The sequence below is a fragment of the Chitinophaga sp. YIM B06452 genome (assembly GCF_039655965.1).
GTDB lineage: Bacteria > Bacteroidota > Bacteroidia > Chitinophagales > Chitinophagaceae > Chitinophaga.
On record NZ_JAWLKY010000001.1, the window covers coordinates 807,400 to 922,742 of the forward strand.

The 115,343-nt window shown below is 53.6% G+C and carries 94 protein-coding genes (2 of these 94 only partly in view); 37 read left to right on the forward strand and 57 right to left on the reverse strand.

The window, feature by feature from the left end:
- On the forward strand, positions 1 to 1,257 hold the 3' portion of the coding sequence (locus R3I13_RS02935) for a replication-associated recombination protein A (RefSeq protein ID WP_346316423.1). 3 nt of this gene lie to the left of the window's left edge; the window shows 1,257 of its 1,260 coding nt (coding positions 4-1,260); the start codon falls outside the window, past its left edge; its stop codon occupies positions 1,255 to 1,257.
- A gap of 5 nt (positions 1,258 to 1,262) precedes the next feature.
- On the opposite strand, the gene pbpC is transcribed toward R3I13_RS02935, so the two are convergent.
- The 3 genes from pbpC to R3I13_RS02950 form a co-directional block, all read right to left on the reverse strand.
- Entirely contained in the window at positions 1,263 to 3,653 is a 2,391-nt protein-coding gene (gene pbpC, locus R3I13_RS02940; protein ID WP_346316424.1) for a penicillin-binding protein 1C, read from the reverse strand.
- 96 nt (positions 3,654 to 3,749) lie between these two features.
- The gene (locus R3I13_RS02945; protein WP_346316425.1) at positions 3,750 to 9,308 is read right to left on the reverse strand and encodes an MG2 domain-containing protein; all 5,559 of its coding nucleotides are present in this window, start codon (positions 9,306 to 9,308) and stop codon (positions 3,750 to 3,752) included.
- Between the two features lie 39 nt (positions 9,309 to 9,347).
- Positions 9,348 to 10,835, reverse strand: coding sequence for an ATP-binding cassette domain-containing protein (locus R3I13_RS02950; RefSeq protein ID WP_346316426.1), 1,488 nt, complete (start codon positions 10,833 to 10,835; stop codon positions 9,348 to 9,350).
- Positions 10,836 to 10,929: 94 nt separating this feature from the next.
- Here R3I13_RS02950 and R3I13_RS02955 point away from each other — a divergent pair, with 94 nt between their 5' ends.
- A complete protein-coding gene (locus R3I13_RS02955) occupies positions 10,930 to 11,376 on the forward strand; it encodes a GNAT family N-acetyltransferase (protein ID WP_346316427.1) in 447 nt (148 codons plus the stop codon).
- A 24-nt stretch (positions 11,377 to 11,400) separates the two neighbouring features.
- Positions 11,401 to 12,531 carry an SMI1/KNR4 family protein gene (locus R3I13_RS02960; protein WP_346316428.1) on the forward strand — a complete coding sequence of 377 codons (1,131 nt, stop codon included), beginning with the start codon at positions 11,401 to 11,403 and terminating at the stop codon, positions 12,529 to 12,531.
- A gap of 289 nt (positions 12,532 to 12,820) precedes the next feature.
- Here R3I13_RS02960 and R3I13_RS02965 read toward each other — a convergent pair whose 3' ends face one another.
- The 9 genes from R3I13_RS02965 to R3I13_RS03005 form a co-directional block, all read right to left on the reverse strand.
- Positions 12,821 to 13,525, reverse strand: a complete 705-nt coding sequence (locus R3I13_RS02965; protein ID WP_346316429.1) for a DUF6048 family protein — start codon at positions 13,523 to 13,525, stop codon at positions 12,821 to 12,823.
- On the reverse strand, positions 13,497 to 13,967 hold the full coding sequence (locus R3I13_RS02970) for a DUF6452 family protein (RefSeq protein WP_346316430.1): 471 nt from the start codon (positions 13,965 to 13,967) through the stop codon (positions 13,497 to 13,499). Before R3I13_RS02970 ends, R3I13_RS02965 begins: the two co-directional genes overlap by 29 nt.
- A gap of 23 nt (positions 13,968 to 13,990) precedes the next feature.
- Positions 13,991 to 16,807, reverse strand: coding sequence for an excinuclease ABC subunit UvrA (uvrA, locus tag R3I13_RS02975; RefSeq protein ID WP_346316431.1), 2,817 nt, complete (start codon positions 16,805 to 16,807; stop codon positions 13,991 to 13,993).
- Between the two features lie 243 nt (positions 16,808 to 17,050).
- The gene (locus R3I13_RS02980; RefSeq protein ID WP_346316432.1) at positions 17,051 to 17,302 is read right to left on the reverse strand and encodes a hypothetical protein; all 252 of its coding nucleotides are present in this window, start codon (positions 17,300 to 17,302) and stop codon (positions 17,051 to 17,053) included.
- A 412-nt stretch (positions 17,303 to 17,714) separates the two neighbouring features.
- Positions 17,715 to 18,977: a beta-ketoacyl-ACP synthase II gene (fabF, locus tag R3I13_RS02985; RefSeq protein WP_346316433.1), complete on the reverse strand. Its 1,263-nt coding sequence runs from the start codon at positions 18,975 to 18,977 to the stop codon at positions 17,715 to 17,717.
- 123 nt (positions 18,978 to 19,100) lie between these two features.
- Positions 19,101 to 20,585, reverse strand: a complete 1,485-nt coding sequence (locus R3I13_RS02990) for an MBOAT family protein (RefSeq protein ID WP_346316434.1) — start codon at positions 20,583 to 20,585, stop codon at positions 19,101 to 19,103.
- A 3-nt stretch (positions 20,586 to 20,588) separates the two neighbouring features.
- Positions 20,589 to 21,791, reverse strand: a complete 1,203-nt coding sequence (locus R3I13_RS02995) for a GDSL-type esterase/lipase family protein (protein ID WP_346316435.1) — start codon at positions 21,789 to 21,791, stop codon at positions 20,589 to 20,591.
- Positions 21,772 to 23,127 (reverse strand): hypothetical protein, encoded by a 1,356-nt coding sequence (locus tag R3I13_RS03000; RefSeq protein WP_346316436.1) that lies wholly within the window; start codon positions 23,125 to 23,127, stop codon positions 21,772 to 21,774. The genes R3I13_RS02995 and R3I13_RS03000 overlap by 20 nt, the downstream gene beginning before the upstream one ends.
- Before the next feature lie 73 nt (positions 23,128 to 23,200).
- Entirely contained in the window at positions 23,201 to 23,710 is a 510-nt protein-coding gene (locus R3I13_RS03005; protein ID WP_346316437.1) for a glucosaminidase domain-containing protein, read from the reverse strand.
- A gap of 215 nt (positions 23,711 to 23,925) precedes the next feature.
- Here R3I13_RS03005 and R3I13_RS03010 point away from each other — a divergent pair, with 215 nt between their 5' ends.
- The 3 genes from R3I13_RS03010 (at position 23,926) to R3I13_RS03020 (ending at position 25,989) form a co-directional block, all read left to right on the forward strand.
- Entirely contained in the window at positions 23,926 to 24,423 is a 498-nt protein-coding gene (locus R3I13_RS03010) for an antitoxin Xre/MbcA/ParS toxin-binding domain-containing protein (RefSeq protein ID WP_346316438.1), read from the forward strand.
- Between the two features lie 3 nt (positions 24,424 to 24,426).
- Complete coding sequence (locus R3I13_RS03015) at positions 24,427 to 24,885, forward strand: RES family NAD+ phosphorylase (RefSeq protein ID WP_346316439.1); 459 nt, start codon at positions 24,427 to 24,429, stop codon at positions 24,883 to 24,885.
- 180 nt (positions 24,886 to 25,065) lie between these two features.
- On the forward strand, positions 25,066 to 25,989 hold the full coding sequence (locus R3I13_RS03020) for a hypothetical protein (protein WP_346316440.1): 924 nt from the start codon (positions 25,066 to 25,068) through the stop codon (positions 25,987 to 25,989).
- Between the two features lie 73 nt (positions 25,990 to 26,062).
- Here the strand turns inward: R3I13_RS03020 and aspS are convergent, their stop codons facing one another.
- The 7 genes from aspS to R3I13_RS03055 all read right to left on the reverse strand — a co-directional run bounded on the left by aspS (position 26,063) and on the right by R3I13_RS03055 (position 35,141).
- Positions 26,063 to 27,817 carry an aspartate--tRNA ligase gene (aspS, locus tag R3I13_RS03025; RefSeq protein WP_346316441.1) on the reverse strand — a complete coding sequence of 585 codons (1,755 nt, stop codon included), beginning with the start codon at positions 27,815 to 27,817 and terminating at the stop codon, positions 26,063 to 26,065.
- Between the two features lie 61 nt (positions 27,818 to 27,878).
- On the reverse strand, positions 27,879 to 28,904 hold the full coding sequence (locus tag R3I13_RS03030; RefSeq protein WP_346316442.1) for an FAD-binding oxidoreductase: 1,026 nt from the start codon (positions 28,902 to 28,904) through the stop codon (positions 27,879 to 27,881).
- Positions 28,905 to 29,098: 194 nt separating this feature from the next.
- Positions 29,099 to 29,980 (reverse strand): succinate--CoA ligase subunit alpha, encoded by an 882-nt coding sequence (gene sucD, locus R3I13_RS03035; RefSeq protein ID WP_346316443.1) that lies wholly within the window; start codon positions 29,978 to 29,980, stop codon positions 29,099 to 29,101.
- 98 nt (positions 29,981 to 30,078) lie between these two features.
- On the reverse strand, positions 30,079 to 30,891 hold the full coding sequence (locus R3I13_RS03040) for an ATP-binding cassette domain-containing protein (protein ID WP_346316444.1): 813 nt from the start codon (positions 30,889 to 30,891) through the stop codon (positions 30,079 to 30,081).
- A gap of 24 nt (positions 30,892 to 30,915) precedes the next feature.
- The gene (locus R3I13_RS03045; RefSeq protein ID WP_346316445.1) at positions 30,916 to 31,659 is read right to left on the reverse strand and encodes an ABC transporter permease; all 744 of its coding nucleotides are present in this window, start codon (positions 31,657 to 31,659) and stop codon (positions 30,916 to 30,918) included.
- Between the two features lie 40 nt (positions 31,660 to 31,699).
- A complete protein-coding gene (locus tag R3I13_RS03050; protein ID WP_346316446.1) occupies positions 31,700 to 32,731 on the reverse strand; it encodes a hypothetical protein in 1,032 nt (343 codons plus the stop codon).
- Positions 32,732 to 32,837: 106 nt separating this feature from the next.
- Positions 32,838 to 35,141, reverse strand: coding sequence for an NADP-dependent malic enzyme (locus R3I13_RS03055; protein WP_346316447.1), 2,304 nt, complete (start codon positions 35,139 to 35,141; stop codon positions 32,838 to 32,840).
- 115 nt (positions 35,142 to 35,256) lie between these two features.
- Between R3I13_RS03055 and R3I13_RS03060 the strand changes: the two genes are divergently transcribed.
- The 3 genes from R3I13_RS03060 to R3I13_RS03070 all read left to right on the forward strand — a co-directional run bounded on the left by R3I13_RS03060 (position 35,257) and on the right by R3I13_RS03070 (position 37,688).
- A complete protein-coding gene (locus R3I13_RS03060; protein ID WP_346316448.1) occupies positions 35,257 to 35,706 on the forward strand; it encodes a DUF4293 domain-containing protein in 450 nt (149 codons plus the stop codon).
- A 152-nt stretch (positions 35,707 to 35,858) separates the two neighbouring features.
- On the forward strand, positions 35,859 to 36,758 hold the full coding sequence (locus tag R3I13_RS03065) for an NAD(P)H-binding protein (RefSeq protein ID WP_346316449.1): 900 nt from the start codon (positions 35,859 to 35,861) through the stop codon (positions 36,756 to 36,758).
- Positions 36,759 to 36,767: 9 nt separating this feature from the next.
- Positions 36,768 to 37,688 (forward strand): helix-turn-helix transcriptional regulator, encoded by a 921-nt coding sequence (locus R3I13_RS03070; RefSeq protein WP_346316450.1) that lies wholly within the window; start codon positions 36,768 to 36,770, stop codon positions 37,686 to 37,688.
- Between the two features lie 23 nt (positions 37,689 to 37,711).
- On the opposite strand, the gene uvrA (R3I13_RS03075) is transcribed toward R3I13_RS03070, so the two are convergent.
- Entirely contained in the window at positions 37,712 to 40,516 is a 2,805-nt protein-coding gene (gene uvrA / locus R3I13_RS03075) for an excinuclease ABC subunit UvrA (protein WP_346316451.1), read from the reverse strand.
- A gap of 300 nt (positions 40,517 to 40,816) precedes the next feature.
- Between uvrA (R3I13_RS03075) and R3I13_RS03080 the strand changes: the two genes are divergently transcribed.
- Positions 40,817 to 41,389 carry a sigma-70 family RNA polymerase sigma factor gene (locus tag R3I13_RS03080; RefSeq protein WP_346316452.1) on the forward strand — a complete coding sequence of 191 codons (573 nt, stop codon included), beginning with the start codon at positions 40,817 to 40,819 and terminating at the stop codon, positions 41,387 to 41,389.
- A gap of 39 nt (positions 41,390 to 41,428) precedes the next feature.
- Here R3I13_RS03080 and R3I13_RS03085 read toward each other — a convergent pair whose 3' ends face one another.
- Positions 41,429 to 42,364: a DMT family transporter gene (locus R3I13_RS03085; RefSeq protein ID WP_346316453.1), complete on the reverse strand. Its 936-nt coding sequence runs from the start codon at positions 42,362 to 42,364 to the stop codon at positions 41,429 to 41,431.
- A 125-nt stretch (positions 42,365 to 42,489) separates the two neighbouring features.
- Between R3I13_RS03085 and R3I13_RS03090 the strand changes: the two genes are divergently transcribed.
- Positions 42,490 to 42,696, forward strand: a complete 207-nt coding sequence (locus tag R3I13_RS03090; RefSeq protein ID WP_346316454.1) for a hypothetical protein — start codon at positions 42,490 to 42,492, stop codon at positions 42,694 to 42,696.
- A 38-nt stretch (positions 42,697 to 42,734) separates the two neighbouring features.
- Here R3I13_RS03090 and R3I13_RS03095 read toward each other — a convergent pair whose 3' ends face one another.
- Positions 42,735 to 43,934 carry an acetyl-CoA C-acyltransferase gene (locus R3I13_RS03095; protein WP_346316455.1) on the reverse strand — a complete coding sequence of 400 codons (1,200 nt, stop codon included), beginning with the start codon at positions 43,932 to 43,934 and terminating at the stop codon, positions 42,735 to 42,737.
- 97 nt (positions 43,935 to 44,031) lie between these two features.
- Here R3I13_RS03095 and rlmN point away from each other — a divergent pair, with 97 nt between their 5' ends.
- The 4 genes from rlmN to R3I13_RS03115 all read left to right on the forward strand — a co-directional run bounded on the left by rlmN (position 44,032) and on the right by R3I13_RS03115 (position 49,353).
- Complete coding sequence (gene rlmN, locus R3I13_RS03100; protein ID WP_346316456.1) at positions 44,032 to 45,078, forward strand: 23S rRNA (adenine(2503)-C(2))-methyltransferase RlmN; 1,047 nt, start codon at positions 44,032 to 44,034, stop codon at positions 45,076 to 45,078.
- 46 nt (positions 45,079 to 45,124) lie between these two features.
- Complete coding sequence (locus tag R3I13_RS03105; protein ID WP_346316457.1) at positions 45,125 to 46,849, forward strand: pseudouridine synthase; 1,725 nt, start codon at positions 45,125 to 45,127, stop codon at positions 46,847 to 46,849.
- Between the two features lie 58 nt (positions 46,850 to 46,907).
- Positions 46,908 to 47,642 carry an RluA family pseudouridine synthase gene (locus tag R3I13_RS03110; protein WP_346316458.1) on the forward strand — a complete coding sequence of 245 codons (735 nt, stop codon included), beginning with the start codon at positions 46,908 to 46,910 and terminating at the stop codon, positions 47,640 to 47,642.
- A 124-nt stretch (positions 47,643 to 47,766) separates the two neighbouring features.
- Positions 47,767 to 49,353: a S41 family peptidase gene (locus R3I13_RS03115; protein WP_346316459.1), complete on the forward strand. Its 1,587-nt coding sequence runs from the start codon at positions 47,767 to 47,769 to the stop codon at positions 49,351 to 49,353.
- 308 nt (positions 49,354 to 49,661) lie between these two features.
- On the opposite strand, the gene R3I13_RS03120 is transcribed toward R3I13_RS03115, so the two are convergent.
- Positions 49,662 to 50,297: a peroxiredoxin gene (locus R3I13_RS03120; RefSeq protein WP_346316460.1), complete on the reverse strand. Its 636-nt coding sequence runs from the start codon at positions 50,295 to 50,297 to the stop codon at positions 49,662 to 49,664.
- 378 nt (positions 50,298 to 50,675) lie between these two features.
- On the reverse strand, positions 50,676 to 51,266 hold the full coding sequence (locus R3I13_RS03125) for a hypothetical protein (protein WP_346316461.1): 591 nt from the start codon (positions 51,264 to 51,266) through the stop codon (positions 50,676 to 50,678).
- A gap of 99 nt (positions 51,267 to 51,365) precedes the next feature.
- On the opposite strand from R3I13_RS03125, the gene R3I13_RS03130 reads away from it, so the two are divergent.
- On the forward strand, positions 51,366 to 52,373 hold the full coding sequence (locus R3I13_RS03130; RefSeq protein ID WP_346316462.1) for a WYL domain-containing protein: 1,008 nt from the start codon (positions 51,366 to 51,368) through the stop codon (positions 52,371 to 52,373).
- A gap of 250 nt (positions 52,374 to 52,623) precedes the next feature.
- On the opposite strand, the gene R3I13_RS03135 is transcribed toward R3I13_RS03130, so the two are convergent.
- Complete coding sequence (locus R3I13_RS03135; RefSeq protein ID WP_346316463.1) at positions 52,624 to 53,334, reverse strand: hypothetical protein; 711 nt, start codon at positions 53,332 to 53,334, stop codon at positions 52,624 to 52,626.
- 108 nt (positions 53,335 to 53,442) lie between these two features.
- Between R3I13_RS03135 and ade the strand changes: the two genes are divergently transcribed.
- Entirely contained in the window at positions 53,443 to 55,089 is a 1,647-nt protein-coding gene (ade, locus tag R3I13_RS03140) for an adenine deaminase (RefSeq protein ID WP_346316464.1), read from the forward strand.
- A gap of 3 nt (positions 55,090 to 55,092) precedes the next feature.
- Here ade and R3I13_RS03145 read toward each other — a convergent pair whose 3' ends face one another.
- The gene (locus R3I13_RS03145) at positions 55,093 to 56,184 is read right to left on the reverse strand and encodes an anhydro-N-acetylmuramic acid kinase (protein WP_346316465.1); all 1,092 of its coding nucleotides are present in this window, start codon (positions 56,182 to 56,184) and stop codon (positions 55,093 to 55,095) included.
- Between the two features lie 96 nt (positions 56,185 to 56,280).
- Between R3I13_RS03145 and R3I13_RS03150 the strand changes: the two genes are divergently transcribed.
- The 3 genes from R3I13_RS03150 (at position 56,281) to R3I13_RS03160 (ending at position 60,240) form a co-directional block, all read left to right on the forward strand.
- Entirely contained in the window at positions 56,281 to 58,164 is a 1,884-nt protein-coding gene (locus R3I13_RS03150; protein ID WP_346316466.1) for a von Willebrand factor type A domain-containing protein, read from the forward strand.
- Between the two features lie 178 nt (positions 58,165 to 58,342).
- On the forward strand, positions 58,343 to 58,996 hold the full coding sequence (gene upp, locus R3I13_RS03155) for a uracil phosphoribosyltransferase (protein WP_346316467.1): 654 nt from the start codon (positions 58,343 to 58,345) through the stop codon (positions 58,994 to 58,996).
- A gap of 227 nt (positions 58,997 to 59,223) precedes the next feature.
- Positions 59,224 to 60,240: a PorP/SprF family type IX secretion system membrane protein gene (locus tag R3I13_RS03160; RefSeq protein ID WP_346316468.1), complete on the forward strand. Its 1,017-nt coding sequence runs from the start codon at positions 59,224 to 59,226 to the stop codon at positions 60,238 to 60,240.
- 66 nt (positions 60,241 to 60,306) lie between these two features.
- Here the strand turns inward: R3I13_RS03160 and R3I13_RS03165 are convergent, their stop codons facing one another.
- Positions 60,307 to 60,918 (reverse strand): DNA-3-methyladenine glycosylase, encoded by a 612-nt coding sequence (locus R3I13_RS03165; RefSeq protein WP_346316469.1) that lies wholly within the window; start codon positions 60,916 to 60,918, stop codon positions 60,307 to 60,309.
- A gap of 92 nt (positions 60,919 to 61,010) precedes the next feature.
- On the opposite strand from R3I13_RS03165, the gene R3I13_RS03170 reads away from it, so the two are divergent.
- Together R3I13_RS03170 and R3I13_RS03175 are read left to right on the forward strand one after the other, a co-directional pair.
- Entirely contained in the window at positions 61,011 to 61,790 is a 780-nt protein-coding gene (locus R3I13_RS03170) for an EI24 domain-containing protein (RefSeq protein ID WP_346316470.1), read from the forward strand.
- Positions 61,774 to 62,484 (forward strand): SAM-dependent methyltransferase, encoded by a 711-nt coding sequence (locus R3I13_RS03175; RefSeq protein WP_346316471.1) that lies wholly within the window; start codon positions 61,774 to 61,776, stop codon positions 62,482 to 62,484. Before R3I13_RS03170 ends, R3I13_RS03175 begins: the two co-directional genes overlap by 17 nt.
- Positions 62,485 to 62,568: 84 nt before the next feature.
- Here the strand turns inward: R3I13_RS03175 and R3I13_RS03180 are convergent, their stop codons facing one another.
- A complete protein-coding gene (locus tag R3I13_RS03180) occupies positions 62,569 to 62,964 on the reverse strand; it encodes a hypothetical protein (RefSeq protein WP_346316472.1) in 396 nt (131 codons plus the stop codon).
- A gap of 2 nt (positions 62,965 to 62,966) precedes the next feature.
- The gene (locus tag R3I13_RS03185) at positions 62,967 to 64,340 is read right to left on the reverse strand and encodes a M20/M25/M40 family metallo-hydrolase (RefSeq protein WP_346316473.1); all 1,374 of its coding nucleotides are present in this window, start codon (positions 64,338 to 64,340) and stop codon (positions 62,967 to 62,969) included.
- A 76-nt stretch (positions 64,341 to 64,416) separates the two neighbouring features.
- Here R3I13_RS03185 and bshA point away from each other — a divergent pair, with 76 nt between their 5' ends.
- The gene (bshA, locus tag R3I13_RS03190) at positions 64,417 to 65,553 is read left to right on the forward strand and encodes an N-acetyl-alpha-D-glucosaminyl L-malate synthase BshA (protein ID WP_346316474.1); all 1,137 of its coding nucleotides are present in this window, start codon (positions 64,417 to 64,419) and stop codon (positions 65,551 to 65,553) included.
- 63 nt (positions 65,554 to 65,616) lie between these two features.
- Here bshA and R3I13_RS03195 read toward each other — a convergent pair whose 3' ends face one another.
- The 7 genes from R3I13_RS03195 to porU all read right to left on the reverse strand — a co-directional run bounded on the left by R3I13_RS03195 (position 65,617) and on the right by porU (position 75,441).
- Complete coding sequence (locus tag R3I13_RS03195; RefSeq protein WP_346316475.1) at positions 65,617 to 67,047, reverse strand: peptidoglycan DD-metalloendopeptidase family protein; 1,431 nt, start codon at positions 67,045 to 67,047, stop codon at positions 65,617 to 65,619.
- A gap of 57 nt (positions 67,048 to 67,104) precedes the next feature.
- Entirely contained in the window at positions 67,105 to 67,941 is an 837-nt protein-coding gene (locus R3I13_RS03200; RefSeq protein ID WP_346316476.1) for a DUF4292 domain-containing protein, read from the reverse strand.
- Between the two features lie 43 nt (positions 67,942 to 67,984).
- A complete protein-coding gene (locus tag R3I13_RS03205) occupies positions 67,985 to 69,724 on the reverse strand; it encodes a tetratricopeptide repeat protein (RefSeq protein WP_346316477.1) in 1,740 nt (579 codons plus the stop codon).
- A 2-nt stretch (positions 69,725 to 69,726) separates the two neighbouring features.
- The gene (gene dut, locus R3I13_RS03210) at positions 69,727 to 70,170 is read right to left on the reverse strand and encodes a dUTP diphosphatase (RefSeq protein ID WP_346316478.1); all 444 of its coding nucleotides are present in this window, start codon (positions 70,168 to 70,170) and stop codon (positions 69,727 to 69,729) included.
- A gap of 32 nt (positions 70,171 to 70,202) precedes the next feature.
- Complete coding sequence (gene ispF / locus R3I13_RS03215; protein WP_346316479.1) at positions 70,203 to 70,685, reverse strand: 2-C-methyl-D-erythritol 2,4-cyclodiphosphate synthase; 483 nt, start codon at positions 70,683 to 70,685, stop codon at positions 70,203 to 70,205.
- Positions 70,686 to 70,772: 87 nt separating this feature from the next.
- Positions 70,773 to 71,939, reverse strand: coding sequence for a type IX secretion system outer membrane channel protein PorV (gene porV / locus R3I13_RS03220; protein WP_346316480.1), 1,167 nt, complete (start codon positions 71,937 to 71,939; stop codon positions 70,773 to 70,775).
- A gap of 127 nt (positions 71,940 to 72,066) precedes the next feature.
- Positions 72,067 to 75,441, reverse strand: a complete 3,375-nt coding sequence (porU, locus tag R3I13_RS03225) for a type IX secretion system sortase PorU (protein ID WP_346316481.1) — start codon at positions 75,439 to 75,441, stop codon at positions 72,067 to 72,069.
- Positions 75,442 to 75,634: 193 nt separating this feature from the next.
- On the opposite strand from porU, the gene R3I13_RS03230 reads away from it, so the two are divergent.
- Positions 75,635 to 77,185 carry an SUMF1/EgtB/PvdO family nonheme iron enzyme gene (locus R3I13_RS03230; protein ID WP_346316482.1) on the forward strand — a complete coding sequence of 517 codons (1,551 nt, stop codon included), beginning with the start codon at positions 75,635 to 75,637 and terminating at the stop codon, positions 77,183 to 77,185.
- Positions 77,186 to 77,243: 58 nt separating this feature from the next.
- Here the strand turns inward: R3I13_RS03230 and R3I13_RS03235 are convergent, their stop codons facing one another.
- Positions 77,244 to 77,756, reverse strand: a complete 513-nt coding sequence (locus R3I13_RS03235) for a hypothetical protein (protein WP_346316483.1) — start codon at positions 77,754 to 77,756, stop codon at positions 77,244 to 77,246.
- Positions 77,757 to 78,140: 384 nt separating this feature from the next.
- On the opposite strand from R3I13_RS03235, the gene R3I13_RS03240 reads away from it, so the two are divergent.
- Entirely contained in the window at positions 78,141 to 78,374 is a 234-nt protein-coding gene (locus tag R3I13_RS03240) for a hypothetical protein (protein WP_346316484.1), read from the forward strand.
- A gap of 593 nt (positions 78,375 to 78,967) precedes the next feature.
- On the opposite strand, the gene bcp is transcribed toward R3I13_RS03240, so the two are convergent.
- Complete coding sequence (gene bcp / locus R3I13_RS03245) at positions 78,968 to 80,209, reverse strand: thioredoxin-dependent thiol peroxidase (protein WP_346316485.1); 1,242 nt, start codon at positions 80,207 to 80,209, stop codon at positions 78,968 to 78,970.
- 7 nt (positions 80,210 to 80,216) lie between these two features.
- Positions 80,217 to 81,908, reverse strand: coding sequence for a M23 family metallopeptidase (locus R3I13_RS03250; RefSeq protein WP_346316486.1), 1,692 nt, complete (start codon positions 81,906 to 81,908; stop codon positions 80,217 to 80,219).
- A gap of 123 nt (positions 81,909 to 82,031) precedes the next feature.
- On the opposite strand from R3I13_RS03250, the gene R3I13_RS03255 reads away from it, so the two are divergent.
- Positions 82,032 to 82,439, forward strand: coding sequence for a DUF4332 domain-containing protein (locus tag R3I13_RS03255; RefSeq protein ID WP_346316487.1), 408 nt, complete (start codon positions 82,032 to 82,034; stop codon positions 82,437 to 82,439).
- A 52-nt stretch (positions 82,440 to 82,491) separates the two neighbouring features.
- On the opposite strand, the gene R3I13_RS03260 is transcribed toward R3I13_RS03255, so the two are convergent.
- From R3I13_RS03260 to R3I13_RS03280, 5 genes are all read right to left on the reverse strand, one after another.
- Positions 82,492 to 83,295, reverse strand: coding sequence for an ATP-binding cassette domain-containing protein (locus tag R3I13_RS03260; protein WP_346316488.1), 804 nt, complete (start codon positions 83,293 to 83,295; stop codon positions 82,492 to 82,494).
- On the reverse strand, positions 83,295 to 84,077 hold the full coding sequence (locus R3I13_RS03265) for an ABC transporter permease subunit (protein WP_346316489.1): 783 nt from the start codon (positions 84,075 to 84,077) through the stop codon (positions 83,295 to 83,297). Before R3I13_RS03265 ends, R3I13_RS03260 begins: the two co-directional genes overlap by 1 nt.
- A gap of 58 nt (positions 84,078 to 84,135) precedes the next feature.
- The gene (locus R3I13_RS03270) at positions 84,136 to 85,902 is read right to left on the reverse strand and encodes an OmpA family protein (protein WP_346316490.1); all 1,767 of its coding nucleotides are present in this window, start codon (positions 85,900 to 85,902) and stop codon (positions 84,136 to 84,138) included.
- Between the two features lie 110 nt (positions 85,903 to 86,012).
- A complete protein-coding gene (locus R3I13_RS03275) occupies positions 86,013 to 86,999 on the reverse strand; it encodes a hypothetical protein (protein ID WP_346316491.1) in 987 nt (328 codons plus the stop codon).
- A gap of 5 nt (positions 87,000 to 87,004) precedes the next feature.
- Positions 87,005 to 87,667 (reverse strand): hypothetical protein, encoded by a 663-nt coding sequence (locus R3I13_RS03280; protein ID WP_346316492.1) that lies wholly within the window; start codon positions 87,665 to 87,667, stop codon positions 87,005 to 87,007.
- A gap of 339 nt (positions 87,668 to 88,006) precedes the next feature.
- On the opposite strand from R3I13_RS03280, the gene gldA reads away from it, so the two are divergent.
- From gldA to R3I13_RS03315, 7 genes are all read left to right on the forward strand, one after another.
- Complete coding sequence (gldA, locus tag R3I13_RS03285; RefSeq protein WP_346316493.1) at positions 88,007 to 88,909, forward strand: gliding motility-associated ABC transporter ATP-binding subunit GldA; 903 nt, start codon at positions 88,007 to 88,009, stop codon at positions 88,907 to 88,909.
- Between the two features lie 84 nt (positions 88,910 to 88,993).
- Complete coding sequence (gene eno, locus R3I13_RS03290) at positions 88,994 to 90,286, forward strand: phosphopyruvate hydratase (protein WP_346316494.1); 1,293 nt, start codon at positions 88,994 to 88,996, stop codon at positions 90,284 to 90,286.
- Between the two features lie 95 nt (positions 90,287 to 90,381).
- Positions 90,382 to 90,696 carry a septum formation initiator family protein gene (locus tag R3I13_RS03295; protein WP_346316495.1) on the forward strand — a complete coding sequence of 105 codons (315 nt, stop codon included), beginning with the start codon at positions 90,382 to 90,384 and terminating at the stop codon, positions 90,694 to 90,696.
- A 229-nt stretch (positions 90,697 to 90,925) separates the two neighbouring features.
- On the forward strand, positions 90,926 to 91,078 hold the full coding sequence (locus tag R3I13_RS03300) for a hypothetical protein (RefSeq protein WP_346316496.1): 153 nt from the start codon (positions 90,926 to 90,928) through the stop codon (positions 91,076 to 91,078).
- A gap of 12 nt (positions 91,079 to 91,090) precedes the next feature.
- Entirely contained in the window at positions 91,091 to 91,735 is a 645-nt protein-coding gene (nth, locus tag R3I13_RS03305) for an endonuclease III (RefSeq protein ID WP_346316497.1), read from the forward strand.
- A 65-nt stretch (positions 91,736 to 91,800) separates the two neighbouring features.
- Positions 91,801 to 92,982, forward strand: coding sequence for a nucleoside permease (locus R3I13_RS03310; protein ID WP_346316498.1), 1,182 nt, complete (start codon positions 91,801 to 91,803; stop codon positions 92,980 to 92,982).
- A 23-nt stretch (positions 92,983 to 93,005) separates the two neighbouring features.
- Positions 93,006 to 94,196, forward strand: coding sequence for a Gfo/Idh/MocA family oxidoreductase (locus R3I13_RS03315; RefSeq protein ID WP_346316499.1), 1,191 nt, complete (start codon positions 93,006 to 93,008; stop codon positions 94,194 to 94,196).
- A 49-nt stretch (positions 94,197 to 94,245) separates the two neighbouring features.
- Here R3I13_RS03315 and R3I13_RS03320 read toward each other — a convergent pair whose 3' ends face one another.
- The 4 genes from R3I13_RS03320 to R3I13_RS03335 all read right to left on the reverse strand — a co-directional run bounded on the left by R3I13_RS03320 (position 94,246) and on the right by R3I13_RS03335 (position 97,614).
- The gene (locus tag R3I13_RS03320) at positions 94,246 to 94,794 is read right to left on the reverse strand and encodes a disulfide bond formation protein B (RefSeq protein WP_346316500.1); all 549 of its coding nucleotides are present in this window, start codon (positions 94,792 to 94,794) and stop codon (positions 94,246 to 94,248) included.
- Positions 94,791 to 94,946: a DUF5993 family protein gene (locus tag R3I13_RS03325; protein WP_346316501.1), complete on the reverse strand. Its 156-nt coding sequence runs from the start codon at positions 94,944 to 94,946 to the stop codon at positions 94,791 to 94,793. The genes R3I13_RS03320 and R3I13_RS03325 overlap by 4 nt, the downstream gene beginning before the upstream one ends.
- Positions 94,947 to 95,038: 92 nt before the next feature.
- Positions 95,039 to 95,671 carry a DUF6134 family protein gene (locus tag R3I13_RS03330; RefSeq protein ID WP_346316502.1) on the reverse strand — a complete coding sequence of 211 codons (633 nt, stop codon included), beginning with the start codon at positions 95,669 to 95,671 and terminating at the stop codon, positions 95,039 to 95,041.
- 95 nt (positions 95,672 to 95,766) lie between these two features.
- Positions 95,767 to 97,614, reverse strand: a complete 1,848-nt coding sequence (locus tag R3I13_RS03335) for a 2-oxoacid:acceptor oxidoreductase subunit alpha (protein WP_346316503.1) — start codon at positions 97,612 to 97,614, stop codon at positions 95,767 to 95,769.
- A gap of 506 nt (positions 97,615 to 98,120) precedes the next feature.
- On the opposite strand from R3I13_RS03335, the gene R3I13_RS03340 reads away from it, so the two are divergent.
- From R3I13_RS03340 to R3I13_RS03355, 4 genes are all read left to right on the forward strand, one after another.
- Complete coding sequence (locus R3I13_RS03340) at positions 98,121 to 98,435, forward strand: carboxypeptidase-like regulatory domain-containing protein (protein ID WP_346316504.1); 315 nt, start codon at positions 98,121 to 98,123, stop codon at positions 98,433 to 98,435.
- Positions 98,436 to 98,654: 219 nt separating this feature from the next.
- On the forward strand, positions 98,655 to 99,416 hold the full coding sequence (locus tag R3I13_RS03345; RefSeq protein ID WP_346316505.1) for a head GIN domain-containing protein: 762 nt from the start codon (positions 98,655 to 98,657) through the stop codon (positions 99,414 to 99,416).
- Positions 99,417 to 99,513: 97 nt separating this feature from the next.
- Entirely contained in the window at positions 99,514 to 100,050 is a 537-nt protein-coding gene (locus R3I13_RS03350) for an RNA polymerase sigma-70 factor (protein ID WP_346316506.1), read from the forward strand.
- Between the two features lie 67 nt (positions 100,051 to 100,117).
- On the forward strand, positions 100,118 to 101,095 hold the full coding sequence (locus R3I13_RS03355) for a FecR domain-containing protein (protein WP_346316507.1): 978 nt from the start codon (positions 100,118 to 100,120) through the stop codon (positions 101,093 to 101,095).
- 106 nt (positions 101,096 to 101,201) lie between these two features.
- On the opposite strand, the gene R3I13_RS03360 is transcribed toward R3I13_RS03355, so the two are convergent.
- The 9 genes from R3I13_RS03360 to R3I13_RS03400 all read right to left on the reverse strand — a co-directional run.
- On the reverse strand, positions 101,202 to 101,702 hold the full coding sequence (locus tag R3I13_RS03360; RefSeq protein WP_346316508.1) for a DUF1735 domain-containing protein: 501 nt from the start codon (positions 101,700 to 101,702) through the stop codon (positions 101,202 to 101,204).
- 23 nt (positions 101,703 to 101,725) lie between these two features.
- On the reverse strand, positions 101,726 to 103,345 hold the full coding sequence (locus R3I13_RS03365; RefSeq protein WP_346316509.1) for a SusD/RagB family nutrient-binding outer membrane lipoprotein: 1,620 nt from the start codon (positions 103,343 to 103,345) through the stop codon (positions 101,726 to 101,728).
- Between the two features lie 10 nt (positions 103,346 to 103,355).
- The gene (locus R3I13_RS03370; RefSeq protein WP_346316510.1) at positions 103,356 to 106,826 is read right to left on the reverse strand and encodes a SusC/RagA family TonB-linked outer membrane protein; all 3,471 of its coding nucleotides are present in this window, start codon (positions 106,824 to 106,826) and stop codon (positions 103,356 to 103,358) included.
- Positions 106,827 to 107,120: 294 nt separating this feature from the next.
- On the reverse strand, positions 107,121 to 108,266 hold the full coding sequence (locus R3I13_RS03375) for a FecR domain-containing protein (protein ID WP_346316511.1): 1,146 nt from the start codon (positions 108,264 to 108,266) through the stop codon (positions 107,121 to 107,123).
- Positions 108,267 to 108,332: 66 nt separating this feature from the next.
- Positions 108,333 to 108,902 (reverse strand): RNA polymerase sigma-70 factor, encoded by a 570-nt coding sequence (locus R3I13_RS03380; RefSeq protein ID WP_346316512.1) that lies wholly within the window; start codon positions 108,900 to 108,902, stop codon positions 108,333 to 108,335.
- Between the two features lie 180 nt (positions 108,903 to 109,082).
- The gene (locus tag R3I13_RS03385; protein WP_346316513.1) at positions 109,083 to 110,438 is read right to left on the reverse strand and encodes a 2'-5' RNA ligase family protein; all 1,356 of its coding nucleotides are present in this window, start codon (positions 110,436 to 110,438) and stop codon (positions 109,083 to 109,085) included.
- Positions 110,439 to 111,144: 706 nt separating this feature from the next.
- Entirely contained in the window at positions 111,145 to 111,930 is a 786-nt protein-coding gene (locus R3I13_RS03390) for a TIGR00266 family protein (protein WP_209146344.1), read from the reverse strand.
- Between the two features lie 42 nt (positions 111,931 to 111,972).
- Entirely contained in the window at positions 111,973 to 113,058 is a 1,086-nt protein-coding gene (locus tag R3I13_RS03395) for an SGNH/GDSL hydrolase family protein (protein ID WP_346316514.1), read from the reverse strand.
- Positions 113,059 to 113,200: 142 nt separating this feature from the next.
- Positions 113,201 to 115,343: the 3' portion of an efflux RND transporter permease subunit gene (locus R3I13_RS03400; protein WP_346316515.1), read on the reverse strand. It continues 1,415 nt past the right edge of the window; the window shows 2,143 of its 3,558 coding nt (coding positions 1,416-3,558); its start codon lies beyond the right edge, outside the window; its stop codon occupies positions 113,201 to 113,203.

Below are 115,343 nucleotides of genomic sequence, written 5' to 3' on the forward strand. Positions count from 1 at the left end.
CGTGCACCACTGGCAGAACGATTAAGACCCGCGGTACTGGATGATCTTGTAGGGCAGGAGCATCTTACCGGCAGCGGCAGCATTCTCCGGAAAGCGATCCAGGCGGGCAAAGTGCCTTCCATGATCCTCTGGGGGCCGCCCGGCGTGGGCAAGACCACCATTGCCAACATTATTGCCAATACGCTGCAGGTGCCGTTCTACACGCTCAGCGCCATTTCTTCCGGCGTGAAAGACATCCGCGAGGTGATAGACCTTGCCCGGCATAAACATTCCGTGCTGTTCATAGACGAGATCCACCGTTTCAACAAAGGCCAGCAGGACGCCTTGCTGGGCGCGGTGGAAAAAGGCATCGTGACGCTGATAGGCGCTACGACGGAAAACCCTTCTTTCGAAGTAAATGCGGCCTTGCTCTCGCGCTGCCAGGTGTATGTGCTGAAAGCCCTGGGCGAACCCGAGCTGCAACAGCTGTTGCGGCAGGCCATGGCGAAAGATGAATGGCTGGCGGAAAAGACCATCGAGCTGGAAGAAACGGAAGCCCTGTTTAATATCGCCGGCGGCGATGCGCGCAAGCTGCTGAACCTGTTCGAGCTGGTGGTGGATACGTTGCAGGACGAACATCCTATTGTGCTGACGAACGAAAAGGTGATGGAGATAGCCCAGCAACGGGTAGCCATATACGACAAAGCAGGCGAGCAGCACTATGATATCATTTCCGCCTTCATCAAATCCATCCGCGGCAGCGACCCCAACGGCGCCGTGTATTGGCTGGCACGCATGCTGGCCGGGGGAGAAGATGTGAAATTCATCGCGCGGCGCATGGTAATACTCGCCAGCGAAGACATTGGCAACGCCAACCCGAATGCCCTGCTGCTGGCCACCAGCACGTTCACCGCGGTGAACCTGATCGGCCATCCCGAAGCGAGGATCATTCTCTCGCAATGCGCCACTTACCTCGCGTCCTCTCCCAAAAGCAACGCTTCCTACATGGCGATCGGCATGGCGCAGAACATGGTGGGGCAAACAGGCGACCTTTCCGTGCCGCTGCACATCCGCAATGCGCCGACTAAACTCATGAAGCAGCAGGGTTACGGGAAAGATTACAAATACTCCCACGACTTCGCGAATAACTTCGCGCCGCAGGAATACCTGCCGGAAGAAATTGCCGGCACCAAGTTCTACGAACCCGGCAAAAACGCGCGGGAAGACGAATTGCGGAAATACCTGAAGGCCCTGTGGAAAGAAAAGTACAACTACTGAGGCCCTTATTTTGCTTTCGCTTTATCCAATATCTCAAACCCCTGCCTGACCTCCTCCCCTTCTTCATCCACCAGTGTGATGGTATGCTTGCCCGGCGCGGGCCGCAGCGATATCTGGTGAAAATCTGTCGTAACGCCCACAAAATGCTGGTCCAGGTGCCAGAAGATCTTTGCCGATTGCTGGCGGTGCGTGGCTTTGAACACGGTTTCTCCCAAAGCGCCATCTATTTCCACTGGCACAAATATCCGCGCGGAAGGCCGCGGGTAGATCAGTTCCATGGACCTCCCCTGCTCCAGCTTGTCGCAGCCCGGCTTGAACGGCGGCAGCGGCTCGTAGGCATGCGTGGTGCGGTAAAAATGTTCCATGGCGGGCGGTAATACAAACCAGGGCTTATGCTGCATGAGGTCCGGCGCTTCACAATCCGCGGTCACGCGGTAGCGGCCGGTGGCATCCAGGTGAATGAGCTGGTGATAAGGGCAGGCGGGCGAACGCAGCCCCGCGGACGGCACAGCCAGCGTATCCCTTTCGGTGCAATACTCCCCGGCCCTGTAGCCGCTTTGCCTGCATACCAGCACGGGCTGCAGTTTATCCGCCGGGGCATTGACCGTAGACTGCCCGGGCAACAGCCTGAAGATATCAAACATAACAGGTGCGGCGGCAGACACACCGGTGAGTCCCGGCCTGCCTTCTCCGTCTGCATTGCCCACCCATACGCCCACTACATGCGAAGGCGTTACGCCGATGGCCCACCCATCCCGGAAACCGAAGCTGGTACCCGTTTTCCAGGCAATCCTTTTGGATGAGGCGAATGCCTGCCAGATGAATTCTTCGCCAGGCCGCATTACTTCTTCCATCGCCTGGAAGGTATACCAGATAGCACCTGCATCGAGCACGCCGAAAGGGGAAAGGGAATTGTTGGATGGAAGCGTTTCATCAGGCCGGTAACCGGGCGCATGGTAATCATCCGCATCGTATTTGCCTTTGTATTGCTCAAGATGCAGCATGCTGCGGGCCATGCTGGCATACACGCCGGTCAGCTCCCAGAGCGTGGTCTCACCGCCGCCGAGTATCATGGAAAGACCATAGTGTGCGGCGGGTTTGTTCATGGTGGTAATGCCGAGTTTTTTCAGCAGCAATAGAAAACGGTCGCTGCGGTATTGCTGTAGCAGTTTTACGGCGGGAATATTAAGCGAACGGGCCAGCGCGCGGGAAGCAGGCACGCCGCCGTCGTACGACTGGTCGAAGTTCTGCGGTGTGTAACCTGCTACCTGTGTAGGCACGTCGGGCAGCAGGGTATGGGGCAGCATAAGGCCGTCGTGCAGCATGCCGGCGTACAGCAGCGGCTTCAGCGTGCTGCCGGGGCTCCGCGGCGCCTGGATGATGTCTACAAAGGATTCCAGCTCGGGGTTAGCGGGATTGTACACATTGCCTACGTAGGCCAAAGCATGACCGGTTTCTACATCCAGCACCAGCGCGGCGGCGTTATTGATGCCATTCGCGCGGAGCTGCTGGTGATGGCGCAGGAGTATATCGTTCACATTTCCCTGCAGCTCCCCGTCCAGCGAGGTTTTGAGGCGGGTGCTGCCCTGCTGTTTCTCGCGCGCGTAATCCTGCCGGAAACGGTTCAGCAAATGCGGCGCGAATTGCGGGAGGGCGTGCGGTTTGTCCGGTAAAGGTTCTATGCAGGAAAGCGCGCAGGTACTGCTGTCTATCGTTCCGCTCTGCCAGAGCTTTTGCAGCAGCGAATTCCGTTTCTCCATCAGCGCCTGGCGGTTGCGGCCGGGGTGTATCAAAGCGGGACTGTTGGGCAGCACGGCCAGCGTTGCAGTCTCCGCCCACGAAAGCTGGTCGGGCTTGCGGCCGTAATAACGCCAGGAAGCGGCTTCCAGCCCTACCACATTCCCGCCGAAAGGAGCGTTGCCCGCATATAGCCCAAGTATTTCTTTTTTTGAATACCGGAACTCCAGCCGCGTGGCCAGTATCATTTCAACGGCTTTCTGCCACATGGTGCGGGGCTTGTTGCGGTACAGCCTGATCACCTGCATCGTGATGGTGCTGGCCCCGCTCACCACCCTGCCGCCGCCCAGGTTCTGCCTGATGGCGCGGCCCGTGGCCAGCGGGTCTACTCCCCAGTGATAGAAAAAACGTTTGTCTTCGTAGGCAACAATGCATTTTTCAAATTTCTCCGGCACCAGCCTGTCTGCCGGGAACCGCCACTGTCCATCCTTTGCGATGGCTGCGTTCATCAGTTCCCCTTCCATGTCTTCTATCACGAAAGAAGTAGGCGCCTTGAAAAGTTTTGCCGGCAGCAGGAAATAATACCACAGCAGCAGCCCGGCCAATATGGCCAGGCGCCATTTTCTTTTGATGATCCACTGTTTGACCCGTTGCTGCATAGTATAAGTCCTGCAAAAAAATAAAGGCCGGCGGTAAAAGGATGTTATCCTGTCCCTGCCGGCCTTTGAATGATCTGTCCGGAAGCCGGCTCCGTGTTATTTCGTCACTTCCACCCATTTGCCCGGCGCAAATGCGTGGATGGTATTATCGTACATCGCTTCGCAGGATGCCGCCGGCAGGTAATACCGGCCAAGGTATGCCGCGTTCAGCAACACCTGGTAGGTCACAGTTTTTGTTTCTTCCAGGTTGAAATAAGTATACACACGATCGTCCCTGATATCGCGGTATGTGTAGGGCGACGAAACCAATGTACTGTCGTTGCCCATGAGGCGGGTGTTGATGATCTCCCAGCCTGAAGGGAACACCTGCGTAAGCGCCATCTGCTCGTACATCCCGCGCTTGCCGGGGTTGCGGAGGGTAACGGTGGCCACGAAGTCTGTTCCCTGCTTCAGCTGGTCGGGACTGAGCGGCTTGCCGCTGCGGGTGTTGTATTGCACGTTCATGGCAAGGATGTCGGGATTGTTCTCCGCATATGGGTTCTGTCCTGCTTCCGGCTGCCCGCGCAGGATGAGGCGCACGTATAGTACGTTCTGGCCCTTGTTCTGCAAGGCCGCGGCGCCGCTGCCGGGCCTGAAAGTAAGCGGCGTCTGCGACAGGTATGAATTGGCGTTCACATTGCCGGCCACCCCGTTCAGCGTATAACTGTAAGCCATTTTACTGCCGCCTTTGTTCACCCCGCAGAATTTCGCGATGGCGATCAGTGAGTAGGCAGTGGTTTGCGTACTGTACCAGGTCTCCTTGCCAAGCTCTGCCGCCACCTGCTTCAGCAGGCCGTTGGCAGCGTTGCGCTGGCCCATGAGGGTGAGCGTTTCGAGTATCATCGCTTTATCGCGGAGGTCTGAGCCGAATGTGCCGCTTAATTGCGTGTATGGGGCAACGTTAGTACTGAGCCCTTTGATGAGGGCGTTGGCCGCTTCGGTCTGGCCGGCCATTTTGTACGCGGCTGCCAGGCGCCAGCGGGCGGGGACAGACAGGTGCTGGAATTCCTTCAGCCTGTTCATGGCGCCCAGCTCGGGCGTTTTGGCCAGGGCCAGCAGGTACAGGCGGTAAGCCTGCACCAGGTCGCCGCCGTAATAGGTATAGCTGCTGGGCGACCAGCTCTGCGCCTTGTTGCGCTGGAATTTTTTCCACTGGTCCAGGAAGCCGGGAGGCAGCGCGTAGCCTGCGGCCTGTGCTTCGAGCATGAAATGGCCTGCATAGTTGGTGCCCCATTCGTCTGATTCATTGGCGCCGGGCCAGTAACCCAGTCCGCCGTCCGTAAGCTGGAAGCCTCTCAGGCGGTTGACGCCGGCTTTGATGTTGCGGTCTACTTCTGCTTTCTGCCTGGGGGAAAGGTCCATCAGGTTGCCCAACGCCAGTTGCGGGAACACGGCGGAAGTGGTTTGCTCCACGCAGCCATGCGGGTAACCGATCAGGTATTCAAGCCTTTTGCCAAGGTTCAGCGCGGGAATGGTAGATACTTCCAGCACGCCGGTGTTGGTGCCTGCCATGCCTACCGGCATGAAGTTCGTATTCCACGCGGCGCCGGGCTCCAGCGTATGTTCTATCACATTGGTGAGGTAGGGGTTGGGATTGCGCACGTCCAGCTCCACGTTCTCTTCTGCTCTTTCCTTACCGCTGGTGGCAACGATCTTGAACTTGCCGATACCCACCTGCGGCCTGATCTTCACATCAAAATAAACAAGCTGCTCGCCGGGTTTCGGGAAGCTCACCTGTTTGGTGCTTTCGCCGATCACTTCAAAATAAGGGTTGGAAGAAAGCGTCACATTGGCCTGGCGTACGTGCGGCTCAAGGCCGAACACAGTTACAGGCAACTGGATGGTTTCGCCCGGGCCCAATACCCTCGGCATGGTAGCCAGCAGCATGAGCGGCTTTTTCACAGCGGCGGTTTTATCCGCGTTGCCGTACGCTCCTTCCTGGCCGGCCACCACCATGGCTTTCACGGAACCGATGTAAGGAGGCAGCTTGAAGTTGTGCGTTTTCTTTCCGCCTTTTTCCAGGTGGAAGGGGCCCATGAATTGCACCACGGGTTTGAAGCGGTTGGCTTTGGCAGTGCTGGCGTTCTTGTTCAGCCCTTCGTCGCCCCCGATGCTCAGGATGCGCTCCAGGTCTGCACCCCAGGCGCCGATCACGTAATCGAACAGGTCCCAGGTCTTTACGCCGAGCGCTTCCCGCGCATAAAATGCGCTGTGAGGGTCAGGCGTTTTGAAACGCGTAAGGTCCAGCAAACCTTCGTCTACGATGGCGATGGTGTAGGTCATGGCCTTGCCGCTGGATTCCGACACGGAAATAGACGCGTTGGTTTCCGGCCGCAGCGTGGCAGGCAGGCTGACCACAGGTTTCAGGATGGTATTGGGATCTTCCACCAGTATGGGAATAGTGCCGTACATGCGGATGGGAAGGTCGTTGGCGGTTTGTGCATGCGGCTGCAGCAGGCTTACGTTCACGTAAATATTCGGCGACATGTTCTTCTCCGCCTTGAAGCGGTACACGGTCTGGCCTTTTTCAGTGCCGATCCAGTCGGTTTTCAGCACCTTGCTGCCGGACTCGATGCTGATGAGCCCGCGGCCGCCTTCGCTGCTGGGGATGGTGAGCACAATGTCTTCCCCTACGTTGTATTTCGTTTTATTGGAGGTGAACACAAGCATGGCGGCTTCCGCGGGATTTTCCTTCTGGAGGCGCTCCGCATAGTTCGGCCAGTCGATATACACACTCTGGCCCGTGATGTGCCCGCTTTCCAGGTCTTTCACACGGATGAGGTAACGGCCCCATTCGGGCTGGCGGATCAGCAGCGGCCAGGTGCCCTTGCCGTTCTGCAGGGTTACGGTCTGGGTTTGCAGCAGCTGGTTGTAGTTGTCGTCGGTGAAATTGCTGTAGTCGTTGTCGCTTTCATCCCACCACCAGCGCCAGCGGATCTTGTACAGCTGCACTTCCACGTTGCGGCTGCCGGCCACCAGCTTGCCCGCGGCGTTTACGTTCACGATGCTCACCTGGTGCGTTTTATCGGTCACCAGCATGCCGGTGAGCCGGTCGCCCTCAGGCGCGGCAACACCCACGTAGGAATCGAACACGTGGTAAGGCATGGAGAAATGATCGATGCTGAAATCCCCGCCGGGTTCAAACACTTTCACTTCAAAGTTGGCCTTCAGCACGCCGGGCGCACGTTCGCCAACAGGGATGTTCGCAGAAACGGGCGCTACGCCGTCTTCGTTGAGGCTGGCGTCAAAAATGGTCTTGTTCTCTGTGCTGAAACGCTCGGTAGGATCATCAAAAGTATACCCGTCAAATTTCGGGAAAGCGGTCCGGGATGAGGTGAGCGACACATCTACCTTTGCCTTGAGGCTCTGGGCGGGCGCGCCGAACAGCCATGCGGCGGTCAGCGTGCCTCTCGGACTTTCGTCTTTCACCAGCGATTCCTGGTTCCCGAAGTCCAGCCGCACTTTCAGGCGGTTGGGTTTCACGGTTTCGATGCGGATATTTTTGGTAAAAGTGGCGCCGCCTACTTTCACTTTGGCCAGCCAGCTGCCGGTAGGCGCATCGGCATCGGTAACGGTATGGAAATTATAAAATCCGTTGAGGGCAACATGCTGGTTCAAACGCTTGTACAGCTGGCCTTTCGGGTTGTACAGCTCAAGCATCACGGGGTGGTTGGGTGGCAGCTTCCCTTCTTTGTCTTCCAGCATGAACGTGAGGAAGAGGGAATCTCCGGGCCGCCATACGCCGCGTTCGCCGTACAGGAAGCCTTTCATGCCCTGCTGTACTTCTTCGCCTTTCACGTCAAAACGGCCGAGGGGCAGGGAGCTGCCGTCGTCCAGCTTCAGGTAGCCGCGCTCGGTGTCTTTTTTAGCGACCAGCAGGTAAGGCTTGCGTTTCAGCTCAAACTTCGCGAAACCGTCGCCATCGCTGCGGCTGCTGAAGATCACCTGCTGCTGGTAGTCCAGCAATTCCAGCTCCACGCCGGAAATAGGCTTCGCATCGCGGATGTCTGTAACCGCCACCAGCATGGTATTGTCGTTGCCGCGTTTGGCAATGAGGCCGATGTTGGAGGAAATAATATTGCGGGATGCCCAGCGGGACTTGTTGTAATAGGAATTGGTACAGGCGTTTTCGCGGTCGTCCCAGTTATAACCGTAAGGATAATAACTGTCGTAGCGGCGCCAGAAAGCATCATCACCGTCTATCGCTTCACCGTAATAATCTTCTTCGTCTTCCCGCTCTTCCTCTTCGGTAGCGGCTTTGTCAGGACAGCTATACAGGGCATATTCCTTCCTGAACCCGATGGTTACGCGGTAGATCGCGCCGGGCTCGGTCTTCACCAGCTGCTCCAGGTCCAGGCTGAAGCGGGTACGCCGGTGGAGGTTCACGGATTTGTCCGTATCCAGCCGGATGGTTTTCTGCACTACGGGGCTGCCTACACGGCGAAGTTCTTCATCGCCGTTGAGGTTGTTGCGTTGCAGGTATTGCGGGATATTGTTCTCATAGATCTTCAGCACCACCACATCCACGGCTTTCAGGCCCACTGCGTCGAACGGCATGACGAGCTTTCCGCTTTGCGGCATGATCACGCCTTTGCCGGGAATGCTCACGGAAGGCAGGCGGTTCTCGAAGTTCACGCTGGCGGTGAAGGACTTGTCCAGCCGGTCTTCAAAAGCGCTCATCACGCCTTCGTTCACCACCACGGTGTAATTCCCTTCCAGCCTCGCAGGTGCATATACGCGCACCTCGCTGCCGTCTATCGTATACCGCAGGTCGCTCTGGCCGCTGATGCCGATCAGGCCCTCAAGGCTCTGCGAGCCGTTCAGCGGGCAGCTGAACTGCACCAGTACGTAATCTTCCGGGTCGTATATCGCTTTTATATCCAGTACTTTGAAATCGCCGATGGCCGGCACTTCTATCTCGCGGTCGTCTTTCAGCTCCGAGCCTATGCTTTGCCCGTTCCAGCTGATGTGCATTTTAGCGGCGGTGCTTTTGCGGACGATGTTGCCCACCGTGAATTTATACATGCGCTGGGCCACATCGTGCTGCCAGGTGATATTCGTTTTGGAACCGTCGTATTGCACGGCGATGAGCTTTTCCACGGCCTGCGCATCTTCCACATCCGCGGTGTACACCACGCCGGAGAAACTCATGCGGTCTTTGCTGTTATTGGCGCTTTTCAGGCCCATCAGCTCCACTTCAAAGGAAGGCTTTATCACCTGGAAACCGAACTCGAACACCTTCAGGTCCGCCGGCACTGTCATCACTTTGCCCAGCCTGAACTTTGCCTCGTAGGTCTTGCCGGGCTCCAGGTTCTGATCTGGCCTGAATTCCAGCGTAGTGGCGTCTACCCAGTAGGCTTTGCCTTTAATGGAAGGTGAAAAGGAGAACACGTCGTCTGCCACCAGCTCATTCTGTGCGTGGGTTACATTCACTTCTCCGGCCAGCTGGATGCGGATGGCGCTTTGTTTGGAAATGACGCCGGTTGTATATGCAGCGATGTATTTCGCAAAAGCGGGGTTCACTTCTTTCGCTTTGCTTTTGCATCCTGCCATGAAAGCCGCCATGGCGCAGAGAAGCAGGCATGCAAGTACGAGGGGCCGATTGTTCGGGTGCATAGTGTAGGTTTTTAATGGACGAGATAAAGGTATCGGAAATTAGATCATTTTCCCATTGCGGATACGTAAAAAATGGTTCACAGGTGCAGGCAGTTCTTCTTCGTAGTGCGTTACATAGATCATCGTTACCGGCAGGTATTCGCAGAGGGATTCGATCACATGTTTGAAATGGAGTTTCTGGTGAATGTCAAGCCCCTGGCAGGGCTCGTCGAACACCAGGAGGGGCGGGTTCTTCACCAGCGCGCGGGCCAGCAGCACGAGGCGCTGCACGCTTTCGGGCACTTGTTTGAACTGCGTGGTGGCGTGCCCGTTAATTTCCAGCAGCTCCATCCAGCCGAGGGCTTTTTCGAGCTGTTCCGGGGTGCAGGCGCGCATGTAGCCGATGGTGTCGTAGAAGCCGGAGCCGGCCACCTGTACGCAGGTAGCGTTGGAATCGAAGTACTGGTGCAGCTCGGGAGACACGAAGCCGATCTTCTTTTTGATGTCCCAGATGCTCTCCCCGCTGCCTCTCGGCCGGTCGAACAGGCGGATGCGGTTGGCGTAGGATTGCGGGTTATCTGCATTGATCAGGCTCAGCAAAGTGCTTTTGCCGGAGCCGTTAGGCCCCAGCAGCGCCCATTTTTCGTTGGGGCGGATGGTCCAGTTAATACCGTCAAGAATGGTGTTTTCGCCGTATTTTACATGGATATCCTCCATTTGCACGATATGACCGTAGTCCCGGGGCTGGGCGCCGGCGGTGAGCCGGTGGAGCAGGGAAAGGTCCATATCCATGGCCCTGGCGGGTTCTTCGGGCCGGTATTGGGCCAGGAACTCTGCCCGGGTAAAGGTACCGGCTACACGACCGTCTTCGAGGGCCAACACATGGGTGATGCTTTCGGGGATCTCCATTGGGGAGGTGACCAGCACCACGGCGGTCCCGGAAGCGGCCACATGGTCCACGATCCCGTGAAAGGCTTTACGGCTCTGCACGTCAAGGCCAATGAAGGGATTGTCCAGCAACAGCAGTTCCGGCTTTTGCAGCAGGGCCCGGGCTATCATCACGCGGCGGGTTTCGCCGTTAGAGAGCTTGATCAGCTCTTTATCGCGCAGGTGGCTGATTTGCAGGGGTTCCAGTGCCGGATCGCCGGTCTGGCCGTCCAGGTATTCGTTCACCGTGGGCGCGTCGGAGGAGTCCATGCTGTTGAAACGCTGCTGGTAATAAAAATCCGTGGTATGTGATAAATTTTTGAAATCGTGGTGATGCCCTACCATGGCTATTAAGCGGCGATAATTGAAGTACGGGTCGCTGATTTCATGGGTTTCCCGGTAATGATCGTAAAAATAATGGCGAATACTGCCGTTGATCACATTATTTTTGCCGAGAATTGTATGTAGAAGGCTGGTCTTCCCTGAGCCGCTTTTCCCGGTAACAGCCCAGTGCTCGCCGGAGCGGAGATGCCAGGTCAGGTCAGGAAAAAGGGTTTTGGACTGGTTGCGCACGGTAATGTGTTCCAGGGACAGGAAAGGAGGCTTGCTGCTGTTCATCATCTGATCGGGAAGGTTTCCAGGGTCCAATTTCGGGACTCTCTTTCATAAAACAAACCCCGGGGATTGTAATTTTATCTTAAAGTTTACGCGCGTCATGGGAATTAGCTGGAGTGTCAAAACATTCAACGAACTTACGAACGAGGAACTATACCAGGTTTTGAGGCTTCGCGCCGAAGTATTTGTAGTGGAGCAGGGTTGCAATTACCTGGACCTGGACAATTACGACCAGCAGGCGCTTCATTTGCAGGGGATAAACGAAACGGGGCTGGTGGCTTACACAAGATTGTTTGCCCCCGGCATTAAATACGACATGGCCTCCATCGGGCGGGTCATATCGTCCCCATCCGCCAGGGGAAAGGGTTTTGGGCGGCAACTGATGGAAGTTTCCATTGCGGCGGTGGAAGCCCGTTGGGGGAAAATCCCCATCAAGATTGGGGCGCAATTGTATTTACAGAAATTTTATGAATCTTTGGGGTTCGTACAGAGCAGTGAGATGTACCTGGAAGATCAGATTCCACACATCGAAATGATCAGAGCTTAACATAATTACAGATAATTCAAACACATGACGCCACTCGAACAACTGAATGCGATGTTGCACGAAAAGTATCATACGCATCAGAAAGAGGAATACTCGGTAGAACTGATGCCGGGCCTTTCCGACTCCGAAATTGACAATATCGCCAAACAACTCCGCACCAGACATATACCGGAAGACATCAGGGAGCTGCTGCAGTTCAGCAGCGGTTTCCTTTTTTACGGATTGGACGCCATCACCTTCGACGGCACCCGCGACTTTGACCTGTATAACATGATCCCCAATTCCATCCGGATCGCGGGAGACGGTTACGGCAATTACTGGGTGCTGGACGTGGACCGCGACGGCAACTGGGGCAACGTTTTTTACGTGTGCAACGATCCTGCCGTGATCGTGAAACAGTCCGAGAACATCACCGAATTCCTGCAACAGCTGCATGAATATGGTAAAGAGATCAAAAAATCCAGCATCGACGTGGTGCACGAGATCGTGGTAAACGACATCTGGAACCGTGAAGACGGCCTGATCTCCCGTGACGAGGCCCGTTACTCCGAAGATGCGGAACTGGCTGAGTTCGCCAAGCAGCTGCCTTTCAACTACATGATCGGCGACCTCCGCAACAAACCCGTGGGCAGCGGTTTTGCCTGGGGCAAACATGGCGCGGACAACCGGGGCATCATCCGTTTCCGCGACGGCTACCTTTGGGGTGTAGAGAAAAAGCAGTCCCGTGGCGGCTTTGGCGGCGGCGGTGGACGTGGCGGTTTTGGCGGTGGTAACCGTGGTGGCGGAGGCGGCCGCGGTGGATTTGGCGGTGGCGGCAACCGTGGCGGTGGCGGCTTTGGCGGCAATCGCGGAGGCGGAGGCGGTTACGACCGTGGTGGCGGCGGAGGCCGTGGCGGGTTTGATCGCGGCGGCGGTGGCGGATATGACCGCGGAGGCGGCGGTGGTGGTTACGACCGTGGCGGAAGCGGCGGCGGTGGCTACGATCGCGGTGGCGGCCGTGGCGGGTATGACCGTGGCGGCAGCGGCGGATATGATCGCGGAGGTGGATATGACCGTGGTGGCGGAGGCGGTTACGACCGCGGAGGCAGCGGTGGTGGTTACGACCGTGGCAGCGCCGGTGGCGACGAAAAAATGCCTGAAGAATTTGACAGCTGAGGCCTTCCACGCCTGTACACACTACAGGCGCGATAAGCCTTTACATAATAAAACCGGCCCGGAGCATATGTTCCGGGCCGGTTCCTTTTTATACTGAAGATGGTTATTCTACCTGCCTGGGCCGACCAAAGTACCTGGTAGTTTTCCCCCTGCCTAATCCCGTATCTCCCTCGTATCAAACCCGTATCAAGCCCGGGGATAAAGCTACTTTAAGGCGTGTCTGTATCACTTGTGATACAGGGAGGTACAAAACTGATACAGGTCTATACCCCGCACCAGGAACGGCCGGTCAGAGCCTCGTCTGCTGCTTCACCCTCCACAGCGGGAACAGGTAAGAGATTGTGTATTGCACATCAAAAGCGCTGCCCTTATACCCTTTCCCGTAACCGGGGATCATCAGCGGCGCGAAATCGCTTTTCGCCAGCGAGTTATTCAGCAGGATACGCTCATGCAGGCTCCATCCCAGGTACAGGTGCTTCAGCACTTCCACCTTTACGCCCAGCGACAGTTCTACCCAATGGCCCATTTTAGTAGTAGTAGGCACGCTGCTGGTATAGTTTCCCCAGTAGTTGCTGTGCACGTTATATTCGGGCATTTCGTAGCTGAACAGGGCGAAACCGTATTTGAAGCCGCCATACAGCATGAAGTTCTCTTTCGGCACCTGCTTTTTGAGCAGGTTGTAATTCACGCCTATGGCGATGCCGACGCCGTTGCTTTTGTAAGTATAGTTGGAATCTGAATGATCGGTAAGCCCGTAGCTAATGTCTGCCGCAAAATAAAGGCGGTCGTTGTACCGCGCATCCAGCACCACGGTGGCATCGCGGCGGTACGGCTGGAAGAACGGGATGGCAAAACGGGTAAGGTCCACCCCTACGCGCAGGCCGGCGGGCACCTCCATCGTGATGGTCTTCACCGAATCCTTTTTGGACTGGGCTCCTGCAGTTACCGCGCACAGCAGCAGCAAACTAAAAATGGAGTATGAGCGTATTTTCATTTTCTTCCGTTACTTGCTTACTGGTGATCACTATGGACTTTATGACGTGGTTGGTGGACAATACCGTGTCGATATTAAAATACATCACAACCCCGCAGCCGGCGGAAATAAAATGCGGCTGGCGCGTATAGCGGAAGGTGATGGTATCTGCAATGCGGGTTGAATCGGTCTGGAAATAATACCGGCTGCTGTCTGTCTGCCTGTCCAGCTGGAACTGCATGCCGCTGAGGTTCGGTGCCTTTTTGTAGATGCTGTCTTTATTGAGGGCAAACAGTGTCAGTTTCGGGAAAGCGGTATCCTTTTCGATGTTGTTGTTGTTGGGGTTGGGATAGCGGAACCGGGCGCGCACCTGGGTACGCGTGTCCAGGTCGCAAACCTTGGTATCGTCGTCACAGGCGGTGAGCGCTGTGATAAAACATGCTATCAGCAAAAGATATTTCATATGCAACTTGTTGGCATGGCCGCCTATTTCCTGAGTTCTTTTTTCAAAAATACGGCGGTATGGGATTCTTTGCATTTGCTCACCTCTTCAGGCGTGCCGGCGCAAAGTATCTGGCCTCCGCCTTCCCCGCCTTCCGGCCCGAGGTCCACCACGTAATCCGCTACTTTCACCACATCCAGGTTATGTTCTATCACGAGCACGGTATTACCGCGTTCCACGAGTTTGTTCAGCACGTTCAGCAGCAGCTGGATATCCTGGAAATGCAGGCCCGTGGTAGGTTCGTCGAGGATGTAGATGGTTTTGCCGGTATCTTTTTTGGACAGTTCGGTGGCCACTTTCACACGCTGGGCTTCGCCGCCGGAAAGGGTCACGGCGCTCTGGCCGATCGTGATGTAACCAAGGCCCACATCCTGGAGGGTCTTGATCTTGCGGTAAAGATAAGGCACAGGCTGGAAGAACTCTACGGCTTCTTCCACGGTCATGTCCAGCACGTCGCTGATGGACTTGCCTTTATAACGTATCTCAAGGGTTTCGCGGTTGTAGCGGCGGCCGTTGCATTTTTCGCAGTGTACATACACATCCGGCAGGAAGTTCATTTCTATCACCCTTACGCCGGCGCCTTCGCAAACGTCGCAGCGCCCGCCTTTCACGTTGAAGGAGAAACGCCCGGCGTTATACCCCCTGATCTTGGCTTCGGGCACGGCTGCAAATAACTGGCGGATCTCTGTAAAGAAACCGCAGTAAGTGGCCGGGTTGCTCCGCGGGGTGCGGCCGATGGGGCTTTGGTCTATTTCAATTACCTTGTCTATCTCCTCCAGGCCTTTGATGCTTTTGTAGGGCATGGGCACCAGTTTGGAATCATAGGCATGTTTGGAGAGGATCGGGTAAAGGGTTTCGTTGATAAGGGTGGATTTGCCGCTGCCTGAAACGCCCGTCACACAGGTGAACACGCCCAGCGGCAGCTTTAGCGTAACGTTCTTCAGGTTGTTGCCCGTAGCGCCTTTCAGCTCCAGGAACTTGCCGTTGCCTTTGCGGCGTTTTTCCGGCACAGGTATTTCGCGGATACCGTTGAGATACCCGGCAGTGGCCGTGTCCAGCTTCAGCATTTCATCAGGGTGGCCCTGCGCCACCACGCTGCCGCCGTGTATGCCCGCGCCGGGACCAATATCTATTAAATGGTCCGCATGCAGCATGATATCCTTGTCGTGCTCCACCACGATCACGGTGTTGCCCATGGTCTTGAGGTTGCGGAGCGCGTCTATGAGGCGCATATTGTCCCGCTGGTGCAGCCCGATGCTGGGCTCGTCCAGGATGTAGGTGATGCCCATCAGCTGGGAGCCGATCTGCGTGGCCAGGCGGATGCGCTGGCTTTCCCCGCCGCTGAGCGTGCGCGTGGCGCGGTTCAGCGTGAGGTAGGTCAGGCCCACGTCCAGCAAAAAGCCGAGGCGCTCGCGGATCTCTTTCAGCACATCTTTGGCGATCACATTCTGTTTTTTGTCCAGGCGCTTTTCGATGTCGGAGAACCAAACGGCGAGTTTGCTGAGGTTCATTTCACCCAGCTCGGAAATGTTCTGGCCGTCTACTTTGAACATCAGGCTTTCCTTGCGCAGGCGCGCGCCGTTGCATTCGGGGCAGGTGGAGAGTTTCATAAACCCTTCCGCCCAGTTGCGCACTGCGTCAGAAGAGGTATCGTTGAAATAGCGGCGCACCATGTTCACTACGCCTTCATATTCCGTAGCGTAAGTTTCGGCGCCGTTTTCTTCGAAGCCCATGTCTACCTCCAATTTTCCGTTCTCATCGCCGAACAGGAGCACGTTCATGGCGTTTTCCGGTATCTTTTCGATGGGCGCGGTGAGGGAGAATTTATATTTTTTAGCGAGCTGCTGTATCTGTTTGAATGTAAAAGTATCCCTGGCTTCGCCGAGGGGCACGAGGCCGCCTTCGCTGATGGATTTGCTGCGGTCGGGCAGCACTTCGTCCATGTCTATCTGGTAAATAGTGCCGAGGCCTTTGCAGCGCGGGCAGGCGCCGTAGGGCGAGTTGAAGGAAAAGGTATTGGGCGAAGGTTCTTCGTATGATATCCCGGTATCTTCACACATCAGCTGGCGGCTGTACTGGCTTACCTTATTGGTATCATGGTCCATCACGAACATGAGCCCTTTGCCCATCTGGAGGGCTTTCTGCACGCTCTGGCTGATCCGCGTGCGCGCATCGTCCTGCACCTGTATGCGGTCTATCACCAGCTCGATGTCGTGGATCTTGTAGCGGTCTACCTGCATGCGTTCCTTCAGGTCCAGCACTTCGCCGTCTACCCTTACTTTCACGAAACCCTGCTTGCGCACCTGCTCGAACAGCTCGCGGTAGTGGCCTTTGCGGCCGCGCACGAGGGGAGCGAGTATCACCAGTTTCTTTTTAGGGAAATTGGCGAAGATGTGCGCCATGATCTCTTCTTCGGAAAAGCGCGTCATGCGTTTGCCGGTGTTGTAGGAGAAGGCTTCGCCCACGCGGGCGTAGAGAAGGCGGAGGAAGTCGTATATCTCGGTGATGGTGCCAACGGTGGAACGCGGGTTCTTGTTGGTCGTTTTCTGCTCGATGGAGATAACGGGCGAAAGGCCCATGATCTTGTCCACATCCGGCCTTTCCATATCGCCAATAAACTGGCGGGCGTAGGCGGAGAAACTCTCCATGTACCTGCGCTGCCCTTCGGCATAGATGGTATCGAATGCGAGGGACGATTTGCCGCTCCCGCTGATGCCGGTGATCACCACCAGGCTGTTCTTCGGGATACGGATATCCAGGTTTTTAAGATTATGCTCCCGCGCGCCATACACTTCGATCATTTCCTCCTGTTGCGCTGCCGGGGCGGGTTGTATTGTAGTTTTTTGCTTTTGCTTTGCCATATAGTTCCCGAACACGAATTCAAAGTACTAAACTACGTATTTGTACAGGGAATGAAAAATAAAAAGGACGTTGTGCCGCTGCGAACTAGCCACAGCCTGTTATTCTCCTGATAATCAGCCGTATGGCGGAAAGGGATAATATCAGGAGCGGAAGGACCACTCTTCCGCCCCTGTTTAAAAGGATTATCTGTTATAGACCTGCGGCGTTTGCTGCGGCAGGTATTGATCATACCGGATCACATTGCCATTCCAGGCCCTGCTGGTGATCTTTTCCGCGGCAGGCGGAGGGCAGAGCATCAGCACGGAATCCGGGTCCAGGCTTTCCAGGAAATTGTACCGGATAGGTTTTACTAATTCATGCTGGGTTTGACAGGATACGGTTAACAGAACAACGGCGGCTGCGGTCAGCCGGAGAAAATTTTTCAATTGTTTCATTTTTACATGTGTGTTTTAAAGATTAAAAAATGGACTAACAAGGGCTATCAAAAGCCGGTTAACAAACGAATCATCTTACATCGGTTTTGTGCATACCGCCGCATATCCGTACTGCAGATGCTGCATGTAAAAGACATAACAAACCGCCTGTGAACATGCGCGCAAACGCTCGCCAGGTAAGGCATTCACAAACATCTGCAAAGTGGTGCTGATCAAATACGGTGAGTACGCGGGTACACTAACAAACAAAAAAATTCATCTTTTCAATATTAAGGTTAACGGGCGTAAAATTAAGGAATGTTTCTTTTCACCGGGCACAAAAACCGGGATATTTGATTTGCTAATATGTAAAAATATAAAGGGGTGGAAGTTTGATATTCCACCCCTTACAGTACGGTATAAACGAATTTTTTTAGCCTTTGTATTTCGCAAATGCTGCGATCGCATTATGCCCGCCGAAGCCGAAAGTATTGCTCAGCGCAACATTGATCGTACGCTTCTGCGCCTGGCCCAGCGTGAGGTTCAGCCCTTCGGGGATGTCTTCTCCCAGCTCGCTGGTGTTGATGGTAGGCGGCACGATATCTTCCTGCACCGCCTTGATGCAGGCAATGGCTTCGATAGCGCCGGCCGCGCCCAGCAGGTGGCCCGTCATGGATTTGGTAGCGCTGATATTCAGTTTGGATGCATGCTCGCCAAAGAGGGATTTGATCGCTTTCAGCTCGCTCACGTCGCCCAGCGGCGTGGAAGTAGCGTGCGCATTGATATAATCTACGTCTGTCAGGGAAAGGCCTGCGTCTGCCAGCGCTTCTTTCATACCCAGCTGCGCACCCACGCCTTCGGGATGGGTAGCGGTGAGGTGATATGCGTCGCAGCTCATGGCTCCGCCTACCATTTCGCCGTAGATCGTGGCCCCGCGGGCAATGGCATGATCGTAATCTTCCAGGATCACGGCGCCCGCGCCTTCGCCCATTACAAAACCATCACGGTCTTTATCGAAGGGGCGGGATGCATGCACTGCATCGTCGTTGCGGGTGGAAAGCGCCTTGAGGGCGTTAAAACCTGCAATGCCCGCACGGGTGATCGGACCTTCGGAACCGCCGGCAATGATCATATTGGCCTTGCCCAGGCGGATATAGTTGAAAGCGTCTACCAGCGCACTGTTGGAAGAAGCGCAGGCGGAAACGGTGCAATAGTTGATACCCATCAGGCCATATTTAATGGCGATCTGGCCGGCCGCAATGTCTGAGATAAGCCGCGGGATGAAGAACGGGCTGAACTTCGGTACGAAGTTGGCCTGGGTGAACTCCACGATCTGGTCTTCGAAAGTTTGCATACCGCCGTTGCCGGATGCCCAGATCACGCCGAATTTGCTGCGGTCTATCTTCTCCAGGTCCACCCCGCTGTTCTGGATCGCTTCCTGCGCCACTACCATGGCATACTGTGTGAAAGTGTCCATTTTACGGGCTTCCTTCTTTTCTATAAACGCTTCTATATCCAGACCCTTCAGTTCACAGGCAAATTTCGTTTTGAATTCCGTGGTGTCGAACTTCGTTATCGGGCCCGCGCCACTCATTCCGGCTTTCAGGTTATTCCAGAACGTGTTCACATCATTACCGATCGGTGTGATAGCTCCCATCCCGGTTATCACGACTCTCCTCAGTGTAACAGTACGCATAAGTTTTACTTTAAAGACAAAAGTTAGGACGCAAAGGTAGTCACTTATTATCAGGTTTGTACACACGCATGTAAAATAATCTGCATATACTTCAGATTTTAAATGCGCACAGTATGAAAAAGGTTAAAACTGCAGGTAGATGGGGATCATCGGCTCCAGGGTTTTCACCTCGTTCAGGAACCAGATGAACATCACCATTATGGCCACGGAAGCCCATACAGGCATCATTTCCAGCCCTTCTTCCAATTTCTTTTCAGCCACATTGGGCAGGAAGTGAAGCAAATACCCTATAGCCATAAGCGTGAATACCTGTGGGTAAGCATTCAGCAGTTGCGGCAGCAGATGGCCCTGGAATTCAAAGGCAACCTGGTGCAGCATGGTCCAGGCGCCGCTGAAATGCTCCATGCGGAAAAATATCCAGCAGAAACAAACCAGGTGGAAAGTGAACAGCACTCCGCCCGCCTTCCACAAACCCGCTCTCAGCGGCGTACTGCGCATCCAGCTGCGGGCTTTCTGCCATTGTATCCACACCTTGTCTACCCCCAGCGCCCCGCCATGCACGCCGCCCCAGAAAATGAAGTTCCAGCTGGCGCCATGCCAGAAGCCACCGATCAGCATGGTGAGGAACAGGTTGATGTATTGCCTGACCGTGCCTTTACGGTTGCCGCCCAGCAGGATATAGATGTAGTCTTTCAGCCACGACGACAATGAAATATGCCACCTGCGCCAGAATTCGGTGATGGAACTGCTTTGATAAGGCTTGTTGAAATTCGGCGGCAACTTAAAGCCCACCCAGCGGGCAATGCCGATGGCCATATCGGAATAGCCGGAAAAGTCGCAGTAGATCACCAGCGCATAGGCATATACGCCGAAAAGGCACTCCAGCCCCGTGTACCGCCCCGGGTCATCGAAAATATACTGGACAAAATTCTGGTTGATAAAATCGCTGAGCACCACTTTTTTGAACAGCCCGCTGATGATAAGGAACATCCCTTTCCCCACATCCTTCCTGTCCAGTACGTAAGGCTGCCTGATCTGCGGGATGAAGTCCGCCGCCCTCACAATGGGGCCCATCATCAGTTTCGGGAAAAAGGAAAGGAAAAAGAGATAATCCATGAACCTGTCTACCGGCTTGATCTCCCTGCGGTACACATCCACGGTATAGCTCAGGTTCTCGAAGGTGTAAAAGGAAATGCCGATGGGCAGTATTAGGTTCACCGGGCTGATGTTGCCCGCTGTCACGTCGTTGATGATCTGTATGAAAAAGTTCGTGTACTTGAAATAACAGAGCATGCCCACGTTGATCACCACGCTGAACCACAGCAGGCGCTTGCGTACCAGGTCTTTCTGCTCGGTATGGATGCGGTTGCTGATGTAGAAATCCACGATGGCGGAGAGGATCACCAGCAATACGTATTCGTTGCAGGCCTTGTAAAAGAAGTACAGGGAAAACAAGGTGAACACCCATACCCTGGCCCTTTCGTTCTTCCGCGCCAGCTGGTAGCAAAACAGGAAGGCGGTGAAGAAATAGAGGAAGAACGCACTGTTGAAGAGGATCAATCCCTCTTTGTTGTAGAGCAACAGCGATTTCAGGTTTTCAAAAGACATGGGTTATGGCTTGATGTTTTGTTTGTTCCATTGTTCGTAAGAGGCCAGGATGGCTTCTGCCAGCAGCTGACCCTGCAGCGCATACCCGTAGGCGTTAAAATGCACACGGTCGCCGCTCCAGGCACGGGCAAAACGCGCATCCGCCTTCATGGCGCCGTACAGGTCCCAGTAAGCCCAGCCGTTCTCGTTGCACAGCATGATCATCGCGTCGCGCAGGGTGGTGGCCTGGGATACTTTTACGTAGCTTACGCGGTAGTAAATGCGTTTTTTGCCTTTTCTTTTATAAGGCACCTGGCGTTTCTTCATCATCCCTGAAGGGGGCGTGGTGAAGAGAAAACGTACTTCCGGGTTCCGCTCTTTCATCCTGCCGGTCATTTGCCCGATCTCCTGCCGCAGCTGCGCTGCAGACACTGCGCCGAAAGCCTCGTTGGTACCCAGGGAAATGATGACCAGTTCCGGCTTCAGTATGTTCATCTGCGCGATGGTGGTTCTCCCGTCAAACTGGTTGTAGTGGGAGAACTGCGCGCCGTTTATGCCGATGGCGTGATATAAGATCCCCGGTTCCCCGTTTTCCGCCACCCCGCCGTACAAACGGCTGATGGAAGGAAAATTGAGGCTGATGGTCTCTGTCACCGAATCCATACAGACTCTCACTTCTTTTGCCTCAATCCCCGGTTCATGCTCATACACGACGGCTTCCCCGGCTTCAGGGCGGTTTTCCCCGGCGTTGGCCTTGGGAAGGCCCTGGCCGCCTTCATACCAGAGCTTCAGGCATTTTAGGGGTTTGCCGCTGAAGGTAAGCGCCGACCAGCTTTGCTGCCTGCTGATCATAATGCCTCCCGGGCCCGCCCACTGGCTTACATTCCGGTCCACCATGCGGTCGCTGTTCCATTTCAAAAAACTTCCCCAGCGATAATTGCCAGGGCCATTGGTGCCGGCCAGGTTGTAGGGAAACACCCAGCCCTGGCCCGCATCGCCGAATTCATTTTGCAGCCGGTCCTTCACCGCATCCGGGAAAAAGCCCGCTTGCACGTGCGAATCGCCGAGGTGCAAAATGGGTACCACATTGTCATTGTCCTGCAGCAAACGGTACACGCTGTACAGGCTCGAATCGTTGTACAGGTGCAGGCGCTGTGCGGACGCTGCCGCGCAAATGCCTGTGAATAACCAGACCAGCACCAGGCTCTTACATATCCGCCTGCTCATATTCATCCATGATCGCTTTATATAACAGGGCGCCCACCCTGGAAGCCCCGCGGAAATTGAAGTGCGTGTAATCTTTGTTGGCCATGGCCGTGTCTACCCAGCGCGTCATGGCGCCTTCGCCGCCCATGGCGGAAAAGAGGTTCCAATAGGCAACACTGCGGCTTTCCGCAAAGTTGTGCTGCACTTTCATGAGGGCCTTCACGCCGGGAGCGGTCACGTATTTGCCTTTTTTCTTGTAAGCCTTATCCGCTGTGCCAACAATAAGAATGGAAGTATGCGGGAAATACCGGCGCAGCGAATCCACCACTTTCACCATGGGCTTTTCGTACCAGTCGAACCGGGTGTTTTCCGGCAGGAAAAGCACATTGGCGCCGTAATGCAGCACAATGAGATCGTACGGGCGTACGTTCTGCACCTGGTCCCACATGCTGCGGCTCAGTTTGCCCAGCTCTATGCCGCTGATGCCGCGGAAGGAATAATTATCGAGGAAAATGCCTTTCGTGCTTTCGAAGCATACGCCGTAAAAGAGGAAAGGATCGTTGTTGAGGAATTTGAGGGTGAGGGATTTCTGCGTGGAATCGGTCATGAACGAGTAGGCGTTGATCTTGCCCTTGCCGTCCAGCGACAGGCTTTTGTTGTTCACCACTACGTTGCGGCGGCCGCTGCCGTAAAGCAGGCTCACTTCCTCGAACTGGTCCAGCCGGTGGCGCTTTACAGGCTGGTAGCGCACCCAGCTCTCGGGCGCGGGCACAAAAGCATGACCGGAAGGCCCCAGCTCGGTGCCCGCGGGCGGGTTGTTGCGGAAGTGATAGTCCGTCCAGTTGGGTGAAAAGCTGTGGGAAATGGTAGTACGGAAGCTGGAAACCACGGATGTGGCGGGCACAAAACCAACTCCTTCCCCGCCGAAATAAGCCTGCAGGCTGTCCCGCAGGTCTGCCGTGATCAGGTCCCCTTCTATCATGGAGTCCCCGAAATAGGCGATACGCACTTTTTTACGGCGCCCGGTTTTCAGTTCCTTCAAAGCCTGCATGAAATATTGCATGCCCGCTCCCTGGTTGCCGGCGTTGAAGCCATAGTCCAGGATGCCGGTATAGGTGGCAAAATCTTTGGGTATATGCGCATGCGCGGAATCAGTATCTGTTGAATCAGTCACTGCCGCTATCATGATGGTGTCTGCAACAGCAGCGGGCTTGCGAAGATCGGCCAGTATGTCCAGGGGCCGCAGGGTATAACTGCCGAATGTAAGGGTGTTGTTAACAAGCGAGATCACAGCCAGGCTGAGCAAGGTGCCCAGCACTATCATAAAAGGATAGGGATGTTTGTTTCCGGATGGCATAAGTCGGCATATTAAAAAGCAGCGCGTATAACCGGGCCGGTTATACGTTGCTGCTAAAAAATCGGATACAAATCTATTGTTTTGCCAGCTTTAATTCATCATCCAGTTCATATAATTTATACTTCCGGATCATGGACCTCACACGGCTCACCCAAACATTTCCCGCGGAAGAATATTTGGAATGGATCAGCTTGTCCAGCCAGGCATTATAGTCTTCGTTCCCTCTCATGTCCGGGTACCATTTCCTTTTGAGGATCAGTTTCACGAAGGAACGGTAAGAGGCCGTGTCCGTTTCGAACTCACGGTAAACGCTGCGATAGGTTTCACCGCGTTTGGCGAGATTGTTTTTACCCACTATCCCGAAATGGTTCCTCAGCAGCCGGGCATTCCTGCTGGTTCCGCTGCCGGACTCCAGCATGGCGACGCCCAGGATCACACTGGCGGGCACGCCGGTTTCTTTCATAAGGTTAACAGCAACGGGCGAGAATTTTTTTATGTAATTTTTGGGGACTTTCTGCGCTGAAGCGGCCAGGCTGGTAACCATAAGACCGCTGAGCAACAGGTTTCGTTTTTTTAAGAACATGCGTGTAAATTAAGTGGACCCATCTGCACTGGTAAGGCGTATTCACCCCGCAATATTACAGCAATATGGATACATATCCTGTAATTGATATGTTAATCAGTTGTAATTTAATGCAGGGTCGCGGGTACCGGACTGATTCTCAGGAAGAAGGGAAAGGAAACGGATAATTTGGAAACCGGACAAAAGTAATGTACCTTTGGGTAAAATTACCCATTGTGATCAAACGGCACAGTAAAGCAGATACACCGGTAGCGGCGGCTTATACCGCCAGGGGCAACTTTTCTGTGTCCCAGTTCACCTGGTACCTGCTGGGAGCGGCTAGTTTCATTAAAGTAACGCCCACTTCCACCATCGATGTATTCAGGATCCTTCATGACGGGATCCCCAAAAGCGCGGTAGACCACTTCTCGCAGTTCCTGGATATCCCCATGACACTGATGGCGCCTTTGCTGAACATGTCTTACAAAACCCTCATCCGCAAAAAAGAGGACGAGAAGCTGGAAGACTATGTGAGCAGCCATATGTATGAAATTGCAGCGACCTATGCCATGGCCTTCGGTATTTTCCAGGATGCGGGCAAGGTAACGCGCTGGTTCAATAAGGAAAACAAAGCGCTCAACAATCAAAAACCCTTCGACCTGCTCAATACCCCAACAGGCATCAAGCTCGTTACCCAGGTGCTTGGCCGTTTGGAAGAAGGCGTTTATTCCTGATATATGCTGGTTTACCGGATCGTTCAAAAAGAAGAAAGAACGCGGGACCTCTCCGGCACGGGCGCCTTCAAATTCGGCGGCCGCTGGAACAATCCCGGCACCTTTGCGCTGTACACCAGCGAAAACCGTTCGCTGGCCATGCTGGAAACGCTTGTACATGTGGATGATTCAGAGATGCCGCCGGATATGTTCATCATGGAGATAGAGATCAGCGACAAAGCGCCCATTTACGCCTTCCCTGACGAGCGCCTGCCGGAAGAGTGGATGGAGCCGGAAAACATCGAACTGAAGGAAGAAGGGGACGCACTGATGAAAGACCTCCGTTACCTGGCCATCAAAGTGCGCTCCGCCGTGCTGCCGCAGGAATATAATTACATGCTCAACCCCCTGTTCCCGGATTTCAGCAACCTGGTGAAAGTGGTGAAAGTAACGCCTATCATCCCGGATATCCGGTTGTTCTGATATTATTTTACCCATCCCTCTCCTGGTGCTATCCTTTATCTATCCTATATCTATCCTATATCTATCGTTCAAGTTGGGCTCAGGAGAATAAAATATTAGTCTGAATAGTTAATATCTTTTAATTATATTTAGTGGTCGACCCGGATATTTCACGTTAGCAATAAACCAAATCCCCCCTATATGCAAAGTACCCTTAAATGCCTGTCTGCTGCCCTGTTATTTCTTTTATGCCACACAGCCTGCCGGAAAGCGGAAACGCCGGCGATCTCAGAAAAAGTTAGCCTGGCGTCGGAGAAAGCCACTACCAATGACAATTCCTGCTGCCGGGTTTCGCTTAACCTGACAGGAGGAGGAATGTCGATTACCGTCGATGGCACCACCTATCACTATTCGACAAATGTATTTGACACGGCCGGTCTTACGCCCAGTGAGACCGGCGAATATTGCCTTGCCCACTGTATTATGGGGGACAATCCGCCGATGTTTGAAGTGAAGAATTATGATAAATTCTTTACTGCCTGGGGCTTTCTCGCGCAATACAGCGGAGTACCGGCCCCTACGTGCCCCCCATATGGCAGCCAGTGCTTATGGACACGTGAACAAATGATGTATGCCAGCGGAGGCAATATTGGTTATGAAACAAGCGCCATCGGCCATACCTTGGATGATCTGACAAACATAAATACTTTCATGCCCCGCATCGAAGCAGAAGATCCTGTAGCGCTGATGGCGGTACTGGAAAAACTGAAATGCAGATTCTTCAGGAGATATTCCGGCGCTGACCCGGAGATAGCCTTCCAACTGGCAGAAGAAGGCAATTTTGTGATTGCCATTTATGCAAACGTGGCAGACAATACTGACGACGGCTGGGGATCTCCACTACCTACTTACTCCCGTGCCGCAGTGCTTCAACCCGGGTGGAACGACCGGTTATATATCACATGGGGACAAGCTGCCACTTCAGTTGTAAGGCCTTTCTGGGGCTCAAGTGACTATTATGCCACTGAAGATTTTTATAATGGCGCCGGCGTCGATCCCTCTAAATTCTTCTTCTACGTTTATACGCCTGACCAATGTACAGAAGGCCAGTATTCATGCCCATAATACAGTTAGCAATAAAGCAAAAGACCGTCTAGGCTAAGCCTAGACGGTCTTTTGCTTTTTATCATTAACCTGCTTATTCCGGCAGGCCTAATTTCAAACTCAGTTCATCCAGCTGCACCTGGTCGATCTCGCTGGGTGCGTCCAGCATAACGTCGCGGCCGGAGTTGTTTTTCGGGAAGGCGATGAAGTCGCGGATGGTTTCGCTGCCGCCCAGCAGGGAGCAAAAGCGGTCGAAGCCGAAAGCGATGCCGCCATGCGGGGGCGCACCGTACTCAAATGCGCCCAGCAGGAACCCGAATTTATGCGCGGCCTCTTCTTTGCTCATGCCGAGGGCGGAAAACATTTTCTCCTGGAGGTCGCGCTGGAAGATACGGATGGAGCCGCCGCCGATCTCGGTGCCGTTCAGCACAATGTCGTACGCGTTGGCTTTGATCTGGCCATATTGCGAAGGATCAGCCATGAGGTGGATATGCTCAGGCTTCGGAGCCGTAAAGGGATGGTGACGGGCCACCCAGCGGTTATCTTCTTCCGCGTATTCAAACAGCGGGAAGTCTATCACCCACAGCGGTTTGTACACGTCTTTATCACGGAGGCCCAGGCGCTCGCCCATTTCCAGGCGAAGCTCGCTCATGGCCTTGCGGGTGCGTTCTTCTTTACCGGCCAGTATCAGGATGAGGTCGCCTGGCAGCGCCTGGCACTGGTCTGCGAACAGACGGAGACCACGTTCGTTGAAGAACTTGTCCACAGAGCTTTTCAGCGAACCGTCTGTGTTGTATTTGATATATACAAGGCCGTTCATGCCTATCTGCGGGCGTTTCACCCATTCAGTCAGCTCATCCAGCTGCTTGCGGGTATATTCGCTGCAACCGGAAACATTGATGCCGACTACCAGCTCTGCATCGTCGAACACCTTAAAACCATTGCCCCTGGCGGGTTCACCGAGGTCTACGAGTTTCATTTCGAAACGGATGTCCGGCTTGTCGTTACCGTAATATTTCATGGCGTCGTCCCAGGTCATGCGGGGGAACGGCTCGTGGAATTCTATGCCTTTGATCTCGCGGAAAACATGTTTGGTCATTTCCTCGAAGTTGGACAGGATGTCTTCCTGGTCCACGAAGCTCATTTCACAGTCGATCTGCGTGAACTCCGGCTGGCGGTCCGCACGGAGATCTTCATCGCGGAAGCATTTCACGATCTGGTAGTAACGGTCGTAGCCGCTCACCATCAGCAGTTGTTTGAACGTTTGCGGGGACTGCGGCAGGGCGTAGAACTGGTTAGGGTTCATGCGGCTGGGCACTACGAAGTCGCGCGCGCCTTCGGGCGTGCTTTTGATGAGCACGGGCGTTTCTATATCCATAAACCCGCGGCTGTCCAGGAAGTTCCGCACGGAGCGGTTCACCCGGTAGCGGAGGCTGAGGTTTTGTTTTACGATATTGCGGCGAAGGTCCAGGTAACGGTATTTCATGCGCAGTTCGTCGCCGCCGTCCGTTTCGTCCTGTATGGTGAAGGGGGGCGTTTTGGAACCGTTCAGCACGGTAAATTCCGTGGCGGTTATTTCGATATCGCCGGTGGGAATATTGTTATTCTTGGCGGTACGTTCGGTAACGGTGCCTTTCACCTGGATCACGAATTCGCGGCCGAGGGGCTGCGCGTCCAGCTGGGCATTGAGCGATTCGCCGAGCAGCAGCTGTGTGATGCCGTAGCGGTCGCGCAGGTCAACGAATGTAATACTACCAAACTTGCGGACGGTTTGCACCCATCCTGCCAGCGTTACCGGCTGGCCTACATGCTCCATGCGCAATTCTCCACAGGTGTGCGATCTGTACATTGTATACTATGCTTTTCTATTGATAAAGGAGGTCAAAGATAAGAACTGGATGCTGGAAAATCTACCTCAGTGCATTAAAATACCGTTTAATATCTACTTCCGGCGGCAGCGGGGCTTTCTGAAGCAGGTTTTTCACAAAGGCATCAGCCGTCCAGGGCGCGAGGGAACAGCCTTTGGAGCCCATCCCGTTAAAAATGCCCACCTGCGGGAAACGGGGGTGCAGGCCCGCCATAGGCCGCCTGTCCGGCCCGGAAGGGCGAATAGCCGCAATATGATCGATCACATCGAAATCCTTGCTCAGCAATTGTTTCAGGTGGTTTTCCAGCGTTTCGCGGGCGGCAGCGGTGGGCAGGGCATCTGTATAATCCCAGGAGAAAGTAGCGCCGGCCCAGTAAATATCATCTTCCAGCGGTACGAGGGTAATGCTTTTTTTGATGATGTCCGCCGTGCGGAAAGGCAGCCGCACTATCAGCGCTTCGCCTTTGTTGGGCAGGAATTTCAGCTTGCCAAACCACGGATTCTGCGGGCTTTCCACGCCTTCGCAGAAAATAACGGCTTTGGCCTGCAGGTCCTGGTACTCCACGCCGTTTTCCTCCAGCCTCAACTGTTCGGTATCAAAGCGTTCTGTGCGCACCTCCGCTGTTTTGCGCCAGGCGGGCAGCAGGCTGCTGAGCTGCACGTTCGCCCCCTTCACGATCCCCGCGCCAAAAGGCTGCTGCAATTCCTCCGCATACCGCAGTTCCCGCGGCTGTTGTGAATAAGGCGTAGGGCAGGCGGCAAAGGCATCGCGCATTTGCGCAGAGGGCCATACGTTCCAGATGTCCCTTTCATGAAAACAGCTGACCTGCAAAGCGGCTTCCATGGCCCGGTACGTCTGCTCCGCAAAGGGATAGATGGTATCGTACAGCCATGCCGTCTCAAATTTCCGCCCGGATACAGGATTGATGATCCCCGCGGCGGTGCGGGAAGCGCTGTGGGGGCGGGCATCGTCGTATACCAGCACCTGCTGCCCTGCCTGCTGCAGGAACCAGCCGAGCATGGTGCCGGCAATACCCTGGCCTACCAATATGTAATCGTACGTTCGCATAAAACCGGGGCAAAGGTAATGTTTAGAATGCTGGTGCGTTAACAAGTTGGCGCTACCGGAACTATCTAATTTTCAACTCCTTATTTCCTGCCATACCCATAATATTACCCAATTATACCCAATTCCACCAGTAAGAAAAAAGCCCCGTCGCTTCAACAGCAACGGGGCTCAGCTATTTTACAGCTTCATGCAAATCAGGCGGGTACGCCTTTCAGCACTTCGGCCATTTTCTTTCCGATGTCAGCGGGACTGTCCACCACATGAACGCCGCAGGCGCGCATGATCTTCATTTTAGCAGCAGCAGTATCGTCTGCTCCGCCAATGATAGCACCGGCGTGGCCCATACGGCGGCCAGCGGGAGCGGTTTGGCCTGCAATGAAGCCTACCACAGGTTTGCGGGGATTCGCCTTGATCCATTCAGCAGCTTCAGCTTCCATGCTGCCGCCGATCTCGCCGATCATGATGATAGCGTCGGTTTCGGGGTCGTTCATCAGCAGTTCCACCGCGTCTTTAGTAGGAGTGCCAATGATCGGGTCGCCACCGATACCGATAGCGGTAGATACACCCAGGCCGGCTTTCACCACCTGGTCTGCCGCTTCGTAAGTGAGGGTGCCCGATTTAGAAACGATGCCTACGCGGCCTTTTTTGAAGATGAAGCCGGGCATGATGCCTACTTTGGCTTCTTCCGCGGTGATCACGCCGGGACAGTTAGGGCCGATCAGGCGGGTTTTATGACTTACCAGGTAATTCTTGGCTTTCACCATGTCCTGTACCGGGATGCCTTCTGTGATACAAACCACCAGCGCAATGCCTGCATCGGCAGCTTCCATGATCGCGTCTGCCGCAAATGCCGGCGGAACGAAAATGATGGATACATTCGCACCCGTTGCCTTTACAGCGTCCGCCACGGTGTTGAATACCGGGCGGTCCAGGTGGCTGCTGCCGCCTTTGCCGGGGGTAACGCCACCTACCACGTTGGTGCCGTACTCAATCATTTGTGTGGCATGGAAAGTACCTTCTGTTCCGGTAAATCCCTGCACAATCACTTTACTATGCTTATTTACTAAAACACTCATCGCGCTTGATTTAATTAATTTTTTACGTTAAGGTGGGGCAAAAATAACGGATAAGGGCGAAAAAGAAAAGGAAAGGCCATTTAGTTGAAGAATATTAACTATTTGTTACCGCCGCCGGCCTGCTTGGCGCGCCAGTTCTTGTCGCGGAACATCTCCATCTTCCGCATCTCCTTAATGTCCTGGAAGAACTCGGATGCGAAAATGAAGTCGTTCAGCAGTTTGTCGTCGCTGAAAATGATGTCTTCGTTACTGCCTTCCCATTGTTTTTTGCCCTGGTGCATGTAAATGATATGGTCGCCGGATTCCATCACGGTGTTCATGTCGTGGGTGTTCACTACGGTAGTGATGTTGTATTCCACGGTAATGTCCTTGATGAGCTTATCGATAATGAGGGATGTTTGCGGGTCGAGGCCGGAGTTGGGCTCGTCCACGAACAGGTATTTAGGGTTCAGTACGATAGCGCGGGCAATGCCTACACGCTTTTTCATCCCGCCGGAGATCTCGGCCGGGAATTTTTTGTTGGCGTCTTTCAGCTCCACACGGTCCAGGCATTCCTGCATTCTTTTCCGGCGCTCTTTGTAGCTCATGGTCGAAAACATGTCCAGCGGAAACATCACGTTCTGCTCCACGGTCATACTGTCAAACAGGGCGGAACCCTGGAACAGCATGCCGATGGCCTGGCGGATGGGCTTTTTCTCATGGTCGTCCATCGCGGTAAAGTCTTCGCCGTTGTACAGCACGGTACCGCTGTCCACCTTTATCAATCCCACCATGCATTTCATGAGCACCGTTTTACCGCTGCCGCTGGCGCCGATGATCAGGTTCGTTTTACCCGGCTCCATGTTGGCGGACACATCTTTCAGTATCTCCTTATCTCCAAAGCTCTTCCGGATGTTTTTCAGTTCTATCATCTGTTCGTGTCTTGTAATTATAGTTTAAAGCAACAGTGCCGCCAGCGCGTAGTCAGCAAACAGGATCAGCACGCAGCTCACTACTACGGCCGTTGTACTGGCGCGGCCTATCTCCAGGGCGCCGCCGGTTACATTGTAGCCGTAATAGGCCGGTATGCTGGAAATGATAAAGGAGTAGGTATATGCCTTACTCAGGGCGAAGAACACGTTGTACCCGTCAAACGATTGCCTGAGGCCCTGCATGAATTGTTCATGGGAAATGATACCGCTCATCTTGCCTGCTTCGAGGCCCCCGAAAATACCGAGGAAGGCGGCAATGATCACGAGTGCGGGGATGGTGATAATCGCCGCGAGTATCTTGGGACCGATGAGGTAGGCTTTGGTGTTGATGCCCATGATCTCCTGGGCGTCTATCTGCTCAGAGATGCGCATGTTCCCCAGCTCGGAGGCTATTTTGGAACCAACCACCCCGCCCAGCACGATACATACCATGGTGGGCGCCAGCTCAAGGATCAGCGTATCCCTTACTACCTGCGCGATGGTGGATTTGGGGATAAAGCCGCTTACCAGCTGGTAAGCTGTTTGCACGGTGGTTACCGCGCCCAGAAAGAGGGAGATGATCACCACGATGCCGAGGGAGCCCAACCCTATGTCCACACACTGTTTCATGAATTCCTTCCAATACATCCGCATGTTCTCAGGGCGGGAGAACATTCCTTTCAACATCAGCAGGTACCTGCCGAAATGGTAAAAAAATCTAAACTCCATAACTCGTCAAAGATACTGGGAAAAACAATTTGAATATCATTTATCGCAGGCTGCTTACCAGCAGCCGCTTAAGGCTCCGCTCGATAATTTCACCCATGGTGGTACAGCGGGCGAAAACCGCGTCGTGGTAATGCTGGGCCAGCTCTTCCCCCAGCTGTTTTATTTTCCCGGGGAAGGATACACGATCGGTCATGATCACGTCCCGCAGGTCTTTGATGCGGTGCCGCTGCACTTTGATGCGGCGGGCAATGAGGGAGCGCTCTTCCTGCTGGTATTGTTTCACCACCTCGGCGTTCAGGTGTTTCATGGCCAGCTCTACGAACACGCGGTTCTCTTTGAAGAACTGGGGCATGTAGAGCGTTTTTTTGCCTTCGTAGAACTGCTGGTCGAAATCGATGGCGCGGATGCGGAACTGCACATCGTCGAAGTCGGGCGTGATGTCAAAGATGAAATTATAGGAGCGCATATCGCCCAGCAGCCGCACAAAGCAACGTTCGTTGAACTTCACGAATTCCTTGGCGATGCGTTTGGGATTGAATTCCGGGCGGTCCAGGTAATCTTTGGCGAACTGGTCGCCGGGCACGCCGGCGATGTGCTCTTCCACCAGGGTGTTGCCGTCTACCAGGAAGTTCATCCAGTAAGGGCTGAGGATATGCTCCAGCTCCAGCCCGTAAATGCGGGAGGCGTCGGCTATTTTGATGTAGAAATAATCGTACACCTCGTTGTAGTTGTTCACGATCTTGATACGGAAGGGGTGGCTGTTGCCAAACGTGCAGTAGTCGATGCGTTCGATGTGCAGGTGCTCTTCCGCCGTCTGGTCGCCGCCGGCCTTGAGGATGGAATAGATGCGTTTGAGGCCGGCGTGTATGGGGCCAACCATGCTTTGCGGGTACATCACGGATTCCCACAGCGTGTCTTTGCCCAGCTTGTCGTACACGGGGATGCCGTAGTCGTAATATTTCAGCTCTTCGTAGCTGAGCGGCAGCTTCACTTCGCGCTCGTACAGCTTCAGGTAGTTCCTGAAAGCCGGGTTCAGCGGGAAAAATATCTTCTTGCGGGAAATGGATTGCATCCCGAAATTTACGAATTATCCGGTGTGCGTGTGCAGGTGGAGACAGACAAAAAACAAACGGCACGGGAATACCGTACCGTTTGCGCGTTATATTTCCAGCAATTGTTTATTTCTTCTTCCCGTTCTTCACCTCATCGCGGCAGCATTTCGTTTGTGCGTCCACTACGGCGATCAGCACCACGTTCACGATCTGCCTTACGGTAGAGCCCAGCTGCAGGATGTGCACGGGTTTTTTCATACCCAGCAGGATGGGGCCTATGGCGTCGAAGCCGGCCACTTCCTGCAGCAGGTTGTAGGCCACGTTGCCGGCGGCGAGGTTGGGGAAGATGAGAGTGTTCACATCTTCGCCGATCAGTTCCGAGAAAGGATAATTGTCTTTTAATATTTCCTTGTTGAAGGCCATGGCGGCCTGGATCTCGCCATCCACGGTGAGCGTGGGGTCTTTTTTCTTCACGATCTCGCGGGCCTGGCTCATCATCTGCGCTTCGGGCGTTTGGCTGGAGCCGAAGTTGGAGTAAGATACCATGGCGATCCTCGGGGTGATATTGAACTGGCGTACTTCTTTAGCCACCAGCAAAGTGATGTCTGCCAGCTCTTCCGCCGTGGGATTGAGGTTGACGGTTGTGTCCGCCAAAAAGAGCGGACCGCGTTTGGTATTGATGATATACATGCCGGCCACGCGTTTGGCGCCATCTTCCATGCCTATTACCTGCAATGCGGGACGGATGGTATCCGGGTACTTGCGGGTGAGACCGGAAATGAGGGCGTCCGCTTCTCCTGTTTCCACCATCATGCAGCCGAAGTAGTTGCGTTCGCGCATGATCTTTTTCGCTTCGTAAAGGTTCATGCCTTTGCGCTGGCGTTTTTGGAAGAACAGTTCCCCGAAGTGGTGGCGCTTTTCGGCCATTTCCTCGCTTTTCGGGTCAATGATCACTACATCATCTATCTCAATGCTGTTGTCGGCCATCAGCTGCCGGATACGTTTTTCGTTGCCCAGCAGTATCGGGTGCGCGATATTTTCATCATTCACCACCTGCGCGGCTTTGAGTATCTTGATATTGTCCGCTTCGGCAAACACCACGCGGCGCGGATCTTTCCGGGCTTTGGAGCCAATCACGCGGAACAGCTGGTTGTCCAGGCCGAGGCGGTTGTTGAGCACAACTTTATATGCTTCCCAATCGGTAATGGGCGCATGAGCCACCCCGCTGTCCATCGCGGCTTTGGCCACGGCGGGTGCTACAGTACTGAGCAGGCGCGGGTCCAGGGGTTTGGGGATGATGTAGTTGGGACCGAACACGAGGTTGCGTTCGTTATAAGCAAGGTTCACGATATCGGGTACGGGAGACTTGGCAAGGTCCGCCAAAGCATGAACAGCAGCCAGTTTCATGGCCTCGTTGATCTGCGTGGCGCGCACGTCGAGCGCTCCGCGGAAGATGTAGGGGAAGCCCAGTACATTGTTCACCTGGTTGGGATAGTCGGAACGGCCGGTGGCCATGATCACGTCTTTGCGGGAATTAATGGCCGTTTCGTACGCGATCTCCGGGTCAGGATTGGCCATGGCAAACACGATGGGGTTCTTGGCCATGCTTTTCACCATATCCGCCGTTACTACGTTGCCGACCGAAAGTCCCACGAACACGTCCGCATTTTTCAGCGCTTCGGCCAGGGTAGTCACTTTGGAGGTGGTGGCGAACTGTAGCTTCATTTCATCCAGGTCTGTGCGCTGGCGGTTCAGCACGCCGTCTTTATCGAACATGATGAAGTTCTCCGGTTTGGCGCCCAGCGAGGCGTAGAGCCGCACACAGGCCATGGCGGCGGCGCCTGCTCCATTCACTACGAACTTCACTTTTTCTATTTTTTTCTTCACCAGCTCCAGCGCATTCAGCAATGCCGCGCTGGAAATGATGGCAGTGCCGTGCTGGTCGTCGTGCATCACGGGGATCTTCAGCTCTTTGCGCAGCCTTTCTTCGATGGCAAAACATTCCGGGCTTTTGATGTCTTCCAGGTTGATGCCGCCGAAAGTGGGCTCCATGGCTTTCACCACGCGCACAAATTCATCCACGTCGCGCGTATTCAGTTCAATATCAAATACATCGATGTCCGCAAATATCTTGAACAACACGCCTTTCCCTTCCATCACGGGTTTGCCGGCTTCCGGGCCGATGTCGCCAAGGCCGAGCACTGCCGTGCCATTGCTGATCACGGCTACTAAATTGCCTTTGGCGGTGTATTTGTAAACGTTTTCTACGTCTGCGGCTATTTCCTTACAGGGCTCCGCCACGCCGGGAGAATAGGCGAGGGAGAGGTCCCACTGGGTTTTGGTGTCTTTGGTAGGTATAACTTCTATCTTGCCAGGCCTGCCCATCGCGTGATAATCGAGTGCATCCTGCTTATTCAGTTTCTTAGCCATATAAGATTGTCATTGGGCGTGCAATATACGAAGTATCGGAGGAACGGGGTCTACTCCGTTCGTGTAGGTTCACAATAATTATTTACTTTTACGGCGTTAAACATTCTCAAATATCATGATACAACGCATCCAAAGCCTGTTCCTGCTGCTGGCAGCCATTGCCGGGGGCGCGATGGGCAGTTTTGACCTCTGGAAAGCCACTATCACCAGGGGCGCCACCACAGCCGTGGAAACCTTCAATGCCACTTCCAGCTATCTGATATTTACCGTCCTGATGATCAGCACCATCCTCAGCCTGGTCACTATTTTCCTGTACAAGAAGCGCAAGCTCCAGTTCAGGCTCACGGTGCTGAATATCCTGCTGGCCATCGGCATCCTGGCGCTGATCTATTTCAAAGTGCAGGACACAGCCAATGCCCTCCAGTCTTCCGGCGCCATGATCGTACGCGCCAATTACCTGCTGCCGGCCTTTTTGCCTGTGGTCATGATCGTATGCCTGTTCCTCGCTGCGCGCGGGATATACAAAGACGAAAAACTCATTAAAAGCCTGGACCGCCTGAGATAAAGCGCTCCGCTCAACGATATGTAAAAAGGCAAGCCGCACCGGTTTGCCTTTTTTATTGCAACAAATGCCCGTTTTTGGCTACAAGATCATAAGATACGGCTACATCCGCCACTGTACGGCGGTGCAACTTTGTATTTCAAAATACAAAGGATATGAAAATCGTAGTAACAGGCTCTTTGGGGCACATCAGCAAACCGCTTACGGCAGGACTTGTGCAAAAAGGCCACCGGGTGACCGTTATCAGCAGCAAACCCGGGAACCGGGAAAATATCGAAGCCATGGGCGCCGCAGCCGCCATCGGCTCACTGCAGGATGCGGACTTTGTTGCACACGCATTTACAGGCGCCGACGCCGTTTATACGATGGTGCCGCCGAACAATTACTCGGACCACAGCCTTGACCTCCTGGCCTATTACCGCGGGGTCGGCGAAAATTACGCCCGTGCCGTTCTGCAGTCCGGCGTAAAACAGGTGGTGAATCTCAGCACCATCGGCGCGCACCTGGAAAAAGGCAACGGCATCCTGATCGGCGCGCATCATGTGGAAAAGATACTGAACGGGCTGCCGCAGGAGATAAACATCACGCATATGCGCCCCACTTCTTTTTATTATAATTTATACGGTTACGCGGAAATGATAAAGACAGCGGGCTTTATCGCCGCGAACTATGGCGAAGAAGATATAGTTCCCTGGGTTTCACCCATTGACATTGCCGCCGCGGTTGATGAAGAACTCACCGCCCCGCCGGCAGGCAGGAAAATACGTTACGTAGCAAGCGAAGAGCGCTCCTGTAAAGAAACCGCCGGGATCCTTGGCGCAGCCATCGGGCAGCCTGATTTAAAATGGTCCATCATCCCGGACGAACAGATGTTGAACGGCCTGGTGACCGCCGGCATAAACCCGCGGATCGCCGCCGGCCTGGTTGAAATGTACGCCGGCCTCCATAGCGGGCTGCTGGCTGAAGATTATTACCGTAACAGACCGGCAATGGGGAAAGTAAAACTGGCTGATTTCGCTAAGGAATTTGCCGTTGCTTTCAGGCAGAATAATTAAATTGTAACCATGGGACACGCGCAGCCAAGAAGATTTAAAACGATCTCCGAATTTCACCGCTTCCGGAATCTCCCGATGCCCGAGCATCCGCTGATCAGCGTGGTCAATGTTGAGGCGATGAGAGTGCTGGGGAATGACGACCCGGCAGGCATGGTTTTCGATTTTTACGTGATCGCGCTGAAAAGGACTCCCAATGCAAAAATGAGATATGGCCAGCAGGAATATGATTTTGATGAAGGCATCCTCGTCTTTATGGCGCCCGGCCAGGTTTTAAGGATCGAACTCCTGGAAGATGCCGAAATAATACATACGGGATGGCTGTTATACATCCATCCCGATTTTTTCTGGCACACATCCCTGGCCAATACCATCAAAAAATATGATTTCTTCGATTATTCGGTGAACGAGGCTTTGTTCTTATCGGAGAAAGAAGAAGCCATCATATCAGGCATCCTGCAGAATATCCGGCAGGAGTACCATACGAATATCGACAACTACAGCCACAACATTATCATCGCCCAGCTGGAATTGCTGCTCTCTTATTCGGAACGGTTCTACCAGCGCCAGTTCATCACGAGGAAGATCACCAACCACACGATCCTCAGCCGCCTGGAAACCATTATCGACGGGTATTTCAACGACAACGAACTGTCCGGGAAAGGATTGCCTACGGTAACATACATCGCCCGGTCTTTAAACATATCGCCGGGCTATTTAAGCGGGTTATTAAAAGTGCTGACAGGCAAAAGCACGCAGCAGCACATACACGACAAGCTCATCGAAAAGGCAAAAGAAAAACTATCCACCACGGGTCTCTCGGTAAGCGAGATCGCCTATGAATTAGGATTTGAACATCCGCAATCTTTCAGCAAATTATTCAAAACCAAAACCAGCCTTTCTCCTTTGAAATTCAGGCAATCGTTCAGCTGACACGGAAAAAAAATGTATCCGGATCAAAGGAACTTCCCCGTATAACTCGTCTTCACTTTCTTCAACCCTTCCGGAACCCCGGCGTACAGCAGGGTGCCGCCGCCTTCACCGCCTTCGGGCCCGAGGTCTATCGCCCAGTCTGCACTGCGGATCACGTCCAGGTTATGCTCTATCACCAGCACGCTGTGCCCCTGCTCTATCAATGCGTTAAAGCTCGCCAGCAGCTTGCGGATGTCGTGGAAGTGAAGACCGGTGGTAGGTTCGTCGAAAATGAAGAGGATGTGCCCCTGGGCTTTGCCTTTGCCAAGGAAAGACGCGAGCTTCACACGCTGTGCCTCGCCGCCGGAAAGCGTGTCTGAGCTTTGGCCCAGCTTCACGTAACCCAGGCCCACGTCGCTCAGCGGGCGTATTTTGCCCACCACATCCTTTTCGTCTTTGAAGAATTCGATCGCTTCGTCTACACCCAGCTCCAGGATGTCGTAAATATTTTTGCCTTTGTACTGCACTTCCAGTACTTCGTCCTTAAAACGTTTACCGCCGCAGGTTTCGCAGGTCAGGTGCACGTCTGCCAGGAACTGCATTTCCACGATCACCTCGCCTTCTCCCTTGCAGGTATCGCAGCGCCCGCCGTCCACATTGAACGAAAAATGTTTGGGCTGGAACCCGCGCATCTTTGACAGTGGCTGTTTGGAGAACAGGTCGCGGATCTCGTCGTAGGCTTTGATATAAGTCACCGGGTTGGAGCGGGAGCTTTTGCCGATGGGGTTCTGGTCTATCATCTCGATCTGCGTGATGTGGTCCATATCCCCTTTCATGGCCCTGTGAGCGCCCACGCGGTCGGTAAATTCCCCTTTCAGTTTCATGAGCGCGGGGTACAGTATCTGTTTCACCAGGGTGGTCTTGCCCGAGCCGGATACGCCGGTTACCACGCAAAGCACGCCCAGCGGGAATTGCACGTCAATGTTCTTCAGGTTGTGCTGGCGGCAGCCTTCCAGCTGTATAGACCGTTTCCACTTGCGCAGGTGCGCCGGCGGCTCGATGCGGAGGTTGCCGCTGAGATATTTACCGGTGAGGCTTTTGCCGTCTTTCAGTATCTCGGGGTAAGTGCCTTCGAAGATCACTTCGCCGCCCAGGTGGCTGGCCAGCGGCCCCATGTCTATGATATAATCCGCTTGTTCCATCAGTTGCTCATCGTGCTCCACTACCACCACGGTATTGCCCAGGTCGCGCAGCTCGTGCAGCACGCGGATGAGGCGGTGGGTATCGCGGGCGTGCAGGCCGATGCTCGGCTCGTCCAGGATATACAGGGAATTGGTGAGGTTGCTGCCCAGGGTGCGGGTCAGCTGGATGCGCTGGCTTTCGCCACCACTGAGGGTATTGGCCACACGGTTGAGGGTGAGGTACCCCAAACCTACATCCAGCAAGGTTTTGAGGCGATGATGCACTTCAATGAGGATGCGTTTGGCCACCTGCTGCTGGTATTCGTCCAGCTCCAGCCCGTCGAACCAAACGCGGAGCTTTTCCACGGGCATTTCCACGAGGTCCGCAATGTTGTGACCGCCTACTTTCACGTACAGCGCTTCTTTGCGCAGGCGGGCGCCGTTGCAGGTGGGGCAGGTGGTGCGGCCGCGGTAGCGGGCCTGCAGCACGCGGTATTGCACCTTGTACAGGTTCTGCTCCACCATTTTGAAGAACTCGTTCAGGCCGTAAAAATGCTCATTGCCCGTCCACAGCAGTTTTACCTGCTCGTCCGTAAGCTCTGAAACGGGTTTGTGTATGGGGAAATTGAACTTCCGGGCGGCTTTCACCAGGGCTTCCCGGTATTCTCCCATCTTCTCGCCCCGCCAGGGCGCAATGGCGCCTTCATAGATGCTGAGGCGCTTGTCCGGTATCACCAGGTCTGCATCTATGCCCAACACCTGGCCGAAACCTTCGCAGGTAGGGCAGGCGCCGTAAGGGTTGTTGAAAGAGAACAGGTTGGGAACGGGTTCTTCAAACTGGATGCCGTCCAGCTCGAATCGGTTGCTGAAAGCCTGGTCCATTTTGCCGTCCACTTCCAGGAAGCAGTCGCCTTCGCTTTCGTAAAAGGCCGTCTGTATAGAGTCCGCGATCCGGTGTTTATCATCTTCCTCAAAATCTTTTACCACGATACGGTCTACCAGTACGTAAGTGGAAGCCGGTATCCTGGGCGATTTTTCTTCCAGCAGTTCTTCAATGCGCACCAGGCTGCCGTCTTTATACAGGCGGGAAAACCCTTTCTGCATCAGGATGTTCAGCTCTTCCAGCGGCTTGCGGTTGGCATGCTGGCGGAAAGGCACGAGGATCTGCACCTTGCTGCCGGTGGGCAGGCGGCTGATATGGTCCACCACATCGGCCACTTCGTGCTTTTTGACGAGCTGGCCGGAAACGGGGGAATAGGTTCTGCCCGCGCGGGCGAAGAGCAGGCGCAGGTAGTCGTACAGTTCGGTCATGGAACCCACGGTGGAGCGGGGAGTACGGGTAATTACCTTTTGCTCGATGGCGATGGCCGGGCAGATGCCTTTGATGTAGTCCACATCCGGCTTGTTCATCCGCATGAGGAACTGGCGGGCGTAGGAGCTGAGGCTTTCCGCGTAGCGGCGCTGGCCTTCGGCATAGAGGGTGTCCATCGTAAGGCTGGACTTGCCGGAGCCGCTCACGCCGGTAACTACTACGAGTTTATTTCTGGGAATGGATACGCTGACATTCTTGAGATTATGCACCCTGGCACCTTTGATAAAGATATGGTCAGGCGAGCTAACTGGTTCACGTTCAACGGTCACTTCCTTGGATTTTACTTTTGCGCACATAGGATCACAAATTTAAGGATTCGGAGGCTTCTGCCGGGCAAAATCCCGGGGGGAATTTCCCGGAAATCCGGAATGCCCGATCCGCCGTACATCTTTAATAGCAAATTTATCCGGGGGGTGTTGTTTTATTCAAACATTCCGTTATATTTGCAATAACCGACATCTTATACCTAGTCCCGGTTGAACATTCATAACATATAAAATTGTACATTATCGCTTAAACTTTACGCTACTAACAACCTACTGACTGTAATGTCCGTACTATTTACTAACCGCTATTGGTAGACGTATATGCAAGTAATGTACAAACTGAATGATGAACAACTCATCAACCTGTTCAAGAAGGGGCATTCTTCCGCCCTTGAAGAGTTGGTGTACCGCCATAAGGACAAACTTTTCACATCTATCGTATTGCTCGTAAAAGATTCATTTCTTGCCGAAGATATCTTCCAGGATACTTTCATCAAGATCATCGATACCATCCGTGCGGAAAGGTATACGGAGAAAGGTAAATTCCTGCCCTGGGCCATGCGTATAGCGCATAACCTTTGTGTGGACCACTTCCGTAAGATCAAACGCACGCCTGTTATTAAAACCGGCGACGATAAGGACATCTTCAATGTGCTGAACTTTTCAGAGCCCAGCGCTGAAGAAAAGATGATGACCCGGCAGAGCCACGACAGCGTGCGCCGTATGCTGGACCTGCTGCCAGGCGAGCAGCGGGAAGTGATCATCCTGCGTCATTACGCCGAGCTGAGTTTCAAAGAAATTGCCGACCTCACAAATGTGAGCATCAATACTGCATTGGGCCGTATGAGATATGGCCTGATCAATCTCCGGAAGATGATGACGGAGAAGCAGATTTGTTTGTGAGTACCCTTTTTTTGCTTGCCAATAAACGGGCGGTGAGAGTTAAAGCTTACCGCTCGTTTTTATTTCCCCACCTTTTTCTTTCCCCTTCTTCCCGATCAGCAGCACGCCCGCCAGCACCAGCGCCGTACCCGCCAGCTGGGGCCAGGTGATGGGTTCGTCCAGGAAAATATAAGCCTGCACGATCGTAGCCACTGGCCCGATGCTTGTAATGATGGCCGTATTGCCCGAGCCGATCTTGCGGATGCCCTCGCTCGTCAGGAAAGTGGGGATCACGGTGGAAACGATGGCCATCTGGAAACACAGCCAGTAAGTATGTCCAGAAAAATGCCGGACCTCCGTGCCGTGCTTCACGAAATATTGCAGGAATATGCCGACGGCGGCGAAACAGAGAGCATAGGAAGTGAATTTCATGGAGCCGACTTTCGGGATGATCTCCCCGCCGCCCACGATATAAAAAGCGTAAGTAACCGCGCAACCCAGCACCAGCAAGCTTCCTGTAACCACGCCGGGATCCCATTGCTGCTGTACATCTCCTGCAAAAGCCACGATCATGCCGCCATAGGCGATCAGCAGCGCCAGCCACTGCGTGCGCGTGATCTTTTTCCCGAAGCCGACAGCGCCGATCAGCAAAGCGAAAGTAGGGTACAGGAAAAGGATCAGCCTTTCCAATCCGGCTGAAATGTAAGCCAGGCCCATAAAATCCAGCAGGCTGCTGGCGTAATAGCCCAGGAAACCGAGCACGGCGATCCAGCCCCATTGGCGGACGGTGAGCTTCACGTTGTCCGTTCGCCGGAAGAGGATAATGGCGGTAAGAATGTAAAAAGGGACGGCAAACATCATGCGCAGCGCAAGCATGGAAATGGCGTCTATGGCTTCTGTACGGTAAACGAGCTTTACGTAGATGGCCTTGGCGGAAAACATCATGGCGCCGATCAGGGCCATGGCAAAGCCGAGGGCATAGTTTGATCTTTTCATGGTTCAGTGCCGCAAAGATCGGGGATTCGGGGGATAGAAGTGTAAACGGAATGATGAATTGCGATGGAACTTTTTGACCCGAATTAAAGAATTTACGATACTTGCATATCACTTAATAGCAGATTATGCAGCGCCAAATAGAAAACACGCAGCAATACAATAGCTCACTCGAGCGCGTTTACGGCCTTATGCAAATGGATTTGCTGCCAGGATCGCAAGAGTGGGATGAATTGGAAACGTTGTCTATTCTGGTTAAAGAATATGAAAATATACATTACCCGATCCCCAAACCCCAGTTGGGCAAAATAAAAGAAAACCTGCTAAGGCCTTAACCATAGCGGGAATCCCTTAATTATTACTCAAATCCATTTTAAACTTTTTCGAAAACAATCGCAGCCCCCTGCCCTACGCCTACGCACATCGTGGCCAATCCATACTTCGCGGCCTGCTGCCGCTTCATTTCATGCATCAGCGTCGTGGTGATCCTTGCGCCGCTGCAGCCCAGCGGGTGGCCGATGGAAATGGAGCCGCCGTTGAAGTTGATCTTCTCAGGGTTTAGCCCCAGCTCGCGGATGCAGGCCAGGGATTGGGATGCGAAAGCCTCGTTCAATTCTATCACATCCAGGTCCGCCACTGAAATATCCGCTCTTTTAAGCGCCTTTACAGTGGAAGGCACCGGGCCGATGCCCATGATCGCGGGGTCTACCCCGCTCACTGCCATGGAACGTACCATAGCTATGGGTTTCAGATTGAAGCGTTTGAGCGCGTTTTCGGAAACGATCAGCAGGGCGGAAGCACCGTCGTTGATGCCGGCGGAATTGCCCGCAGTCACGGAGCCGCCTTTGGCAAAGGCGGGGCGTAGGCCGGCCAGTTTTTCGAGGGAGGTTTCCCGGGGATGCTCATCTTTGCTGAAAATTACCTGTTCTTCCTTATTGGGCGTGATCTCCACAGGAATGATCTCTTCTTCCCATTTGCCCGCCAGGAGCGCCTGTTTGTATTTTAACTGGCTTTCGTAGGCGAACCGGTCCTGGTCCTCACGGCTGATCTTCCACTCGCGGGCCACGTTCTCGGCGGTTTCGCCCATGGAAAAAGGATAATAAATGTCCGCCAGCTTCTGGTTGGTGAAACGCCAGCCGATGGTGGAGTCGTATATCTCTGTTTTGCGGCTGAAAGGCCCGTCGGCCTTGGGCATTACGAGCGGGGCGCGGGTCATGCTTTCCACGCCGCCGGCGATATATACGTCGCCTTCGTTGCACATGATAGCGCGGGAAGCGTCCATGATGGCCTGGAGGCCGGAAGCGCAGAGGCGGTTCACGGTATTGCCGGCCACGGAAACGGGCAGCCCGGCCAGTAAAACGGCCATACGGGCCACATCGCGGTTATCTTCCCCGGCCTGGTTGGTGGCCCCGGCAATCACATCCTCCACGGCAGCGGGGTCCAGCGAGGGATTGCGTGTTAACAGGTTCCTGAGCATCAGCGCCAGCATATCGTCTGGCCGGATGCTGCTGAGCTTGCCACCGTAGCGGCCTATGGGGGTCCTTACGGCGTCTACTATATAAGCAGTTTGCATAACGTCAATTGTTAAAGTTGCGAATTTAGGGTAACTATCCGGTATTACGGGCCTTCTTACTAATCTCAAATCCGAAATATGGACGTACCTTTGCGGGATGACGAGGAAGCAGAACATCAGGCACCTGAGCCTTTCCCAGATCCAGGAAGTATTTGAGCAGATGGGCGAGAAGCCTTTCAGGGCCAAACAGGTCTATGAATGGCTGTGGCTGAAACAGGCCCCGGATTTTGAGAGCATGACCAACCTCAGCAAGCCCCTGCGGGCCGCGCTGGAGGAGAATTTCTCCTTCCCCTCTATTAAAATCGACACCACCCAGCACAGTACAGACGGCACCATCAAAAGCCGTTTCCGCCTGCACGACGGCCACCTGGTGGAAGGCGTGCTGATCCCCACCAGCACCCGCCAGACCGCCTGCGTATCTTCCCAGGTAGGTTGCAGCCTCAGCTGTAAATTCTGCGCCACCGGCTTCATGGACCGGAAAAGGAATCTCGAATTCGACGAAATTTTCGACGAAGTGGCCCTCATCAACAAACAAGCCCTCGAATCGTCCGGGAAAAAACTCACCAATATCGTCTACATGGGCATGGGCGAACCCCTGCTCAACTACCGTAACGTGCTGAAATCCATAGAAAAGATCACCTCTCCCGAAGGCCTGGCCATGAGCCCGAAAAGGATCACCGTATCCACCGCCGGCGTGGCCAAAATGATCCAGCAGCTGGGCGACGACCAGGTGAAATTCAACCTGGCCCTGTCCCTCCACGCCGCCAACGACAAAAAACGCAGCCAGATCATGCCGATCAACGAAACCAATAACCTGAAAGTATTGGTGGATGCGCTGAATTATTTCTACAAAGCCACGCAAAACGAAATATCTTTCGAATATATCCTGTTCAAGGATTTCAACGATTCCGAAAAGGACGCTGACGAGCTGATCAAGATCTACCGCCAGGTGCCGGTAGACCTCGTGAATATCATCGAATACAACCCGATAGATCATGCCCGTTTCCAGAAGCCTTCGCCTGAAGCGACGGAAGCGTTCATGGAATACCTTGGAAAGCACCGCGTGAATGCCCGCCTGCGCAGGAGCCGCGGCAAAGACATTGATGCTGCCTGCGGCCAGCTGGCGAATAAAGCAACTGTTTAAAAAATATAGTATCTACTGCAGGAATGCAGCAACATAAACATACAGCATGAAAAAAAGCAAACCCGCTCCCCGCAAAGGGTTCACACCTTTCAAAGAAAACCAGGCCGGCAAATCTTCATCAGAACGCCGCCCCAAAAGGGACGGAGAAGATAGCCCGCGCGGAAGGTCCGATGAGAAAGGATCTTTCAAAGGCTTCCGGGAAAACCGCTCCGGCAGCGGGGACGATAAACCCAAACGCAGCTTCGGCGATAAAGAATTCAAACCAAGGAAAAGTTTTGGTGATGGCGAAGATCGTCCCAAGAGAAAGTTTGAAGACAGCGAAAACCGCCCCAGGCGCAGCTTTGGCGACCGCGACGATAAACCCAAACGCAGCTTCGGCGACAAAGAATTCAAACCAGGGAAAAGTTTTGGCGATGGCGAAGACCGTCCCAAAAGAAAGTTTGAAGACGGTGAAAACCGTCCCAGGCGCAGCTTTGGCGACCGAGACGATAAACCCAAACGCAGCTTCGGCGATAAAGAATTCAAACCAAGGAAAAGTTTTGGTGATGGCGAAGATCGTCCCAAGAGAAAGTTTGAAGACAGCGAAAACCGCCCCAGGCGCAGCTTTGGCGACCGCGACGATAAACCCAAACGCAGCTTCGGCGACAAAGAATTCAAACCAGGGAAAAGTTTTGGCGATGGCGAAGACCGTCCCAAAAGAAAGTTTGAAGACGGCGAAAACCGCCCCAGTCGCAGCTTTGTCGACCGAGACGATAAACCCCAACGCAGCTTCGGCGACAAAGAATTCAAACCAGGGAAAAGTTTTGGCGATGGCGAAGACCGTCCCAAAAGAAAGTTTGAAGACGGCGAAGACCGCCCCAAGCGCAGCTTTGGCGACAAAGAATTCAAATCAAAAAAACGTGACGGCGACGGAGAAGACCGCCCGAAGAAAGAGAGATCTTTCGGCGACCGCCCCCGCAAAAGCCTCCGCAAAGCTGAAGTACACGGCAAAAAGAAAGAAAAAAGCACCCGCAAGCGCATCATAAAAGAAACTGCTTCCGAAGAAACTTCCGGTAATGAAATGCCGCTGAACAAGTTCATCGCCCATTGCGGCATCTGCAGCCGCCGTAAGGCCGTGGACTATATCAAGGAAGGCAAAGTGACCGTGAACGGCGAAAAGATCGTGGAGCCTGCTTTCAAAGTGACCGCCAAAGACCAGGTAACGCTCAACGACAAACGCATTTACATCCAGAAGAACCTCATCTACGTACTGCTCAACAAACCCAAAGGCTACATCACCACCACCGACGATCCTGAAGGCCGCCAGACCGTGATGGAGCTCGTGGAAGACGCGGCAGACGAAGAAAGGCTCTACCCCGTTGGCCGCCTGGACCGCAATACGTCCGGCCTGCTGCTGCTCACCAACGACGGCGAGCTGGCGCAAAAACTGGCGCATCCGAAGCACAACATCAAAAAGATCTACCACGTAGAGCTGGACAAACCGCTTACCAAAGCGGATTTCGACCAGATCATCGCAGGCGTGACGCTGGAAGACGGCCTGGCACTGGTAGACGCGCTCGGCTATGTGGACACCAAGGATAAAAAACAGGTGGGCATCGAGATACACAGCGGCAAGAACCGCATCGTGCGCCGCATTTTCGAGCACCTGGACTACAAGGTGGAAAAGCTGGACCGCGTGATGTACGCCGGCCTCACCAAAAAGAACGTGAACCGTGGCAAATGGCGCTTCCTGACAGAAAAGGAAGTGATCCTGCTCAAACACTTTAAATAACCGGCAGCGGCCTTGCAATCAACAGCAAGGCCGCTTTTGAAATAAGACCATCAGATACATGAGACTGGAACCGCTGATCATATTCGAAAACGACGATTTTGTGGCGGTGAACAAACCTTCGGGGCTGCTCACCATCCCTGACCGTCATGATAACGAGCTGGAGGCGCTTTCCGCCCTGCTCAAAAAACAGTACGGGCAGATCTTCACCGTGCACCGCCTGGACCGCGATACCAGCGGCATCGTGATATTCGCGAAAAACGAAACGGCCCACAAGGCCCTTTCACAGGCTTTCGAAAGCCGCGATGTAGAAAAGTATTACCTGGGGCTGGTGAACGGGGAATTCGTGGAACCATCCGGCAGCATCAACGCCCCCATCATGGAACATCCTGTGCAACGCGGTAAAATGGTGACCAATGCCAAAGGCCGCCCCTCGCTTACGGATTACGAGGTGCTGGAATCCTTCGGGCTGTACAGTCTTGTGCGGCTGCGCATCCATACCGGGCGCACCCACCAGATCAGGGTGCACATGAAACACCTGGGGCATCCTATTGCGGTGGACCCGCTGTATGGCAACAACCAGCCGGTGCTGCTGAGCGGCATCAAGAAGAAATTCAGGCTGGGGAAGTTCACCGAAGAGGAAAAACCGCTGCTGGGCAGGCTGGCCCTGCATGCCTGGAAGATCAGGTTCCAGGACGAAAAGGGACAGGTCTTTGAGCTCGAGGCGCCCCTGCCCAAAGATATGCAGGCCGTGTTGCAGCAATTGCGTAAGCATAAGAAGCCCCAAGGCAACTAATTTGAGGATTTTCCCGTTAGTATGTTAAATCTCTGCGTCTGACCGGCTGATTTATACCATTGGCCGGTTCCTGGCACAGGATATCACGGATTTGACGTAATTTTCAAGTAAATCGCTTCAATTTATGATTAAGCTCCGGATCATTGGCACAGCTTTCCTGTGCGCCGCCGCTTTAGCCGCCTGTAAAAAGAATTCGAAGGATACGGAGCCAGATACGCCGCCGCCGACTACGCCTGCAACCGGCACACGCCTGCAGCTAAGCCTTGATACGTTGTATCTTTTCGCGAAAGAGACCTACCTCTGGTACGACGCCATTCCTGATTACAGCACGTTCAATCCCCGCGGATACGCCGGTTCGGACGATCTGGCCAGCCTGAAGAACGCAATGTATAAGATCAGCCAGTTAAAGGAAAATCCTGCCACGCAGAAGCCATACGAATATTACGTGCCCAATCCTTCCCGCTCCAAGTTCTCCTTCGTGGAAAGCGGCAACCTGGCCAGGGGCATCAAAGGCGCGGTGGACCTGGAAGGCAGTGGCAACGACATGGGCTTCCAGGCGATACCCGTCACCTTTGCAAACGACCCGACGCCGGGTAAAAGATACGTGTACGTAGCTTACGTGGAAAAAGGCTCCCCGGCCGACGCAGCCGGCCTCACCCGCGGCTGCGAGATCACAAAAATGAACGGCGGCAACCCGCCTACAGACGCCGGTTCGCTGAACACGCTCATCAATGGCAGTACCCTCAGCCTGGAGTTCACCAAAACAAACGGCACCAAAGCCACTGCAAACCTTACCAAGAAAACTTATACCAACGACCCGGTGACTGCCCATAAGGTGATCCAGGGCAGCGGCACCAACAAGATCGGCTACCTGAACCTCATGCGCTTTTCCCGCCTCAGCGTAGCGGATAATTCGCTGGATGAGGCTTTTGCAGAATTTGCCACTGCCGGGGTGAACAACCTGGTGATAGACCTCCGCTACAATGGCGGCGGTTATGTTGAAACTTTCGAATACCTCGCTAACCTCATCATTCCCAACGCGATGAATGGCAAAGTGATGTACAAGGAGCAGTTCAACACCCTGCTCCAGGAAGGCAAAGCCCCCATCCTGAAATCGCTGCCCCTGCTGGACGCCAACTATCAGCAACGCTACAGCAACGGCAAGCCGCTCACCTATGCTGATGTGGATTTCACGCTGGCAGGCAACGTATTTTACTTCGCAAAAAAAGGTACCCTGGACAATGTGCGCAAGGTGGTGTTCATCATGACCGGTTCTACCGCCTCCGCCAGTGAACTCACTATCAACAGCTTAGCCGCTTACCCTGCCAATATCGACGTCAAAACCGTGGGCAGCAAATCCTATGGCAAACCTGTTGGTTTCTTCGGCATCGGCATCGATAAATTCACCGTGTACATGTCCCAGTTCACCAGCACCAATGCCCTCAACAAAGGCGATTATTTCGATGGCTTCACGCCGGACATGGCCGAGCAGGACCTGGTGACCCGCGACTTTGGCGACCCGCTGGAAAGCAGCCTGGCCAAAGCGATCAACTATATCAATACCGGCTCCACCACCGGCAGGCTTTCAGACGCCCGCATCGCCACGGCGAACGGCAACGTGGTGAACGCCTCCGACCTGAGGATGGAACCCGTGGAAAGCGCAGGCTTTAACGGGATGATCGAGCACAGGAGGAGATTAAAATCTGAATAACTCCCGGAAATAATACATGTAATTCTGAACGGGCTGCCTTTGGGCGGCCCGTTTTTATTTGCCCGGGGTCAGGCATTTACGCATAAAGGCGGGAGACCGGTCACATACGGGCATAAAAAAACGGGGAAAAATCCCCGTTTCGTAAAATCAAAAACCAACCATTAAAAAAAACGATCAGGAGTAAAACCCTTGCAACCAGCGGTGTTGCCGGTCCTGCTCCTTTAATATCTTTCCTTCGTTGGCAGAAGGCTGGAACCAATCCAGTATATATCAAATGATTCTTTTCGTCGCAAAGATAATGCAGCTATTTATTTATTTGGCTGCGGTGTTGTTCTCAGATAAGGTTTGATGATCTTATGACCTTTCGGGAACTTGGCCGGGATGTCTTCCGTTTTAACCGCAGGCACCACGATCACGTCTTCACCGTCTTTCCAGTCTGCCGGTGTGGCCACGCTGTAGTTAGCCGTAAGCTGGAGAGAGTCTATCACGCGCAGCACTTCGTGGAAGTTGCGGCCGGTGGAGGCGGGATACGTGATGGTCAGTTTCACTTTCTTATCCGGGCCTATCACGAACAGCGACCGTACGGTAAAGGTTTCCGAAGCATTCGGATGGATCATGCCGTAGAGGTTCGCTACTGTTTTATCTTCGTCGGCAATGATGGGAAAAGTCACATCACAGCCCTGTGTTTCATTAATATCGCCGATCCAGCTCTTGTGTTTATCCAGGGGATCTACGCTGAGCGCCAGCACTTTGACGTTACGTTTGGCAAATTCGCCGTTCAGGAGGGCAGTTTTGCCAAGTTCAGTCGTACAAACAGGGGTAAAATCGGCAGGGTGAGAAAATAATACGCCCCAGCTGTCGCCAAGGTATTCGTAAAAGTCTATTTCTCCAATGGTGGTTTTCGCCTTAAAGTTAGGGGCTGTATCGCCTAATCTTAAACTCATGGTCAGTTCTTGTTTATGATGGAATCAAAAATACTAATTTCCTACAATTTTTATAGACTTTAAGGTATTTTTTTACAGTTTTTTAATCTTGTTTTAATTCTGCGGGGGAAAAGGCCCTGGTATTGTATTCCAGGGGCGGCAGGCGGTCGTGTGCCTGCCGGAGCCCTGTTCATACAACAATGGACGAGCCGGGGTTAACAAAAGTCCGGATGGTGGCCGTTCTCTCCCCGGGGGCATGGGATCAGACGGTGCTTTTCAAAATGGGTAACAAGGGATAATGGACGTCATGGTTAACGAGGATAAATGGATGATCTTGAAGGTTAACAATGATCATGGATGTTTTAAAGTGGTTTTGATGGTTAACATGGGGTATCGGGATCAGTCATTTTTCGGGGATTGCTGCCAGGCGTAGTACGCCAGGGTATATTTCATATCGTCTTCCAGCTCGGCTTTCATCCTTGCGGAAGCTTCGTCGAATTCCAGTTCCAGGTAGCCCAGGTACAGCGCGTAATGCCCGGCCAGCGCGCTCATGCACTGCGCCACGCCGCGGGCATTGGCTTCCGTGCGGGTGATGGGCTCCGCTTTGCGGATATAAAAACAATTGTTGTCTGAATATTCCATCCATTCCGTACCCGGCTCAAACTGCGGGCGGGCAAGCTGGAAGCTCAGGTTATCGAACAGCACGGGCTCGCCCAGCTGCGCTTCAAAATCGATCATTTCAGGTATCTGCTCCATCGTTTCCAGCTTCTGCACAATGGCCATCTGCACTGCTTCGCTTTTGTCTTCCACCGCGCGCAGCATGGTGTTGAGCACATCATAATTCGTCACGAAATCGCATTTGCGCCAGCCTTCCGCAGTTTCCAGGTAACCCCAGCAGGTGAGGTAATGGGAATCGTCCAATATGATCTGACCCACTTTGATGGCGGTTGCTTCTTTGTAATCGGATGTTTGTACGGATACCTTTTTCATAATTGCTGATTGATAACGATACAAAAATATCAGGACCGTACGCAGGGGATATGCGTAGCAAATTTGTTTTATTTTAGGGCCGGTAAAAAAAGATCGATCATGCCTAAAAATAAAGATGCGCTTTCCCGTTACCGCTGGCTGGACGAGCGTTTTCGCAATAAACGGCTGCCAAAACCTTCCCTGGAGGACCTGGTGGAGTTCGTATCAGGCAAAATGGACAAGACCATTGCCGTGCGCACCATCCAGAAAGACATAGAAGATATGCGCAACGATGCGGAGCTGAACTACTTCGCGCCCATTATATACGACCGCAGCAAGCGGGCCTATTATTATTCGGACGAAAATTTCTCCATCAGCAACAGCCCCATAGACGAAGCGGACCTCCAGGGCCTGGAAGTGGCCATCGGCATATTGGAACAGTTCCGCAGCCTGCCGGTGATACAGCGTTTCGAAGACGCCATCCTCAAAATCGCCGCCAGCCTCAAAATGAACCGCCAGCAACTGGAAAACCGCGGCCTCATTAAATTCAGCCGGGGCAGCCAGTACAAAGGCGCCGAGCTGATCCCCGAGATCGTGGACGCGATCAAGAACCTGGAAGTGATCCGCATCGCCTACCAGAGCTTCGACCGCAGCGAACCTAAAGAACACTGGGTAGAACCTTATCACCTCCGCGAATACAACCACCGCTTCTATCTCATTGGTAAAAGCCAGAAAGCGAAAGGCGGCACCCTGCTCACTTTCGCGCTGGACCGCGTGGTGAAGCTCTGGCCCACCGATAAACATTTCGATGAAAAGAATTTCGACGACGCCAGCTATTTCCAGCATGCCATCGGCATCACCGTGTCTGAAGGCGAACCGGAAGAGATCGTCCTCTCCTACACGCCGCACCAGGGCAAATACGTGAAAACGCAGCCGCTGCACCCCTCGCAGGAAATATTAAAAGACGACGAAGAAGAATGCCGCATCAGGCTGAATATCGTGGTGAATCACGAGCTTGTTATGCTGCTGCTCAGCAGCGGCAGCCGCGTGAAAGTGATACAGCCGCAGCACCTGGCAGACCGCATCCGGCAGGAAGCCGCGGAAATGCTCAAAAAATACCAGGCATAAAAGAAATCCCGTCATTGCGAGGAGCCACCGAGCCAAAGCGGGTGGGGCGACGAAGCAATCTCCTGCGTTGAATTGACCCACGCTCTGTTTGGAGATTGCTTCGTCGCGCTTCCTGCTGCACAGAATTCCTTTCAGCTCCTCGCAATGACAGACTTTTCCAGAGCGCAATGACGGATTTTCTCCGCAATGACGGAATAAAAAAAGAGGCATTCCACAAGGAACGCCTCTTTCAGTATCGGTCAATTTTATATTACTGCTTCACAGGCTTTTCGAAGATCTTTTCATCCACAGGTGAGTTGAACAGCATCTTCGTTACTTTCAGCTTTACGCCGGTGGGCTGCGTTTCCACCACGGAAGCATACGCGTAACCATCGTCCGTTTTTTTGTATTCCAGCAGCGTGTTGATCGCTTCCTGGCCGCCCATCTGCACAGACCTCCTGGTGATGTAATAACTTTTCGTATCGATGAAATAATTGGCCACATTGCCGTCTTTACGGGTCAGCTGTATCTTGTAAAGCTCCGCGCCGTCCGCGGTCTCTTTGCCGATCAACTCCAGTGTATGGCCTTTTTCTTTCGCATTCACCAACTCGCCTTCAATATCCAGGTCGGGCCCGATCTCCTTCAGGCTTTCAGCGGGCACATCCACCGGTTCGGTTTGCTGTTGCACACCCAGCAGGTTCCAGCCGCCTGTAGTGGTGGCCACCTGGATATTTTTGGTGCCCATCGCGTCGAACTCGATGCGCATGCCGCGTTTGTTGATGATCGTAGCTTTAAAGGGGAATTCCATGCCCTGCACTTCCATTGTGCCTTCCGTTACTGAACTCTTGAGAGCCCCCAGTTTATCCTTGCCGCCCATCGCGGTGATATGTTTGCTGACAATTTCGTCCACTGTCTGTGCTTTCGTGCTAACCGCAGCAGTTGTAAGCGCTGCCGCCAGGGTTAACATGAGGTAATGCTTCATAAAAATTAGTTTAATGATAGATTGGAATTGCTACAAATGTTGTCTTTTTATCAGACCTGGCAAAATCAATTAGGTTTTCTTTAACGGTTTTTCACGAGTTTTACGGCTATGAACCAGTTACAGCTGGCCGGCCATGTGGTAGACATTCCCGGCAGAAGAACATACCCCGCCGTGGTCACCCTTGCCAACGGCCGTATCCAAAGCATCGAACCCGCTGCAACCGCGGTACCGGACCGCTACATCCTTCCCGGTTTCATTGATGCGCATGTGCATGTGGAAAGCGCCATGCTGGTACCTTCCGAGTTTGCGCGCATGGCCGTGGTGCACGGCACTACAGGCACCGTATCCGACCCGCATGAGATCGCCAACGTATGCGGTGTTGAAGGTGTGGAGTTTATGCTAAGCAATGGCGCCAAAGTACCTTTTAAGTTCTGCTTCGGCGCGCCCTCCTGCGTGCCCGCCACCATATTCGAAACCGCCGGCGACAGCATCAACGCGCAGGCGGTGGATCAGCTGCTGCAACGGCCCGATATCTATTATCTCTCCGAAATGATGAACTATCCCGGCGTACTGCATGAAGACGCCGGGGTGATGGCTAAAATAGCCGCGGCCAAACGGTATGGCAAACCGGTAGACGGCCATGCGCCCGGCCTCCGCGGCGATGATGCCGCCCGGTATATTGCAGCAGGCATCAGTACCGACCATGAATGTTTTACACTGGAAGAAGCGCTGGACAAGCTGCAGCACGGTATGCACATCCTCATCAGGGAAGGCAGCGCCGCGCGTAATTTCGAAGCGCTGGCCCCGCTGCTGGATTCACATCCGCAAATGGTGATGTTCTGCAGCGACGACAAACACCCGGACAACCTGGAAGAAGGGCACATCAATGTGCTCGTGAAAAGAGCGCTGGCAAAGGGTTACGACCTGTACAACATCCTGCTGGCCGCCTGCATCAACCCCGTGCAGCATTACCGCATGCCCGTCGGGCTGCTGCGGGTGAATGACCCCGCGGATCTCATCGTGGTGGATGACCTTCAGCATTTCAACGTCCTTGAAACATACATCAATGGCACACTGGTGGCGAAGAACGGGGAAACGCTCATTCCTTCCGTTCCCATAACACCTATCAACCGCTTCAGCTGTTCACCCAAAACAGTAGCCGATTTCCGCATTGCGGCAGATGAGCCGACCGTGCGGGTAAAAGTGATCGAAGCCCTGCAGGGCCAGCTGATCACCAACCGCATCAGCGCGATCCTTTGCAGCCATGGCGGCAATCTTGTTTCCGACATTTCGCAGGACGTACTGAAAGTGGCCGTGGTGAACCGTTACAACGAGGCGCCGGTAGCCTGCGGGTTCATCCATCACTTCGGGTTGAAGAAAGGGGCCATCGCTTCCACCGTAGCGCACGACAGCCATAACATCATCGCCGTAGGCGCGGATGATGAAAGCATCTGCAAAGCAGTGAACAACCTGGTTGAATGCAAAGGCGGCATCAGCGTAGTGTCTCCGGATGGGAATGAGGTAATGCCGCTGCCCGTTGCGGGATTAATGAGCGCGGAAGACGGTTACCTTACCGCGCATAAATACGGCCTCATGGACAAAGCGGCCAAGGCCCTGGGCTGCAGGCTGGACGCGCCTTTCATGACATTATCCTTCATGGCGCTGCTGGTGATCCCGCATCTGAAGCTGAGCGACAAAGGATTATTCAACGGGGATGAATTTGTTTTTGAGGAACTGGCTTTCCCGGAAGAGTAATGATCATCCTTCACCAAGATATAAAGCGCCATTCACGCTGTCGCGGCTGGCGCCTGTTACAGAGCTGAGCACATTCGGCTGCTGGCGCCAGCGCAGCGCTCCTATCAGCGCCATTACCAATGCTTCTTTGTAGGCCGCCGTCTGCTCATCCGGCACTACCACCGTAATGCCCAAAGGCTCCAACTGCGCTTTGATGGTTTTGATGAGGAAGAGATTAAACACCCCGCCGCCAGTAACCCACAATTTCTTTTCCTGCGTAGCCTCTCCAGACACCGCTTTCACAGCAGCAACGATCTGCTGCGCGATATGTTCCACGTACGTGCGCAGCTTGCCCTGTACAGACAGGGTGTGCGTGTTGATCAGCGGCAGTATCACATCCGTTCCGAAATCGTTCGCGAGGGATTTGGGGAACGGACGGCTGTAATAGGGCTGGGCGTTCAGCGCGTCCAGCAGTTTGGCGTCTGTTACGCCGCCTGAGGCCAGCGCTCCGTTCTCGTCGTAACTTTTGCCGAGCGCGGCCGCCAGCGCGTCCAGCACGCGGTTGGCCGGGCACACGTCGAAGGCGTGGTAGACGTCTTCATTTTTAGCGGAAAGATTGGCAATACCACCCAGGTTCAGCCAGTAATCATAGCCGGGGAACAACAGTTTTTCCCCAATAGGCACAATGGGAGCACCCTGGCCGCCGAGCGCAACATCCATGGAACGGAGGTCGCTGATAACGGGCAGGCCGGTTTCCGCGGCAATGGCTGCGCCGTCGCCCAGCTGGGCCGTCATTTGCTGTTCAGGTATATGAAAAGTGGTATGGCCATGCGAGGCGATGAAATGCACCCGGTGCTCCAGGTGATTGCGGCGGATGAATTCTTTTACCTGCCGGCCGATGTGATGGCCGTAGGCGGTATGCAGCAGCTGGTATTCCCGCGCAGGCAGGTTCACGGCGCCTTTCAGGCTTTCCGTCCATTGCGTGTCGTAAGGCAGGCATTCAGCTGCGTGGATCACATAACCCCACTGGCCGCGCACTTCGCTCAGCTCCACGAAAGCCATATCCAGCCCATCCAGTGCACTGCCTGACATTAAACCGATTACATTGTATACCATGCTGCGAAATTTCAGCAAATATAACAGGAAGGAAAAAACTTTTATGGAATACCTGTCATTTCCTGCATCCATACCCCGGAAACAAACCGATCTGTTATGAAAAAGATACTCCTGTTACTCCTCGCCGCCCTCCCTGTACTGGCTGTAAATGCCCAATCCGGTAAAGAAAAGGTCATTACCGGGAAAGTATTGTCCATACGTGATTCCCTGCCATTAACCGGCGCCATGGTGACCATTGCCGGCACCACCCAGGGCACAGCCACCAATATGCTCGGCGAATTCAGCCTGAAAGTGGAAACGGATACTGTTACACTGGAGATCCGCTTTATGGGCTATGCTACCGCGACACGGAAAATCTCCGCGCGCGATAACAATGTTACCATCCGGTTGAGCGAAGATTCACGGGCGTTGCAGGAAGTAGTAGTAACAAGCTATGCCCAGGTGCAAAAGAGAGCGGCGGTAACCGCGTCGATTAGCGCTGTTCCATCTGCCGCCATTTACGGATCACGGGCTATGCAAGGCATCGTGCATTATGAGCAGAACACCAATGAGTTCGGCAGGATCAACGAAAACAAATACCACACCGCGAAAAACGATCCGCTGAGCACTTTCTCCGCGGATGTGGACCGTGCTTCGTACACCCTCGTGCGCCGCTCCCTCGGCCAGGGCCAGCTGCCCGAAACCGATGCGGTAAGGGTGGAAGAACTGATCAATTATTTCGATTATAACTACACAGCCCCGCAGAACCAGGACCCGGTGGCCATTCACACCGACCTGGCCATTTGCCCCTGGAACCCATCGCACCAGCTGGTACGCATCGGCATACAAGGCAAACGCATACCGGCGGATAACCTTCCCGCCTCCAACCTCGTATTCTTACTGGATGTTTCCGGCTCTATGGAATCGGAAAACAAATTGCCCCTCGTGAAGCAGGCGTTTAAACTGCTGGTGCAGCAGCTGCGGGCGCAAGACCGTGTGTCTGTCGTGGTGTACGCCGGCGCGGCGGGCCTGGCGTTGCCTTCCACCAGCGGCAAAGACAAAGTGCGCATCATCGCCGCGATCGATAAGCTGGAAGCGGGCGGCTCCACCGCAGGCGGCGAAGGCATACAGCTGGCGTACCGCATAGCGGGGGAGAATTTCATGAAAGAAGGCAATAACCGCGTGATATTGGCCACAGACGGTGATTTTAACGTAGGCATCTCCAGCGAAAAAGCGCTGGAGAAACTGATCGAAAAAGAAAGGGAACAAGGCGTATTCCTTTCCGTGCTGGGCTTTGGGATGGGAAATTATAAAGATAATAAACTCGAAACCCTTGCAGACAAGGGAAACGGGAACTATGCCTATATCGATGATTTCGAAGAGGCCCGCCGGACCTTTGCTACGGAGTTCGGCGGCACCCTCTTCACCATTGCCAAAGACGTGAAGCTGCAGGTAGAGTTCAATCCCGCGCAGGTGCAAGGTTACCGCCTGATCGGTTATGAAAACCGGTTGCTGGACAAAGAAGATTTCAACGACGACAAAAAAGATGCGGGCGATATGGGCTCCGGCCACACCGTGACCGCGCTGTATGAAATTGTGCCCGCGGGTTCGCCCATGCCGCAGATCGGTTCCGTGGACCCGCTGAAATACCAGCAGCCCGCGCCCGTTCCCACACCGCTGGTGCAGAGCAGGGAGGTGCTGACGGTGAAAGTGCGTTACAAAGCTCCCCAGGGCAAAAAGAGCCAGCTTTTGCAGGCCGTGCTACAACCCGGCGCAAAGCCGATCAGCGAATGCCCGGCGGATTTCCGTTTAGCCGCCTCCGTGGCACAGTTCGGCATGCTGCTGCGCAACAGTCCGCATGCAGGCAAATCCAGCTTCGACGATGCGCTTAAACTGGCCGTATCCGCCAAAGGCGATGATCCTGAAGGATACCGGGCCGAATACATCCAGCTGCTGAAGAAGGCGCAGGCGCTGAGCGCATCGGTGGCGAAGGAAGATTAAGAAAGGTTGCCGGGGAACGGCTTGGGTAGCGCCCCGGGCGGATGGGTGCCTGGCTGCCGGCGCCTTATCTTTCAAATACTGCGGCGGAAGGGTTAATTAATCCTTTCGCCGCACTGCTTTTCGCCATTGGTAAGCAAAAAAGCACTATTTTGGCGTGCAAACGCAAAATGGCAGGGCTATGATTATCAATTTGAGTGAAACCAATTCGCTGGTGGGCGAATGGATGAGCGAGATCAGGGATGAGGTCGTACAGACGGACAGGATGCGCTTCCGCAGGAACCTGGAACGGCTGGGCGAAGTAGCTTCCTATGAGATCAGCAAAACCCTCACCTACGTGGATAAGGAAGTGCAGACCCCGCTGGGCACCGCCACCTGCGGAGTGCTGAAGCAGCAGCCCGTGCTGGGCACCATTCTTCGAGCCGGCCTGGCCTTGCACCAGGGCCTGGTGAATTATTTTGACAAAGCGGATCACGCCTACATTTCTGCCTACCGCAAACATAACCGCGACGGTTCCTTCGAGATCAGCCTGGAATATGTATCCTGCCCCCCATTGGACGGACAGGTGCTGATCCTCTCCGATCCCATGCTGGCTACCGGCGCTTCCCTCGTCAAAACCATCGATCACCTGGCCGAATTCGGGAAACCCGCTCATATTCACATTGTTACGGCCATCGCCTGCACCATCGGCATCGAATACGTGCAGCGGAATGCCGACGCCAACATCAGCATCTGGGCCGGGGACATTGATGATGAACTGACGGCCAAAGGCTACATCGTGCCCGGTTTGGGCGATGCCGGCGACCTGGCTTTCGGTACCAAGGTGCAGCAGTAACAAATTGCAATTTTTTACGTTCTTATAGATAGAAGCGCCCCCTTTAAAGGTGCTTTGTGCGTCAACCAGATCCCGCAGCAGCTGTCGTCGTTTTAAACTCACTGGTATTCATTGCAAAGCAGATACAATAGCGGATTTTCATTATATAGATTTAATTTGAAATATGAATATTGTTTTGTAGCTTTGAATTATATAGTGTCCCTATATGTTTTATAACCGTTGAAGTGATGAAAAAAGTTCTACTCCTATTAACCATGACCCTTTATGCATTCAGCCAGGCCAAGGCGCAGGACCCGCATTTCACGCAGTTCTTCGCATCTCCGCTTACGCTGAACCCTGCGTTTACAGGGTACTTCTCCGGCGATCTCCGTCTTTCCGGCAACTACCGCTCCCAATGGCGCAGTATTGCTTCTCCTTATATTACCGGCACGCTCGCAGCGGACTTTGGTATCCTGAAAAACACAATTTCTTACACAGATACCTGGGGTGTAGGCGTTCTCGCGCTGTACGACAAAACCGGCGGCGGCGCGCTGAATTCCAACTACGTGGCGCTCAGCACAGCCTATCACAAAGGGCTTGACGTAGAGGGCAACCACACACTCGGTATCGGCCTGCAGGCTGCGTTTGTGCAGAAACGTGTGGACCAGAGCAAGCTGATCTTCGAGCAGCAGATAGGAGACAATGGTTACGATCCTTCCCTGCCCAGCGGGGAAAGCATCACCAACACGGCTATTTCTTACATGGATTATAACGTGGGGCTGCTGTACAGCGGCCTGGTGGGCGAATCTTCCAACCTTTACCTGGGCGTGTCTTATTACCACTTCACGCAGCCTACGGAAACGTTCCTGAATGCAGACAACAACCGCCTTAGCTACCGTTATACCGTCCATGGCGGCGGCTCCTTCCCGGTAAACGGCAGCAACCGCATCCACGTGAGCGCACACTACATGAAGCAGAACCAGGCCGCAGAAACCACGATGGGCGGCGCTTACGGCTTTATGCTGAATGATATGCCCGACGCTCCCACCATCTTTTACGTGGGCGCATGGTTCCGTTTGAAAGACGCTGTAAATCCTTATGTTGGATTGGAATTCAACAGCGTGAAAGTAGGTCTCAGCTACGATCTGAACGTATCCACCCTGAAGCCCGCGTCCAACTACCGCGGCGGCATGGAGCTTTCAGTGATCTACATCCGTACAAAGGGCGACAACAAAAAGAACGGTACACTCTGCCCGAAATTCTAACCGGTTTCTCATAATACTGAAGGGCCTGCAGTTTATGCAGGCCCTTCTTATTTTTAGTACTGTCCTTCATCTTACCAGCCCTTTCCCTTTACTCACCCAGGGGCTTCCTTTCACGGAGAAACGGTAGGGCAGGTAGGCGTCTTCCATCGCATACGCCACGCCTACACGCGTTCCCGCCACTATATCCTTCTTAGCCACCGGCGGCGCGTCTTCTATCCAGATCACATCGCCGAGCAGGCTTTGCCCGGTGAGCGCGGTGGTAATGCCAAGGGCTTTGGAAAGGCTGCCCGGACCGGCGGTGAGCGTGTAATCCACCTTCTGCTTGCCGCAGCGGAAAAGCATATGATCTATACCTTCCAGTGGCTCCAGGCCCCGTACCAGCACGGCATGCGGCACATCCTCCGAGTTCGTGACCACGTTAAAAAGATGATGAATGCCGTAACAGAGGTACACGTAAGCCACGCCACCCGGGCCGAACATGATCTCCGTCCTGTTGGTCCTGCGGTTATTCCAGGCATGGGAAGCCCGGTCTGCCACGCCGTTGTAAGCCTCTGTTTCCACGATCCTGCCGGATGTGCGAATGCCGCCAATTTCCGTCACCAAAACCTTACCCAGCAGTGCTTTTGCGACTTTTAACACATCTTTATCAGCATAAAATGCCCTTTCCAGTTTAGCCATACTGCAAAATATTACTATTTTACATTCGTTACATCCATGTCCCTTTGTTTACTCCCTCTGCCTGATTGCGTCATTTTAAAAAAGAAAGAAAGTTGTTTTCATTAAGAGAAGTACTCGGCGCCATTCAGTCTTACGGCAAAGCGCACCAGTTCATTTCGGCAAACCGGTTGTGGAAGTGGATCATTATACCCGGCCTTATTTACTGCCTCCTGTTTGCAGCAGGTATTTATTTCGTGTGGGACTATTCCGGCGTATTCATTGATTATGTGCTGAACCTGCTCACGCTGAAAACCTGGATAGAAGAGCTGCAGAACAGCTGGGTCAATTTCCTGTTCCTGCTGGTAGGTTTAGCGATACGGATGGTCTTCCTGCTCATGTATTTTTCATTCTTCAAATATCTTTTCCTGATAGTGGGCTCACCGCTTTTTGCTTACCTGTCTGAAAAAACGGAAGCCATCATGCAGCGGAAAGATTTCCCGTTCAGCTTTTCCCAGCTCATGAAAGACGTGGGCCGCGGCATCCGCCTGTCGCTGCGTAACCTGCTGTACCAGACCGTGTTCATGCTCATCATCGCCATACTGGCCTTCATTCCCATCCTGGGCTGGCTTACGCCGCTCATAGCACTGTTCGTGGAGTGTTATTATTTCGGGTTCTCCATGATGGATTACAGCTTCGAACGCCGCCGCTGGACCATGAAGCAGAGCATCGTATACATCGGCCAGCACAAAGGCATGGCCATCGGCAACGGGCTGGTGTTTTACCTGATGATGTTCATCCCTTTACTGGGCTGGATCCTCGCGCCCTGTTACGCCGTCATTGCCGCCACTATTCATTTACAACAACAACGCCTGCCCGATGCCCCAGCCAGGTAAAGTTTTCCTGATACCGACCGTGTTGAGCGCAGATGCACTCTTCAGCCTGCCGCCTTACATTACCGATACGGTAAAACGACTGGATGTTTTTTTCGTGGAGAATGAAAGAACGGCCCGCCGTTTCCTGAAAGCGCTGGACAGGTCTATCGACATCGATTCGCTGCAGCTGCACCTGATGAACGAGCACAACCCACCGGATTTGGGCATCGCCCGTAAACTCTTGCTGGAAGGGCGTTCCATCGGAGTGATCAGCGAAGCGGGCTGCCCCGCCATTGCCGATCCGGGGCAATTAGTGGTACAGGCCGCGCATAACATCAACGCCAGGGTAGTACCGCTGGTAGGCCCCAATTCCATGCTGCTGGCGCTGATGGCTTCCGGCATGAACGGGCAGAACTTCCAGTTTGCAGGCTACCTGCCGGTGAAGCCGCCCGAACGCGCCAAAGCGATCAAAGAGCTGGAAGCGGTTTCAGCCAGGAAACAGCAGACCCAGCTGTTCATTGAAGCGCCTTACCGGAATAACCAGCTGCTGAAAGACATACTCGCCAATTGTAACGACCGCACGCAACTCTGCGTGGCGGCGGATCTCACGGCCCCCACGGAATATATCCGCACACAAAGCGTGGCGCAGTGGAAGAAACAAACCGATGCGGACTTTCATAAGCGGCCCGCGATATTTCTATTGTACGCCGGATGAACTTTCACGCTTTTTACGCCTGGTAGTCTCCGAAAAAAAGCCGGGCTGCATAACAACCCGGCTTTTCTTCTAAAAACAATTATCCTAAAAAGGCACCTTCTTCCCCGTGGCAGGATCGGTTACAGACAACACGCTATCCACGATAAAATTGCTGTAACCGCGCCAGGGAAGCGCGCCCAGGTATTCTTTGTAATGCAGCTCCAGCAGCTTGCCGCTCGCGGCCATTAGTTGTGCGGCCACTTTTTCGCTGGTTACGGAAAACTGGAATTCGTTGGACTGCACGCCGCCCAGGTTCTGGGGTTTGAAGCCCGTCTGGATCAGGCGGCCTTCGTAGGTTTTCCAGACGTAACCTTTCTGCACGAAGAAGTTCAGCTCGCCGGCCTTGGTGCCGCGGCCAAACACGAAATAATAACGGATCGCGAAGAAGACGCCGAAAATGAGCAGCAGCACTGCAACGATAACGAGAATAAATCTTTTCATAGTTATAAACCGTATTTATCTACCAGGTACACCAGAGCGCCCATCCCGATGGCGCCCAGTTCAAGTTCCCGCTTGTTCACCGCTTCAAAAACATCTGAAGCGGCATGGTGGATATCAAAATAACGCTGGGAATCGGGAGAAAGTTCAGCCATGGGTGTGCCCAGCTGGTTGTGCAGCGGGCCGATGTCTGCCCCGCCACCCGGTTCATCGAAATCATAGAGGCCATAGGGCAGGAAAAGCGGCGTCCAGCTTTTTATTTTGCTGCGCCGGGCATCGCTCATTTCCATGGTAAAACCGCGGGGCGTGAAGCCGCCGGCGTCGCTTTCGAGGGCGAAGATATGTTTCTCGTTATTGGCTTTCGCCTGTTCGGCGTATTTGCTGCCGCCGCGCAGGCCGTTCTCTTCATTGGCAAACAAAACCACGCGGATAGTGCGTTTCGGGCGTATGCCGAGGGCCTTGTATGCGCGGATAAGCTCTATGCTCTGCACACAGCCGGCGCCATCGTCGTGCGCGCCTTCGGTATTGTCCCATGCGTCCAGGTGGCCGCCTACGGTGATATATTCATCGGGGAATTCACTTCCGCGCAGCTCGCCGATGATGTTGTGGCCGGTGGTATCGGGCAGCATCACACAGGTGGTGCGCAGGAAGAGTTGCATGGAAGGATCGCCGGCAATGCGTTTGCTCAGCACCTCCGCGTCTTTCAGGCCAATGGCCACCGCGGCGATCTTCGGGAAGGAATCGTTGTAGCGGGTGGCACCGGTATGCGGGTGATTGTCTGTACTATGGCTCATAGAACGCACCACCACGGCCAATGCGCCGTACTTCGACGCGCGGCTCGGGCCCTGCCCCCTGAAGCGCACGGCGTCGCCATAGGAGCGGAAGGTCTTGATGAACTTTGGGTTAAATTTATAATTGTAGAACACGATCTTTCCCTTCACCTGGTCCTTCTTTTCTTCGAGTTCTTCAAAGGAATTCACTTCTATCACGGGCGCGGTAATACCTTTTGCACCCGTGCCCACGGAGTTGCCAAGGGCGATGATATTGAGGGGCGCAACATAGTCGCGGCGTTTGCTCACGATGCGTGCCTGTTCTTTTTCACCACGCACCCAATGCGGCACCATACATTCCTGGGTCCATACCTTATCCGCCCCGGCCGCTTTCAGCGCGGCTTCACCCCATTTTTCGGCTTTCACCATCTGTGGGCTTCCGGCCAGGCGGCCGCCGATGGTTTTGGTAAGAACGCGCAGGTTTTCGTAGGCTTTTCCGTTGGTCAGCACCTCATCTGCCAGGCGGCGGATGGTGGCGGAGTCATCCTGCTGCGCGAAGGAGAACTGGGCGGCGCAACAGGCTGCAAGGACTAAAATTGGCTTTCGCATAAGTGATCTAGATTTGGCTTTAAAGCTAACTAATTTTAAAATATGTACCTTAGCAACTCATAAAAACACCACAGGGATGCGCATTGGAATAGTTTGCTATCCTACTTATGGGGGTAGCGGTGTGTTGGCCACTGAATTAGGGAAAGCGCTGGCGGACAAAGGGCACATGGTACATTTTATCACTTACCAGCAACCCGTCCGCCTTAATGGCTTCCACGCCAACATTTTTTATCACGAAGTACAGGTTCCGACATATCCGCTGTTCGACTTCCCGCCTTATGAAAGCGCGCTCAGCAGCACGATGGTGGATGTGATCCTGAACCAGAAATTAGACCTTTTACATGTACACTATGCCATTCCCCACGCTTCCACAGCATACATGGCACAGCAGATCGTAGCCAAGCACGGCCGGTACATCCCTTTCATCACCACCCTTCACGGAACGGACATTACGCTGGTAGGCAAGGATAAGACCTATGCCCCTGTAGTTACCTTTTCGATCAATGAAAGCGACGCCATTACCGCGGTGTCGCACAACCTGCGGGAAGAGACCTTCAAGTCATTCCCCATCGAAAAGGACATTTCGGTGATCTACAACTTCGTGGACACGGCACGTTTTGCGCGGAAAGACCTTCCGCATTTCCGCAAAGCGGTGGCGCCCAACGGTGAAAAGATCCTCCTGCACGTGTCCAACTTCCGCAAGGTGAAACGCGTGCCCGACGTAGTGAAAGTATTCAAGCAGGTGCGCGATGTAATGCCTGCAAAGTTGCTGCTGGTGGGCGATGGGCCAGACAGGCCTTCTATCGAATGCCTCTGCCGCGAACTGGGCCTCTGCGATGATATCCGTTTTGTAGGCAAGCAGGAGCAGCTGGAAGACGTTATGTCTATCAGCGACCTGTTCATCCTGCCATCCGAATACGAGAGCTTCGGCCTGGCCGCACTGGAAGCGATGGCTTCGCAGGTGCCGGTGCTCAGCTCCAACGCGGGCGGCCTCCCTGAGATCAATATCGACGGGGTGACCGGCTACAGCAGCCCGGTAGGCGATGTGGACCAGATGGCGGCGCATGCCATTGCCATCCTGAAAGATGACAACCTGCTGGCAGAGCTGCGCAAAGGCGCACTGGAGCAGGCTTCCCGTTTCCACATCGACAATATCATACCGCAGTATGAAGCCTTGTATGATGCCGTGATGCAACAGGCACTGGTGAAATAATTGGTCAGAAAACAAAAAAGGCGTCCTGTTAAGGGACGCCTTTTTTTTATATCTTTTGAACAATTACCTGCGGTTGGGTATCCAGACGTTGGTATTCTGTAATTTATCCAGCTTATAGATCTGCACTTCCACTACGCCGGCGCTTTCTTCGTCATTGTTTTTGGCAGTGCCTATCACCTGGCCCGTTTTTACTTTCTGCCCGGACTTTACCGCGAAGCTCTGCAAGCCCACGTAATTCGTGAAATACTGGCCATGCTTCACCAGGATGGAATATCCACCGCCGGGGATCGCCATTACCACTCTTACTTCCCCTTCAAAAATAGCTTTTACATTGCCGCCTTTGCGGGTGGCGAATATCATCCCGTCATTCTCTTCCACGACCCTTTCCATGTCCGCATTTTTCTGCTTGCCAAACCAGCCGATGATCATGCCTGATTCCACGGGCCATGGCAGCTTACCGCGGTTGTCCTCGAATTTCTCTGACAGGGCGGCCGCTTCAGGCGATGCTTCCAGTACGTTGTATACGCGGGCCGGTTTTGCTTCAGGGGCGGGCGGTTCCGGCGTGGGTTTCGGCGGTGGCGGCGGCGTGGGTTGGGCAGCGGCGGTATTATTATTGGCTGCATTGTTGGCTGCCGCGGCTTTGGCGGCTTCTCTTGCAGCGGCCAGCTGGCGTTGCCTTTCTTCTTCCCTGCGTTTGCGTTCTGCTTCAGCGGCCTTTTTGCGGGCCAGCTCTTCAGCTTCTGCTTTTTTGCGTGCGGCTTCTATTTCTTTCCGGATCACGGAACGGATCAGGTCCTGTATCTTTTTCTGGTCTTTCTGTTTCTGGCTGATGTCCGCCAACAGCTCCTTCTCGCGGCCTTTCAGCTTGGCCACCACTTCATCTTTTTCCTTGCGGTCCTTCTCGAGCGTGGCGCGTTCTTCCTGCTCGGTTTTCAGCGTGGCGGAACGTTTCACGCGCTGGTCCTGCAGGTTCTTCACCTTTTGTTGCAGCTGCGCCTGGGTTTCGATGATATTGTCTGCCTGGCGGCGGCGGAAGTCGCGGTATTGTTTGAGGTACTGGTAACGTTTGATGGCTTCATTGAAGCTGTCTGCCGAAAAGATGAAGTTCATCAGCGCATAGGAGCTCCTGTTCTTATAAGCGGCCACTATCAGCTGGGCATATTGCTGCTTGAGGGTATCCAGGTCGTTCTGCAGGGTCTTTACATCGCGGAGCGCATTGTTGATGTCGCCATTGATGAAGTTGATCTCTTCATTGATGTTGCGGATCATGCGGCTGCGTACGTCAATTTTGTTGCGGAGCGCGCGCAGCTGGCCTAAACTTTCCTTGCTGGATTTTTTTGTTTCTCTCAAAATAGCCTGCGCTTCCTCCATTTCCTTTTGCAGTTCGCGCTTCCTCCTCTCCAGTTCTTCCCTTGAAGGCTGGTTACTTTGCGCATGCAGCATAACGGGCATGAGGGCCAGCGCCAACAATAAAACAGGGATAAACTTTTTCAATTGCACCATATTGCTATTTAGTGATGATTTATAACGTTAAATATACAACGAAATTGTTTACTCGCGGGTGTAGGATGGAGGAATGGCAAAGGGGTACGTGAGCGGTTTGTTCAGTTCCATCTTCTTGAAGTCCAGCGCCACTTTCACCACGTTCTTTTCTTCCACGTAGATCTTCCGCTGGAAGGCCAGCTTTTTGTTTTCCACCGGCTTATGATCGCCGTAGGTCAGCTCCACCACCCGGGGATCGGCCTTGGTGCTGTCTTTTTCAGTGATCTTGCATTGCTGTATCACGAAATCGTCCGCAAAGATGTTGAACATGCTCACCAGCTCGGGCTGCAAAGATGTAAAGGAAATGATGGACGGTGTAGTAACGATATTGCTGATGGAATCGGAAAGGAATACGGGGTTGCCCACGATCAGGTCCTGCAGGGCGGAAAGGCTGAGGTCCATTTTCAGCAGTTCTTTGCCTTGGCTTACGCTGCGCAGGGTAACGGTGCCTTCCATTTTATTAATGATCTTGATGCTGTCTTTCGTTACCAGGATACGCGCGCCTTCTACGTTCAGCGGGCCGGATACGCGGATCCAGATGATGCTGTCGTAGTGCATGCGGATGTTCACGCCAAGGTTGTTCATTTTCTTCCCCTTGTCATCTTCATAATCCATTTTCATTTCAGCGGAAAAGGTCCTGTACTCCAGGCGGTTGGCATTCACTTTTTCATGGATGCTGCGCGCGAGTGCCAGCTCCTTTTCCCGGCTGAGGGAATCGGCGGTATTACGCGGCGCGGAAGAAGTATCTGAAGGGAAAGTGGCGCGTGTGATCTTTGTAGAACGGCAGCTGAACAAAGCCAGGCTGACCAGGCATGTAACAAGCTGTAGTACTGCTTTTTGCTTCATTGTGCGTGTAATAGTTTTATGATCAACCAGTGAATGCATGCAATCACCGGTCCATGTTCCTGATGTAGCGTTTCTCTGCTATTTTCCTCGCCAGGCCATGGGAATTAGCGCCCTTGGCCTTGGCCAGCTGCCAGTACTGAACGGCTTTTTCTTTTTCGTTCAGGTTGAAAAGGATATCCCCGTAATGTTCCAGCACGTCCGGGTCCTGCCGGGCCTCCGGGTTTTGCAGCGCTTTCTCGATCCATTCCTTTGCTTCTTTATAGCGGCCCAGGCGGAAAAGTATCCAGGCGTATGTGTCCATGTAGGTGGGACTTTCAGGCTGCAGCTCCAGCGAGCGGCGGCTGAGCTGCTCGGCTTTCTCCAGCTTGTCGCCCCGCATAGACAGGTAGTAGCTGTAGTTGTTCATCACGATATGGTCTTTCGGGCGCAGGCTCAGCACCATGTCGTAACAGCTGTCGCTGCGGGCATGCATGCCGCTGGCATGGTAGGTATCGCCCAGCAGCGCATACACATCGCCTACAAACCGTTTTTCCCCGCCAATGGCAAGGGCGGTGTTGAGGGAACGCGCGGCCGCATCGTGGCGTTGCTTGAAATAATTGGCCAGGCCGTTGAAATAATAGCCCATGAACTCTTTCGGGAACTGCCGGATAACGTGATCGCTTATACGCAGCAAGGAATCCGACTGGTCTGCCCGGGAATACATCCACATCAGCTGGTACCAGACGCTGAAGCGCGTGCTGTCCAGCGAAATGGCCTTGTTGTAATTCACGATGGCGCTGTCTGCCTCGTTGGCCTGGGAGAACATATCCGCGCGAAGGGCGTATGCTTTCGCTTCGTTGGGATGCGAGTCCACAATAAGTTTCGTGAGCAGGATGCCTTCGTCGCGCTTGGTCGTGTCTGTTTCCAGCATTTGCAGGTACGGGTATACGAAAGACACTTTTTCGTCTATGCTGTAGCCCGGGTTGCTGAATGCTTTGATGAGGTATGCGCGGTATTGCGGTTCGTTGCCGTTCTTCTTTTCAAAATTTGCAATGGCGATCAGCGCGCGCGGGTGCTGCGGGTCGATGGTGAGAATGGTATCGTATACGGCCCTGGCGTCTTTCGTGCGTTCCACGGATTCGTAGATCTCTGCCAGCAGGCCCCAGTAGCGGAGTTCGCTGGGTTCCTGCGCTATCAGCCTGCGCACTTCGGCGGCCGCTTCGTCTACCATATTCAGCCGCAGGTAAATGCGCTGCTTCTGGAAAATGATCTCTTCGGCCACGCCTACCTTGGCCTCCAGCGTGTCGAACACTTCGAGGGCGGCGGAATAATTTTTGGCTTTGGAAAGAGAAATGCCTTTGTTGAAAAGCAGGTCTTCATCCTGCGGGCTCCGGCTGCTGAGCTGGGTGTATACCACGGCGGCGCTGTCGAACATCTCATTCACGGTGAATGCGTCTGCCAGCGCCATCTGGAACCATTTGTTGGAAGTATCCATCGCGGCGGCGCGGCGGGCGAAGCCCAGCGCGTACTGCGGGTTGCGCACTTCCAGGAACAGGCGGCTCAGTTCGTAATAAACGGTGGGATTGTCGCGGTTGAGGCGGATGTAATCGGAATATTGGGTGATGGCCGTTTTGTAATCGCCGAGCATCTTGGAACGCTGGGCGGCGTAAAACAGGCTGTCTGCCCGCGCGGACATTACCTCCTGCTGCACAGGGCCGGGTGCGGAAACAATCTTCTTATTGCTTCCACAGGATGCGGCTATCATGCACGCGGTGACAGTAGTGAATATTCCGGTTAAACGCATGCTCAGGATTTTCCGGTATGGCCAAACCCTCCGGCGCCCCTTTCTGTGTCCGATAATTCGGGTACTTCCGCCAGGGTGGCCTGTACAAAGGGCGCAATCACCATTTGGGCAATGCGGTCCCCATGCTGGATGGTTTGTGGTTCGGTAGAGAGGTTGATCACGATGATCTTGATCTCTCCCCTGTAATCTGCATCTATCGTGCCAGGCGTATTAAGCAATGTAAGGCCCTGCTTGATGGCGAGGCCGCTGCGCGGACGCACCTGCGCTTCGAAGCCCGCAGGCAGTTCCATGAAAAGGCCGGTAGGCACCAGGGTGCGTTCCATCGGCTGCAATGTGATCGCAGCTTCCAGGTTGGCGCGCAGGTCCATGCCGGCGGCATCTGCCGTGGCGTATGATGGCAAAGGGTTTGCCGAGCGATTGATGATCTTTACTTGAATATCAGCCATTGAACAAAGGTAAACAGTTATCTATAAATCAGTTATTGCTTTTCAAGCAGTACAGTGGCATAGGCCACCACGCCTTCTTCGCGCCCCACAAAGCCGAGCTTTTCGGTAGTGGTGGCTTTGATGGACACTTCCTCCACGGTCACGCCCAGGTGCTTCGCGATCACTTCCTGCATGGCGGGAACATATGGTTTGATCTTGGGCGCCTGCAGGCAAAGGGATGCATCCACATTCACGACGTTGTAGCCTTTCTGCGCGATCAGCTCCACGGTGCGGGCCAGCAGTATCTTGCTGTCTATGTTCTTGTAAGTTTGGTCCGTATCCGGGAAATGCACCCCGATGTCTCCCAGGCTGGCAGCACCCAGCATCGCGTCGCAGATGGCGTGCAGCAGCACGTCTGCATCGCTGTGCCCCAGCGCGCCTTTGGTATGCGGCACCAGTACGCCGCCCAGCCAGAAATCCCTGTCCGGCACCAGCTGGTGAAAATCCACGCCTAATCCTATCCTTAACTTGCTCATGTTCGTTTATTTAGCAGACCCGTAAAATAATAAATCCCCCATAGCTTCGGAGGATTTATTCAAAGTCAGTTATGGCAAAGATACGTTCTATTCTTCATTGGCGCCGATATCGAAGCTGAGCGTAAAGCGCAGCGTATTAGACAGCGGGTTGCGCTGGATCCCCGTACCGGAGGGCACCAGGTAGGAGAAGTTGAGCCCGAAGATGTTGTATTTAACGCCGATGCCGGCTGTAAAGTATTTGCGGTTGCCTTTGGTGGCGTGCTCGTTATAATAACCGGCGCGCACGGCAAACAGGTCGTTGTACCAGTATTCGCCGCCTACGGAATACATCAGTTCATGCAGTTCTTCCTTCATGCCGCCGGGCGCATCGCCGAAGGAGGAAAAGATGCCTTCCAGTACGCTTTTGTCAGGATATATCAGCATGGTATCGCCCTGGTATTGCGGCGTGGGTACCAGCAGCTTGTTCACGTCCAGCATGAAGGTCACCTTGTTGTATTCGTCGAGGCCAATGGTGTAAGCCGCGCCAACACCGAGGTTGGTAGGCAGGAAGTCTTTCTGCGCGGATTGCGTGTAGGAAACCTTCTGGCCGATGTTGGTGATGGCAAAACCAAAGCTGAAATTGTTATTCGTCCCGTTATTATTTTCAAAATCCTTGGTATAAAAACCGGAAAGGTCCGCCGCTACAGAGCGTCCCGGCCGGATAGGCTGGTTGTCTATCGTGCCGGAAGCAAGGCTGGAATGGATGTAGCGGAGCGCTACCGCCAGGCTCCAGTTATCGCTGAGCTTGCGGGCATATCCTGCATCAAACGCCCATTCGCGGGGGCGGAAGTTACCGTCGAACTGGCCGTTGCTGTTCCTGAACTCAATATCGCCCAGGGAAAAATAACGGAGAGAACCGCCGATGGTCTGCAATTCGTCTATTTGCGTATAACCCGCCACCTGCGCCAGGAACACATCACTCACCAGCTCTTTCAGCCAGGGCGTATATGTTACGGCAATAGCCGATTTCTGTTTGGCAAAGGGGAGTTTGGAAAAGTTCCAGTACACGGAGTTGGCGTCGGGCGAAAGGGCAATGCCGGCATCGCCAAGAGCGCCGCTGCGGGCATCCGGGGATATTCTTAAGAAGGGAACAGCCGTGCTGATCACATTTTGCCTGCCGTCAACGGGAGTTGATGGGTCTAATTGAGCGTAAGTACGCTGGCATAGGAACAGGGAGAAAATGCAAATAACAACTGTCGTTATCCTGGAAAACATGCAATACTATATTTAGTTAGTAGTTAGCTTAAATGTAAAAATAATGTCTAATTTATTAAATCCAAGTAAAGGGCGGCGCAACGTATAATATTATTTTTTCAAATATAGTCAATTTTTAATCTATACCTTATAATAATATGAGTTGCCCTCCGAATACTTTTTGAGTATTATCCTTAGCCCTTACAACGATTTGATAAAAGTAGATGCCAGGGGTCACTCTCGATCCTGTGTCGGCCGTACCATTCCAGGAGACGCCATCATAACGGCCATTTCCTGTATTTATTGTTTGCCTGATGGTCCTCACGTTTTGGCCGGCGGCTGTAAAGATACGTATAACCACATCAACATCAGTGCCTTGCTGGTTATGATAGAATATAAAGCGTGTCTGCCCCCTGAAAGGATTGGGGAAATTACCCACTTTTTCCACTGCCAGCGAGGCTTTGGGGATCACTGTGAATCGGATGTTAATGGTGGTGGAATTGTTGTAGCTGTCCCAGGCGCGGATCGTAAGGGTATGCTCCCCGGGCGCCAGCCCCGCCATAGGAAAACGGATATTCCCTTCCCGGAAATCCCCGGGCAGGGCTTCGTAAAAATCGTTGAGAATGAAGAACTGCGTGCTATCGTCCAGGATGGCAGTAATATCGTGCCCGATGCCATTGCCGGTGGCGTTGATACCGCTTGGGTCGCGCAGGTTGATGAGCAGCAGCGGGTTTTCGTGGGTGATGTCGCCGCTGTTGAAGCCGCGGTCGTTCATCCAGGCGCTGATGGCCGGGCCCTCGCGGTCTTCGGGCGCATTGGGCGCTGTGCCGTTGGCTGCCAGGCGGTTATAAAAACCTCCGCCGTCTTCCGCGGCATTGCTGGTGTAAAAGCTCAGCCGGGCGTTGCCATCTGCCTGGCTCATATCTTTAGGCACCACGAAAGTGAAGCGGAAACGCCCGTTCTGCACGGTATCGCGGCCGCGGAACAATATGCGGTCCTGCACGCTGAAGCTCACCGGGCTGCTGCCGGGGTCGTTGCCGCGGGTGCTGCGGGCCGCCGGTTTGTCGTACACGGTCACGTCCACCATTCCATTGTAGCCACTTTGCAGGTTACCCAGCCCATCCCTCATGCTGCCGGCAATCGTGTACCTGCCCAGCGCTTTTAAAGAATCTGTTGGCTGTATCGCCCTGCCGTTCAGCGAATCGGTGGTCACCCTCCATTTCGGGAAGGCCAGCGGCATGGCGGGGTCCCCCAGCAGCTGGAATTTCCGGTTATTGATCACATCCCCGTTCTGGGCATAGGTATCATTCTTCGCCAGCATGGCGCCTTCGCCCAGCGTAGGCATTTTGCCGCCCGTACCCGGGCTGAAAGCCCGGCGGAAATAGTTGGCGTTCATCACAAGGTTGGAATAGGCAAACACCGCTCGGGTGGTGGTCATCAGCGCAATCGCACCGCCGTTTTCCCGCATCAGCAGCTTCTCGCCCAGGGAATTGAAATCGGGGTTGTCGAAAGGCGCAAAGTCGCAGGTGGCGGTCACTATCAGGGGCAGCTTACCCGCATTTTGCCAGCCGTCGATGGCACTTTCTTCGAGTATGGCCTCTTCGGCCAGGCGGTTGAAGCTGCCGTGGCCGGTGTAATTCCATACCAGGTTGCCGCTGTACATGCGCTGGCGGATGGCCTCATTCACTGCAGGGTAACGGCTTCCGGCAGTCGTGGATACCTGGGGGAACGCATCAAGGTATAGCTTGCCGGTGTTGAATGCGCTTTCTTCCTGTGTGATGATGTTGCTGACGGTCTCCGCATCTTCGAGGTGCAGGTTGCCGTCCTCATCGTCCGCCACAAAGGTCATCTCCTGCCGCCATGGGCCAAAACCCGCGGGGGTATTGTATTGTATGATCTTATTGACTGCAATATCCGCCTCCTGTAGGCTCCTCACTGGCAACCGGCCAACCGCCGCGTCCAGCAGGGCGCCGCTTCCGTTAATATCGTCCTGGTTGCCCAGGAAACCGTAAAAGTCGTCGGACACATAACTATTAATGCCATGCAGGGAGTTTTCGCTTTGCCAGGCGGGTACAAAGTTCGTATTGTTCCGCACCCGGTCCTTATAGTCATAAGACGCGCGGCCTAACAGCAGCACATATTTCAGCCCGCCGCGGTCGTGCTGCATTTTCAGGAAATCGCGCAGGGCGGCAGGATCTGCAATGCCGGAACCGAATTCGTTCCAGACCAGCTCCGTGGCCACCACATGCACCTGCAGGCCATGCGTTTCGCGGTGCCAGGCTGCCAGGCGGGCGGCGGCGGATTGGAAAGCGGATGGCGTGATGATCAGCATGTCTGCGCCGGAAAGGCCATGCAGGTCCTGGTTGGGCACCGGCCCCACGTACGCCGGCGCGGGAAGCGCAGCCGGGTTGAAAGCGGCATATTCGCGGGTCATGGAAGCATCCCTCGAAAAACGAAGCGTGCTGCCGGTGAGAACGGTTTGGAGCTTCACCGGCTGATGCGGCTGGGTAACATCCCAGATCATCGTTTGGGCGGCGCCGTTAGCCAGTTCGAAACCCGCGGTTTGCCCGGCGCCTGTGCTGCGGGAATCGCGGAATAACAGCGCGCCCTGTGCCGGAAGGGCAAGCGGGGCGCGGCCTTCCAGGGCAATGAAGTCCAGCCAGCCCTGTGCGCTGGAATTACCGGTGAATTTCAGGGTATAATTCCCGCCACCGGCTGCAAACCGTTCGGTAACCGTGCTGGCATAGGTGTCAAAAATATTCCCGTTCACGGGCGGCGGCAGGAACGAGCGCAGCGTGGCGCCGTTCAGCCCCAGGTCGAACCGGGCGCCGGCCATGCTGCGGGCCGCCAGCCTGATGCGCAGCCGCCCTTCGGTGAGCCCTCCGGGCGCTTCCAGCGTATAACTTCTTTCTGTTACCCCGCCGGGAACGGTGCTGAACAGCGCGCCGAACCACTGTTTGCCGCTGGACAGGATATTCACTTCGTCTTTTTCATGAACCGTATGAAAATCATAGGCCGTTACCGTTTGCGTGGCCGCGGGCATGCCCGGGTCCGAAGCTATCCGCAGCCCGCCGGGAGCAATATTCAGGAAATAACAGGCTGAGTCTGCATAGAGATGCGTAGTATGGTAATACCCGCTGCCATCCCGCTGCCAGCGGCGGGGGCCGGGAGCGTAAAATAAAAGATAGTCGTTGCCGTTAAACAGTCCGTCGCCCCCGTCTGCCACCCAAATGGCGTTCTGTAAAAGATCGTCGGGCCGGGCGGCGGCATTGTCTTCCGGGATCATGCCTCCCCCGTTGCCAAAGAGGCGGATAGAACCGGATGCGAGATTAGCGGTGGAAATTCCCATGGATTGGAGCAGGGAAGCGTCTATTTTGTAGATCCCGGCTTCTTTTACGGCCAGCTTGTACCAGCTGCCGTCCGCCAGTACCGAGCGGGGCGCGTAGGTACGCTGGCCGGCAACCCGGCCCGCCCCGCAAAGCAGGCAAAGGATAGCGCAAAGGGCAAAGCGGGAGCGGATCATAAAGAATGGCAGGGTTTGTATTCAACACAAACCTAATGTATTACAGGGTATTTCGCAACCCGGGGGCTCTTCCCGGTAAACTTTTAGGGTTATTACATTACAGATTAATTAATTTTGTTATAAAATAAAAAGAATTACATTTGCGTTTACTTAGTTGAATACTTAAATTGTATCGATCAAAAGCTGTTATCGCATGCGCAGATTAACCTCCTTATCCTTGATTGTAGGCACCGGTGTGATGTTGTCCATGTCGGCCTGTAGTAAGAACGGCGGCGGCCTTTTCGGGAAGAAGAAAGAATCTTCTTCCGCTACCGGCTGGAACTATAATGACCCTAAAATGGGTGGTTTTTCCGTTGCCAAGAGTAAAGACCAATTTACAGGTCCCGGTCTTGTGTTCGTTACGGGCGGCACATTCGCTATGGGCGCCACCGAGCAGGACGTCATGATGGATTGGAACAATATACCCCGCCGTATCACGGTATCTTCTTTCTATATAGACGAGAACGAAGTATCCAACGTAAACTACCGCGAGTACCTGTACTGGCTCACCCGCATGTACGGCGAATCTTTCCCGGACGTATACCGCGGCGCACTGCCCGATACCCTCGTATGGCGCAGCGAGCTGGCTTACAACGAGCCGCTGGTGGAATATTATTTCCGCCACCCGGCTTACAACGACTACCCGGTGGTAGGCGTTACCTGGAAGCAGGCTACGGATTACGCCAAATGGCGCTCCAACCGTGTGAACGAAAAGCTCCTCATGGACGCCGGCCTGCTGTCTAAAGCAGACATCATGAACCAGGCGGACGATAATACTTTCGACAGCAAATCTTACCTGGCCGGTCTTTACGAAGGCACTCCCGGTAAAATGAGCAAAACCGCCAAGAAGCAGTTTAGCAACCCCGACGGCTCACCCCGCGGCGCCCAGTTCGAAGACGGTATCATGCTGCCGAACTACCGCCTGCCTACCGAAGCTGAGTGGGAATACGCTGCGCTGGGTTATATCGGCCAGAACCCGAGCCCTTCCAAAAAAGAAGGCAAACGCGGTGAAGAGCTGATCCTCAACAAACAGATCTATTCCTGGGGCACCAACAACAGCGGCCTGCGCGACATCCGCCGCGGCAACTGGCAGGGCCAGTTCCTGGCGAACTTCAAACGCGGCTCCGGCGACAACATGGGTATGGCAGGCGGTCTGAACGACCGTGCATCCATCCCCGCACCCGTACGTTCTTATTTCCCGAACACTTTCGGTATCTATAACATGTCTGGCAACGTGAGCGAGTGGGTGAACGACGTTTACCGCCCGCTGACCACCATCGACGGCGATGACTTCAACTATTTCCGCGGTAACAAATTCCAGACGGTTTACCAGAATGCTGAAAAAGAATTCGAGAAAGACAGCCTGGGCGCCCTGAAAATGCGCGATGTGACCGACGAAGAATCCGCCAGCCGCCTGAACTACCAGAAAGGCGACGTGATCAACTACCTGGACGGCGACAGCCTGTCTCTCGTTGAATACGGTTACGGCATCACCACCCTGATCAACGACAAATCCCGCGTGGTGAAAGGCGGCAGCTGGAACGACCGTGCTTACTGGCTTTCCCCCGGCAACCGCCGTTTCATGCAGGAAGACATGGCTACCAACACCGTAGGTTTCCGTTGCGCAATGGACCGTGTGGGCAGCCCTGAGGGCAACAAGTTCAAGACCGGCAACGTGTTCCGCTCACAACGCCAGAAGCGATAAACAACAGCGAACTGTTTTACATACGAAGAGGCCGTCTCTGTGGGGACGGCCTCTTTTTTTATGATGGCCGCGCGGGGATGATACCGGTAACCGGCAGCGCAGAAGCTTTGCAGCGCATGAGCTTCCCCTGCCTGTTCACACAATAACCCGCTGCACCCTGCGGTGGTTTCGCTATTGCCGTTCCGGCCGGCGGCGTTTCTTTTGCAACGGCAATATTTGCCGGGCCGGTCGCGGTTTCCGGTACCGGGAAGAAAAACACCCTTAGCGCGCCTTCCAGCAATTCTTCCGGGCATCCTTCTTTTAACAGCTGCAGCCCTTTGCTTACCATCCTGCGGTAAAAGGCCACTTCACGTTCCTGCGGGGGCAAAGAGCGGTAAACCCTCACGGCAGCCTTGGATGCGAGCCCCAGCCTTTGCGCATACATTCTTGTGCGCTCGAATGCGGGGTCTTTTTTAACCCGTTTGGCGGTTAACGAGCTTTTGCTGCGGGCATAATATTTCCCGTTCATTTTGTAAAAAGTGATGTTACCGATGGTACCGGTAAGCTTGATCAATCCTGCTTGTTTAGCCATAAAAATTGTTTTGGTGAAAAAATTTAGTTATCAGGCAAATTTATCGGCGCGTGTAACACCTGCCAAACCAAGTGGCCGTTTTTGCCGGTTTTGGCCGTTTTGGGTCGTTTTGGCCGCTTAAAATTGGCGTTGAAGCTCCAACATAACCATCGTTTGCCTCATTGTGCATTGTTACTGTGACCCGGGGTTCAGGTGGCGCCTAGTCTACTTCTTATCTACCTCTAATCTGCATCTGGTCTACATCCAGTCTGCATTCTCGCCCCATATTACGGCAGGGATACCAGGAGGTTAAAGCGTTCGTGAAAGGGGGTAAAGGCGTTGGGAAGGTATGATTGAGGCAGGGGAAGCGCATTGAGATAATACTAAAATCCGTAAATTTGTTTCATGAACATTCATGCTGAAAAAATAGAACTTGCCCGGCTCCTTTTAGCTACTAACGATAAAAGTATATTGGCAAAAATCAAGAACCTTTTGAAGAAAGAGGATAACGATTGGTGGGATGAAATAAGCCCCGCCGAACGGGGGGCTATTGAAAAAGCTATGCAAGCAGCCAAAAGAGGGGAAACCATTACACATGAGGAAGCTGTACAAAAATTTGGCAAATGGGGTTTAAAATAATCTGGACTACTCCGGCTTTAGACTCCTTTCAGCAGAATATTGACTACCTAAACGAAAACTGGACAGAAAAAGAGGTCTTTGCTTTCACCGAAAAAGTAAATAGCATACTTCAGATAATCAGGGAACAACCTGAATTATTCCGCAAATCCAGCAAATATAAAAATGTCCATAGAGCAGTGGTCATGAAACAAATAACCCTCGTCTACCAGGTAAAACCCCGAAAACAGGAAATAACACTACTTATTTTTTGGGATAATAGGAGAAACCCAGCTAAGGATAACTATAAATAACTACACCAGGGCATAATTCCGTTTGCCTCGTTTCGGTAAGCTACATTTCATAATGAAACCCACCCAAGCAAAATAAAGCTCAAAAAATAGAGAATTTGAGCTGCAAATCACGTTCCAATGAACCACATTTCAATTGAAGCTCACCAAAGGTCAAAATGAAGCTCAAAAAACGGAGAATTTGAGCTACAAATCATGTATTGTTGAGCCACATTTCAATTGAAGCTCAGATTTGCGGCAACTACCTATTTAAGAAGCCGCCCCGGTTAAATACCAGGACGGCTTTCGAATATCTGTTTTCAAATCTTAGCGTTTCTTCGCTTTCCCTTTAGCGGCGGTCTTGGCTTTTGCCTTGGGTGCAGCTTTGGCTTTTGAAGCGGCTTTTGCTTTGGCCTTCGGTGCCGGTTTCGCTTTTACAGCCTGTTTAGCCTTCGCTTTTGCCTTCGGAGCGGCCTTTGCTTTTGCAGCAGTTTTTGCTTTAGCCTTGGGCGTTATTTTGGCCTTTGCGGCTGTTTTCGCTTTTGCTTTCGGAGCCACTTTGGCTTTGGCAGCGGTTTTTGCCTTGGCTTTAGGTGCAGCTTTCGCTTTGGCGGCTACTTTGGCTTTGGGCGCTGCTTTAGCTTTTGCCTTCACAGCAGTTTTTGCTTTTGCTTTGGGTGCAGTAGCTTTCTTGGCTGCCGCCTTTTTCGCCGGTTTAGCCTTTACTGCTGTTTTAGCTTTGGCCTTCGGGGCAGCTTTCGCAGCGGTCTTGGCTTTGGCCTTTGCTTTCGCTTTGGGAGCGGTTTTAGCAGCGGTTTTTGCTTTCGCTTTAGGAGCAGCGGCAGTTTTCGCTTTTGCTTTAGGCGCAGCCTTCTTCTTGGCTTTCGCTTTCGGAGCGGCAGCAGGAGCAGGCGTAGCGGCGACAGGTTCAGCAACTTCTTCTTTTTCTTCCTCTACTTCTTCATTCTCATTCTCTTTATCATCGTCGTCATCATCTTCGTCTACAATATCCATTTCCACTTCCACGCCTTCTTCTTCCTCGTCCTCATCTTCTGCTTCGGCAGACGGGTCTTCCGGCCTTTCCACCGGCTCCCAGCCTTCGGTATTTCCTTCCCACAGCTCAATGATCTCACGCGCGTGATCGCCGTTGTTGGGAGCATTAATGATATGCGCGATATTTCCTTCTTCGTCTATCAGGAAAGTAGTGCGGATCGTACCGTCGTATGTGCGGCCCATAAAAGTCTTTTCACCCCAAACGCCATAGTCGTTCAGGATCGTATGGCTCTCGTCTACCAGCAGCGGGAAAGGCAGCTCGTATTTGTCCGCGAATTTTTTGTGGCTCTTCTGGTCGTCCTCGCTCACGCCTATCACCGCATAGCCCCTCTGCAACAGTTGCGAGTAGTGGTCCCGGAGGTTGCACGACTGCGTGGTACAGCCGGGAGTCATGTCGTGAGGATAAAAATAGAGGATCACTTTTTTTCCTTTGAAATCGGCCAGCGAAACAGTATTGCCATGCTGGTCCAGGGCGGCAAATGCGGGGGCTATATCCCCTTCTTTGAGGTGCGTCATGGTTTTACTAGCGTTTAAACGGTAAAGTATATGTGGTTTGATTGTTGGCAATGTCAGTAACGGTTAACGTCAGCGTATGGTTACCGGGTGGACAATGCTCATCAAAGTTATAAGAAAGTACATTACTTTTTCGCGATAAACGCAACCATTTTCCATCTAATTCCGCCCTGTAGGATTTAATGCCGCTGGCGTCGTTCATGGAAAATGCGATTCTCGTTGTTTTTGAAAGGTTTGCATTCGGTTTGATCGCGCCGAGGGCTGCAATGCGTGGCGGAATGGTGTCTACTGCCAGGTAAAAATCCCCCAGGTCGCGGAAGGTGCCCCTGAACCAGCCGTTTTCCGGCACTGCGGCTGACACGCTTTCTCCCAGGCCTTCCCGTACGATCACCATTTTGTCGTTCCACTCCGCGGGCACGGGTTTGGTAGGTTTGATGCGCAGGCCGAAGTTGTAGTGTACCGGCACCAGTGCGGTATGCAGGCGGTAGGTATTCGAAAATGCCCTGGTGTTGGGCAGTTCCACGAAGCGGAAACATATGTCATCGTACAGGCTTCCTTCCTCCAGGAAAAATTCCACCTGGTTGTTCTCAAAAATATTGCGGCTTTCCGGGAACATGCGGTTGGCGCATACCGGCACGGGGGCGGGACCGTTTTCCTGCTGCAGCGTCAGCTTCACGTCCGATTTGTTGCCGTAAGCATCGGTCACGCGCAGGGTTACGGGGTGGGGCTGCTTGTCAGACAGGTCGATGATGCCGTCGCCGGCCACATCGTGGTAGATGTCCAGGCGGTTGCCGGGCAGGGCAAACAGCAGTTGCACGTAAGGCCCGCCGCCTTTTTTCAGTTTGTAATCGATATGGGCGTTGAGGTAGCGTGTTTCGTCGTAGCCGATGTTATCCAGCTGGAAACCGCAATCCACCTGCCCGTCGCGGATCAGCAGGGCTTCGTAGATGCCGTTGGGATTGGGAGAATTGCTCTGGCGGTCCAGCGCGCTGAGGCCCAGGCCTACCCTGTTGGTGGCCACTTTCACCAGCGGCTTCGCAGCCACGTAATCGCCGGTTTTGGTGCGCTTCACGGGTATGGTTACCGGCGTTTGCTCGTACAGGCTGCGGTTGCGGTCGTATATTACGATGCGCGATATCTCCGGCGCCCGCGTATCCGGGATGCTGAAACCAAAAAGCATCGGGTTCAGCGGCTTCTCGGTTTTCGAATCCCTTATTTCGAAATGCAGATGCGGGCCGGCAGAACCGCCGGTATTGCCGCTCCAGGCCACGAATTCGCCTTTTTTTACGGGGAAAAGATTAGGAGGTATCACCAGGTCTACCGCCCAGTTTTCCAGCTCATATTGTTTGCGGGTAACGTATTCGTCCAGCAGGGGATAAAACTTGTTCAGGTGGGCGTAAACGGTCGTGTAACCATTCGGGTGAGTGATGTAAAGCACGTTGCCGAAGCCCAGGTGGCTGACGCCGATGCGGCTCACATATCCCTCCGCCGCGGCATGCACGGGAAGGTTCTCCCGCTGCTGGGTCTTAAGGTCGAGCCCGGAGTGGAAGTGATTGGGCCGCAGTTCCCCGAAGTTCCCGGCCAGTTCTATCGGCACATTCAGCGGGTTCCTGAAATATCCTTTCGGGTAATGTTTTTCCGGAAGTTCTTGCGCTTTGAGCAGTTGCGGTAACAAAAGCAATAATGCGATCGATCTTTTCATCCTGCAAATGTAATAGTTATGCGGTTTTAGCCGTTCATTTTACCTGGTTCACCATGATTTAACATATTTTTTTCGGGCGGAACAGGCGTTTTCGTTAATTTCCGAACTGCTAAAACAATTCTTATGAGCTATCCGATTCAAGAGATCCAGGGGATAGGCCCCAACTACGCAAGCAAGCTGATAGGCATCGGCATCAATACTGTGGCTAAATTGCTGGAAGACGGCGGCACCAGGGCCGGCCGCACCACGCTGTCAGAATCTACCGGCATACCGGAATCACTGATCCTCACCTGGGTAAACCATGCAGACCTTATGCGCATCAACGGCGTGGGCGACCAGTTCGCCGAGCTGCTGGAAGCCGCCGGGGTAGATACTGTGAAGGAGCTGCGCAACCGCAACGCCGAAAACCTGCATGCGAAGGTGACCGAGCTGAATGCGCTCAAGAACCTCAGCGGCAGGGTGCCCAGCCTTTCTGAGATCCAGGGTATGATAGACCAGGCCAAAGACCTGGAACCTGTGCTTACCTATTAAAATAAAAAAAGAGACCAGCGTTGGCCGGTCTCTTTTTTCAGCTGATATCAACCTACAACTGTTTTTTAATTTCACTGATCAGCTCTACAAACTTACGATCTGTGCGGATATCCGGTTGCCATGCAAGGCCCATTTCGCACAGGTCGTATTCTTTTTTTATAGTAGCCCCGGCCTTCCCTTCCTCGTTGCCCAGTATCCACACGGTATCGGCCACGGCCGTGGCATTCTCGATGTCGTGGCTTACGATGATGAGCGTGTTGTGCTCACTCAGGGTAGACACTTTTAGGAGCAGGCCGATCACCTTGTCCACCATCAGGATGTCCAGCCCGGAAAAAGGCTCGTCCAGCAGGATGAATTTATTGCCCGTCAACACCTGCTGGATGATGCTCACACGCTGGCGCTGGCCACCGCTCAGCTGGGCGGGGTATTTGTCCAGGTGCTCGGTCAGTTCAAAGGTCTCCGCGTAATCGTGGATCACGCGTTTCTTTTCTTCTTCCGTAAGGCTCACGCCTGAATTGTCCAGCCCGATACGGAGGTTGCGGTAAATGCTGCGGTGATTGAAAAGAATGTAGTTCTGCGGCACAATGCCGACCTGGCCCGCTTTCACGGGATGCTGGTCTTCCCCGATCCTCACCACTCCCTGCGTGGGCGGTATAAGGCCGGACAGGGTCTTGAACAGCTGCGTTTTACCGATGCCGCTCCTGCCTATCAGCGCTACTACCTGGCCCTGTTGAATGCCTTCCCGGTGAATGTCGTGGATCTGGAAATTCACATCGCGCAGTATCTTTTTTTCACCGTATTGCAGGTGGATGTTCTCGGCGCTCAGCAGCACTTTGTTTTTGCTATATGCGTTCATCAGCGGGTATGCAGTTTAGTGTACGGGAATAACCAGTGGCGGAAAAGCCCCAGGATAAAATCAAAAAAGATGCCCAGCACGAAAATGATCACCAGGGTTCCGAACACGATGTCCAGCTGCACGTATTTATTGGCTTTGATAAGCATTACGCCGAGGCCGCCCTGGCTCATGCTCAGGCCTTCCACGGAGGTGATCATCAGCCATGCAATGGCGAAGTTCTGCCGCATCACCTCAAACACCTGGTCCAGCCGGCCCACGATGATCACTTCCCAGAGGCTCTGCCAGCTGCTCATGCGCAGGGTGGTGCAAAGCTCGTATTCCTGTTTGTTGATGTTCTCTATCACGCCCAGCAGTGAGGTCACAAAGAAAGGCACGATGCCGAAGATCAGCAGGCTCAGTTTCAGCTGTCCGCCGTTCTGGGTGAGCAGGGTGAACAGGAAGATGAGGCCGGTGAGCGTCAGGTAGCGGCATTTGATCACGAACCTGGCCACGGGCTGGAAGAACGGCACGATAGACAGGTAACTGATGATGAGGGCAATGATGATGGAAATGCCCATGCCTTTTACGGTGAGCACGATACTGGCAAACAGGTTGTCAATAAAATCGGGCATCGTGAAGATGGTACCGATGGCCTTCAACACCTTATCCGGCGTGGGTATGAGCCCGCCGCCGCTCAGTTGCCATACCAGCAGGGCTATCACCGCCTCCGCTACCAGCAGGATGGTCATGGTCCGTTTGTCCAGCATCCGCAACGGCTCAAATATTGCTTTGAGTTTATTCATGAAGCAGGTTTATAACATTGCCGGCTACACGAAGGCAGCCGGCAATGGAAAAGAAAGATTAGTTACCCAGTACGATCTGCACGCGGCGGTTTTTGGCGCGGCCTTCGGCAGTACCGTTGTCTGCCTCGGGTTTGGAAGCGCCGTAGCCTTTGGATTCGAGCCTTGCAGCGGCAAGACCTTTCCCCTGCAGGTAAGCCCTTACAGACTCAGCGCGTTCGTTAGACAGCTTCAGGTTGGAAGCGTCGTTACCCACGTTGTCCGTATGCCCGTAGATGCCCAGCTTCAGGCCCTCGGCCACCACAGCGCTTTTCAGGATATCGTCCAGCACGGCGTAAGATTCGGGTTTGATAACGGCGCTGCCGGTCTCAAACTGCACCTGCACTGATTTGGAAGACACTTCCTTGGTGATCTCGGTAGCATATTGCTCCTTGATGGCAGTACCGGTCAGCAGCTCGGGGTGATTGCTCACCACGGAAGCCAGGAAGGATTTGTCCACCACCTTGTTGTACACCGGGTAAGAAGGTACCAGCTCAGGGTACATTTTCACGAGGATGTCGCCGAAGGTGCCGTATACGATCTTGTAACGGTCCAGCTTGTCGTCGCCGAGGCCGAACATGTTCGCAGCGTCTGCCAGGTTGTAGGCCATGGAGCCGCCAAGGTGGATGTTCACGCCCTGCGCGTCTTTTTCCTCGCCGCCGTTGTAATATTTCAGCCAGTAAGCGCCGTTCTGCTCGTTATACACTTTCGCGGAAACGTCTGCCGCAAATTGTTTGGCGTCGTTGAAGGAGCGCACCTGGTCGCCGGCCTGGGCCAGTGCCATGATCAGGTTCTCGATATCGGTCCTGTGATCGTTGGCGAACTTCTTGATGGTGATGGTGATGTTCGGCATCTGCGCAGCGTATTCACGCGTGGTGGCGATGTTGATCAGGCCGCCTTTTTTCTGCGCGATGTTCACGTCGCCGGGCGTCCAGGTGGCTACACCGTCTACGCCTACGGTCGTGTCTTTCGCCAGCTTCTTACCGTTCTCGATCAGCTTGCGGCTTTCGGTATAACCGGCAATGTATTTGTTGGCGGCGTCCAGGAAGTCGTTGGCAGCAATGAGGTTGATCGCGTTCCTGTCAAAGGAGGTCTCATCGGGGTTCACGCGCAAACCGTTGTCGCCGGCCCATTTCACGAGGATGTTCATGTCGCCGTCGCGCAGTACGCAGGCTACGGTCTTACCGAGCGCGTTCTTCGGGTCCACTTTCCACTCGGCGGGGCCCATCAGTTTGTCTTCGCCGTAGCTTTTACCCATGCTGTAGAACGCGATGGGCTGGTATTCGGGACCGAGGGGCTCCAGTTCTTTGGCCAGTGCGGCAAAGAACATGGGCATACCGTCGCCCATGAAGGAAGCGAACACGCCGGGAGTGTTGGGATTTGATTTATAGTCCTGGGCGAACTTCACCATATCCGCAACGGATTTATTACAATCGTCCTGGCGCACCACTTCGATCTGCATGTTCGCTTTGTCTACCAGCGAACCCTTGGTGGTTTTCGGGCCGCCGTTGGCGTACATCAGGGGGAATTGTGAGTTCCAGGCCATGATCTTCCAGCTCACTTTGGTGCCGCCGTTGGCAGCTTCATCGGCTGAAGGGAGTTCGAGTTTGGTGGCGTTGCCGGCCAGCGACGCTTCAGGCGCGTCGGGCAGGCTTACTTTACCGATCTCGGTGGAAGCTTTTGCTTCCTGGGGACGTTTGTCCCACCATAATACTTTACCGGCATAGATAGCGCCTAAAAGGAGGACGATACCTAATACTTTACCACCGGGTTTTACTTTGATTGCCATAATTTGTTTGGTTTACAGGTTGTTTTTTGAATGATCGTTTATACGTTCCAGTTATACCGCCGGGCACACCGGTGGCTAACCGTTTGTTTCTTTGGTTTGCGCTTATCTTATCAATCCAGGAGATTATTGTAATTGTCAGTAGGCACGGTACCGGGTTTGCGCGGGGTATTATCCGGCTCCCATTTCTTCACGTCCAGCTTGAAATCCTTTTCGGGGTCGAAGCTTTCCAGCATCTGCAGGCCCTGCAGCTCATAGGTAGCGTTGTCCAGGTCTATGGAGCGCATAAAGTCCGTAGAGTAGTTGATGGCCTTTTTCATGCTGCTGAGCTTGGTGGCGATGTCTTCCTTCAGGAATTCCATGCTTTGCTCTACCATCAGTTTCTTCTCGGGGTCGCCGTTGAATATCTTCAGGGCTGAGCTGAGGGCTTTGTTGCCGGAAGAAACGGATTTATAGAGGTCCTTTTTCAGTTCCAGTTCATTGCGCGCATCTTCGATCATGTAGCCGCTGTTCTTGTGCACCTTGGTGAGGTAGTCGCCAATGCGGGCCAGGTTGTCCCTGATGGGCGTCAGCTGCTGGATGTATTCCTTGATGCGGGCGATGTGGCGCGTGGCGTTGCCCAGCTCGGGCAGCATGTTGTTGGTCTGCGCGGCCTTTGCACGGCCCATGAGCTGCGCCATGTCTTTCTCTTTTTCAGAGATCTTCAGGTCGATCTTTTCCTTCTGCGCATCTACTTCTATGGATTGTTTGTAGAGCTTTTCGCGCTGCTCTTCCATGTCTTCGATATAATCTTCCGCAATCAGGAAGGGGTCCAGCTCGATCACGACGCCTACGAGCTTTTTCATGATCCATTCGTAGAGGTAGAACAGGCTCAGGCGCAGCTTGCGGTGGGTGACGCAGTAAAGGAATACGCCCAGGCACACGAGCGCGATGCCGAAGTTCAGCGTGTTCCACACCACATTGGTGAGGATGGGGACCACGTAATACCCGATCAGTACAAGCAGGCCGAGGCCGATGAAGATACCGAACTTGCCGCCGGGGCGGTTCCAGTACGATTTCAGTTTTTGTCCTGACTCAGCAGGGAAGTAATTTGTTTCCATACAGGTTAAATAGAGGTTTGAATTTTTTGAATGTCGGTGGTGATCTTATTGATCATGGCTTCGCAGGCCACGTCGTAACCCTGACGGCTGGCCGCGATCTTCTGTTCGTGGGCCGCAGCCTGGTCTTTCAGCACTTTCATATCAGCCTGCGCTTTGTTGATCGCCGCCGTCAGCTCCTGGATCTTTTTGGAATGTTCTGCGATATCCTTCTCGAACTGGGCGATCTGGTGCACGCGGCCTTCCACTTCTTTGGCAGCTTTGTCATCGGCCGCCTTGTCGAACTCGGAGCGGTCTTTTTCCACGATGGCCTTGTATTGGGCTGCGGTTTCCAGCAGTTTGTCCCGTGTAAGCCCCTGGATGCTCAGTGTGGCGAATACGGCCCCGATACGGGCTTTTTCGTCGGGCACATGGGCTTCCAGCGTTTCCATCATGCGCCAGAACTCGAAATAATCGGGCCCGGGCAGGTTGCTGCTTTCAAAGAGGCGGGTGAAGTGCTGTTCAAATTTGTCCAGCTCTTCGTCGCTGAGATTGGCAACGGCGGCTTGTTTGGCGCTGCTCAGGGGGAATTTCTGGGCAAGGTTGTCCCTGGCGGGCGTGCCCGGCTGCTGAGGTTCACTGGGTTCAAATTCCACGAAAAGACCCAATGCCTTCTTAAGAAAGTTAGCCATTGATAGATTGGAAGTTTAGGTAATTATTGGGTATACAAGCTTACACAGGTATTGTGTAAATATATATATAAAGGCGGAGCGGAGTATGTGTTTGCCGCGGAGGCAGTGTCTACATCGGAGTAATTATTGTAGGTGTAAAATTACACATTTTTCCATACATGTCAAATTTCAGGCCTGCGTAACGTCCACATTTTAATTGAAAATCAATAATCCAGGGCCTTCCTTAACGAAAATCCATTACCCCGGGGGCCTGCGCATTTGAAATTTTATACCTTGGGGGCGCCGGAATTAGCGGTTAACTATTTTTTCTTTTTAATTTAGACACCGCAAAAAGTACTCATGTCTATAAAGGTTTCGCAGCTTACCAAGCTGTATGGAGAGCAAAAAGCAGTGGACAGCATCTCGTTTGAGCTGCAAAAGGGCGAGATAGTGGGCTTCCTGGGCCCGAACGGCGCGGGAAAGTCTACCACGATGAAGATCATTACCGGCTACCTGCCTCCTACCGCGGGAGAGGCTTCCGTTTGCGGTTTTGACGTGCTCAAAAACACCATGGACGTGCGGAAGCGGGTGGGTTACCTTCCCGAGGCCAATCCCCTTTACCCGGACATGTACATCCGGGAATTCCTTGAATTTTCAGCAGGCATGCATAAGCTGGGCGGGCAAACCGGGCAGCTGATCGCCGATATGATCCGCCGTACCGGGCTTACGCCCGAGCAGCACAAGAAGATAGGCTCGCTCAGCAAGGGCTACAAGCAACGCGTAGGGCTGGCCCAGGCGCTGCTGCACAATCCTGAGGTACTTATCCTGGACGAACCCACGTCTGGCCTGGATCCCAACCAGCTGGTGGAGATCCGCAACCTGGTGAAGGAACTGGGGCAGGATAAGACCGTCATGCTCAGCACCCACATCATGCAGGAAGTGGAGGCGATGTGCAGCCGGGTGATCATCATCAATAAAGGAAAGATCATTGCAGACGATGCGATCAGCGCGCTGCGGCAGGGCGCCGGCGGTTATATCCAGGTTACTTTTGGCGAGGCCGCCACGGCCGGGGAGCTGGAACAGCTGCCCGGGGTTAGCCGCGCAGTGGCCGCAGAAGGGCATGTGTGGCGTTTGTATACGGACGATGCGGAAACAGTACGTAAAAACCTCCTGCAATTCGCTTTGATAAATAACCGGAACATCCTTTCTTTGCACAGCAATTCGCAGTCGCTGGAAGACGTGTTCAGGGAATTGACCAATTAGTGGTTGCAAGGCGGGCGGGCGAGACGGGCCGTTTGCCGACCGGATTCACTTTTTCTCAAGATTTAACAATAAAAAATTTTACCCATGAGTATCATTTCAGAGATCCATGCCAGACAGATTTTAGACAGCCGCGGTAACCCCACGGTGGAAGTAGACGTAACCACGGAAGACGGCCACGTAGGCAGGGCCGCAGTGCCATCAGGCGCTTCCACGGGGAAACACGAAGCGGTTGAGCTGCGTGATGGTGACAAAGGTGCATACCTTGGGAAAGGCGTGATCAAAGCAGTGACCAACGTAAATGAAGTGATCGCTGACGAACTGATCGGCTGGGACATCAGCGACCAGGCCGGTGTGGACAAACTCCTGATTGAACTGGACGGTACCGAAAATAAAGGCAAACTGGGCGCCAACGCCACCCTGGCCGTATCCATGGCGGTTGCCAAAGCAGCGGCTGAAGCATTCGGCCTGCCCCTGTTCCGCTACCTGGGCGGCGTAAACGCCACCACCCTCCCCATTCCTTTGATGAACATCGTGAATGGCGGCGCGCATGCGGACAACAAGATCGACTTCCAGGAATTCATGATCGTGCCTGTAGGCGCCGATACTTTCTCCGAAGGCCTCCGCTGGGGCGTGGAAATTTTCCACCACCTGAAATCCGTGCTGAAAAAGAAAGGTTACAGCACCAACGTAGGCGACGAAGGCGGTTTTGCCCCTGAGATCCAGAGCAACGAAGAAGCCATCGAAACCGTACTGCAGGCGATCGAAGCAGCAGGCTACAAAGCCGGCAGCCAGATCGGCATCGCACTCGACGCAGCCAGCAGCGAGATGTATAACGATAAAGACAATACGTACAAATTCTATAAGTCTTCCCAGAAGATCATCTCCAGCGATGAAATGGTAGCTTACTGGACAGAATGGACCAAAAAATACCCCATCCTTTCCATTGAAGACGGCATGGCCGAAGACGATTGGAATGGCTGGAAAAAACTCACCGAATCCATTGGCAGCACCTGCCAGCTGGTGGGCGACGACCTGTTCGTGACCAACGTAAAACGCCTGAAACAAGGAATCGACCAGCAGATCGCGAACAGCATCCTGGTGAAAGTGAACCAGATCGGCACCGTGACTGAAACCATCAACGCCGTATCCATGGCGCATAAAGCGGGTTATACCTCCATCATGAGCCACCGTTCCGGCGAAACCGAAGACACTACCATCGCGGACCTCGCTGTGGCGCTGAACTGCGGCCAGATCAAGACCGGCTCTGCCAGCCGTACCGACCGCATGGCCAAATACAACCAGCTGCTCCGCATCGAAGAAGCTCTGGACAGCAGCGCGTTTTATCCGAAAAATTCAATTAAATTTGGTAAGAAATAATATCCGGACTACCGCGTTTATTTTTTAGTGGTCAATACAAAACTTTTCAGGGTACCGTTTATGCGGTACCCTGATCTTAAAAAACCGGCGTAACCATGGAAATGAAGAAGCGATTTAAAGTGCCTGCCTGGCTCCGCAACAAGTACATTGTAGCGGGCACTCTCTTCCTGGCCTGGCTCATTTTCCTGGACCGTCATAATTTCCTTTCCCAATACCAACTTTACTCCGAAGTGAACCAGCTGGAAAACCAGAAGGCATTCTACAAGCAGGAGATAGACCGCGCCCGGCAGGACCAGTATGAACTGCTGTCCAGCCCGGAAAAGCTCGAAAAATTCGCCCGGGAGCAATACCGGATGAAAAAGGACGATGAAGACCTGTTTATCGTGCCCGTTCCCCCCAAAGCCGACTAAATCCTTGACTTTCAAGCCTCTCGTATTGTTAAAAAGTTGCATTTTTTAAAAAAATAGCTTAAATTGACAATACTATCCCGCCATTCATCGTTATTTAACTGTTATCGTTTGTATGCAACCGGGGTTGCTATCTGAACATCCATTTAAACTAACAATCAATCGCATGAGCAATTTTACACTCCCTGTCTCTACTCCTAATTGTGCTGTAACCGACCCGCAAGGGAAACATATGCAAGAGAATTCTGAATTGGCCCGTGAAGAGGAAAAACTGCATTTGCAGACCTTACAGATGTTGAACAAGGTTCAATATTCCCCGCGCCCTTCTACCCTGGTGGCCATCTTCGATTACGCTCAAAGCGTTGAGGAAGAGCGCCGGTTTTAGTATTTTGCAGGCATGACGAAAAAGGAACGTTTCCAGTTTGTGATAGACTGGTTTGAGAAACATGCCCCCAATGCTGAGACCGAACTGATATACGACAACCCCTACCAGTTGCTGGTGGCTGTGATCCTGTCTGCCCAATGCACGGATAAACGGGTGAATATGACCACCCCGGCCATCTTTGAAAGATACCCTGACATCCCGGCCCTCAGCAAAGCCACTTACGACGACCTCTTTTCACTGATCAAAAGCATCAGTTTCCCCGGCAATAAAACCCGCCACCTGATCGGCATGGCCAATATGGTGCTGGACGATTTTGGCGGTGAAATACCCGATAACGTGCCCGACCTGGTGAAACTGCCCGGCGTAGGCCGCAAAACGGCCAACGTGATCACCAGCGTGGTACATCACCAGCCCAACATGGCCGTAGATACCCACGTTTTCCGTGTAGCCGCGCGCATTGGTCTTACCACCAACGCCAAAACGCCCCTGCAGACCGAGCTGCAGCTCATCAAAATGATCCCAAGGGAAAAGATCCACATTGCACATCATTGGCTGATCCTGCATGGGCGGTACATTTGCGTGGCCCGCAACCCGAAGTGCGGGGAATGCGGCCTGCGGCCGGCCTGTAAATATTACCAGCAGGTTATAAAAGCTTAGTTTGATTTTCACGTTGCAGGCTGAAAGGTTTTTCATTATCTTGAAAAACCTAAATTCTCCACGACGTGAATAACAGCACCCGCTTCCAGCTATCCTTCATGATGTTCCTCCAGTACTTTATCTGGTGTGCATGGTATGTATCTATGAACAGCTACATGGTGGCCAACCTTGGCTCCTCCGGCAAACAGATCACCTACGCCTATGGCGCGCTGGCAGTGGCTACCATGATATCGCCCTTTTTCGTGGGCAGGATCGCAGACCGTTATTTTTCAGCGCAGAAGATCATGGGAGCCCTGCATCTTGCAGGCGCGGCCTTCCTCTTCCTGTCTACACTTACCAGTTCCAACCTGCTTTTCATCACCTTCATCCTCATTTATTCCCTGCTGTATATGCCTACTATAGCGCTGAGCAACAGCGTGGCCTTCCGGCAGATGCAGGATCCTGCGAAGCAGTTTCCGGCTGTTCGTATGCTCGGCACCGTAGGATGGATCGTGGGAGGGCTGCTGATAGGCAGCCTGGGCATTGAAAAAACGGCGAATATCTTTTACATCGCGGCGGCGGCAAGCCTCATCATGGGCCTTTTCTGCTTCACCCTGCCCGATACGCCGCCACAGGGAAGCGCGGCATCCGCCGGCAGCGCCATTGGCACGGAAGCTTTCGTGCTGTTCAAAAACCGTTCTTACCTCGTATTCTTCATAGCCGCCGTGCTGATCTGCATCCCGCTGAGTTTCTATTACAGTTTTGCCAACCTCTTCCTGAACGAAGCAGGCATGGAAAACGCGGCCGGGAAAATGATCCTGGGCCAGCTGTCCGAAGCCCTGTTCATCCTCGCCATTCCCATACTGCTGAAAAGGCTCGGGGTGAAAAAGATGCTGATCCTGGGCATGATCGCCTGGGTGCTGCGGTATATCCTATTCTCCTACGGCAACAGCGGCCCCGGCATCTGGATGCTCTATGGCGGCATCATCCTGCATGGCATCTGCTACGACTTCTTTTTCGTAACCGGTTATATGTATACGGAAAGTAGGGCGGGAGAAAAGATCAAAAGCGCCGCGCAGGGACTGTTCACCTTCGCCACCTACGGGCTGGGCATGGTGATCGGCAACTGGTTCAGCGGCATGGTAGCAGATTTTTATACCATCAACAAAGTGCGTGACTGGCAGGCCATCTGGCTGGTGCCGGTATACATCGCCGCAGCGGTGCTGATATATTTCATCATTGCTTTCAGGGATAAAAAACCAGTCTGAAACTATAAAAACAACTCATTATTATGGCTAAAATTGCAATGCTGGGCTCCGGCTTTATCGGGCGGTTCTACGCTGATTCGCTCCAGGGGCAACGCAGCAGGGACAAGATCGTGAGCATTTATTCCCGCAGGGAAGAAAGTGCGAAGAAGTTCGCGGAAGATTATAAATGCGATCACTGGACCACCAGTATGGAAGAAGCCATCAACCATCCCGATGTGGACATGGTATGCATTTCCCTTCCCAATAACCTGCACGAAGCCGCTGTGCTGGCCTGCTGCAAGGCAAAAAAGGCCGTAATGTGCACCAAGCCGCTGGGCCGCAATGCCGAAGAGGCCAAAAGGATGCTGGATGCCGTTGAAAAAGCAGGCATCTTCAACGGTTACCTCGAAGACCTCGTATATACACCCAAATTCCTGAAAGCACTCGCCTCCGTGAAAAGCGGCGCCCTGGGCCGCATCCTCTGGGCCAAATCGCGCGAAACGCACCCCGGCCCCCACAGCGAATGGTTCTGGGATAAAGAGCAGGCCGGCGGCGGTTGTATACTCGATCTCGGCTGCCATTGCGTACAGATCGCGCGGAGCTTTATCGGGAAAGACATCAAGCCCGTTGAAGTGATGTGCTGGGCAGATACCCAGGTGAAACCCATCGATGCGGAAGACCATGCCATCGGCCTGGTGAAATATGAAAACGGCGCCATCGGGCAGTTTGAAGTAAGCTGGACCTTCCGCGGCGGGCTCGACCTGCGGGATGAAGTGATGGGTTCTGAAGGCACCATCTGGCTGAACAGCTTCCTGCGCACGGGTTTCGATATGTTCACCACCGGCAAAGGCGCGGATTACGTGGCCGAAAAAGCGGAAAGCAATACCGGCTGGCTGTTTCCCGTGGGAGACGAGCTGAACGAACTGGGCTACAACCATATGTTTGCCGATATGTTCAACGCCGTGGAGGCAGGCCGCGCCCCGCAGGAAACGTTTTACGACGGCTATATCGTGAATGCCGTGCTGGATGCGGCTTACCGCTCAGCGGCCTCCAAGCAGTGGGAGCCGGTGAAACTGGAAGTATGGCGCGGGAAAGAGGGCGTGGAAAAAGAAAAAGCGCTAAACAGCTACAACGACCAGTTCTACCTCATCAAAGAAGAAATGACCCACTTCGGCAGCCAGAAGCTGATCCTGAAAGACAAGAAAACAGGGCAGATCGTGGAAAAAGTGATCTGACAATTTCATATCATTCATACAGGGCCGGCTGCATTGCCGGCCTTTTTATTTACAGGAACTGGTATTCCACCGGGTTGTCCGGGCAGGGCATTACGCCGCATTGAAGAAGTGTAGTGAGCACGTTGGCGCCCGCCAGCACAATAATGAACCAGAAAACGAACTGCTGGAAGCCCGTGAGCGGCAATACCCGGCTGTCGCGGAACTGGCGGTTATACAGCATCAGGCAGGCGATCGTAATGATGGTAAAGAGGAAAATGAACAGGGCCCAGGTGTACATGTGCAGCCCGAAAAGCGGCGTCCCGAAACCCGGAGGCCGGCCAGCTACAGGCACGATGTGCAATAATACCTGCCTGATGGATGTTGCGGCGCCAAACAGGGCGCTGAGCAAGGCCAGCGCATAATGTGAGGGCCTCAGCCCGAAACGCACATTCAGCAGTAAGCCAAAAGCCGCGCCCAGCATACCAATACGCTGCAGCAGGCATAGCGGGCAGGGCAGTTCGTGCAGTGTAAACTGGAAGATATAAGCCCCGGTCACGACTATACCCAATCCAAATGCGCCGACGGCATTGATGTTCCGCATGATACCATTCCTCTTCATAAGTTGATGTTTATGGCGTCAGACATATGGTAGATGAGCCAGCACACGGACAGTATGAGCAGCAGGAAAAAGCCGGCCACCGCGAAAGTGTAGTTTCCCTTGCGGGCGAATAACATGGCGAAAGTCAATATCAGAAACAATAGCACCATCATTAGCGGGTACATTTAATCAGCAGGCAATGCTCAGGCGGCGTAACAGACAGGTGTATATGCAATAAAACAATGTACCGGGCGGAATGTTGCGGTTATTTGTATTCAATCAGTTTGAACCAGGCCTTGCCCAGCTGGTGGTTGATCTCCACTTCCATCAGGCGGCCTTTTTCGTAACGGTAGATGTTTTTCTTCCCTTCAGGCATCACGAGGGCGTATGTTTTGTCCTGCAGCGGCTGCAGGTCCAGGAAGCGGCCCTGCGTTTCGGAGTATACTTTCCTGACGTCTTTTGGCTCGGTAAAATAAAGATCGCTCACGCAGAAAGTGATCTGGGGGTCGGTAAGCTGCGTTTTTTTATCATGTTTCTCCTTGTCGCCTTTAAAATGCACGGCGTACCCTTTTTCTGTTTTCTGGGTAATGGTTTCCTGGCCTGTGCTGAGGCGCTTCATGGAGGCCGCGTTGAGAATGTTGTGATGATATTCGGCGTGGATGTCCGTTTCCATACGGGCGAACAATTTGGACTGCACACGGCTGCGGATGGAGATCTTACGGGTGTTGCCGGCCGCTTCCTGCTTTACTTCCAGCAGGCCTATGGCGTTGTTGCCAAAACGTATCTCATATTTTGAAACCTGCCCGTCGGCCCGGAAGGCGGTCAGCATAGGCAGAATACCGAAAAGGAATACCAGCGGGATCCCTTTCAGGCCATATGTTTTGAGCGTGCATGGCATATGGTTCAAAAAACGATTACGTACAGCAATATACGAAAATAGCAATTACCAGCTGCGAACGTCAGTGCAACTGGTAATTGCTACTCCCAGAGAATTTACAGTAATTCGCGGATCTTCGCTACCAGCTCACCTTTCGTGATAGGCACGCCCATGATCTTGTTATAACCCTGGGCGGGGATGAGAAACTCGTCCCGGATGATCTTTATCAGCTGACCGTTGTTGATCTCGGGGATCAGCACATGGTCGTAGCTGTGCAATATCTCGGCCAGGTTTTTCGGGAAGGGGCGCAGGTGGCGCAGGTGTGCGTGGGCAACCTGGTGGCCTTCCGCCAGCAGTTCCAGCACGGCGCTTTTGATGGCTCCGAAAGTGGAACCCCAGCCCAGTACCAGCACTTTCCCTTTGTCTGGTCCCAGTTCTAATTTTTGTAAAGGAATATGATCAGCGATCCGGTCCACCTTTTCCTGGCGGATCTTCACCATCAGCTGGTGGTTTTCAGGATCGTAGCTCACGTTGCCGGTGATATTCTGCTTTTCAAGCCCGCCGATCCTGTGTTCCAGGCCGGGGGTGCCGGGCACGGCCCAGGGGCGCACCAGGTTCTCGTCGCGCTGGTAAGGCAGGTATTGGTCCTCTCCTTCGTCCAGCGCCTTTTTGAATTTCACTTCAATGGCCGGCAGGTCTGCACTTTTCGGGAATTTCCAGGGTTCGGCGCCATTGGCGATGTAACCGTCGCTGAGGAAAATAACCGGGGTCATGTGCCTGATGGCGATGCGGAAGGCTTCAAAAATGCCGTCGAAGCAGTCTGAAGGGGTGGATGCGGATACGATCGGCATCGGGCATTCCCCGTTGCGGCCGTAATATGCCTGTAAAAGGTCTGATTGTTCGGTTTTGGTGGGCAAACCGGTGGAAGGCCCGCCGCGCTGGATGTCTATGATCAGCAGCGGGATCTCCAGCATCACGGCCAGGCCCATGGCTTCCCCTTTCAGGGCCATTCCGGGGCCGGAAGTGGTGGTTACGCCCATGTGGCCGCCGTAGGAGGCGCCAATGGCGGAGGTTATGCCGGCGATCTCGTCTTCCGCCTGGAAGGTGCGTATGCCGAAATTCTTATAGCGGCTCAGCTCATGCAGGATGTCTGAGGCCGGGGTGATGGGATAGGTGCCGAGGAAAATGGGCAGGTCCGCCTTCTGGGAAGCCGCGATCAGGCCGTAAGCCAGGGCGGTGTTGCCCGTGATGCTGCGGTAGGTGCCGGGCTCCATGCGGGCTTTTTCCACTTTATAGCGGGTGGAGAAGGCCTCCACGGTGTCTGCAAAGTTATAGCCGGCCTGGAGCACCTTGAGGTTGGAATCCAGGATCTCGGGCTTTTTACCGAATTTATCGGTCAGGAAGTTTACCGTGCTCTGCATATCGCGGTCGTAGAGCCAGTACAGGAATCCGAGCACGAACATGTTCTTGGCGCGGTCCTTTTCCTTCATACCCAGGGTGGTTTCCTTGAGGGCCTCGCGGGTCATCTTGGTCACGTCCATCGTATGCAGCTGAAAATCAACGAGGGAGCCGTCTTCCAGGGGGTTCACGCCTTCCGGGTAGTTGGCCAGGCGGAGGTTCTTGGAATCGAAGCCGTCTGTATTGGCGATGATGATGCCGCCTTTCTTCAGGCCTTTCAGGTTGGCTTTGAGGGCGGCGGCGTTCATGGCCACGAGCACGTCGCAGGCATCGCCGGGGGTGAATATGCGGTTGGAAGAAAAATGAAGCTGGAAGCCGGATACGCCGGGCAGGGTACCCTGCGGGGCGCGGATCTCGGCCGGGAAATCAGGGAAAGTGCTCAGGTCGTTGCCGATCAGGGCGGTGTTGTTGGAGAACTGCGTACCGGTGAGCTGCATCCCGTCCCCGCTGTCTCCCGCGAATTTTATCACTACATCCTCTAACTGTTGTATCGCTTTATTGGACATTGATCTTTTCTTTATGATTATTATATAAGTCTGTAAAATTAGGGAATCAGCCGTAAAGTTCCTCCCCTCTCCATCCCGCAAAAGTACACAAACTCGGTAGACTTTTCTTAAAATTTCCTGTAAAGCAATATGGTAAAGGGATTGAGGTGCCTTCAAAGGCTTACTGTTGTTTCTTTGGCAACATATTTGTTGCTACTAACGCCGTGAGAAAAAGTCTTACACATCCATCTTTGCATATTGCCTCAAACCTTCTGCCGGTAAGGATTTACCCTATATAACATACACGGGTATACGAAAACTACTTATTTAAGTAATCTTCTGAAACCCTGACTGTTAAAGGTTTTTTAAAGAAATGTTAAATGATCTTATTGGGCGGTTATGGCATGGTAATTGTAAAAATCTGAGGAAAGACAAGGGTTTTAATCATTCCAAAAATCTATTTATTATCGGGAACATCACTACTTGAACCATTCTTTATTATTTAAACCTTTTAAAAATTGTATGCTATGAAAAAAGCAAAATTAAGCCTGTTAGCAGTTGCGGCCGTAGCTTTCGGCGCATTCGCCTTCAAAGGATTTGATGGCTCTATCTCCGGTAAAGTAGTACCTGCCGATGGTGCAACTGAAGCCTGGGCTGTATCCGGCACCGACACGCTGAAAGCTGCCATTGCTGATGGCGCATTCTCCTTTGCAGCTGCAAAAGCGGGTACTTACACCGTAATCGTTGACGCTAAAGAACCGTTCAAAGACGCGACTATCACCGACGTGAAAGTTGAAGACGGAAAAGCCACCGATCTCGGTGAAATCAAATTAGCGCAATAGTTGGTTTTCATAGGGGTTAATCAAGCCGGTCTCTGAGGCATTCAGAGGCCGGCTTATTGTTTTGAAGCATTTCATTGATTTTCAATCCCAGGGCTTCCCATATTTTCTATAAACAGGGCACCTCCCGGCTTTTTTTAAAGCTGTCTAGGGGTGCCTTTTCCTTTTGCCGTCATGTTAAGGAAGTCCATCATTGTGGCTTATCCCCTTAAACTTTTCTATATGAAAATGACGGTTAAACGATCCACTATTTTCACTTACAGCGGCCTCAGCATAGGCCTCATCCTCCTCATGCTCGTGATATTCGGCATGATCCTCACCGGCTGCGCCCGGGAAAATATATACGGCTCGGGCCGGGTGGTTACCGAAGAAAGGCAGGTAGACCGCTTCAGCGAGCTGACCATCGAAGGCCCGGTGGAAGTGCAGGTAAAGCAGGGCCAGCAACTGCCCCTGAAAATTGAGGCCGAAGACAACGTGATGCGCCTCATCGAAACCCAGGTGAGCGGGGGCAGCCTGCGGGTGAAGATCCGCAACGGCGTGAATCTCAAGCGCGTAAAGCCTATCCATGTGTATGTTCAAAGCGAACAATATAAAAAGATCATCTTTTCCGGCTCCGGCTCGCTGACCGGGCCAGACACCATCAAGGCCGCCGGTTTTACCTACGAGATCAATGGCAGCGCGGATGCGGACCTGAAGCTGGACGCCAACGAGGTGCGGATGTACGTGAACGGGTCGGGCAACCTCCGGCTGGAAGGACGGTCCAACGCATATTTCTCGGAGATCAATGGCAGCGGCAACCTCGCCGGGCGCGATTTCCAGGCTGCTTCGGCAGATATGAACGTGAATGGCTCGGGAGAGCAGACCATCTGGGTGACAGACCGCCTGGATGCAAGGATCAACGGCAGCGGCAACATCCGCTACAAAGGCACACCCGGCACGGTGAATGTGAAGATCGCCGGTTCGGGGAAGGTTATAAAGTTATAGGCCAATATATTGCATGAAAGCAACCGCATTACTGTCATACCCATTACCCGGCATGAATGCCCATTCCGGGAACCAGCATAAAGGCTATTTTTGCACCATGCCCGAAAATGCACGGTTACAAAGCCTTTTGCAGGAAGATGAGCACCAGTTCATGGAAGCGCTCTTCAAAACATATTTCCCCCTGGTCTGCAAGTCCATCTACCGGCTCATACCGGACATGGCCACAGCTGAAGACCTGGCGCAGGAAGTTTTTATCAAGATATGGAACCGCCGCGACCAGCTGAGCGAGGTTTATTTCAAAGCATACCTCCACCGGGCGGCGGTCAATATGGCGCTGGACCATATAGACAAGAACAAACGCCGCGGCGGCAGCCCCCGGGAAGTGAGCCCCGAAGTGGAAGATCTCCGCAGCACCGCCCCCACCGTGCACGTGAAAGAAACGAAGCAGCGCATCAGGGAAGCGGTGGACCAGCTGCCGGAGAAATGCCGGGAGATATTTATCCTGAGCCGGTTTGAAGAGATGAGTTATAAAGAAATAGCACAGCATCTGCAGCTTTCCGTGAAAACGGTGGAGAACCAGATGATCACGGCACTGAAGAAGCTGCGGGTTTCCCTGAAGGAATTCCTGGAATGAACCGCCGCCCGTTTTTACCGACCAGAAAAAATGTAGTAAACAGATAACATCCGTAATAGCATCAAGCATGTTGAGCAACGATCACATAGATACACTGATTGCCCGGGAAATCGAGGGAGAGATCACTGCGGAAGAAATGGCGCAGCTGCAGTCATGGCTGGAAGCCGACCCTGCCAACCAGGCCTACTATGAAGCACTCAAAGATACCTGGGACCTGGCAGCCGATGCCTACTCCGATATGCCGGAGCCCGATGTGGCGCGCAACTGGCAACGGTTTACAGAGAACCTGGCAACGCCCGTGCCCCTTCGCGTGGTAACCCGCCGCAACAGCTGGTGGCGCCTTGCAGCCGCAGCCGTGGTGATAGTGGCAGCCGCAGGCCTGGCCTTCACACTTATCAAAAACAACCGTCAGACCATACTCACTGCGGAGGCTGATAAAAAGACCTACACCCTGCCTGACGGCAGCCGCGTGTTCCTCAACCGCAACAGCCAGCTTAGCTACAATGGCCGTTTCGGCGACGACAACCGGGCTGTGCAGCTGGAAGGTGAAGCATTCTTTGAAGTAGCGGCAGATGCAGCCAACCCGTTCATCGTAACGGCCGGCGCTTCACAAACAAAGGTTTTAGGCACCTCTTTCGTGATCAAAGCGTACAACGACAAGCCCGTACAACTGGATGTAGTGACGGGCAAGGTGGCTTTCTCCGGTAAAAAAGGAGAAGACGGCGCGCTGGTGCTCACCGCGGGCAATACCGCCATCCTGCAGCGTGATAAAGAACCGCAGCAGATCAAAAACTCCGATCCCAACTTCATGGCATGGAAAGAAAACCGGCTGTACTTCAGTAATGTGCCGCTTTACAAAACGCTCAGCGCGATCGAAGACTATTTCAATATAAAATTCTCTGTAGCGGACAGGTCGCTGCTAACACTCAGCTACACCGGCACGTTCGACAATCCATCGCTGCCCGAAGTACTGGATGTGATCTCGAAGACGGCGGAAGTGAAGATCGTTGAAGAAGAAAAAGATGTGTACAGGATCAGCCGGTAGGCGATCATAAACCCGGCAAACACTCAACACATACAAAGGACAATCAAACAAAAAGGGCCGCTCTCTCCGATCGGCCCTTTTTTTCATTGATGCAGGGATAAGCAGCTCATTGCCCTTTCAGCGTGAAGATCATGCTTTTGAAATTTGAAGCTATCGTGCTCCCTTCCGCAGAAAGTATCGTAAACGGCAGGATGTAATCATACTGCGGGTCGATGTTGGCGGGCAGTACGGTGATGGGTATTACCGCCTGTTGCGTACCGGCGGGGATCGTTACTTCCAGTGCTCCTGACTGGTAGCAGTTCGCAGGCAGCAGGCGGTAAGCGGTGCCCCATTTATTGTTGTATGCATCTACCAATGCATTGTCCAGCGTAAATTTCACCAGCACGTTCTTATCCAGCGGCTTTTCGTAGGATACGCGGGCATAAAGGTTCAGCCGCGTGGTGCCGGCAACGCTGTCTGTCAACGGAGAGGTGAAGCCTTTCGGCGGCCAGTTGGCATTCGGGATGAGCATCACTGGTTGGATGCCGGTATAATCCAGCGTCACTTCGTTCTTCAGGCATCCTGTAAGAACAAACAGCATCAAAAAAAATGGAATGATATGTTTCATGTGTTGTAGTATTGATTTGATGATCATGGCATCCACCATATTTTGCTGGTGAAAATGTTGATCGTTCCCTGTGCGTTCACGTTGTGAGGATTTACAATGTATTCGTTACTGTCGTACAGTAGCCGGAATGGAACAACATTCCCTACACGCTGCGGCGATACCGAAGCCGGGATATCCGGGAAGCGGTTGTTGCGCCGGTAATCCGTCCATGTTTCGAGCGGTTCGATGCCGTTGAAGGCCATGTATTTCTGGTACATCAGCAGTTTGTATTTGTCCGGGGCAGCTGCCCAGCTTACTTTCGGATTAGCTGTCTGCTGCATATACCATGTATCAAAAATGGCGTCGGATAATGCGGGCGCGGTTGAATTCCCGCCAGCATTCAGCCAGCGGAAAGATTCCTTTACGGCGTCTTTATATGCCGTTTCCGCGTCACCTGCTATCCATCCGCGCTGCACGGCTTCCGCCTGCAAAAACTTACTTTCAATGCTGGTCATGATCCAGTCTGCCATATCCCGGCCTTTGATGATCCCTTTTGCTTCCGGCTTCACTACATCGCTGTTGCGGGAACCGCCTACAGCGGATACATAAGTATTTCCCTGGTAAGGGTATACGGCGGCGTTGATAAAATTGCCATACTGGTTGCCCCTGAACTCCTGCGGGCCGGGTTGCGCAAAAGGTTCCGGTGCGCCCGCCGGCAATGGCAGGTCTGCCGTGCTGTAGAACAATCCAAGACGCGGGTCATTATCTGCTTTCAGCAGGTTCATTGCAAATATATTCGCATGCGCCCAGTCGTAGGAGCCCAGCTGCAGCACGGCGTCATAATCCCCGCCTCCATACTGGTTGTGATTGGAAAAGCAACCGAAGTAGTAAGACAAATTTTTACCCAGCATATAACCCGGGTTTACAGCCGCATCCTGTCCGCTTTCCAGGAAGCCGCTGCCTTCGCTCATGATCTTCGCGATCTCTGCACTGATGTATGCCGCACGGTCTGCACGGTTGGCCTGGTGCACCAGCAACCGCAGCTTGAGCGTATTGACGAACTTCAGCCAGCTGGCCTTATCGCCATGGAACATGATATCTGCTATCGTGATCTTCGGGTTGTTGTTTACGTTCGCATCTTTGATGAGCATAGACGCGGTGTCCAGCTGGCGCATCATCGATTCATAGATCATTTTTGCATCATCGTAGCGGGGTTGCAGCACTTTGACGTCAAATGCATCGGTGTACGGCATGTTGTTCAGTATATCAGTAGCGCGCTGGAACTGCACTACTTTCAGCACTTTCGCGATACCTGTATAAAATGCCTGGCCCAACTCCTTAGCACGCGCTTCAAGGAAAGGCAGTTCAGCACTCAGGTGCGCCGGGAAGATGCCATATTCGGCGGCCGGCCTGTTATAGGTCACCAGCGCATGCCCCGGGGGAAACTGGTAAAAACACCAGTACCCCATCCAGTGTTGCAGGAAACGGGTGTCCCTGGCGGCAACACTTTGCTCCAGCAGCGGCGCAAGCATGAGATCCGGCGTAGCGTCTGTATTGGTGAGGTCGCGCGGGTTATAGTTCACGTCCAGCCAGCCTTTTTTGCAACCGGCCATCAGCAGTGCCAGGCAAAGCATGTACAGGTATTTTTTATATAAAGAACGCATCGTCATCTTTTTAAAATTTAAGTCCTACTGTAAAACCATACAATACTGTTCCCGGTAAAACCGTGTTATCGGAGCTGCCGCCGGAAAGATTATTCGGCACCGATGAAAACTGGCGCTGGCCCGGGCCCCTGATGAGCCCGGGATCGCCGTTGATGTTGGAAGGAGGGTATATAGAAAAAAGGTCACGCCCATACAGGCTGCACACCATATCTTTCAATATTCCTTTTTTGAATGGAAGCGTATATTGGAAAGCAACTTCGCGCAGTTTCCAGAAAGCCGCGCTGGTAAGGCCATGCAGGTTCACCTGCGAAAAGCGGGAATATAATTCCTGGCCGGCGGAGCTTACCACCACGTCTTTATTCTCCACGTACTTTCCGCTGCCATCGTCGTATACGGAGTTCGGGAATACATAACGTTCCCTGCCGTTGAGCGTGGTAAGCGTATGGAGGCCGGCCCACAGATCGATGTCTGTACTGAATTTGTGATCATAGCCGCCGAGATAATCGAAAAGGACGCTCGCGGAGAAATTCTTCCAGTTGAAGTTCAGGCCGATGGAGGCCGCATATTTCGGCAGGGTCCTTCCGCGCAGGGAAAATTCTTCATAGCCCTGCGCTTCCGGCAGGCCCGTTACTTTATCCACGATCACCCGGCCCTGCGGATCGCGCACCCAGTCGCGGATCGCGAAAGAAAATGCATGCGACCCTTCCTGCGCATAATATTTCTGGTTGGCATCCTGCACCGGGAACAGGCCGTTGTATATTTCCGTAAGATGTATCACCTTATTATCGTTGATCGCAAAGCGGCCTTCTACCGTGAGCGCCATTTTGTTTGGCAGCTGGAACAGCGGGTCCATCTTCAGGTCCACCTCCAGGCCGTTGTTGCGGAAATTACCGGCGTTATCGATACTGGGGTAACCGCTGAGCCATGCATTCGATACGTTCAGGATCACCGAGTTGTTGCGCTGGTAATAATAGGTGATATCCGCCGTGAAACGGTCGTCCAGGAAAGAAAAAGCGGCGCCGTATTCCTGGGAGATCACTCTTTCGGGCTTCAGCAGCGGGTTGGGGTTATCCGCGTAAAAGGCATATCCAAGCAGGTATTCGCCCGTGTTGTTATTAGTATACGGATACCCGGGCAGCAGGCCGAGCGTGCGCTCTGACTGGTAGGGCGTGATGTTCATATTGGCGGACTGTGCCACGGATGCGCGTAAACGCGCGGTGGTCAGCCATTTCCAGTCCTTCATCGCCGGGAAGATGTCTGTCAGTACAGCGGAGGCGTTGGCGCCGAAGTACATATCCTTTCCACGTGCCACCTTTGCACGCTTGGAATCCCATTCGTTGCGGCCCGTCAGTTCCAGGAAGATGCGGTCTTTATATCCCAGCGTTACATTCCCGAACAATGACCATGATCTTGATAATATAGCGATCTCCTCCGGGGGGGTGAGATAGCGGTAGAATGCGAGGTTGTACACCGGCACTACCAGCTCCGTACCGGCTTTCAGTTGTTTATAATAGTTCTCGCGGATGGTATTGCCGAGGTTCGTGCGGATGAGGAAATCGCCGGGATGATGAATGGTGGACACAACAATGTCATTGTTGATGGAAGTGCTCACATTCATATCTTCTGCCACAGACGCAAGCCGGTCGTACATCTTGTCAGGGTCCTGCGCTGCGAAGTCGGAATAATTAATCGGTTTTACCGTGCCTTTCAGGAATGTGCCGGTGTAGTTGATGCCGGGTTGTTCGCGGATGTTCAGCCAGCTGAATGGTTTTATTTCCAGTACAAGGTTTCCGGATACCGCGTTGGTGGTGGATTTGGTGCGACGTATGTCTATCTGCTCATATGGACTGAGCCCTTTCCAGTACCGGTCATGATGCGCCCAGTGACCATTCACATAATCTTTGTATTGCAGCAGCGGAATAAAAGTAGGCAATCCCTGCACGCTCGCCGCAATATCCGGGCCGCGGTCGTCCGTGGTACGGGCATAGTTGACATTCATTCTCACGTCCACCGCGCCGAAGCTGCGGCTGGTGTTCAGCAGCACGGTAGATTGCTGCTGCTTGTCTTTCGGCAGCAAGCCCGTTTGCGAAGCATGCCCGAGACCGAGGTAGAAGGAAGAGCGCGCATCCGATCCGGAGAATGAAAGATTATTCCGCACCATCGTCGCTACCTGCAGGAATTTGCGGGCGTCTTTTGTATCGCTGTAAGGCACCATCTGCGTGTTGCCATTTTCATCGGGATAACCGATCGGCACCATCGAGCCGTCGTATTTGGGGCCCCATCCGTATGTAGACCGGGCATCAAAAATGCCGTTGCCGAATTCATCCGTCAGGCCCGAGCCGGTGCCGAATGTATGTTGCCTTCGCTGGCGGCGGTAATCTACCCGCTGAAAGGAAGTATTATTGCGGAAATTGATGGAAGGCTTGCCCATCTGGCCTTTCTTCGTGGTGATGATGATCACGCCGTTGATACCTTCAGGGCCGTACAAAGCCGTGCCATTGGCGCCTTTCAGCACGGTGATATTCTCAATGTCTGCCGGGTTGATGTTGTTGATGAAATACATCACCTGTTGCGCGGCCGTCTGGTCTGTGCCGAAAGAAAGCGGCGCGCCGTTGAGGATGAACATCGGCTGGTTGTTGCTGTTCTGCCCGAAAGAGCGGATGCCGCGCACGAGGATGCGCATTTCCGGCGTCATGTCAGAGCTTTGGGTGGTGATGGTCATCCCGGATACTTTACCGATGAGACCGGTGAGCACGTTGCCGGAATTCGCTTTGTTGATCTCTTCCCCACTCACTTTGGCGATGGAGTAGCCCAGTTCTTTTGTGCGTTTTTCGATGTTGTAGGCCGTTACCTGTACTTCATTCAGCTTGATATCTGATTTCACGAGCCTGATCACCCAGCCGCCATCGTTGCGCGGCGACACATCGCCGGTCTTGCCTTTTTTATAAGGCTGGCCGTTGCGGATGCCGATCTCCGTGTTCGTATACCCGATGGCGGAAATAATGACAGTGGCCTCGTCCGGGACGCCGCTTAATGAAAAGCTCCCGTTTTCCAGGGCAGAGGTTGCCTTTGAAGAGCCGCGGACGGCGATGGTGGCGCCGGGAACGGGCTTTCCTTCCATATCGAGGATCACGCCTTTGAGATCGGTTATTACCGGCAGTTGTTCTTTTAAAATGGAAACGATGTCCGTCTGCCGGAATAGCACGATGGTCTTGTTATTGAAGCTGAAGCTGAGGGATTGCTGCTGGAGGACTTTGCCAAGGAAGACGTCCAGCGGCATATCCTGTGCATGGATGGTCACCGGCTTTGCATTTTTCAGCAGGCCGATGTTGTAAAACACCACGTAACCGGTTTGCTCTTCGATAACGGAGAGCACCTTGCGCAGGTCTGCGCGCTCGCCGGAGAAGGTCACGGTTTGCGATCGGACGGAGGCATGTACGCTGAGGAATGCCGTGAGCAGCAGTATGAATGTTAGTTTCATCGCTTTCAAAAAAATACTTCCAGCGGTGCGATAGAGGCTCCCGAAGGGAGCGCCCGCCGCTTTTAAATGGTTGACCTTTGTGCCGTACCGTTTCCCGGGAAAGCTGGATGGAGCTTCAGGAGCAGGCACAGGCATGTGCTTACAAAGAGCTGATTTTTGCATAGCTTTGCATTGGTTGATAAGTAAATAAACAATTGACGTTGAACTTGATTGTTATGATCTGTCAGCTATCCACCGTTCCGGGTCCTAAGCCGGAGCGGTTTTTTTATACTGATAAGAACCTGGTTGTTGTGATCATTCGTGCATGACGATCAGCGTTTTCCCCTCCAGCCTGAAATGCACGCCCGTTTTTTCCAGGATGCCCAGCACGCCGGCCAATGTGAGATCGCGACCGATCTTTCCGCCGAAGCCGATATCCGGTATACCTTTTTCATACACTACATCTATATCGTACCAGCGGGCCAGCTGCCGCATTACATCATCCAGCGAAGCGCCCTCGAAATTGAAAAGGCCTTCCTTCCAGGCTATTGCCTGTGCCGGGTTCTTTGCCTGCGTGACGCGGATGGCGTTGCTCCCCGCCACTATGGCCTGCTGGCCGGGAGATAATATTGAGCTGCCGCCGGCATTGCTTACGCGTACGGCCCCTTCCAGCAATGTTGTCTGCATGGCCGGCTCATCCAGGTAGGCATTTATGTTAAAGCTGGTGCCAAGCACTTCAACGCGGTTGCCTTGCCGCAGGGAAACCACGAAAGGCTGCTGCTCATCCTGTTCGACCTCAAAATAGGCTTCCCCGGAAACCTCCACCAGCCGCTCTTTCCCCGCGAATGCCGTGGGATAGCGGATGGAGGAAGCCGCATTTAGCCATACCCTGCTGCCGTCCGGCAAAATGAGCCTAAACTGCCCGCCCCGTGGCGTGCTCAGGGTGTTGTACACGATAACATCCTCTTTTCCCTGTACATCGTATTGGAGCTGGCCGCCCTGTTGCTGTACGGTGCTTTGCCCCTGTTGCAGGGTTTTACGGCCTGCACTGTCCAGCGTGATCACCGAACCGTCGTGCAGGGTGAGCGTAGCTTTGGTAGTGCCGGGCGCCACGTCAGCCAGCGGAATTTCATCAGCAGGAATACGTTGTTGCCAGAAGAAATAACCCGCGATACCGGCGAACAGCGCAATCATGGCGGCATAACGCAGCCACCGGGGGATCCGGCGCACACGCGGCTCATCCCCGATCCTGCTGTTCACCCGTTGGGTGATGAGGTCACGCAATGCCAGGTTTTCTTCCTCTTCATAGCGGCCCTCCTGCCAGTCTTCTTCCATGGCCTTTTCCAGCAGATGATCGTACTCCCCGCTGTGCAGCATTTGGAGAAATTCTGCTTTGCCGGCGGCAGACAAGCTGCCGGTGACATATTGTTCCAGTAAAGCGGTGAACCGCGTTTCGTTCATAGCGTAGATATTGGCTTCTATGCATAAAGACGCAGCGAAAACGGGGAAGGGTAGTTCGGCGGGAAATTATTTTCTTCCAAACATTCCGGCAAACAGGAGCATAACGATCAGCCCGTCATTGCCATGTTCATGGAGATAGTTGCGGAGAAAATGCAATGCTTTCACGATATGGTCTTTCACGCCATTGCGGGAAATGTTCAGCATCGCAGCGATCTCTTCATAACTTTTTCCTTCCATCCTGCTCAGCGTAAAGACTTTTTTGCGGGCGGGCGGAAGCGCGTCGATCCCTTTGGCGAGAAGCGCGCTGGCCTCTTTGAAGATCAGCGGATGGTCAGGGAGGACGGTATCCTGTTCCCATTCTCCCGGCTCGGCGGATATAACGGGGCGGGTTTTCTTTTTGCGGAGTTCGGAAAGAATGCCGTTGCGGGCGAGGATGAACAGCCATCCGTCAAAATTGGCTACAGTGGGGAGTTGTGTGCGGTTTTGCCAGACTTTCAAAAAAACGTCCTGCGTAAGTTCCTGGGCTTCTTCTGCAGAGCGGAGATAGGTGAGCGCGAGGGTATATACTTTATTCCAGCGGGCATGCAGGAGGCTGTTAAACGCCTGCCTGTCTCCTGCCGCAACAAGAAGCAACATGTCTCTTTCAATAAGCGTCTGATGCTGCATATAAAGCCCCTGATGATGGTTGATCCGGCGTAAAATAAGAAATAAAAGCAAGTTCCTCCCTGCGACATGTGATCGCCGGAAGAGAATACCCGCAAAAAAAATTCCGGACCCTTGCGTGGGTCCGGAATGATTATTTTCCAGCGTTCAATCTCAGGCGCCGCCCAGTTTGCATTTCTGCAATACTTCCCATGATTTGCCGTTGTGGCGGAGGAAGTACAGGTTGTTCACTTTGAAAGAAGCTTTGTATTCTTTGTTTTCGTACTCAGGCCATGCTTTTTCGAACTGTGCGTCTTCAAGGTCTTTGAAGGCTACGGTTACGTGCGGGGTGAAGCCGGTACGTGCGAGCATGGTGCTGAAGCCGAATTCTTTTCTCAGGAAGTTGATCAGCTGGCGGTGCATTGCGCTCATGGTCTCGCTTTTCTCTACGTTGATGAAGAGTACGCGGTTCTGTTTGTTCGGGAATGTGCCGAAGCCGTTCAGTGATACTTCGAAAGGCGCCTGTGTTTTGGCGAATTCGGTGAGTTCTTCGCAGAAAGCTCTTTCCAGGCTGGGATCTGCGGTGAAAGGAACCTGCAGGGTGATATGCGGGAGCACTTTCAGGGCATAAACCGGTCCGTATTGTTCTGCGAAATCCTGTTTTATCTTGATTATTTCTTTACCTACTTCAGCTGTGGGCAGAAGGGCGATGAAATAGATCTTGTTATCTGGTTTGGGTGCGCGGTTGAAGCCTCCGGGCCTTCCCTGGCTGCGTTGGAAGCCTCCGCCTCCGCCGCCGCGGTTGAAGCCACCGCCGCCACCGCCGCGGTTGAAACCACCGCCACCGCCGCCGCGATTGTAGCCGCCGCCACCACCGCCACGGTTGTAGCCTCCGCCACCGCCGCCGCGATCGTAACCGCCGCCGCCACCGCGGTCGTAACCACCGCCTCCGCCGCCGCGATCATAGCCGCCACCGCCACGGTTGTAGCCGCCACCACCGCCACCGCGGTCGTAACCACCACCTCCGCCGCCGCGATCATAGCCGCCGCCACGGTCGTAACCTCCACCACCACCGCCGCGGTCATATCCGCCGCCGCCACGGTCGTAGCCGCCGCCACCGCGGTTGTAACCACCGTCTCCGCGATCACGGTTATAGCCGCCATCGCCACGGTCGCGGTTGTAGCCGCCGCCATCACGGTCGCGGTAACCACCGCCGCCGCCTTCGTTGCGCGGGGTATAACCACCGGTCTCACGGTTGTAGGCACCTTCACGGTTAAAGTTGGGACCCTCTCCGCCGCTGTTGTTCATGCCGCCGCCACGGGGAGTGTAGCCGCCTTCATTACGGGGGCGGTAACCGCCTTCACGTGGAGCATAGCCGCCTTCGCTGCGCGGAGGGTACTGACGGTCTTCGTCTTTGCCAAATTCGGGTTTCTTGGAATAACCGCCTTCCTGGTCTTGGTTGGGTTCTTGCTGATCTCTGTTGTAGCCAGGAGAATACTTTCGGGGGCGTTCGTTTCTCTCAAAATTCATCTTACTTGATTAAGCGTGTTTGAAGCAATTTTCAATGATTTCATAAAAATGAAATTCACCTACTTGTTTAGGTTTTATAATCAGGCGCCGGTGAGTCACCCGCATAACGTCGGGATAAATTGATCGTTTTTTCAATACAAATACCGGCTTCCGTTTAATACGTATTTCTCTAACATTTTTCTCGGAAAGCAAAGATAATTTAGCGCCGCTTGCATTACAATTTTTTCGCGGAAATTTTAAAAATTAAACCTCTCAGCCATCTCGACAGGAAATATAAGGTAGTTGTTCATGGTTAACCGGAATATCTCCTAAAACCCCTTATAGGTCTACCGTTAATAATACCTGGAATTGTTTTACCTGGGATTCACCTGAATTTTCAACATGAGTAAGTTTTTCAATCTTATTCATAGCACCAGGATAAATTGTCTTTGATCCGCGCCAGTGATATTACTGTAGTGGCACCCACACAGTGCCAGCCGCTGTTTCAGACTCTAATATACAAAAAAATCCGGTGTATCTGGTTAAGCCTCCGGGCAATATTAAGACAATAGTAGCAATCTGTTCGTTAATAATTTGCAAAAAATCGATGAACGGCGGACTTTTTACAAATCTACTGGTCTTTCAGCGATATGGCACCGCGGGGAGAACATGGCTGTTCCACCCCGCTATTTTGCCTTAATTAATTGGAATTCAATTCAATATAACATCAATCACCATCCAGCAGGTTGCCCAGGCCGCCCAGTATGCTGCCTTCTTCTTTCCTGGCGCCTGTTCCATAAGCCAGCACCCTGCTTGCCAGCCTGCTGATGGGCAGGCTCTGCAGCCATACTTTCCCGGGGCCTCTCAGCACCGCGAAAAACAGGCCTTCGCCACCGAATACCATATTCTTCACACCGCGCACGAATTCGATATCGAAGTCTACCTGCTGGGTATACGCCACCACGCAGCCGGTATCCACTTTCAGCACTTCGCCGGGCTGCAGCTCTTTTTCGATCACATAACCGCCGGCGTGCACAAACGCCAGGCCGTCGCCTTCCAGCTTCTGCATAATGAATCCTTCACCGCCGAATATGCCGGTGCCCAGCTTGCGCTGGAACTCGATGCCCACGTTCACCCCGCGCGCAGCGCAAAGGAACGCATCTTTCTGGCAGATCACCTTACCGCCCAGCAAACGCAGGTCCATGGGAATGATCTTGCCGGGATAAGGCGCTGCAAAGCTCACGCGCTTTTTACCCTGGCCAACGTTTGTAAATGCTGTGATGAAGAGGCTTTCCCCGGTGATCAGGCGTTTGCCGGCACTCATGAGCTTGCCGAAGAAGCCCTGCTGCGCGCCTGAACCGTCTCCAAAAAGGGTTTCCATCTTGATTTCCTGGTCCATCATCATAAAGCTGCCGCTTTCCGCCACTGCGCTCTCCTGCGGGTCCAGCTCTATTTCTACTATTTGCATCTCCTCACCGTGGATCCGGTAGTCGATTTCATGATTGTTTAGCATAGGTCAAATTGCCTTTTAATGATAGCAAGTTACGAATTTGGGTCATTTCGCGGACGCAGATTTTTTCATCAGCTGCTGCAGCAAAGGCAGCATCACTTCGGCCTGGCGCATGAAGCCAATATCCGTGAGATGCGTTCCGTCTATCGTCGCTTCATGATCGTGCCCGATCAGGTCTTTACCGGGCAGGTAATACAATTGTTTGAAACCTTCGCCTTTCAGTTTTATATAGACGTCACGGATCACATTGTTCTTTTCTTTCACCACCTGCGCTACTTTCAGATCGAAATACCCCTGCTCGCGGGGCGCTGTTTCCACCAGTAAAATGGGCACTCCCGGGCGTTTGGTGAGCAGGTGTTTGATGAAGGGGTAAGCTCTTTCTCTTATCTCATCAGCGGAAGGATTCGGGATGCAATCCAGCACGAATACTTTCGCGGGCATAGTGGCCAGCAGTTCCGCTACAGGAAATTCCATCTTGCCGTTGCCGCTGAAGCCGAGGTTGATGAACTCCCAGCCTGTTTTCCGCTGGAGGATGGAAGGATAGGCCATGCCGGCGCGGGTTGCGGATGCGCCCTGCAAGATGCTGGAGCCGTATATCACCACGCGTTTGGCAGTATCTACCGCAGGCTTTTCGATGCGGGCGATCGTTGTGCCCGGCGCCACGCCTATTTCAAGGGAGGTGACCTGGTTGTAGATGGGAAGGTAAAGGAGGAACTGCTTCATGGCAGTGTCCATGTTAGCCACGAGGGGCGCGTCGTTCAGCGTATCCCTATCTCCCGGCCTGCCCATGCCGCACCATTGCCAGCGGCCTTTGTTCAGGCAATACAGGTCCAGCCCGCTGTGCGCGATGGGGGTAATGTTGGCGTAGAACTGGCGTTTGGCCAGCTGCCAACGGGCACGGATATACGGTGAATTGGTCTGGAATAATACCGCGATGCCCGCGCTGTGGGTGCTGAGGTATTTTACGGCGTCGGTCATGGGTTTGGTCTGCACGGTATCCAGCCGCACGTACATGGGGTCGGTGGGCAGCCCTTTGCCGATGAACTGGAAATTGCGGGCATCGGTGTAAACAGGCTTTTCCTGAGCCATGGCGCAGGCGGAGCAGAGCAGCAGTAAGAAGAATAATCGCATGGGAATTGTTTTCAGGTTTCGAAAAATAATAATTATTCCCCGCAGATGCATAAAAAAAACCGTCCCGAGGAATCGGGACGGTACTTGTTAACCTACAACTGTTACACTGTTTGCTCTGATTATTAAAGAAAAAACAGTTCGTTTAATGCATTACTACTCCTTTGGCGGATTTGGATTTTTCTTTATCCGGCCCGTCGGGCTGGTGGTTAAAGAAATTATATGGGCGAGGAGAAACATAATCGAGGTCGTGCAGCTTGCGCACAGTTTCCTTTTTGGAAAGCAGCTTGAGGATCAGTACCAGGAAGGGTACGTATTTCAGGCCGCGCGGCAGGCCGTAAAGGTCGAGCACATCTATGCAGCGTTTGTTCATGGCGTACATTACCGGCACCAGTATCAGGGTGAGGAATGTGGCGAAGATGAGGCCGAACACCATGGTCCAGGCCAGCGGTCCCCAGAAGGCCACGTTGTCGCCGCCGAAGAAGATATGCGGGTTGAATTCGTCGAACAGGGCCCAGAAGTCTATGTTCAGGCCCACTGCCAGCGGGATGAGGCCGAGTATGGCCGCGATAGCGGTGAGCAGTACAGGCGTCATACGCGTTCTGCCGGCTTCCACTACGGCTTCGTTCACCGGTACGCCCTGCATGGTGAGCAGGTCGATGAATTCCACGAGCACGATACCGTTACGGGCTACGATACCCGCCAGGGCCATGATACCTACGCCGGTCATTACGATGGAGATATCCATACCGAAGATCGAGAAGCCCAGGAACACGCCGATGATACTGAAGAGAATCTCCAGGAAGATCACGAAGGAACGGCCTACGGAGTTGAACTGCGTCACCATGATGAAGAAGATGAGGCCGATGGCGCCCATCATGGCAACCAACAGGAAGTTCATGGTCTCTGCCTGGTCTTCCTGCTCACCGGTCATTTTCACGGTGATGCCGTCCGGCGGGCTGAAGTCCAGCACAGCGGAGTTGATGGCCGCCACCACTTCGTTCGCGTTGAAGCCGGTGAGGATATTCGAATAGAGCGTCACCACGCGTTTATCATCCTTACGTTTGATGCCGGCGTAAGTGTTGGAGTAACGGATATCGGCCACCGCTGCCAGGGGCACCTGCCTGATAGCTCCGCCCATGTTCATGTCGCGGTAGGTAAGGTTGAGGTTCATGAGGGTGTTGATATTATTACGCTGATCTTCCTGCAGGCGCACGATGATGGGATAGTCATCTTCCGGGTCGCGGAATTTGGATACTTCCGTTCCGAACAGCGCAGTACGCAGCGCACCGCCGATCTGGCCGGTGGAGATACCTTCGCGGTTTGCCCTTTCACGGTCTATCGATACGATGATCTCGGGTTTATTGCTCTGGAAGTCGCTTCTCAGCTCTTCCACACCGCCGATCTGGAGACTGTCCAGGTAACGTTTCAGGCGTTCTGAGGTACCTGAAAGCAACTCAAAGTCATCGCCGGTGATCTCGATATTGATCGGTTTACCGGTCGGGGGGCCGCCCTGTTCCTGTTCTACGGTAATGTCCGCTCCCGGCACACCTTTCACGGCAGCGCGGATATCGTCGAGGTATTTCACGGTGCTTTGCCCGTTACGTTTAGCGAACTCCACGAAAGCCACGGTCACCTTGCCTTTATGTGGCTGCACGCTCATGTCCATCTGGCTGGGATCGCCCGCGCCCACGGCTACGTTGGAGATGATGGATTTCACAAGCGGATTTTTAGTGCCGCCGACTACTTTCGTTACTCTTTGTTCAATGACATTGGTGACAGAGTCCGTCACTTTCTGATCGGTACCGATCGGCAATTCGATGTATGCGTAAATGAAGTTGGGATCTGCCTGCGGGAAGAATACCACTTTCGGGCTGCGTATGGCGGTGAGCATGATACTGAACACCAGCAGGCCGAAGGTACCGAGGAGGATCAACACCGGGCGCCATCCTATGATAGCCCAGCTGAGCACTCTCCTGTAACTGTTCTGCACACGGGGCCAGACGTTGCTCTGGAATTTCCTTGCCACGCCGCCCAGCCAGAAACGCTCCAGCACTACCAGCAAATAAATGAAGAATACGATATTACCGGCCCCGAAGCTGATGCCGTAGCAGATGAGCGCTATGAGGGCGAATACAACGGTCACGATGGTAAACCTCCTGTCGAAGCGGGGTTTGGGATGATTCTCCCCTTCATGGCGGTCCATGAAATCCACGGCGAACACGGGGTTGATGATATAGGCCACTACCAGCGAAGCCAGCAGGGTCACGATCAGCGTAACCGGGAGG

Excerpts from the sequence above, each read along its gene's own strand:
- R3I13_RS03070 (WP_346316450.1), top strand. The coding sequence starts at position 36,768 with ATGGGACACGCGCAGCCAAGAAGATTTAAAACGATCTCCGAATTTCAC.
- R3I13_RS03105 (WP_346316457.1), top strand. The coding sequence starts at position 45,125 with ATGAAAAAAAGCAAACCCGCTCCCCGCAAAGGGTTCACACCTTTCAAA.
- R3I13_RS03295 (WP_346316495.1), top strand. The coding sequence starts at position 90,382 with ATGGAAATGAAGAAGCGATTTAAAGTGCCTGCCTGGCTCCGCAACAAG.
- R3I13_RS03335 (WP_346316503.1), bottom strand. The coding sequence starts at position 97,614 with ATGTCCAATAAAGCGATACAACAGTTAGAGGATGTAGTGATAAAATTC.
- R3I13_RS03080 (WP_346316452.1), top strand. The coding sequence starts at position 40,817 with ATGTACAAACTGAATGATGAACAACTCATCAACCTGTTCAAGAAGGGG.
- bcp (WP_346316485.1), bottom strand. The coding sequence starts at position 80,209 with ATGACGCACCTCAAAGAAGGGGATATAGCCCCCGCATTTGCCGCCCTG.
- R3I13_RS03065 (WP_346316449.1), top strand. The coding sequence starts at position 35,859 with ATGAAAATCGTAGTAACAGGCTCTTTGGGGCACATCAGCAAACCGCTT.
- R3I13_RS02960 (WP_346316428.1), top strand. The coding sequence starts at position 11,401 with ATGACGCCACTCGAACAACTGAATGCGATGTTGCACGAAAAGTATCAT.
- rlmN (WP_346316456.1), top strand. The coding sequence starts at position 44,032 with ATGACGAGGAAGCAGAACATCAGGCACCTGAGCCTTTCCCAGATCCAG.
- R3I13_RS03345 (WP_346316505.1), top strand. The coding sequence starts at position 98,655 with ATGAAAATGACGGTTAAACGATCCACTATTTTCACTTACAGCGGCCTC.
- R3I13_RS03130 (WP_346316462.1), top strand. The coding sequence starts at position 51,366 with ATGCCTAAAAATAAAGATGCGCTTTCCCGTTACCGCTGGCTGGACGAG.
- R3I13_RS03125 (WP_346316461.1), bottom strand. The coding sequence starts at position 51,266 with ATGAAAAAGGTATCCGTACAAACATCCGATTACAAAGAAGCAACCGCC.
- R3I13_RS03375 (WP_346316511.1), bottom strand. The coding sequence starts at position 108,266 with ATGAACGAAACGCGGTTCACCGCTTTACTGGAACAATATGTCACCGGC.
- R3I13_RS03030 (WP_346316442.1), bottom strand. The coding sequence starts at position 28,904 with ATGCGAACGTACGATTACATATTGGTAGGCCAGGGTATTGCCGGCACC.
- R3I13_RS03120 (WP_346316460.1), bottom strand. The coding sequence starts at position 50,297 with ATGAGTTTAAGATTAGGCGATACAGCCCCTAACTTTAAGGCGAAAACC.
- R3I13_RS03085 (WP_346316453.1), bottom strand. The coding sequence starts at position 42,364 with ATGAAAAGATCAAACTATGCCCTCGGCTTTGCCATGGCCCTGATCGGC.
- R3I13_RS03325 (WP_346316501.1), bottom strand. The coding sequence starts at position 94,946 with ATGATGGTGCTATTGTTTCTGATATTGACTTTCGCCATGTTATTCGCC.
- R3I13_RS03385 (WP_346316513.1), bottom strand. The coding sequence starts at position 110,438 with ATGAATTTTGAGAGAAACGAACGCCCCCGAAAGTATTCTCCTGGCTAC.
- R3I13_RS03200 (WP_346316476.1), bottom strand. The coding sequence starts at position 67,941 with ATGAAGCAAAAAGCAGTACTACAGCTTGTTACATGCCTGGTCAGCCTG.
- R3I13_RS02945 (WP_346316425.1), bottom strand. The coding sequence starts at position 9,308 with ATGCACCCGAACAATCGGCCCCTCGTACTTGCATGCCTGCTTCTCTGC.
- R3I13_RS02980 (WP_346316432.1), bottom strand. The coding sequence starts at position 17,302 with ATGAAACAATTGAAAAATTTTCTCCGGCTGACCGCAGCCGCCGTTGTT.
- R3I13_RS03160 (WP_346316468.1), top strand. The coding sequence starts at position 59,224 with ATGAAAAAAGTTCTACTCCTATTAACCATGACCCTTTATGCATTCAGC.
- R3I13_RS03370 (WP_346316510.1), bottom strand. The coding sequence starts at position 106,826 with ATGAAACTAACATTCATACTGCTGCTCACGGCATTCCTCAGCGTACAT.
- R3I13_RS03240 (WP_346316484.1), top strand. The coding sequence starts at position 78,141 with ATGAACATTCATGCTGAAAAAATAGAACTTGCCCGGCTCCTTTTAGCT.
- R3I13_RS03390 (WP_209146344.1), bottom strand. The coding sequence starts at position 111,930 with ATGCTAAACAATCATGAAATCGACTACCGGATCCACGGTGAGGAGATG.
- R3I13_RS03330 (WP_346316502.1), bottom strand. The coding sequence starts at position 95,671 with ATGCCATGCACGCTCAAAACATATGGCCTGAAAGGGATCCCGCTGGTA.
- R3I13_RS03005 (WP_346316437.1), bottom strand. The coding sequence starts at position 23,710 with ATGTTCTTAAAAAAACGAAACCTGTTGCTCAGCGGTCTTATGGTTACC.
- R3I13_RS03020 (WP_346316440.1), top strand. The coding sequence starts at position 25,066 with ATGCAAAGTACCCTTAAATGCCTGTCTGCTGCCCTGTTATTTCTTTTA.
- dut (WP_346316478.1), bottom strand. The coding sequence starts at position 70,170 with ATGGCTGATATTCAAGTAAAGATCATCAATCGCTCGGCAAACCCTTTG.
- R3I13_RS02995 (WP_346316435.1), bottom strand. The coding sequence starts at position 21,791 with ATGAGCAGGCGGATATGTAAGAGCCTGGTGCTGGTCTGGTTATTCACA.
- porU (WP_346316481.1), bottom strand. The coding sequence starts at position 75,441 with ATGATCCGCTCCCGCTTTGCCCTTTGCGCTATCCTTTGCCTGCTTTGC.
- R3I13_RS03270 (WP_346316490.1), bottom strand. The coding sequence starts at position 85,902 with ATGGCAATCAAAGTAAAACCCGGTGGTAAAGTATTAGGTATCGTCCTC.
- R3I13_RS03395 (WP_346316514.1), bottom strand. The coding sequence starts at position 113,058 with ATGCGATTATTCTTCTTACTGCTGCTCTGCTCCGCCTGCGCCATGGCT.
- nth (WP_346316497.1), top strand. The coding sequence starts at position 91,091 with ATGACGAAAAAGGAACGTTTCCAGTTTGTGATAGACTGGTTTGAGAAA.
- R3I13_RS03095 (WP_346316455.1), bottom strand. The coding sequence starts at position 43,934 with ATGCAAACTGCTTATATAGTAGACGCCGTAAGGACCCCCATAGGCCGC.
- R3I13_RS02990 (WP_346316434.1), bottom strand. The coding sequence starts at position 20,585 with ATGTCTTTTGAAAACCTGAAATCGCTGTTGCTCTACAACAAAGAGGGA.
- R3I13_RS03355 (WP_346316507.1), top strand. The coding sequence starts at position 100,118 with ATGTTGAGCAACGATCACATAGATACACTGATTGCCCGGGAAATCGAG.
- R3I13_RS03365 (WP_346316509.1), bottom strand. The coding sequence starts at position 103,345 with ATGCGTTCTTTATATAAAAAATACCTGTACATGCTTTGCCTGGCACTG.
- R3I13_RS03165 (WP_346316469.1), bottom strand. The coding sequence starts at position 60,918 with ATGGCTAAACTGGAAAGGGCATTTTATGCTGATAAAGATGTGTTAAAA.
- R3I13_RS03320 (WP_346316500.1), bottom strand. The coding sequence starts at position 94,794 with ATGAAGAGGAATGGTATCATGCGGAACATCAATGCCGTCGGCGCATTT.
- R3I13_RS03015 (WP_346316439.1), top strand. The coding sequence starts at position 24,427 with ATGCTGGTTTACCGGATCGTTCAAAAAGAAGAAAGAACGCGGGACCTC.
- sucD (WP_346316443.1), bottom strand. The coding sequence starts at position 29,980 with ATGAGTGTTTTAGTAAATAAGCATAGTAAAGTGATTGTGCAGGGATTT.
- bshA (WP_346316474.1), top strand. The coding sequence starts at position 64,417 with ATGCGCATTGGAATAGTTTGCTATCCTACTTATGGGGGTAGCGGTGTG.
- R3I13_RS03340 (WP_346316504.1), top strand. The coding sequence starts at position 98,121 with ATGAAAAAAGCAAAATTAAGCCTGTTAGCAGTTGCGGCCGTAGCTTTC.
- R3I13_RS03135 (WP_346316463.1), bottom strand. The coding sequence starts at position 53,334 with ATGAAGCATTACCTCATGTTAACCCTGGCGGCAGCGCTTACAACTGCT.
- porV (WP_346316480.1), bottom strand. The coding sequence starts at position 71,939 with ATGTTTTCCAGGATAACGACAGTTGTTATTTGCATTTTCTCCCTGTTC.
- R3I13_RS03360 (WP_346316508.1), bottom strand. The coding sequence starts at position 101,702 with ATGAAACATATCATTCCATTTTTTTTGATGCTGTTTGTTCTTACAGGA.
- R3I13_RS02965 (WP_346316429.1), bottom strand. The coding sequence starts at position 13,525 with ATGAAAATACGCTCATACTCCATTTTTAGTTTGCTGCTGCTGTGCGCG.
- R3I13_RS03315 (WP_346316499.1), top strand. The coding sequence starts at position 93,006 with ATGGCTAAAATTGCAATGCTGGGCTCCGGCTTTATCGGGCGGTTCTAC.
- uvrA (WP_346316451.1), bottom strand. The coding sequence starts at position 40,516 with ATGTGCGCAAAAGTAAAATCCAAGGAAGTGACCGTTGAACGTGAACCA.
- R3I13_RS03235 (WP_346316483.1), bottom strand. The coding sequence starts at position 77,756 with ATGGCTAAACAAGCAGGATTGATCAAGCTTACCGGTACCATCGGTAAC.
- R3I13_RS02950 (WP_346316426.1), bottom strand. The coding sequence starts at position 10,835 with ATGATGAACAGCAGCAAGCCTCCTTTCCTGTCCCTGGAACACATTACC.
- R3I13_RS03300 (WP_346316496.1), top strand. The coding sequence starts at position 90,926 with ATGCAAGAGAATTCTGAATTGGCCCGTGAAGAGGAAAAACTGCATTTG.
- R3I13_RS03350 (WP_346316506.1), top strand. The coding sequence starts at position 99,514 with ATGCCCGAAAATGCACGGTTACAAAGCCTTTTGCAGGAAGATGAGCAC.
- R3I13_RS02970 (WP_346316430.1), bottom strand. The coding sequence starts at position 13,967 with ATGAAATATCTTTTGCTGATAGCATGTTTTATCACAGCGCTCACCGCC.
- gldA (WP_346316493.1), top strand. The coding sequence starts at position 88,007 with ATGTCTATAAAGGTTTCGCAGCTTACCAAGCTGTATGGAGAGCAAAAA.
- R3I13_RS03275 (WP_346316491.1), bottom strand. The coding sequence starts at position 86,999 with ATGGAAACAAATTACTTCCCTGCTGAGTCAGGACAAAAACTGAAATCG.
- aspS (WP_346316441.1), bottom strand. The coding sequence starts at position 27,817 with ATGTACAGATCGCACACCTGTGGAGAATTGCGCATGGAGCATGTAGGC.
- uvrA (WP_346316431.1), bottom strand. The coding sequence starts at position 16,807 with ATGATCGAAGTGTATGGCGCGCGGGAGCATAATCTTAAAAACCTGGAT.
- R3I13_RS03260 (WP_346316488.1), bottom strand. The coding sequence starts at position 83,295 with ATGAACGCATATAGCAAAAACAAAGTGCTGCTGAGCGCCGAGAACATC.
- R3I13_RS03040 (WP_346316444.1), bottom strand. The coding sequence starts at position 30,891 with ATGATAGAACTGAAAAACATCCGGAAGAGCTTTGGAGATAAGGAGATA.
- R3I13_RS03250 (WP_346316486.1), bottom strand. The coding sequence starts at position 81,908 with ATGAAAAGATCGATCGCATTATTGCTTTTGTTACCGCAACTGCTCAAA.
- R3I13_RS02955 (WP_346316427.1), top strand. The coding sequence starts at position 10,930 with ATGGGAATTAGCTGGAGTGTCAAAACATTCAACGAACTTACGAACGAG.
- upp (WP_346316467.1), top strand. The coding sequence starts at position 58,343 with ATGATTATCAATTTGAGTGAAACCAATTCGCTGGTGGGCGAATGGATG.
- ade (WP_346316464.1), top strand. The coding sequence starts at position 53,443 with ATGAACCAGTTACAGCTGGCCGGCCATGTGGTAGACATTCCCGGCAGA.
- R3I13_RS03150 (WP_346316466.1), top strand. The coding sequence starts at position 56,281 with ATGAAAAAGATACTCCTGTTACTCCTCGCCGCCCTCCCTGTACTGGCT.
- R3I13_RS03230 (WP_346316482.1), top strand. The coding sequence starts at position 75,635 with ATGCGCAGATTAACCTCCTTATCCTTGATTGTAGGCACCGGTGTGATG.
- R3I13_RS03205 (WP_346316477.1), bottom strand. The coding sequence starts at position 69,724 with ATGCGTTTAACCGGAATATTCACTACTGTCACCGCGTGCATGATAGCC.
- R3I13_RS03115 (WP_346316459.1), top strand. The coding sequence starts at position 47,767 with ATGATTAAGCTCCGGATCATTGGCACAGCTTTCCTGTGCGCCGCCGCT.
- R3I13_RS03265 (WP_346316489.1), bottom strand. The coding sequence starts at position 84,077 with ATGAATAAACTCAAAGCAATATTTGAGCCGTTGCGGATGCTGGACAAA.
- R3I13_RS03180 (WP_346316472.1), bottom strand. The coding sequence starts at position 62,964 with ATGAAAAGATTTATTCTCGTTATCGTTGCAGTGCTGCTGCTCATTTTC.
- eno (WP_346316494.1), top strand. The coding sequence starts at position 88,994 with ATGAGTATCATTTCAGAGATCCATGCCAGACAGATTTTAGACAGCCGC.
- R3I13_RS03380 (WP_346316512.1), bottom strand. The coding sequence starts at position 108,902 with ATGTTGCTTCTTGTTGCGGCAGGAGACAGGCAGGCGTTTAACAGCCTC.
- R3I13_RS03280 (WP_346316492.1), bottom strand. The coding sequence starts at position 87,667 with ATGGCTAACTTTCTTAAGAAGGCATTGGGTCTTTTCGTGGAATTTGAA.
- ispF (WP_346316479.1), bottom strand. The coding sequence starts at position 70,685 with ATGAGCAAGTTAAGGATAGGATTAGGCGTGGATTTTCACCAGCTGGTG.
- R3I13_RS03000 (WP_346316436.1), bottom strand. The coding sequence starts at position 23,127 with ATGCCATCCGGAAACAAACATCCCTATCCTTTTATGATAGTGCTGGGC.
- fabF (WP_346316433.1), bottom strand. The coding sequence starts at position 18,977 with ATGCGTACTGTTACACTGAGGAGAGTCGTGATAACCGGGATGGGAGCT.
- R3I13_RS03175 (WP_346316471.1), top strand. The coding sequence starts at position 61,774 with ATGCCCCAGCCAGGTAAAGTTTTCCTGATACCGACCGTGTTGAGCGCA.
- R3I13_RS03110 (WP_346316458.1), top strand. The coding sequence starts at position 46,908 with ATGAGACTGGAACCGCTGATCATATTCGAAAACGACGATTTTGTGGCG.
- R3I13_RS03045 (WP_346316445.1), bottom strand. The coding sequence starts at position 31,659 with ATGGAGTTTAGATTTTTTTACCATTTCGGCAGGTACCTGCTGATGTTG.
- R3I13_RS03090 (WP_346316454.1), top strand. The coding sequence starts at position 42,490 with ATGCAGCGCCAAATAGAAAACACGCAGCAATACAATAGCTCACTCGAG.
- pbpC (WP_346316424.1), bottom strand. The coding sequence starts at position 3,653 with ATGCAGCAACGGGTCAAACAGTGGATCATCAAAAGAAAATGGCGCCTG.
- R3I13_RS03055 (WP_346316447.1), bottom strand. The coding sequence starts at position 35,141 with ATGGCTAAGAAACTGAATAAGCAGGATGCACTCGATTATCACGCGATG.
- R3I13_RS03185 (WP_346316473.1), bottom strand. The coding sequence starts at position 64,340 with ATGCGAAAGCCAATTTTAGTCCTTGCAGCCTGTTGCGCCGCCCAGTTC.
- R3I13_RS03145 (WP_346316465.1), bottom strand. The coding sequence starts at position 56,184 with ATGGTATACAATGTAATCGGTTTAATGTCAGGCAGTGCACTGGATGGG.
- R3I13_RS03050 (WP_346316446.1), bottom strand. The coding sequence starts at position 32,731 with ATGCAATCCATTTCCCGCAAGAAGATATTTTTCCCGCTGAACCCGGCT.
- R3I13_RS03060 (WP_346316448.1), top strand. The coding sequence starts at position 35,257 with ATGATACAACGCATCCAAAGCCTGTTCCTGCTGCTGGCAGCCATTGCC.
- R3I13_RS03255 (WP_346316487.1), top strand. The coding sequence starts at position 82,032 with ATGAGCTATCCGATTCAAGAGATCCAGGGGATAGGCCCCAACTACGCA.